At 69.8% G+C, this 114,939-nt stretch carries 103 protein-coding genes and 4 pseudogenes (2 of these 107 only partly in view); 52 read left to right on the forward strand and 55 right to left on the reverse strand.

Going from position 1 to position 114,939, the window contains the following annotated elements; translation table 11 throughout:
- On the reverse strand, positions 1–1,252 hold the 5' portion of the coding sequence (locus tag ACQP2O_RS29105) for a thiamine pyrophosphate-dependent enzyme (RefSeq protein WP_433170504.1). It extends 917 nt beyond the left edge of the window; the window shows 1,252 of its 2,169 coding nt (coding positions 1–1,252); its start codon is at positions 1,250–1,252; the stop codon falls past the left edge of the window.
- Positions 1,253–1,534: 282 nt separating this feature from the next.
- Here ACQP2O_RS29105 and ACQP2O_RS29110 point away from each other — a divergent pair, with 282 nt between their 5' ends.
- Positions 1,535–2,338, forward strand: coding sequence for a cyclase family protein (locus tag ACQP2O_RS29110; protein WP_433170506.1), 804 nt, complete (start codon positions 1,535–1,537; stop codon positions 2,336–2,338).
- Between the two features lie 11 nt (positions 2,339–2,349).
- Here ACQP2O_RS29110 and ACQP2O_RS29115 read toward each other — a convergent pair whose 3' ends face one another.
- The 4 genes from ACQP2O_RS29115 to ACQP2O_RS29130 form a co-directional block, all read right to left on the reverse strand.
- A complete protein-coding gene (locus ACQP2O_RS29115; protein ID WP_433170508.1) occupies positions 2,350–3,000 on the reverse strand; it encodes a hypothetical protein in 651 nt (216 codons plus the stop codon).
- The gene (locus ACQP2O_RS29120; RefSeq protein ID WP_433170510.1) at positions 2,997–3,908 is read right to left on the reverse strand and encodes an ATP-binding cassette domain-containing protein; all 912 of its coding nucleotides are present in this window, start codon (positions 3,906–3,908) and stop codon (positions 2,997–2,999) included. The genes ACQP2O_RS29115 and ACQP2O_RS29120 overlap by 4 nt, the downstream gene beginning before the upstream one ends.
- 143 nt (positions 3,909–4,051) lie before the next feature.
- The gene (locus tag ACQP2O_RS29125; protein WP_433170512.1) at positions 4,052–4,726 is read right to left on the reverse strand and encodes a response regulator transcription factor; all 675 of its coding nucleotides are present in this window, start codon (positions 4,724–4,726) and stop codon (positions 4,052–4,054) included.
- Positions 4,717–6,120, reverse strand: coding sequence for a sensor histidine kinase (locus ACQP2O_RS29130; protein WP_433170514.1), 1,404 nt, complete (start codon positions 6,118–6,120; stop codon positions 4,717–4,719). The genes ACQP2O_RS29125 and ACQP2O_RS29130 overlap by 10 nt, the downstream gene beginning before the upstream one ends.
- A 204-nt stretch (positions 6,121–6,324) precedes the next feature.
- On the opposite strand from ACQP2O_RS29130, the gene ACQP2O_RS29135 reads away from it, so the two are divergent.
- Positions 6,325–6,456, forward strand: a complete 132-nt coding sequence (locus ACQP2O_RS29135; protein ID WP_433170516.1) for a hypothetical protein — start codon at positions 6,325–6,327, stop codon at positions 6,454–6,456.
- A gap of 1 nt (position 6,457) precedes the next feature.
- On the opposite strand, the gene ACQP2O_RS29140 is transcribed toward ACQP2O_RS29135, so the two are convergent.
- Both ACQP2O_RS29140 and ACQP2O_RS29145 read right to left on the reverse strand, forming a co-directional pair.
- Positions 6,458–7,348: an MBL fold metallo-hydrolase gene (locus ACQP2O_RS29140; protein WP_433170518.1), complete on the reverse strand. Its 891-nt coding sequence runs from the start codon at positions 7,346–7,348 to the stop codon at positions 6,458–6,460.
- Between the two features lie 241 nt (positions 7,349–7,589).
- A complete protein-coding gene (locus tag ACQP2O_RS29145) occupies positions 7,590–8,468 on the reverse strand; it encodes an MBL fold metallo-hydrolase (protein ID WP_433170520.1) in 879 nt (292 codons plus the stop codon).
- An 82-nt stretch (positions 8,469–8,550) separates the two neighbouring features.
- Here ACQP2O_RS29145 and ACQP2O_RS29150 point away from each other — a divergent pair, with 82 nt between their 5' ends.
- Positions 8,551–8,976, forward strand: coding sequence for a MarR family winged helix-turn-helix transcriptional regulator (locus ACQP2O_RS29150; protein ID WP_433170522.1), 426 nt, complete (start codon positions 8,551–8,553; stop codon positions 8,974–8,976).
- A 194-nt stretch (positions 8,977–9,170) separates the two neighbouring features.
- On the opposite strand, the gene ACQP2O_RS29155 is transcribed toward ACQP2O_RS29150, so the two are convergent.
- Positions 9,171–9,656, reverse strand: a complete 486-nt coding sequence (locus ACQP2O_RS29155) for a hypothetical protein (RefSeq protein WP_433170524.1) — start codon at positions 9,654–9,656, stop codon at positions 9,171–9,173.
- A 79-nt stretch (positions 9,657–9,735) separates the two neighbouring features.
- Between ACQP2O_RS29155 and ACQP2O_RS29160 the strand changes: the two genes are divergently transcribed.
- Complete coding sequence (locus ACQP2O_RS29160; RefSeq protein ID WP_433170525.1) at positions 9,736–10,362, forward strand: TetR/AcrR family transcriptional regulator; 627 nt, start codon at positions 9,736–9,738, stop codon at positions 10,360–10,362.
- A gap of 52 nt (positions 10,363–10,414) precedes the next feature.
- Here the strand turns inward: ACQP2O_RS29160 and ACQP2O_RS29165 are convergent, their stop codons facing one another.
- The gene (locus tag ACQP2O_RS29165; protein WP_433170527.1) at positions 10,415–12,640 is read right to left on the reverse strand and encodes a DUF4132 domain-containing protein; all 2,226 of its coding nucleotides are present in this window, start codon (positions 12,638–12,640) and stop codon (positions 10,415–10,417) included.
- Between the two features lie 414 nt (positions 12,641–13,054).
- Here ACQP2O_RS29165 and ACQP2O_RS29170 point away from each other — a divergent pair, with 414 nt between their 5' ends.
- The gene (locus tag ACQP2O_RS29170; RefSeq protein WP_433170528.1) at positions 13,055–13,729 is read left to right on the forward strand and encodes a polysaccharide lyase family 7 protein; all 675 of its coding nucleotides are present in this window, start codon (positions 13,055–13,057) and stop codon (positions 13,727–13,729) included.
- A 393-nt stretch (positions 13,730–14,122) separates the two neighbouring features.
- Positions 14,123–14,944 (forward strand): alpha/beta fold hydrolase, encoded by an 822-nt coding sequence (locus ACQP2O_RS29175; RefSeq protein ID WP_433170530.1) that lies wholly within the window; start codon positions 14,123–14,125, stop codon positions 14,942–14,944.
- A gap of 28 nt (positions 14,945–14,972) precedes the next feature.
- Here ACQP2O_RS29175 and ACQP2O_RS29180 read toward each other — a convergent pair whose 3' ends face one another.
- Both ACQP2O_RS29180 and ACQP2O_RS29185 read right to left on the reverse strand, forming a co-directional pair.
- Entirely contained in the window at positions 14,973–17,660 is a 2,688-nt protein-coding gene (locus ACQP2O_RS29180) for an ATP-binding protein (protein WP_433170532.1), read from the reverse strand.
- 77 nt (positions 17,661–17,737) lie between these two features.
- A complete protein-coding gene (locus tag ACQP2O_RS29185) occupies positions 17,738–18,658 on the reverse strand; it encodes a serine protein kinase RIO (RefSeq protein ID WP_433170534.1) in 921 nt (306 codons plus the stop codon).
- 596 nt (positions 18,659–19,254) lie between these two features.
- On the opposite strand from ACQP2O_RS29185, the gene ACQP2O_RS29190 reads away from it, so the two are divergent.
- From ACQP2O_RS29190 to ACQP2O_RS29205, 4 genes are all read left to right on the forward strand, one after another.
- Complete coding sequence (locus ACQP2O_RS29190; protein ID WP_433170536.1) at positions 19,255–20,127, forward strand: BPL-N domain-containing protein; 873 nt, start codon at positions 19,255–19,257, stop codon at positions 20,125–20,127.
- Between the two features lie 359 nt (positions 20,128–20,486).
- Complete coding sequence (locus tag ACQP2O_RS29195) at positions 20,487–24,410, forward strand: Pls/PosA family non-ribosomal peptide synthetase (protein WP_433170538.1); 3,924 nt, start codon at positions 20,487–20,489, stop codon at positions 24,408–24,410.
- Between the two features lie 320 nt (positions 24,411–24,730).
- Positions 24,731–25,519 (forward strand): hypothetical protein, encoded by a 789-nt coding sequence (locus ACQP2O_RS29200; protein ID WP_433170540.1) that lies wholly within the window; start codon positions 24,731–24,733, stop codon positions 25,517–25,519.
- The gene (locus tag ACQP2O_RS29205) at positions 25,516–27,699 is read left to right on the forward strand and encodes a glycosyltransferase family 39 protein (protein WP_433170542.1); all 2,184 of its coding nucleotides are present in this window, start codon (positions 25,516–25,518) and stop codon (positions 27,697–27,699) included. Before ACQP2O_RS29200 ends, ACQP2O_RS29205 begins: the two co-directional genes overlap by 4 nt.
- Positions 27,700–27,755: 56 nt before the next feature.
- Here ACQP2O_RS29205 and ACQP2O_RS29210 read toward each other — a convergent pair whose 3' ends face one another.
- The 4 genes from ACQP2O_RS29210 to ACQP2O_RS29225 form a co-directional block, all read right to left on the reverse strand.
- Positions 27,756–28,073: an ABC transporter permease gene (locus tag ACQP2O_RS29210; RefSeq protein WP_433170544.1), complete on the reverse strand. Its 318-nt coding sequence runs from the start codon at positions 28,071–28,073 to the stop codon at positions 27,756–27,758.
- A gap of 382 nt (positions 28,074–28,455) precedes the next feature.
- Positions 28,456–28,665 (reverse strand): hypothetical protein, encoded by a 210-nt coding sequence (locus ACQP2O_RS29215; protein WP_433170546.1) that lies wholly within the window; start codon positions 28,663–28,665, stop codon positions 28,456–28,458.
- The gene (locus ACQP2O_RS29220) at positions 28,662–28,862 is read right to left on the reverse strand and encodes a hypothetical protein (RefSeq protein ID WP_433170548.1); all 201 of its coding nucleotides are present in this window, start codon (positions 28,860–28,862) and stop codon (positions 28,662–28,664) included. The genes ACQP2O_RS29215 and ACQP2O_RS29220 overlap by 4 nt, the downstream gene beginning before the upstream one ends.
- A gap of 41 nt (positions 28,863–28,903) precedes the next feature.
- Positions 28,904–29,272 carry a hypothetical protein gene (locus ACQP2O_RS29225; RefSeq protein WP_433170549.1) on the reverse strand — a complete coding sequence of 123 codons (369 nt, stop codon included), beginning with the start codon at positions 29,270–29,272 and terminating at the stop codon, positions 28,904–28,906.
- 905 nt (positions 29,273–30,177) lie between these two features.
- Here ACQP2O_RS29225 and ACQP2O_RS29230 point away from each other — a divergent pair.
- Both ACQP2O_RS29230 and ACQP2O_RS29235 read left to right on the forward strand, forming a co-directional pair.
- Positions 30,178–30,360, forward strand: a complete 183-nt coding sequence (locus ACQP2O_RS29230) for a hypothetical protein (protein ID WP_433170551.1) — start codon at positions 30,178–30,180, stop codon at positions 30,358–30,360.
- A 109-nt stretch (positions 30,361–30,469) separates the two neighbouring features.
- Positions 30,470–31,654: an MFS transporter gene (locus tag ACQP2O_RS29235; protein ID WP_433170552.1), complete on the forward strand. Its 1,185-nt coding sequence runs from the start codon at positions 30,470–30,472 to the stop codon at positions 31,652–31,654.
- 28 nt (positions 31,655–31,682) lie between these two features.
- Here ACQP2O_RS29235 and ACQP2O_RS29240 read toward each other — a convergent pair whose 3' ends face one another.
- From ACQP2O_RS29240 to ACQP2O_RS29250, 3 genes are all read right to left on the reverse strand, one after another.
- A complete protein-coding gene (locus tag ACQP2O_RS29240) occupies positions 31,683–31,841 on the reverse strand; it encodes a hypothetical protein (RefSeq protein ID WP_433170554.1) in 159 nt (52 codons plus the stop codon).
- 126 nt (positions 31,842–31,967) lie between these two features.
- Positions 31,968–32,417, reverse strand: coding sequence for a hypothetical protein (locus ACQP2O_RS29245; RefSeq protein ID WP_433170556.1), 450 nt, complete (start codon positions 32,415–32,417; stop codon positions 31,968–31,970).
- 521 nt (positions 32,418–32,938) lie between these two features.
- On the reverse strand, positions 32,939–33,436 hold the full coding sequence (locus ACQP2O_RS29250; RefSeq protein ID WP_433170558.1) for a zinc finger domain-containing protein: 498 nt from the start codon (positions 33,434–33,436) through the stop codon (positions 32,939–32,941).
- A 246-nt stretch (positions 33,437–33,682) separates the two neighbouring features.
- Here ACQP2O_RS29250 and ACQP2O_RS29255 point away from each other — a divergent pair, with 246 nt between their 5' ends.
- Positions 33,683–34,603 carry a phosphotransferase family protein gene (locus ACQP2O_RS29255; protein WP_433170560.1) on the forward strand — a complete coding sequence of 307 codons (921 nt, stop codon included), beginning with the start codon at positions 33,683–33,685 and terminating at the stop codon, positions 34,601–34,603.
- A gap of 79 nt (positions 34,604–34,682) precedes the next feature.
- Here the strand turns inward: ACQP2O_RS29255 and ACQP2O_RS29260 are convergent, their stop codons facing one another.
- From ACQP2O_RS29260 to ACQP2O_RS29270, 3 genes and pseudogenes are all read right to left on the reverse strand, one after another.
- The gene (locus ACQP2O_RS29260; protein ID WP_433170561.1) at positions 34,683–35,864 is read right to left on the reverse strand and encodes an integrase core domain-containing protein; all 1,182 of its coding nucleotides are present in this window, start codon (positions 35,862–35,864) and stop codon (positions 34,683–34,685) included.
- Positions 35,865–36,296: 432 nt separating this feature from the next.
- A pseudogene (locus tag ACQP2O_RS29265) lies at positions 36,297–36,479 on the reverse strand (IS5/IS1182 family transposase); the annotation flags it as partial.
- A gap of 16 nt (positions 36,480–36,495) precedes the next feature.
- Positions 36,496–37,326, reverse strand: coding sequence for a TetR/AcrR family transcriptional regulator (locus tag ACQP2O_RS29270; RefSeq protein ID WP_433170563.1), 831 nt, complete (start codon positions 37,324–37,326; stop codon positions 36,496–36,498).
- On the opposite strand from ACQP2O_RS29270, the gene ACQP2O_RS29275 reads away from it, so the two are divergent.
- The 7 genes and pseudogenes from ACQP2O_RS29275 to ACQP2O_RS29305 all read left to right on the forward strand — a co-directional run bounded on the left by ACQP2O_RS29275 (position 37,325) and on the right by ACQP2O_RS29305 (position 44,529).
- On the forward strand, positions 37,325–38,827 hold the full coding sequence (locus tag ACQP2O_RS29275; protein ID WP_433170565.1) for an MDR family MFS transporter: 1,503 nt from the start codon (positions 37,325–37,327) through the stop codon (positions 38,825–38,827). The genes ACQP2O_RS29270 and ACQP2O_RS29275 overlap by 2 nt on opposite strands.
- 11 nt (positions 38,828–38,838) lie before the next feature.
- Positions 38,839–39,468: a DsbA family oxidoreductase gene (locus tag ACQP2O_RS29280; RefSeq protein ID WP_433170567.1), complete on the forward strand. Its 630-nt coding sequence runs from the start codon at positions 38,839–38,841 to the stop codon at positions 39,466–39,468.
- On the forward strand, positions 39,458–40,045 hold the full coding sequence (locus tag ACQP2O_RS29285; RefSeq protein ID WP_433170569.1) for an NADPH-dependent FMN reductase: 588 nt from the start codon (positions 39,458–39,460) through the stop codon (positions 40,043–40,045). The genes ACQP2O_RS29280 and ACQP2O_RS29285 overlap by 11 nt, the downstream gene beginning before the upstream one ends.
- A 15-nt stretch (positions 40,046–40,060) precedes the next feature.
- Positions 40,061–40,810 (forward strand): SDR family NAD(P)-dependent oxidoreductase, encoded by a 750-nt coding sequence (locus ACQP2O_RS29290; protein ID WP_433170571.1) that lies wholly within the window; start codon positions 40,061–40,063, stop codon positions 40,808–40,810.
- Positions 40,811–41,240: 430 nt separating this feature from the next.
- Positions 41,241–43,140: pseudogene (locus tag ACQP2O_RS29295) on the forward strand (ISAzo13 family transposase).
- 457 nt (positions 43,141–43,597) lie between these two features.
- Positions 43,598–44,170 (forward strand): RNA polymerase sigma factor, encoded by a 573-nt coding sequence (locus tag ACQP2O_RS29300; RefSeq protein WP_433170573.1) that lies wholly within the window; start codon positions 43,598–43,600, stop codon positions 44,168–44,170.
- Entirely contained in the window at positions 44,167–44,529 is a 363-nt protein-coding gene (locus tag ACQP2O_RS29305; protein ID WP_433191187.1) for a helix-turn-helix domain-containing protein, read from the forward strand. Before ACQP2O_RS29300 ends, ACQP2O_RS29305 begins: the two co-directional genes overlap by 4 nt.
- On the opposite strand, the pseudogene ACQP2O_RS29310 reads toward ACQP2O_RS29305, so the two are convergent.
- From ACQP2O_RS29310 to ACQP2O_RS29320, 3 genes and pseudogenes are all read right to left on the reverse strand, one after another.
- A pseudogene (locus tag ACQP2O_RS29310) lies at positions 44,491–45,444 on the reverse strand (amidohydrolase family protein); the annotation flags it as partial. The gene ACQP2O_RS29305 and the pseudogene ACQP2O_RS29310 sit on opposite strands and share 39 nt — an antisense overlap.
- Before the next feature lie 201 nt (positions 45,445–45,645).
- Positions 45,646–45,882, reverse strand: a complete 237-nt coding sequence (locus ACQP2O_RS29315) for a hypothetical protein (protein ID WP_433191549.1) — start codon at positions 45,880–45,882, stop codon at positions 45,646–45,648.
- A gap of 64 nt (positions 45,883–45,946) precedes the next feature.
- Positions 45,947–46,069, reverse strand: a pseudogene (locus tag ACQP2O_RS29320) (MerR family DNA-binding transcriptional regulator); the annotation flags it as partial.
- 123 nt (positions 46,070–46,192) lie between these two features.
- Between ACQP2O_RS29320 and ACQP2O_RS29325 the strand changes: the two are divergent.
- The gene (locus ACQP2O_RS29325; protein ID WP_433170575.1) at positions 46,193–47,644 is read left to right on the forward strand and encodes a DHA2 family efflux MFS transporter permease subunit; all 1,452 of its coding nucleotides are present in this window, start codon (positions 46,193–46,195) and stop codon (positions 47,642–47,644) included.
- 119 nt (positions 47,645–47,763) lie between these two features.
- On the opposite strand, the gene ACQP2O_RS29330 is transcribed toward ACQP2O_RS29325, so the two are convergent.
- From ACQP2O_RS29330 to ACQP2O_RS29340, 3 genes are read right to left on the reverse strand one after another with little or no spacing between them, the layout of a single operon-like run.
- Positions 47,764–48,396 carry an MBL fold metallo-hydrolase gene (locus ACQP2O_RS29330; RefSeq protein ID WP_433191189.1) on the reverse strand — a complete coding sequence of 211 codons (633 nt, stop codon included), beginning with the start codon at positions 48,394–48,396 and terminating at the stop codon, positions 47,764–47,766.
- Positions 48,284–49,366 (reverse strand): metallophosphoesterase family protein, encoded by a 1,083-nt coding sequence (locus ACQP2O_RS29335; protein ID WP_433170576.1) that lies wholly within the window; start codon positions 49,364–49,366, stop codon positions 48,284–48,286. The genes ACQP2O_RS29330 and ACQP2O_RS29335 overlap by 113 nt, the downstream gene beginning before the upstream one ends.
- The gene (locus ACQP2O_RS29340) at positions 49,363–49,839 is read right to left on the reverse strand and encodes an HAD hydrolase-like protein (RefSeq protein WP_433170578.1); all 477 of its coding nucleotides are present in this window, start codon (positions 49,837–49,839) and stop codon (positions 49,363–49,365) included. Before ACQP2O_RS29340 ends, ACQP2O_RS29335 begins: the two co-directional genes overlap by 4 nt.
- Positions 49,840–49,884: 45 nt before the next feature.
- Here ACQP2O_RS29340 and ACQP2O_RS29345 point away from each other — a divergent pair, with 45 nt between their 5' ends.
- Complete coding sequence (locus ACQP2O_RS29345; protein WP_433170580.1) at positions 49,885–50,034, forward strand: hypothetical protein; 150 nt, start codon at positions 49,885–49,887, stop codon at positions 50,032–50,034.
- 108 nt (positions 50,035–50,142) lie between these two features.
- Here the strand turns inward: ACQP2O_RS29345 and ACQP2O_RS29350 are convergent, their stop codons facing one another.
- The gene (locus tag ACQP2O_RS29350) at positions 50,143–50,688 is read right to left on the reverse strand and encodes a CGNR zinc finger domain-containing protein (RefSeq protein ID WP_433170582.1); all 546 of its coding nucleotides are present in this window, start codon (positions 50,686–50,688) and stop codon (positions 50,143–50,145) included.
- Positions 50,689–51,050: 362 nt separating this feature from the next.
- Between ACQP2O_RS29350 and ACQP2O_RS29355 the strand changes: the two genes are divergently transcribed.
- The 3 genes from ACQP2O_RS29355 to ACQP2O_RS29365 are packed head-to-tail and all read left to right on the forward strand — an operon-like array spanning position 51,051 to position 54,966.
- Positions 51,051–52,739, forward strand: a complete 1,689-nt coding sequence (locus ACQP2O_RS29355) for an APC family permease (protein WP_433170584.1) — start codon at positions 51,051–51,053, stop codon at positions 52,737–52,739.
- Positions 52,740–52,780: 41 nt separating this feature from the next.
- A complete protein-coding gene (locus ACQP2O_RS29360) occupies positions 52,781–53,671 on the forward strand; it encodes an alpha/beta fold hydrolase (protein WP_433170586.1) in 891 nt (296 codons plus the stop codon).
- Positions 53,672–53,673: 2 nt separating this feature from the next.
- Entirely contained in the window at positions 53,674–54,966 is a 1,293-nt protein-coding gene (locus ACQP2O_RS29365) for a hypothetical protein (protein WP_433170588.1), read from the forward strand.
- A 710-nt stretch (positions 54,967–55,676) separates the two neighbouring features.
- Here ACQP2O_RS29365 and ACQP2O_RS29370 read toward each other — a convergent pair.
- Positions 55,677–57,125 carry an MFS transporter gene (locus tag ACQP2O_RS29370; RefSeq protein ID WP_433170590.1) on the reverse strand — a complete coding sequence of 483 codons (1,449 nt, stop codon included), beginning with the start codon at positions 57,123–57,125 and terminating at the stop codon, positions 55,677–55,679.
- Between the two features lie 77 nt (positions 57,126–57,202).
- On the opposite strand from ACQP2O_RS29370, the gene ACQP2O_RS29375 reads away from it, so the two are divergent.
- Positions 57,203–57,493, forward strand: coding sequence for an ArsR/SmtB family transcription factor (locus ACQP2O_RS29375; RefSeq protein WP_433191191.1), 291 nt, complete (start codon positions 57,203–57,205; stop codon positions 57,491–57,493).
- Positions 57,494–57,758: 265 nt separating this feature from the next.
- Here the strand turns inward: ACQP2O_RS29375 and ACQP2O_RS29380 are convergent, their stop codons facing one another.
- Complete coding sequence (locus ACQP2O_RS29380; protein ID WP_433191193.1) at positions 57,759–58,217, reverse strand: helix-turn-helix domain-containing protein; 459 nt, start codon at positions 58,215–58,217, stop codon at positions 57,759–57,761.
- A 256-nt stretch (positions 58,218–58,473) separates the two neighbouring features.
- Positions 58,474–59,412, reverse strand: a complete 939-nt coding sequence (locus tag ACQP2O_RS29385; protein ID WP_433170592.1) for an RNA polymerase sigma-70 factor — start codon at positions 59,410–59,412, stop codon at positions 58,474–58,476.
- A 199-nt stretch (positions 59,413–59,611) separates the two neighbouring features.
- Between ACQP2O_RS29385 and ACQP2O_RS29390 the strand changes: the two genes are divergently transcribed.
- The 4 genes from ACQP2O_RS29390 (at position 59,612) to ACQP2O_RS29405 (ending at position 64,492) form a co-directional block, all read left to right on the forward strand.
- Positions 59,612–61,102 (forward strand): MFS transporter, encoded by a 1,491-nt coding sequence (locus ACQP2O_RS29390; protein ID WP_433170594.1) that lies wholly within the window; start codon positions 59,612–59,614, stop codon positions 61,100–61,102.
- A 934-nt stretch (positions 61,103–62,036) separates the two neighbouring features.
- On the forward strand, positions 62,037–62,642 hold the full coding sequence (locus ACQP2O_RS29395) for a hypothetical protein (protein WP_433170596.1): 606 nt from the start codon (positions 62,037–62,039) through the stop codon (positions 62,640–62,642).
- The gene (locus ACQP2O_RS29400) at positions 62,549–63,529 is read left to right on the forward strand and encodes a reverse transcriptase domain-containing protein (protein ID WP_433191195.1); all 981 of its coding nucleotides are present in this window, start codon (positions 62,549–62,551) and stop codon (positions 63,527–63,529) included. The genes ACQP2O_RS29395 and ACQP2O_RS29400 overlap by 94 nt, the downstream gene beginning before the upstream one ends.
- 90 nt (positions 63,530–63,619) lie before the next feature.
- The gene (locus tag ACQP2O_RS29405) at positions 63,620–64,492 is read left to right on the forward strand and encodes an IS982 family transposase (RefSeq protein ID WP_433191197.1); all 873 of its coding nucleotides are present in this window, start codon (positions 63,620–63,622) and stop codon (positions 64,490–64,492) included.
- Between the two features lie 72 nt (positions 64,493–64,564).
- Here ACQP2O_RS29405 and ACQP2O_RS29410 read toward each other — a convergent pair whose 3' ends face one another.
- Positions 64,565–65,182, reverse strand: coding sequence for a TetR/AcrR family transcriptional regulator (locus ACQP2O_RS29410; RefSeq protein ID WP_433170598.1), 618 nt, complete (start codon positions 65,180–65,182; stop codon positions 64,565–64,567).
- A gap of 96 nt (positions 65,183–65,278) precedes the next feature.
- Here ACQP2O_RS29410 and ACQP2O_RS29415 point away from each other — a divergent pair, with 96 nt between their 5' ends.
- On the forward strand, positions 65,279–66,418 hold the full coding sequence (locus ACQP2O_RS29415) for an FAD-dependent oxidoreductase (RefSeq protein WP_433170600.1): 1,140 nt from the start codon (positions 65,279–65,281) through the stop codon (positions 66,416–66,418).
- Positions 66,419–67,074: 656 nt separating this feature from the next.
- Here the strand turns inward: ACQP2O_RS29415 and ACQP2O_RS29420 are convergent.
- The 3 genes from ACQP2O_RS29420 to ACQP2O_RS29430 are packed head-to-tail and all read right to left on the reverse strand — an operon-like array spanning position 67,075 to position 69,590.
- Entirely contained in the window at positions 67,075–67,944 is an 870-nt protein-coding gene (locus tag ACQP2O_RS29420) for an ABC transporter permease (protein ID WP_433170602.1), read from the reverse strand.
- Between the two features lie 3 nt (positions 67,945–67,947).
- Entirely contained in the window at positions 67,948–68,928 is a 981-nt protein-coding gene (locus tag ACQP2O_RS29425; protein ID WP_433170604.1) for an ATP-binding cassette domain-containing protein, read from the reverse strand.
- A complete protein-coding gene (locus tag ACQP2O_RS29430) occupies positions 68,925–69,590 on the reverse strand; it encodes a PadR family transcriptional regulator (protein ID WP_433170606.1) in 666 nt (221 codons plus the stop codon). The genes ACQP2O_RS29425 and ACQP2O_RS29430 overlap by 4 nt, the downstream gene beginning before the upstream one ends.
- A 218-nt stretch (positions 69,591–69,808) precedes the next feature.
- Here ACQP2O_RS29430 and ACQP2O_RS29435 point away from each other — a divergent pair, with 218 nt between their 5' ends.
- Positions 69,809–71,035, forward strand: a complete 1,227-nt coding sequence (locus ACQP2O_RS29435) for an isochorismate synthase (protein ID WP_433170608.1) — start codon at positions 69,809–69,811, stop codon at positions 71,033–71,035.
- A 10-nt stretch (positions 71,036–71,045) separates the two neighbouring features.
- Here ACQP2O_RS29435 and ACQP2O_RS29440 read toward each other — a convergent pair whose 3' ends face one another.
- Positions 71,046–71,843 (reverse strand): TetR/AcrR family transcriptional regulator, encoded by a 798-nt coding sequence (locus ACQP2O_RS29440; protein WP_433170610.1) that lies wholly within the window; start codon positions 71,841–71,843, stop codon positions 71,046–71,048.
- A gap of 76 nt (positions 71,844–71,919) precedes the next feature.
- On the opposite strand from ACQP2O_RS29440, the gene ACQP2O_RS29445 reads away from it, so the two are divergent.
- Both ACQP2O_RS29445 and ACQP2O_RS29450 read left to right on the forward strand, forming a co-directional pair.
- Complete coding sequence (locus tag ACQP2O_RS29445; protein WP_433170612.1) at positions 71,920–72,900, forward strand: ATP-binding cassette domain-containing protein; 981 nt, start codon at positions 71,920–71,922, stop codon at positions 72,898–72,900.
- A complete protein-coding gene (locus ACQP2O_RS29450; RefSeq protein ID WP_433170614.1) occupies positions 72,897–73,724 on the forward strand; it encodes an ABC transporter permease in 828 nt (275 codons plus the stop codon). Before ACQP2O_RS29445 ends, ACQP2O_RS29450 begins: the two co-directional genes overlap by 4 nt.
- A gap of 41 nt (positions 73,725–73,765) precedes the next feature.
- Here ACQP2O_RS29450 and ACQP2O_RS29455 read toward each other — a convergent pair whose 3' ends face one another.
- On the reverse strand, positions 73,766–74,851 hold the full coding sequence (locus ACQP2O_RS29455; protein ID WP_433170616.1) for an MFS transporter: 1,086 nt from the start codon (positions 74,849–74,851) through the stop codon (positions 73,766–73,768).
- 78 nt (positions 74,852–74,929) lie between these two features.
- Here ACQP2O_RS29455 and ACQP2O_RS29460 point away from each other — a divergent pair, with 78 nt between their 5' ends.
- The 7 genes from ACQP2O_RS29460 to ACQP2O_RS29490 all read left to right on the forward strand — a co-directional run bounded on the left by ACQP2O_RS29460 (position 74,930) and on the right by ACQP2O_RS29490 (position 82,810).
- Positions 74,930–75,538: a TetR/AcrR family transcriptional regulator gene (locus ACQP2O_RS29460; protein ID WP_433170618.1), complete on the forward strand. Its 609-nt coding sequence runs from the start codon at positions 74,930–74,932 to the stop codon at positions 75,536–75,538.
- A 217-nt stretch (positions 75,539–75,755) separates the two neighbouring features.
- Positions 75,756–76,598 (forward strand): alpha/beta fold hydrolase, encoded by an 843-nt coding sequence (locus ACQP2O_RS29465; protein ID WP_433170620.1) that lies wholly within the window; start codon positions 75,756–75,758, stop codon positions 76,596–76,598.
- A gap of 105 nt (positions 76,599–76,703) precedes the next feature.
- The gene (locus tag ACQP2O_RS29470) at positions 76,704–77,495 is read left to right on the forward strand and encodes a tyrosine-protein phosphatase (protein WP_433170622.1); all 792 of its coding nucleotides are present in this window, start codon (positions 76,704–76,706) and stop codon (positions 77,493–77,495) included.
- A 60-nt stretch (positions 77,496–77,555) separates the two neighbouring features.
- Positions 77,556–78,680: a winged helix DNA-binding domain-containing protein gene (locus ACQP2O_RS29475; protein ID WP_433170625.1), complete on the forward strand. Its 1,125-nt coding sequence runs from the start codon at positions 77,556–77,558 to the stop codon at positions 78,678–78,680.
- Positions 78,681–78,777: 97 nt separating this feature from the next.
- Entirely contained in the window at positions 78,778–79,200 is a 423-nt protein-coding gene (locus ACQP2O_RS29480; RefSeq protein ID WP_433170628.1) for a MarR family winged helix-turn-helix transcriptional regulator, read from the forward strand.
- Positions 79,197–81,029 carry an ABC transporter ATP-binding protein gene (locus tag ACQP2O_RS29485; protein ID WP_433170630.1) on the forward strand — a complete coding sequence of 611 codons (1,833 nt, stop codon included), beginning with the start codon at positions 79,197–79,199 and terminating at the stop codon, positions 81,027–81,029. The genes ACQP2O_RS29480 and ACQP2O_RS29485 overlap by 4 nt, the downstream gene beginning before the upstream one ends.
- Positions 81,026–82,810, forward strand: coding sequence for an ABC transporter ATP-binding protein (locus ACQP2O_RS29490; RefSeq protein ID WP_433170632.1), 1,785 nt, complete (start codon positions 81,026–81,028; stop codon positions 82,808–82,810). The genes ACQP2O_RS29485 and ACQP2O_RS29490 overlap by 4 nt, the downstream gene beginning before the upstream one ends.
- Positions 82,811–83,055: 245 nt before the next feature.
- On the opposite strand, the gene menD is transcribed toward ACQP2O_RS29490, so the two are convergent.
- The 3 genes from menD to ACQP2O_RS29505 all read right to left on the reverse strand — a co-directional run bounded on the left by menD (position 83,056) and on the right by ACQP2O_RS29505 (position 86,645).
- Positions 83,056–84,717, reverse strand: coding sequence for a 2-succinyl-5-enolpyruvyl-6-hydroxy-3-cyclohexene-1-carboxylic-acid synthase (gene menD / locus ACQP2O_RS29495; protein ID WP_433170634.1), 1,662 nt, complete (start codon positions 84,715–84,717; stop codon positions 83,056–83,058).
- Positions 84,714–85,667 carry an o-succinylbenzoate synthase gene (locus ACQP2O_RS29500; protein ID WP_433170636.1) on the reverse strand — a complete coding sequence of 318 codons (954 nt, stop codon included), beginning with the start codon at positions 85,665–85,667 and terminating at the stop codon, positions 84,714–84,716. Before ACQP2O_RS29500 ends, menD begins: the two co-directional genes overlap by 4 nt.
- A gap of 78 nt (positions 85,668–85,745) precedes the next feature.
- Positions 85,746–86,645 (reverse strand): 1,4-dihydroxy-2-naphthoyl-CoA synthase, encoded by a 900-nt coding sequence (locus tag ACQP2O_RS29505; protein ID WP_433170638.1) that lies wholly within the window; start codon positions 86,643–86,645, stop codon positions 85,746–85,748.
- 212 nt (positions 86,646–86,857) lie between these two features.
- Between ACQP2O_RS29505 and ACQP2O_RS29510 the strand changes: the two genes are divergently transcribed.
- Positions 86,858–88,039, forward strand: coding sequence for an AMP-binding protein (locus ACQP2O_RS29510; RefSeq protein WP_433170641.1), 1,182 nt, complete (start codon positions 86,858–86,860; stop codon positions 88,037–88,039).
- Here ACQP2O_RS29510 and ACQP2O_RS29515 read toward each other — a convergent pair.
- Entirely contained in the window at positions 88,036–88,443 is a 408-nt protein-coding gene (locus ACQP2O_RS29515) for a ribonuclease domain-containing protein (RefSeq protein ID WP_433170643.1), read from the reverse strand. The genes ACQP2O_RS29510 and ACQP2O_RS29515 overlap by 4 nt on opposite strands.
- A 94-nt stretch (positions 88,444–88,537) precedes the next feature.
- Here ACQP2O_RS29515 and ACQP2O_RS29520 point away from each other — a divergent pair, with 94 nt between their 5' ends.
- Positions 88,538–88,774, forward strand: a complete 237-nt coding sequence (locus ACQP2O_RS29520; protein WP_433170645.1) for a hypothetical protein — start codon at positions 88,538–88,540, stop codon at positions 88,772–88,774.
- Here ACQP2O_RS29520 and ACQP2O_RS29525 read toward each other — a convergent pair.
- Positions 88,771–89,193: a ribonuclease domain-containing protein gene (locus tag ACQP2O_RS29525; RefSeq protein WP_433170647.1), complete on the reverse strand. Its 423-nt coding sequence runs from the start codon at positions 89,191–89,193 to the stop codon at positions 88,771–88,773. The two genes, ACQP2O_RS29520 and ACQP2O_RS29525, sit on opposite strands and share 4 nt — an antisense overlap.
- A gap of 436 nt (positions 89,194–89,629) precedes the next feature.
- Between ACQP2O_RS29525 and ACQP2O_RS29530 the strand changes: the two genes are divergently transcribed.
- Complete coding sequence (locus ACQP2O_RS29530) at positions 89,630–89,845, forward strand: hypothetical protein (protein ID WP_433170649.1); 216 nt, start codon at positions 89,630–89,632, stop codon at positions 89,843–89,845.
- Positions 89,846–90,121: 276 nt separating this feature from the next.
- On the forward strand, positions 90,122–91,489 hold the full coding sequence (locus tag ACQP2O_RS29535; RefSeq protein WP_433170651.1) for an RNA polymerase sigma factor: 1,368 nt from the start codon (positions 90,122–90,124) through the stop codon (positions 91,487–91,489).
- Positions 91,490–91,786: 297 nt separating this feature from the next.
- Here the strand turns inward: ACQP2O_RS29535 and ACQP2O_RS29540 are convergent, their stop codons facing one another.
- Positions 91,787–92,722, reverse strand: coding sequence for an NADP-dependent oxidoreductase (locus ACQP2O_RS29540; RefSeq protein ID WP_433170653.1), 936 nt, complete (start codon positions 92,720–92,722; stop codon positions 91,787–91,789).
- Positions 92,723–92,834: 112 nt separating this feature from the next.
- Between ACQP2O_RS29540 and ACQP2O_RS29545 the strand changes: the two genes are divergently transcribed.
- The 3 genes from ACQP2O_RS29545 to ACQP2O_RS29555 all read left to right on the forward strand — a co-directional run bounded on the left by ACQP2O_RS29545 (position 92,835) and on the right by ACQP2O_RS29555 (position 95,322).
- Positions 92,835–93,248: a winged helix-turn-helix transcriptional regulator gene (locus ACQP2O_RS29545; RefSeq protein ID WP_433170655.1), complete on the forward strand. Its 414-nt coding sequence runs from the start codon at positions 92,835–92,837 to the stop codon at positions 93,246–93,248.
- The gene (locus ACQP2O_RS29550; protein WP_433170657.1) at positions 93,245–93,841 is read left to right on the forward strand and encodes an N-acetyltransferase family protein; all 597 of its coding nucleotides are present in this window, start codon (positions 93,245–93,247) and stop codon (positions 93,839–93,841) included. Before ACQP2O_RS29545 ends, ACQP2O_RS29550 begins: the two co-directional genes overlap by 4 nt.
- A 218-nt stretch (positions 93,842–94,059) precedes the next feature.
- Entirely contained in the window at positions 94,060–95,322 is a 1,263-nt protein-coding gene (locus tag ACQP2O_RS29555) for a cytochrome P450 (protein WP_433170659.1), read from the forward strand.
- On the opposite strand, the gene ACQP2O_RS29560 is transcribed toward ACQP2O_RS29555, so the two are convergent.
- The 7 genes from ACQP2O_RS29560 to ACQP2O_RS29590 all read right to left on the reverse strand — a co-directional run bounded on the left by ACQP2O_RS29560 (position 95,323) and on the right by ACQP2O_RS29590 (position 105,198).
- The gene (locus ACQP2O_RS29560) at positions 95,323–96,576 is read right to left on the reverse strand and encodes a cytochrome P450 (protein WP_433170661.1); all 1,254 of its coding nucleotides are present in this window, start codon (positions 96,574–96,576) and stop codon (positions 95,323–95,325) included.
- Positions 96,577–96,753: 177 nt separating this feature from the next.
- Positions 96,754–97,521: a sirohydrochlorin chelatase gene (locus ACQP2O_RS29565; protein WP_433170663.1), complete on the reverse strand. Its 768-nt coding sequence runs from the start codon at positions 97,519–97,521 to the stop codon at positions 96,754–96,756.
- Entirely contained in the window at positions 97,518–98,702 is a 1,185-nt protein-coding gene (locus tag ACQP2O_RS29570) for a uroporphyrinogen-III synthase (protein WP_433170666.1), read from the reverse strand. The genes ACQP2O_RS29565 and ACQP2O_RS29570 overlap by 4 nt, the downstream gene beginning before the upstream one ends.
- On the reverse strand, positions 98,699–99,070 hold the full coding sequence (nirD, locus tag ACQP2O_RS29575) for a nitrite reductase small subunit NirD (protein WP_433170668.1): 372 nt from the start codon (positions 99,068–99,070) through the stop codon (positions 98,699–98,701). Before nirD ends, ACQP2O_RS29570 begins: the two co-directional genes overlap by 4 nt.
- A 47-nt stretch (positions 99,071–99,117) precedes the next feature.
- Positions 99,118–101,598: a nitrite reductase large subunit NirB gene (gene nirB / locus ACQP2O_RS29580; RefSeq protein ID WP_433170669.1), complete on the reverse strand. Its 2,481-nt coding sequence runs from the start codon at positions 101,596–101,598 to the stop codon at positions 99,118–99,120.
- Between the two features lie 94 nt (positions 101,599–101,692).
- The gene (locus ACQP2O_RS29585) at positions 101,693–103,135 is read right to left on the reverse strand and encodes an FAD-dependent oxidoreductase (RefSeq protein ID WP_433170671.1); all 1,443 of its coding nucleotides are present in this window, start codon (positions 103,133–103,135) and stop codon (positions 101,693–101,695) included.
- A complete protein-coding gene (locus ACQP2O_RS29590; RefSeq protein ID WP_433170673.1) occupies positions 103,132–105,198 on the reverse strand; it encodes a molybdopterin oxidoreductase family protein in 2,067 nt (688 codons plus the stop codon). The genes ACQP2O_RS29585 and ACQP2O_RS29590 overlap by 4 nt, the downstream gene beginning before the upstream one ends.
- A gap of 223 nt (positions 105,199–105,421) precedes the next feature.
- On the opposite strand from ACQP2O_RS29590, the gene ACQP2O_RS29595 reads away from it, so the two are divergent.
- Positions 105,422–106,756 carry a nitrate/nitrite transporter gene (locus ACQP2O_RS29595; protein ID WP_433170675.1) on the forward strand — a complete coding sequence of 445 codons (1,335 nt, stop codon included), beginning with the start codon at positions 105,422–105,424 and terminating at the stop codon, positions 106,754–106,756.
- A gap of 43 nt (positions 106,757–106,799) precedes the next feature.
- Here ACQP2O_RS29595 and ACQP2O_RS29600 read toward each other — a convergent pair whose 3' ends face one another.
- From ACQP2O_RS29600 to ACQP2O_RS29610, 3 genes are read right to left on the reverse strand one after another with little or no spacing between them, the layout of a single operon-like run.
- Entirely contained in the window at positions 106,800–107,822 is a 1,023-nt protein-coding gene (locus ACQP2O_RS29600) for an RNA polymerase subunit sigma-70 (protein WP_433170676.1), read from the reverse strand.
- A complete protein-coding gene (locus ACQP2O_RS29605; protein WP_433170678.1) occupies positions 107,819–108,235 on the reverse strand; it encodes a VOC family protein in 417 nt (138 codons plus the stop codon). Before ACQP2O_RS29605 ends, ACQP2O_RS29600 begins: the two co-directional genes overlap by 4 nt.
- A 30-nt stretch (positions 108,236–108,265) precedes the next feature.
- On the reverse strand, positions 108,266–108,457 hold the full coding sequence (locus ACQP2O_RS29610; RefSeq protein ID WP_433170680.1) for a helix-turn-helix domain-containing protein: 192 nt from the start codon (positions 108,455–108,457) through the stop codon (positions 108,266–108,268).
- A 306-nt stretch (positions 108,458–108,763) separates the two neighbouring features.
- Between ACQP2O_RS29610 and ACQP2O_RS29615 the strand changes: the two genes are divergently transcribed.
- Positions 108,764–110,518: a RelA/SpoT family protein gene (locus tag ACQP2O_RS29615; protein WP_433170682.1), complete on the forward strand. Its 1,755-nt coding sequence runs from the start codon at positions 108,764–108,766 to the stop codon at positions 110,516–110,518.
- 74 nt (positions 110,519–110,592) lie between these two features.
- Here ACQP2O_RS29615 and ACQP2O_RS29620 read toward each other — a convergent pair whose 3' ends face one another.
- A complete protein-coding gene (locus ACQP2O_RS29620) occupies positions 110,593–112,182 on the reverse strand; it encodes an acyl-CoA carboxylase subunit beta (protein WP_433170684.1) in 1,590 nt (529 codons plus the stop codon).
- 100 nt (positions 112,183–112,282) lie between these two features.
- On the reverse strand, positions 112,283–113,383 hold the full coding sequence (locus tag ACQP2O_RS29625) for an ROK family protein (protein WP_433170686.1): 1,101 nt from the start codon (positions 113,381–113,383) through the stop codon (positions 112,283–112,285).
- Positions 113,384–113,461: 78 nt separating this feature from the next.
- On the opposite strand from ACQP2O_RS29625, the gene ACQP2O_RS29630 reads away from it, so the two are divergent.
- Both ACQP2O_RS29630 and ACQP2O_RS29635 read left to right on the forward strand, forming a co-directional pair.
- Entirely contained in the window at positions 113,462–114,721 is a 1,260-nt protein-coding gene (locus ACQP2O_RS29630) for an ABC transporter substrate-binding protein (RefSeq protein ID WP_433170688.1), read from the forward strand.
- Positions 114,718–114,939: the 5' end (the start) of a carbohydrate ABC transporter permease gene (locus ACQP2O_RS29635; RefSeq protein WP_433170690.1), read on the forward strand. Its footprint extends 645 nt past the window's final position; 222 of the gene's 867 nt are visible here — the first part of the coding sequence; it begins with the start codon at positions 114,718–114,720; its stop codon lies off the right edge, out of view. Before ACQP2O_RS29630 ends, ACQP2O_RS29635 begins: the two co-directional genes overlap by 4 nt.

Consider the following 114,939-nt stretch of genomic DNA (forward strand, 5'->3'; position numbering starts at 1 on the left):
CGGGACAGCCGGTGCACAGGCCCGGCGGGCGCTGCCTCATCTCGGGTGCGGCGACGCGCGGTGCGAACGGGCTCGCGGGGTCGGACTCCGGGAGCAGCAGCGACGGTTCGTGGACGATGGCCTGCGGGAGATAGGTGCGGAGGAACTCCGCCACGCCCTTGGTGACCGCCGTGGAGGTGTACTCGCCGACCGTTGGCAGCATGTCCTTGCCGTGCAGCGTGGTGTCGCTGCCGGCACGGCGCAGGATGGCGTGCAGGTTCTGCTCGATGTAGTCGGGCTGCCCCTCCTCCAGCAGCAGCACGGCCCTCTTGCCGGCGCAGAAGTCCAGGACCTCGTCGTCGACCACGGGATAGGTGACGTTCATGACGTAGAGGGGCACGCTGGTGCGGCCGTACGGGTCGGAGGCGCCGAGCAGTTCGAGAGAGCGATTGAGGGTGTTGTAGAGGCCGCCTTGGACGATGATGCCGACGTCGGCCGGTCCGTTGCCGAAGACCTCGTTGAGACCGCGTTCCCTGATGAAGCGGACAGCGGCCGGCCGGCGCTGCTCGTGCTTCTCCCTTTCGTGGAGGAACGTCGCCGGCGGGAGGACGATCCGGCTCAGGTCGCGGCGGGGGTTCTCGATCGCGTCCTTGACGGTCATCTCAGGCCGGCGGTTGTCCTTCGCGGTGAATGTGCCGTGCAGGTGGCACGAGCGCAGGCGCAGTTCCAGCATCACCGGCGTGTTGCTGGCCTCGGAGAGCTCGAATCCGGCCTCGACCGCTTCCACGATCGCCGCCACATTGGGGCGCGGGTCGAGCAGCCACATCTGGGACTTCATCGCGAAGGCGTGCGAGCGCTCCTGCATGATGCTGGAGCCCTCTCCGTAGTCCTCGCCGACGATGATCAGCGCGCCTCCGGTGACCCCGCCACTGGCGAGGTTGGCCAGTGCGTCCGAGGCGACGTTCGTGCCGACGGTGGATTTGAAGGTGATCGCGCCCCGCAGCGGCTGGTTGACGGACGCCGCGAGCATCGCGGCCGCCGTCGCCTCCGACGCGCTGTTCTCGAAGTACACGTCCAGTTCGGAGAGAACCTCGCGGGCGTCACCGAGCACGTCCATCAGATGGGAGATCGGCGCGCCCTGGTAGCCGCCGACGTACGCGACGCCCGACTGCAGAAGCGCCTTGGTCACCGCGAGGATGCCCTCCCCGCTGAAGGTGGTCCCCGCTCCTTGCCGCAGCTTTCCGATCTCGGCGGCGAAAGATCGCTCCGCCATCGTTCCCTCCTCGCTCTGTGGAGCCGGCCCCACACTGGCGGCTCAGAACCGCGGGCCCGCCGGACCTCTGATCGAGCCGGGCACGAAACCGCGCTCCCGCCGTGGCCGACCGTGTCGGGCGGATTTTCGTGCGATGTCCGGCGACTTTAAGACCGCTTTCACACGAGGGCTATCCGTCCAGCGCGGGTTCGATCCGCTGAGCGCAGAGGGGTCTTCGATCGGCGCGTCCGCGCGGTCATGCTCGTCGCCACCTGCACCATTCCTCCGGGAAGGACCGCGCGCATGAGCGACCTCATCACCTCCGCCGCCCACCTGGCCGCGGTGGCCGAACAGCTCGCCTCTGGGTCGATCGAGGTCGTCGACCTCACCGCGCCCCTGCACGCCGGGACGCCGATCCTGCGACTCCCCGAGCCGATGGGCCAGACCGCCCGCTTCGAACTCGAGGAGATCAGCCGCTACGACGACCGCGGCCCGGCCTGGTACTGGAACAACTTCCGCACCGGTGAGCACACCGGCACGCACTTCGACGCGCCCAACCACTGGGTGACCGGCAAGGACCTGGACGACGTCGCCCAGGTGCCCGCCCAGCGGCTCGTCGGCCCCGCGGTGGTCATCGACCGGACGGCAGCGGTCGAGGCCGACCCGACCTACCTGCTCGACCTCGCCGATCTGCACGCGTGGGAGGACGAGCATGGGCCCCTGCCGGAGCGGTCCTGGCTGCTGTACCGCACCGGCTGGTCCCGGCATGCCGACGACCCGGCAGCGTTCTCCAACCTGGGCGAGAACGGCCCGCGTACACCGGGCCTGACGCCGGCCGCGGCCCGATACCTCGCCGAAGAGACCGGGATCCTGGGCATGGGGGTCGAGACGGTCGGCACCGACGCCGGCGCCGCGATGGGGTTCGAGCCGCCCTTCCCCTGCCATTCCTTCCTGCTCGGCGCGGGGAAGTATGGCCTTACCCAGCTCCGCAACCTGGACCGTCTTCCCGTCACCGGGGCGATGTTGATCGCTGCGCCGCTGCCGATCGTCAACGGTTCCGGCTCCCCCTGCCGGGTTCTCGCGCTGGTGGCCCCGGGCACACGCTGACCTTCAGCGGGTCACGTCCGGCGCTCAGTGATGCGTAGGGTGACGGCTGCGCTCGCGGCGAGCAGCAGCACCGACACTCCGGCGAGCAGGCCGAGTGAGACCGGGTGCGGAGAATGGGAACCCGACAGGGCGTGGATGAGCGGATTGATCGGCGAGGCCCAGCGGACGAGCAGCATCACCAGCAGCGCGGCCAGCGCGACGACGAGGGCGACGCCGACTCGGGGAATGACCGGCCGCGAGGTGAGCAGCCCGAGTGCGTTGCCGACGAGTGCGGCGGCCAGTTGGGCGACCGTTCCAGCGGCCAGGGCACCGGCCGTGACGGTGTGATGGCCGATCGCGATCGGGATTGTCATTCCGAGCGTGATCAGGAGGAGGTCGCCGGTGAGTGCCGCAGCGATCGTCGCGGCGAGCACCCGCCGGGCACCGCCGGCGGCCACGGTGATGACCTGCCGCTGCACGGCGTCCTCGTGGTCGATCAGGGCGACGGTCATCCACGTGGCGCAGGTGACGATGGCGGCCACGCAGAACGAGTAGGTCTGCCACAGCGGGCCGGCGTCGGAGCCGGTGCCCACCGAAAGCGCGGCAAGGAAGACGAGTGTGGGCGGTAGGTATCGCTGGGAGAGGACCATGCTGCTCATCAGGTACCGGTAGAGCGCGATCAACGTGGCTCTCCCCTACCGTGAACCGTCGGCACGTCCGCGGCACCGACCTCGGCGATCGACCAGCCGAGCGCGACGGCGTCGACGACAAGCCGGTCGTGCGCGCCGGACGCGACCAGGAGGTGGACGGCTCCGTCGCGCCGGTCCGCGCCCACCACGCCGGGCAGCGCGGGCCAGTCGGGTTCGCTGGATGGACGCGGGCGGCCGGGAGCGGGTACGAGCACGACCCGGATCACGGCCGGGGACGGAACCGAGGGCATTCGAGGTGGCGGTTCGGCGATGCCCGTAAGCCTCCCCTGGTCGATCCGGCACATACGGGTGGCCTGCGCGCCGGTGACCGCCTCCCGGTGATCGGTGAAGATCACCGCGCCGCCGTCGCGGGCGGTCTCGGCCATCAGTGCGCCAAGCGTCGGGTGGACCGAGGCGTCCAGGCCCGACCACGGTTCGTCGAGGATGAGCAGATCCGGTCGTACGAGCAGCGCCTGCGCCACCGCGACCTTCTGCGCGTTGCCCTTGGACAGCCTCCGGATGGGGGTGTCGGCGCCACCGGCCAGCGCGAGGCGGTCCAGCAGGTCGGCGGCCCGCCGGGTGGCGGCCGGTGTCCGCAGTCCCCGGATCCGGCCGACGTGTCGCAGGTAGGCCAGGGCCGACATGCGCTCGTGGGCCGGGAAGCGCTCTGGGACGTAGCCGACGACACCGGCGGTGCGCGTGAGGCGTCCGGACGACGGCGATGACAGCCCGGCGATGATCCTCAGGAGTGTCGACTTGCCCGATCCGTTGCCGCCGGTGACGGTGAGGATATCGGCAGGCCATACTTCCAGGTCGACGTCGGTCAGCACGGTACGGCCGCGGCCGTACCGCTTGAAGACCGAATGCAGCGTGACCACCGCCGATCGTTCCAGGGCCGTCACCGATGCGTTTCTCCCGTCCGTTCTCATCGTCGCCTCGCCGATGCTCGGCGTGCCAGGACGCCATCATTCGACTTCGCCTGAGGAGGAGTCTGCCGGGCCGGAGGACGCCGGTGAAGCGTGTGAACCCGACTCTGTCGTGGGTGCTACCGCGTATCAGCCCGGTACAAGGGCCCGGCTCCGTCGCGCAGATGAGCGAGGACGGCCAGGACCCGCCGGTGGACATGCGGGCCGTCGGGGATGGTGAGCTTGCGGTAGACGGCCGCGCAGTGCTTCTCGACCGTCCGCTCGCTCAGCGTGAGCCGCTCGGCGATGGCCTGGTTGGACAGGCCCTCGGCCATCAACGCGACGATTTCGCGCTCGCGGGAGCTCAGCTCGCCGATCCCGTCGCCGTGGTGCCGTTCGACGAGGACGCGGACGACTTCGGGATCCAGCGCCGATCCGCCAGAGGCGACCCGGCGTACCGCGTCCGCGAACTCGGCGATGTCACCGATGCGCTCCTTGAGCAGGTAGCCAATGCCCTCGGCACCGTCGCGCAGGAGATCGAGCGCATAGGTCACCCGCACATACTGGGACAGTACGAGAACGCCGACCCCGGGGTGCCGGGCCCGGATCCGCCGAGCGGCCCGCAGTCCCTCGTCGGTGTGGCTCGGCGGCATCCGGATGTCGACGAGCGCCACGTCCGGCCCTACCCTCGCCACCAACTCCAGCAGGCCGTCCGCATCCTGGGCGGTGCCGACCACGTCGAAGCCCATCTCGGTCAGGATCCGGCAGAGTCCTTCCCGCAGCAGGGCCGCGTCCTCCGCGACGATCACTCGCACGGCAGCTCTCCCCGAAGCGTCGTGCCCGCGGCTGGGCCGTCGGTGACGACCAGCCGGCCGTCGAGGGCCGCGAACCGGTCGGCCAGCCCCTGCAGGCCGGTGCCGCGGCCGGAGTCCGCGCCGCCCACACCGTCGTCGGTGACGGTGACGACGATCCGCCCGTCCTCCGACGCCACACCCACCCATGCCGCATCGGCCCGCGCGTGCTTGGCCACATTGGTCAGCGCCTCGGCGACCAGGTAGTAGGCCGCGGCCTCCACCGCCTCCGCCAGTGGTTCGCGCAGCCTCCACTCCACGGTCACCGGGACCGTCGCCGACCACACCAGTTCTTCCACCGCGGCGCGCAGCCCACGCTCGGTGAGCACGGCCGGGTGGATGCCCTGGCCAAGTCGACGCAACTCCTCCTGCGCACCGGCCAAGGCATCACGGGCCTCGGCCAACGCCGCCAGCGCCGCCGCCGGATCACTGGCCAGGCGGGCCTCGGCGAGCCCCAGCGTCATGGCCGTCGAGATCAGTCGCTGCTGCGCACCGTCGTGCAGATTACGCTCGATACGCCGTCGTTCGGCCGTGGCCGCCTCGACGACACGCACCCGGGAGGCGCGCAACTCGGCCATTCGGCCGTCCAGTTCGGCCTGCAGCTCAGCCCGCCGCAGGCGAAGGAGAGTCGTGAGAAGTGCAGTGGGCACGGTGGCCAGCGCCGCGCAGTAGAACACGAAGGACGGCAGAAGCAGCCCAGGAGCGAACCACATCCCCAACAGGTCGGCCGCCAGGGCGATCATCACGAGTCCACCCGCGGCCGTCACCGGCCCCGTGAGCCGCCGCGCGGCGGCGTCGGCTCGCCGCAGCCGCGACAGCAGTACGACCAGGGCGGCGAGCGCGAGAACGACGCCGATCGCGTACTCGACATCGAACAGCCCGAGGGCCTCCCCAGCCGCGCCGACCCCACGGGCGCCCTGACCCGATCCGCCGGCGAGAGCGGTGGCCACGAAATGCAGTGGCCCCGCGTCGAGGTAAGCCGCCAGGACCAGGAGCCGGGTCGCGCGGGAGGCCGGCCGATCAGCCGAAAGGCGGAGCAGCGCATGGACCAACAGCACGACGTACAGGCTGGCGCAGGAGTTCCCGACGAAGGTCAGGACGGGAACGTGCGCCCAGGTCAGCAGGTGCGCGAACCAGACGAGACCCGCCACAGCCAGCAACGGACCGCCACGGACGCTGGACCGTCGACGCCATGCCAACAGGCCACTGATCACGAAGGACCATCCCACGAGCACGGCGAGGATCACGTACGTCGTGATCAGCACGCCGACCCGGCTGAGGACCAGCCCACTCGCGCAAATCCCGATGACAGACCCGAGCAGGCCACAGACGACCATCGCGAGGGTTCGCGTGCTCAACCTGTGGCCTGCGCCGCTCCGGCCCATGAAGGTTCGAACGCTCACCTGATCGACGAGGACTTTCTCCGCTACTGGCACTCGGACAGTGTCCCCCGCACCTGTACGGGAGCGAACCGCGCCACCGCTGATACCCACTCGTCGCCGATCGGTGGCGGCCGGAAAAATCGTCTCGGCCTTCAGGGTGCCCGATGTACGCAGCATGCGATGGATGCACGCGCCGAAATGTCCTTCGTGACGGTGGAAATCGCTCCCGTAGGCAACTGCGATCCTCATGCCATGCAAGGGCGCCTCGGCGTCGCCGCACCTTACCTGCCGAACACCTCGGCGCATCCGTGACTTAGGCCTGGTGACCTAGTCTCACGATCATGTTCGGGTGGCGCTCGCTGAGCGCCTTCAGGGCGAGCAGGCTCTTGATGCTGGGTTCGCGCTCCTGCATGTAGGTTCCGGGTTCGACGCCGTTGTCCCAACCCCAGCGCGTGTGGCTGACGTCACCGGTCATGAGGACCGCACCTTTCGCGGTGCGGGCGAGGTAGGAGACGTGTCCGGTGGTGTGCCCCGGGGTCAGGATCGCGAAGAGCGAGCCGTCGCCGAACACGTCGTTGACACCTTCGAGCCTTCCGCCCGGGTCCTTGGTGAACTGGAGTTCCTCGAGCGGCGGCCGTCCGGCCAGGAGATGGTTGTTCGTGCCCTGGGCGAACAGGTTCAGGAAGAGTGACGCCTCCGCCTCATTGGCACCCGTGTAGATGGGGACGTCCTTGGGAACGTCCGGGAGTCCAGAGACGTGATCGAGGTGGAGATGGGTCATGAAGACCCCGTTCAGGGGAACTCCCTCCGCTTCGATGATCTCCGCGGTGCTCTGCTGAGGGTGCATCTTCTCGATGCCCCCGTATTTCCTCAGCATCATTCCGACCCCAACGCCTACGGGGTCCTCCACCAGCCGCCGTGAAACGCCCGTGTCCACCAGGAAGAAACCCTGCGTGGGGTGCCGCACGACATGGGCATAGATCTTGATGGGCTCCTTGTGGTCGGTGATCCCCGCCGCAACGGCCTTCGGGTGCTTGATGTTGAGCAGCCCCGTGATAGGGGCCTCCCAGTCCGCGCCGATCGTCTTGACCTCGACCGGCCCTGGCTCGTCGATCACGGACTCCATGGCCGCCGCGCTGATCTGCGCGCCGATATGGGCAGGCTTCGCCTTGTGGGTCGTGGTCTTGAAGGTAAGCATTTTCATGGTTGAACTCCTATTCCTTGATAACTGATAACTGGTGCAGACCGTCCCGCAAGCCGTGAGGCCGCGGGCCCCGTTCCAGCCGACGTGCCGCTGCTGACCGACGCGCTGCTCGCGGGCATAGGCGTCGAGGCGGGCGAGTTCGGGTGGGGGGTTTCTGCGAGGTCGACGCCTCTGTTCGGCTGAGACAGTCGGCCGTCGTGTCTGGTCGCCGACGCCCGACTGTCGAGCCGACCCTGTGTTGTCAGGCGTGGATGGGATGCCACGCGGCCATGTCGGTGATCTCGACGCGACCGAAGGGCTCGGGGAAGTGGACTCCGTAGCCGATGGTGTCCGGCTCGGCGAGTTCGAACAGGAGGTCCTCGCGCAGGCGGGTGGACTTCGCGTGGTCATGGTCGAAGGTGTTCTCCCACCGCGGGTGGATGACCTGGAGCGGGGAGTGGAAGGCGTCACCGAAGGCGATGACCTTCTTGCCGTCGGCGTTGATGACGTAGGCGGCGTGTCCGGCGCTGTGGCCGGGGGTGTACCGGACGGTGACACCCGGGAAGATTTCCTCTCCCTCGGCCACGGTGCGCACCCACGGCGCCATGGCGTTGATCATGTCGCCCATGCCCTGGGCCTCCGGGAAGTGGCGTTGGGACCACTCGGACTCGGCGACCAGGTAGGGAATGTCGGCGAACACGGGCCGGTCGCTGTCGGGGGCGGGGTGCCAGGCCCAGCCGAAGTGGTCGGCGTGCAGGTGGGTGAACGCGACCGCCTCGATGTCGGCGGGGGTGTAGCCGAGAGTGGCGAGGTTCTCGAGCAGCGCGCCGCCGGTGATCACGCCATAGGTGTTCAGCGGCGGGCCCATCGTGATCGGACCGGCCCCGGCGTCGATGAGCAGGGCGCGCCCGTCGCGCTCGACCAGCAGGCCGCCGACGCTGGCCATCAGGTGGCCGCCCTCGTCGAGGTGGTCGGCGTGCTCGGCCCAGAACTGCTCGTCGGGCTCGGGCAGCAGCATCCGTGCGTTGAGCGTGGCCTGGCCGTCCGGGACGAAGGTGAGCTTGGTCTCGCCGAGGGTGAGTGTCCGGATGCCCGAGGGGCTCCGGTGCCGCTCGCCGAGGTTCGTCGTGGTGTCCGTCATGGGACCGTCCTCCATTTAGATATGACCCGAAAGGTTCAGGTCATAACTATCATGGCTTGAAGCAGTCCGCTAGTCTGGAGGCATGGCGATGACGAACGCGCAGACAGAGGCGCAGTGGGAGCTCGGCAAGCTAGTGCACGACCTGGACATGCAGTGCGCCGCCCGAATGCGCGACTGGGTGACCCCGCTAGGCCTGACCGTCGCGCAGGCCTCGGCCCTGCGCGAGATGACCGGCCCGATGACGATGCGGGAGCTGGCTGTGAAGATGAGCTGCGAACCGTCGAACGCCACCATCGTGATCGACAAGCTCGAAACCCTGCAGCTGATAGAACGCCGCCCCCACCCCACCGACCGCCGCGCCAAGCAACTCGTCCTGACCGACGAAGGAACCGAGCTGCGGGAAAGAGTCTTGAAAGCGCTCGCCGAAGAACCCATCTTCACCGGCCTGACCCAGCAGCAGCTGGACACGCTCGAGAACCTGCTTCAGCAGGCCATCACCCCCCGCTGAGCCCCCAAGCCGAGCAGGTCGGCAGCCTGTGCCCGAAGCACGAATGCCGGCAGGCCGGGCGCCGTCCACCGGCCCGACGCAGCAGGGTGTCGCCGATGTCGTGCGATGAAGGCCATAACCCACATTGAGTCGATCTTGGCCGAGGAACATCGGTGGTTGGCGTCGACGTGCCGCATGCTAGATGCCCGCGTCGATCAGGTGGCTGCTGGGTGGGTGTAGCGGGGTCCGGTGGGGAGCAGGTGCTTGCGGACGAGTTTCTGCCAGCGGCGTTGCCGGTAGCGGTAGATCCATGCGGCTGTGAGGGCGACGATGCCGGTGAGGGGGCCGGCGTCGATGTCGACGGTGTCGCTGTAGCGGCAGCGGTGGTGGCCGGCCGGTTCGACGTGGAGGGTGTGGTTCCAGGCCTGCAGGATGCCGCCGTTCTCGCGTGAGCGCAGGGTTTGGGTGGCGTGGTCGACCTCGACCAGATGGATGGTGTGGCGGGAGAACGGGATTAGGTGGAACAGCCAGATCCACCCGGTGCCCTGCTCGCCTTCGCGGCAGGGCGCGGTGCGACCTGCCAGCGCGGGGAAGCCGAACAGGCCGCGGGTGACGTAGAGGAACGAGGCGGCGTGCTGCATCGCCTGCCAGACCGCATCGGCTGTGGTGGGCAGTTCGGTCTGCACGTGGATGGTCTTCACAAGTCCTCCGTGAGTTAGGGTTGCCTAACTATTGTGAGCAATGGCTCGGTTTACTGGCTACTCGCTTTTGTTGGAGGGCGTGACGGTGCCGGACCAGCGGCTGCGGCCCAGGAAGCGGCCGGGCCAGCAGCGGGCGATCGAGACCCGGCAGCGGCTGCTGGATGCGGCTGCTCGTGTTTTCTCCCAGTACGGGTACGCCGCGGGCACCACCAACCGCATCGCCGAGGCGGCTGGGCATTCGATCGGGTCGCTGTATCAGTACTTCCCCAACAAGGACGCCATCTTGGTGGAGCTGGCCACCGCACACGCCCAGGCCGGGATCGCCGCTATCGGCCGACACCTGGACGGCGGCCCACTACCGAAATCCTTGGAGGGCAAGATTCGGCTGTTCGTTCGCGCGGCCATCGACAACCATCGTGACGACCCGGCGTTGCACCGGGTCCTGTTCGAACAGGCGCCCCGCCCGCCCGAACTGCTGGAGTTCCTCCACGCCGCCGAACAGCGGGCCGTCGCCGCGGCCGGTGAGCTGCTGGCTGCCGACTCCCAGGTGACCGTCACCGACATCCCCATGGCCGCACGCCTCGTGGTGACCGCCATCGAATCCCTGGTCCACCGCTTCTTCGCCCATGGCCGGCCCGACGACGCCGACCGGTTCGAGGACGAACTGGTCGCCATGCTGATGCGGTACCTGACCCCGCCGCCTTAGACGGGCAGCGCCGCGGGCACGGAGTCCCGGACACCGCGTGCGCCGCGACCGTTCACTTGGCGGGTGCGGCGCCCTCGGCCAGGCGGACGAACTCCGCGAGGATCTCCGAGGCGACCACCGGGTCAAGATCGCCGAACGGGAGCCGGGTGCCGGAGAAGCGGCCGGTGAACAGCCACACCCGGGTGATCTCCTGCTCGGCGTACTCCTCGGGCGCGATTACGCGGATGCCGGGCTCGATCTGCACCATCAGATGCCGCTCGTCCGGCGTCATGAAACTGATCTGGCGCCGGAAGCCGCCGGTCTCCTTCTCACCGAGCTCCCAGCCGCGTCCCGTCATGCCGAGGATGCGGCCGAAGTGCACGGTCAGGCCGTCGAACCGGGTGAGGTTCCCGAGCTCGCGCTCCTCCTCCGTCAGCGCGTGCACGGCCCGTTCGAGCTGCGGAAACGGCTGAAGGATCTCATAGTCGGCGAACACCTGTCGCCAGGCGCCGACCTCCTCGCCGCCCAGCCGCAGCGGATGCGGCAGCACCACCCGGGCCGACTCCGAAAGCGTGAACTTGTCGTCGCCGACGTCGGCGAACGTGCGGTCCTCGGCGATCCGGAACGTGGTGACGACCCCGTCCGCCTCGGCGCTCCACACCAGGCGGCGGACGATGTGCCACAGCAGCGCATGCTCAACGAACAGGGACCGGAACTCCCCTGCCGTCCAGCCGCGGCCCGACACCATCGCCTGCTCCAGCCGCTTGATCTGCTCGGTAGCGGTGGTCCTGACCTCCTTCTTGAGATCGCCGAAGCGCTTGTACGCGGCGGGTGCCAGTGTCTGGTCGTCTTTGACCCCGGGCTTCGGCAGCGTCTTGCGGCGCTTGCCGTCCTCGTCCGTCACGTACGGCTTGAGCTCCTCGTCGAACCCGACCACGAAACGCCGGTGGCCGTAGTCCAGGGTCATACTGCCGTCGGCGTCCAACCCGAGGTCGGGGACGAGCCGATCGGCGAGTTGCTCGGGCGTCAACCCGCGGTCTTTGGCGATGCGGTTGAGGGCTCCCTCCGCCCAGGGCCGTATCCGCTTGGCGTCCTGCGCCTTCTGTGAGAGCCGATGCAGGTGGCGCAGCGCTGAATCCGTGCCGAGCCTGCTGAACACCTGCAAAGCCGAAGTTCCGCCGCGGTCCCAGACATACGCCTTCGACCAGCGGGCGACGCTGGGGGCGAGAAGATCGGCGACCTCGTCATTGGCCAGGTTGATCAGTGCCCACTGGACGCCGGGAGACGCCCACTTGTTGGAATCGTCCACCTGATACAGCGCCCAGGCGAACTCGGCGAGCGAGTCCGGGTCGCATGCCTCGACGACCTGCGTGAGGCCCGCGTACGGCTCCGACGGTGTCGAAATGGACACCATCGTGATGATGTGCCGGGTCGCGGCCGCGGGCAGAGCGAACTCGCGTCCCCGCAGCAGGATCCGCGGCAGCCGCTCGGGAGCGAAACCCGAGGGAACGGGGGGAAGCGGGTCCGGGTACCGGTCCAGCGGGTCGGTCTTCAGCGCGGCGATCGCCGCCACGGCCTCCTCACCGTAGTGACGGGCGGCCTCCACAACCGCGTCGTGCCCATGCCGCTCGGCGACCAGTCGCAGGGCCTCCTCGGCCTTCGTCCGTTTTGGACCGGGCTTGCGGAGGGCGTCCGGCACGGTCAGCCGCACCGCGGCCGGCCCGTGCTTCTCGAACCAGGACGTCGCCTGGTCGCCATTCGGATAGACGCCCCAATGCTTGATCATCACCTGAGCGACGTCCGCGTCCAGGAACGGATCCAGCGCGTAGAAGGCCCGCTTGTTCTTCGCCTCGTACAGCGCCATCGGGTACGCCGCCATCTCATGACGCGCCACGGCCGCCATCAATCCCCTGGACATCGGGTATCCGCTGAGGACGTCCCAGTAGCGCTCGTCGGCCAGCAGCTTCGCACCGAGTTCCAAAGGCGCCTGCGCGAACAGGCCGATGGCCAGGGCGTGGAGCCGCCGCTCCGGCTCCGACCGCACCCTCTCGGTGGCGAAGTCGTCGGCCACCCGCTCCCAGTCGGTGTCGTCCGGCAGACGCTCCCAGCCGTACTTCCCGTACGGTGCGTTCAGCCACTCCTCCCGCTGGCCCGGCGCCCACGCGACGACGGTCGGTTCCTTTGGCGCCTTCAGCCCCGTAAGGACGACCGGCTCCCTGCCCTTGGGATCCCGCTCCCACGGCGGATCCACGAGCAGGTCGGGCAGGGCGCTGGCGGGGGCATCCTTCAGTTCCGGCATCGCTCCAGGTTTCTGACGAGATCGGGGGAGGACCTCGGCGCACGCGCCGCGCTCGCCGAAGATCCATTCATCATCCCTGACTCGCGCCCCCGCCGTTTTGTTCCGGTCGCCGGAGCTGTTCCTGGCCGACCGGCGCCCTCACCCAGCAGTGCCCCACCCCCCGTCACCGACAATGCCGCACCGCGGTGTCTTCCCGCCGTACGTCGAAGGGGCAGCAGTCTTCGGGCTGCTGCCCCTTCGACGCTTCATGGACTCCCCCGCGAACCCGGTCCGCCTTCCGCGACTATTCGTTCAGCCGCTCGTCAGTGACAACGCCTAATTGATAGTAAAGCTCCTTTACATTAGTTGAATCGTGGGTTACCTTCTGACAAGGCCAATCCCACTCTCGTACGGCGAAGGCCGTGGAGGTAACGCATGGGCATCGGTTGGTTCGGTCGCGCGCTCGAACATGTGGGTGTGACCTTTACTGGTGTGCTTCTGGTCGGCACGGCCATGGCACCGGCAGGCATCGCGAAGACCGCCTCCGACGCCACCATGGCGCCGATCGGCTCCGGCTGGACCGAGTTCTTCCCCAAGACCCAACTCGATCAGCCGCCAGGCAAGACCCGTCACACACTGAGCAATGGCGAGCACCATTTCTGGGTACTCAGCACCGACCCCAGCACCTACCCGGGTCGCGACTCCGGCCCGCGCAGCGAAATGCGCTTCTTCAACGACTACACATCCGGCCAGGCGCAATTCCAGGCGGACATCAAGGTTGCCGCCGGCTGCTCACGCGCCTCAATCATGCAGATCTTCGGCGCGCCCGACAGGGCCACCGCCTTCATGGCATGGGCCATGCCCAACCGGCTCTCCTACTACGGCGACTCAACCATCTACTCCCCTCTCTACGACAAATATCTGCGGCTCAACGTCATCCACGACACCGCATCGCGCGACATAAGCGTCTACGTCAACGGCGTCGCCCATGGCACCTTCCAGGACCATGGCAGCGCCAACCACTACTTCAAGGTGGGCGTTTACCACCAGAAGGACATGTCCAGCCGCTGCGATGTGTACGTGAAGAACATCCACATCTACAAGAAGTAGGCCGTCGCCGGGACGGTCCAGCGCTTACGGCCCTTCCCGGTCGGGTCCAGGCTCATCAGCGCCATGTAGACGCACTTCAAAGCCGCGGCCTCGCTGGACGTGACCCGCCCGTCGCGATGCCTGCGTGGTGTACAGCGGTTCCATCGTTGATTGCCTTCGTCGAGCCCGCCTGGCCGCCGGACCGGTGTTGCCGTGCCCAGCCGACCCAGGTCGACGGCGTGCGGCTACGACATCGACTCGATCTCCTGCGTTCAGATGAGGAATAGGTGCACTCCGGCCTCCGCGACGTCTGAATCGATGCTTGCGAATTACCACGTTCGTTCGGTGCGGCTGGACCGGCGCGTTGGTTTCCTTGTCCGCACCAGCATCAGATTCACCAAGGAGACATGCACGTTGTCGAAGAAGAACTGGACAATCGCCGCGACTGTGGGCGCCGTTGTCTTCTCTTTGTCCGCCGCTGCCGTGTCGGCCGCCCAGCACACCCACGCGGCCGAGCAAACCGCGGCCGTGGCCGGTCACGGTGCGAAGCCGACCGTGGTCCTGATCCACGGCGCGTTCGCCGACGCGTCCAGCTGGGACGGCGAGGTCGCCCAGCTGCAAGCCGGTGGCTATCAGGTGATCGCGCCCGCCGTGCCACTGCGTGGTCTGGCCTCTGACGCCGCATACGTCACCAGCGTGGTACGCAGCATCAAGGGCCTGGTCGTGCTCGTCGGGCATTCCTACGGCGGCGCGGTCGCCACCGAGGTCGCAGCGAACGACCCGAAGCAGATCAAGGGGATCGTCTACGCCGCGGGGTTCATCCCGGCGAAGGGCGAAAACGTGCTGCAGTTGAGCAACAAGTTCCCGGGCTCCCTGCTCGGCCCGGCGACCAGCTACACCGTGAACGTCCCCGGTGGCACCGACCTCTACATCAAGCCTGCGGACTTCCACGCCGCGTTCGCCGCGGACCGTACCCCGGCCCAGGCCGCCGTCGCTGCCGCGACGCAGCGCCCGATTTCCCAGGCCGCGGCGGGTGAACCGGCGGCCGCGAGTGTTCCGGCAGGTATCCCGCTGTACGAGATCGTGGCCGGCCAGGACAAGATGATCCCGCCGCGCGCTGAAAGATTCATGGCGCGACGCGCGGGTGCGACCATCTACACGGTGAAATCCGCGCACGACATGCCGGTCTCGCACCCACAGATCATTGTCTCGGTGATCGAGCGCGCGGCTCGCTGAGTACGTTCCGCGACTCGTCGGCCCACGATCAGCGGGCCGACGGGTCGTTCCCGCGCAGCACGAGGTTGGCCAGCTGCACTCGCGAATGCACGTCGAGTTTGCGGAACACGGCGCGCAGGTGGGTGCTGATCGTGCTGGGCGAGAGCACCAGCTCCTCGGCGGCCGACCGATTGGTGTGGCCGTCCGCGATGAGCAGGGCGACCCGCCGCTCCATCTGGGTCAGCGCGTCCCAGCCCTGCTCGGGCCGCTGCGGTATCGGTGCCCAGCGGCGTCGGCGGGCACCCGCTGCCTGGAGTAGTCGCCGCACCCGGACCGCCGAGGCGGTCGCGCCGAGTTCGGCGTACCGGTCGTGCGCGGCGTCGAGCACCGCCAGTCCGGCCTCACGGTCCTTCTTGTCCACGATGGATCGGCCGTGTTCTTCGTTCGCCCTGGCGGCCAGCAACAGTCGAGGTGTCTTTTGCAGGCGCGTGAGTGCGGGTTCGAAGTCGTTTGTGGACAGTGCGTCGATGAGCAGCTTGGCGCCGGTGACGCTGGCGACGTTCGGGTTGCGCCCGGCCAGTTCGCCGAGCATTTCAGCGGCCGCGCGCACGGTGTCGGCGTCACCGCGATGATGCGCCGAAGCGGCCGCACCCACCAGCAACTCCTCCGGCCATGGGAAGCCATGGTCGGCCCGCAACACGGCCACGAGGTCGGCCGCGCCGCGCGGATCGCCCTCGACATCGGCGAGCAATGCGCTGGTCAGGGGCAGATTCGCGGTCCGTGCCGGAGCGTTGTCCCCGCTCAGTAGCGCGAGCAGCGCCTCCATCAGGCGTATCTGTGGTTCGAACGTGTAGTCGCACATCTCGGCCATCAACGAGGCCGCGCTCGCCGTCGCCTCGGCCGCGGCCTCCACCCGACCCGCACCGTACAGGAGCTGCGCGCGTATCAGCGCCAGTTGCGGTGCCCGCCAGGAGTCGTCCCGGGCACCGTCGCCGAGCGCGGTCAACGCGCCGTCGATGTCGTCCAGTCGGGCCAACGCCAACAGTTCGCGCAGTGCCAACTGGTCCGATTCGGGCGCGCCGTACCCGGTCAGGCCCTGCGCGGCCGCGTGCGCCGACGCGAACAGCGCGTGCGTGCGGCTGTAGTCACGCTCCCGGTCTGCGGCTTCGGCGGTGGCCATGGTCGCCAGCACGAGCGCGATCGGATCGCCGTCGGTCGGCTCCACCGGTTCGGCCGCGGCGAGCGCGCGATAGCCTGCCAGGCGCGCCGCCAGGTCGCTGGGCGCGCCCTGATCCGCGGCGCGGTCGAGGAGTTCGGCGTACTGGTCGGTCAGCCACAGCCTGGGCAGCAGCAACAACCGCACCCGCGCCCGCAACTCGGCGCTGATCGGCGTGGCGAGCAGCGTGTCCGCGAACCGGGTCGCCTCGTCGAACTGCCGGTCGGCCATCAGGATCGACACCGCCTCGACCCCGATCTCGCCCCGTGCCAGATCGTTCGCGCCGACCAGTTCGAACGCCTGCCGGATGAACGTGACCGACGTGGTGGGCATGGTGTCCAGCACCTCGTGCGCGGCCTTGCGCAGCACATCCACCGCCGCCGAGTCACCTGGTTCGGCCGTGGCCAGTACGTGCGGGGCGGCTGCGGCGCAGCCACGTCCGCGGGCCAGCAGATGCTCGGCGATGGCATGATGCAGGGCGCGTCGACCCGAGGGCGGCAGGTCTTCGTACACGGCCTGGCGCAACAGTTCGTGCCGGAACCGCAGCACGCCGCCCTCATCCGTGAGCAGTCCCGCGTTGATCGCCTCGACCAGCGGGTCGGTCAACCGCGCCGCCTGGACCCCGATCAATTCGGCGACGTCGGTGAGCCGGCAGTCCGGCCCGATCACGGCCGCGGTGCGCACCAACTCCCGGCACGGCCGCGAGGTCGCCGTGACCCGCCTGCGAACGCCGTCCAGCAGTCCGGTCGGCACCGCGGGCCCGTCGGTGCCATCGGCCGCCGGTTCGAAAAGGCCCTCCAGCAGCTGTACGGCGAGGAACGGATTGCCGTGCGCGCCGGACAGTCTGCGCAGCACCGCCGGTTCGGGTCGCGCACCGAGCCGATCCGTGGCAATCGCGAGCACCGCGTCCTCGGCCAATGCCGTCAGGTCCAGCCACGTCACCGGTAGATCCGGTCGGGCCGCGTCCGCGATCAGTTCGGCCGGACCGCCGCCGGGCGCCTCCCTGGTCGCCAGCACCCACGCGATCGGCGAGGCGATCAGTCGTTTCGGCAGGACGCGCATGATGAACACGCTCAGCGGATCACACCACTGCCCGTCGTCGACGGCGAACAGGATCGGCCCTTCCTCCGCGCGTCGCTCCAACAGCGTGGCCAACCGTTCGGCCAGCCACAGCGGCTGTTCGTGCACGGAGGCCAAGTCCATGAAGTCGGCCGAGTCGATCAACGGCGCCGTGCCGAACCGCAACGCCGGCCCGATCGAGGCCAGTGGCGCAAGTCGGTCGTCCTCGTGCGCGGCAGTGTCCGCGGTGCGGAACCCGAGCCGGCCTGCCTGTTCCACGATGGCCCGGACCAGCGTGGTCTTGCCGATTCCCGGTTCACCACGCAACACCACCAGCGCGGGCCGGCCACGCTGCACCGTACGCAACGCCTCCAGCGCCGCCCCCAGCTCGACGGACCGACCCCGCAACAGGCGGCCACCCGGTGTGGCCGGTGCCATCACCGACGTCCGTTTCACCATCATTCCGCGCATTGTAGATCGTCTTGTCGACGCCTACCCCGACCAACTGGTCCCGCTCGTCACCCTGCTTCAGAAGGCGATCAGAACACCATCGTGAGCAGGTCGGCGAACAGCTCCTGTTCGTCGATCTCGAGCCCGCGGTTCGTGAACCACGTGGCCATGTTGTGGCAGTCGCGCATCAGGAAGTCCATGCCCTTCGGGTTGCCGACGATGTCGACGACCTGGGGCAGGTCGATCATCACGATCCGCTCGGCCTGCGCGAGGACGTTGTACGGCGAGAGGTCGCCGTGCGCGAGCCCCGCGCGGGCCAGTTCACGCATGCCGTCGCGGAGCTGCTCGAAGTACACGCCGAGGAGCTCCTTCGGCGGCCGGACCTGGGCGAGCCGGGGCGCGGCACCACCCTCGCCGTCGTCGATGAACTCCATCAGCAGCTCCGTTCCGTCCACCTGCACGGGATACGGCACCGGGACGCCGGCCCTCCACAACCGGTTGAGGGCGTCCCATTCGGCGTAGGCCCACTGACCGGCCGCGACACTGCGGCCGTGCGAGGTCTTCTTCGCCATCGCCCGGCCGTCGCGGCTGTTGCGGGTACGGCGGCCTTCGGCGTACGACGTACTGCGATGGAAGGACCGGTGTTCCTCGGTGCGGTACCGTTTCGCGGCCAGCAGCGAGGACTTCGCCGGGCTGTCGCCGATGGCTTCGACGGCCCGTTCGAGCAGGAAGACGTCGGCTTCCTTACCGGTTTTGAGGACACCGAGCTCGGTGTCGATCGCAGCCTGTTCCGTCACGACCCACGAGGGGCGTGGTTCCGGGCCGCGAGAACCGCGCTCGACGTCCAGCCACGTGGACCACCGCTGATCCGGGCCCAGCTTCTCGTCGACCGAATGGAACGTGAAGACGAAGGCGTCGGCCGGATCCGGTTGGGACTCGTCACCGGTGAAGTCGGACTGGCGGGAGTCGAGGTCGGAGTAGGTGTCAGAGAGTTCGTACTCGGAAGACAACGGGTGTGCTCCTGAACAGAGAGGTGGGACTGATGCGGACATGCCGCAGCGCAGTGATGGCCATCCGTCAGCCCTCCTTAGTCCAGGCAGCGTTCGCCGCCGCTCGGTCGGCCCAGCATGCCCGCCCGTTCCGGACCCCGCAACGTATTTACCGGGACTGGGACCGCGCGGTCGGGCTCAGCCGGAGCTCCCGCATCCCGTCGTACCGGTTCCGCCAACAGCTGCGCCGACTGAGGTGTCTGTTGTACAGTCTTACAACTGTGCAAGCCTTATCGGCATGGTGGAGTGCGCCGCCCGGCAACCCCGGAGGCTCTGCGGGCGCATCACTCCGACGTCGCAGCCGAGCATCGGATGACACCCGGGCCATACCTCCCGGACACATCGGCATCGCGAATGGTTAATTATCGTTTACCGAATTCGCCGCCGGCGATCTTTTTTCGTCATTTACCGGCGATGCCGACATCCCCCGGTACACTTCGATTTGTGCCCACTTTCAGTCATCCAATAAGTTAAAATGACTGGCTTGGGCGCCGGACGTGACCACCGCGTACTGGAATCTCGAACGCGGTGGCGTCGCGCGATCACACGGGGGCATGATGGACGATCAACGCCGCGCGTCGAGCGAATTCTCCCGACGCCGCGCGCTGCACGGCGGATTGGCCGTCACCGGCGGTGCGCTGGCCGCCGGTTACGGCCTGGCGGCATGTTCGCCGAATTCCCGGCGACAGGACGGTCCCCGCCGATTCACGACCGCCACGGGAGCGGAGCAACACGACTCGCCCACGTACGCGACGAGCCCGGGCGAGCACCCGGTAGCCCTGGTCTACCGCGGGCCTGCGGCGATACCGGGATGCCCGGAGGCGGTCGCGGCATTGATCCGCGACGCCGGATGGAATTTTCGCGTCCGATACGTCGGTCCGGGCGAGTCGGCGAAGCTGTCGGCCGCCACGCTGCGCGGGGCCGCGTTGTACGCCCAGCCGGGCGGCGGAGACCTGGACGACGGCTACCAGCACATGCGACCCCACTCCGCCGACATCCGGGCTTACGTCGCCGGCGGAGGCCGCTACCTCGGTTTCTGCCTCGGCGGTTACCTGGCCGGATCCACCCCGGGTTTCGGCCTGCTGCCCGGTGACGCCGACCGGTTCATCGAGAGTCCCGGCGCGAGCGTGCGCACGGATGAGGACACCGTCGTGGAGGTGCGGTGGCGGAATCAGCCGCGGCGGCTCTACTTCCAGGACGGCCCCTACTTCTGGATACGCAAGAGGGCGTCCGGCGTGACGGTGCTGGCTCGATACACCAACGGGCGGATCGCGGCGCTGGTGGCACCGTACGGACGCGGCCGGATCGGCGTGGTCGGGCCGCATCCCGAAGCCACGGTCGACTGGTATGAGGAAAACAGCCTGGTCAATCCGGACGGCATCGATCCCGCGTCCGGACGCGACCTCGTCGACACGCTGATGCGGACCTGACGTCCACGACTTCGACGGAAAACCCGGTACGCCGCACGTGATGGAGTCGCCTTTCAGATCGTCATGAGATGAAGCGGAAACCGCGCCCAGGAGATATAGCGGCTTCATTCAACGAGCCCGGATAGTTCCTGGAATCACCCTGATATCGCCTGTCATCCCGCCGGATCGAACGCTGAATCCGGGCGGGCTTCTTCGTGCTGCCTCGGCAGTGACGAAACCTTGTCATCCCCCCTGTGAGGTTCACTGTGATCGAACGAACCGGCTCCGACCGAACGCATTCCGGAAACCGGCTCGCCCCCTCGGAAGCACCCCTCGTACCCCGTCAGCACGGTTCCCGCGCGCCCGGCCACCCCGAAATCGTGACCGGGCCGCAGCGGCGGAATGCCAGACGCCTCCACGAGTTCTTCGAGGCGAGCCGCGACGCCGTGCCCGACGCGGTGGCGCTGGAGTGCGACGGCGAGCGGTTGACCTACCGGGAACTGGACGAACGCGCCGACCGGCTGGCCCGCCACCTGTCCGGCCGGGGCATCGCAGCCGGCGACCGGGTCGGCATCCTCCTCCGGCGCTCGACGATCCTCTACGTCGCACTGCTCGCCACGCTCAAGACCGACGCGACCTTCGTCCCGATCGACCCCGCATCGCCGCCTGACCGCGTCGCGTACATGGCGGATGACTCGGCGCTGGCGCTGGTCCTGTCGTCCTCCGACCTGGGGCCCTTGACCGGATGCCTTCCCTGTCCGGTGCTGGAGCTGGACACCGTGGGGGCGGCGGCCGGTCCGCCCGTTCCCCGGCCCTCCCCCGGGCCGGAGGACGACCCGGCGTGCTACGTGATCTACACCTCCGGTTCGACCGGCCGGCCAAAGGGCGTCGAAGTCGCCCAGTCGAGCATCTGCAACTTCATCGAGGTCGTCTGCGACGTCTACGACGTGCGACCGGCCGACCGGGTCTACCAGGGCATGACCATCGCCTTCGACTTCTCGATCGAGGAGATCTGGCCGACCTGGGCGGTCGGGGCCACGCTCGTGGCCGGGCCCACCGACGCACGGCGGATCGGATCCGGGCTCGCCGAGTTCCTGGCGGAGAACCGCGTCACCGTGCTCTACTGCGTCCCGACCGTCCTGGCGACGATCGACCAGGATCTGCCGCTCGTGCGGACGCTGCTCGTCGGCGGCGAGGCGTGCCCGGCCGAGCTGGTCGAGCGGTGGACGCGTCCCGACCGCAGAATGCTCAACACCTACGGGCCGACCGAGGCCACCGTCACCGCGACCTGGGCCGAGCTGCTCCCCGGTCGGCCGGTGACCATCGGTCGGCCGCTTCCCACGTACCGCGTCACACTCCTCGACGAGAGTCTGCGGCCGGTGCCGGACGGCACCGTCGGCGAGATCTGCATCGGCGGCGTCGGGGTGGCGCGTGGCTACCTGAACCGCCCGGAGCTGACCGCGGAGCGCTTCCTGGACGATCCGCGCATCACCGGAGAAGGGAGGCTGTACCGCACCGGTGATCTGGGGCGCAGGCTGCCCGACGGCGAGATCGAATACCTCGGCCGGGCCGACAGCGAGGTGAAGATCCGCGGCCATCGTGTCGAACTCCAGGAGATCGAGAGCGTCATCCTCGAGGAGCCGGCGGTCACCGGCGCCGTCGTCACACCGCATCCCGGCGGGACCGACGAACTGGTGGCCTACGTGACCCGAGGGGACGCGGGCGTGGACCCGGACCTCGCGCCGCGCGTCCACGGACGCCTGGCCAAGCGGCTTCCCGCCTACATGGTCCCGGCGTTCCTGGAGGTCGTCGGCTCCCTGCCGATGCTTCCCAGCGGGAAGGTCGACCGCAAGAGCCTCCCGGCGCCGAGCGGGAAGCGACTGATCGCCCCCGGCGGGCCGGCGGTGCCCCCCGAAACCCCGACCGAGCACCTGCTCACCCAGGCGTGGGCGGCGGTGTTCGGGCTGGAGGCGAAGGACATCTCGGTGGAGGCCGACTTCTTCCTCGACCTCGGCGGGCACTCGCTGCTCGCCGCCCAGGCGGCGTCCCTCCTCCGGAAGGAGAAGGGTTCGGCGCACATCTCGGTCGCCGACATCTACGCGAACCCGTCGATCCGTGGCCTGGCCGGCCGCATCGACGCGATCGGCCTCGCCGCACCCGGCGTCGCGGAGGACCGCCCAGCACCCCTGAGGCACCGTACGGCGCGCGTCGCCGGAGCCGGTTTCGCGCAGTCCGTCATGATCTACCTGCTGCTCCTCGTGCTCGGGCTCCCGGTCGCGGCCGTCTTCGGCGTCAACCGCGGCGCGCTGACCATGTCCACCCTGTGGGGGCTGGTGCTCACGATCCCGCTCACCCTCGTCGCCGGCCGGTTCGTACTCCCCGTCGTCGGCATCCGGCTGCTGTCACCCGGGCTGCGGCCCGGCACCTACCCGCTGTGGGGGACGACCTTCCTGCGCCTGTGGGCGGTGCAGGCCCTCGCCGCGCTGGCGCCGATCGGCACGCTGAGCGGATCGCCACTGCTCGCCCCGTACCTGCGGCTGCTGGGGGCACGCGTAGGACGGCGCTGCCACATCCTCACCGCCGCGCTGCCGGTGCCGTCCCTGCTGGAGATCGGCGACGACGCGTGCGTCGGGTACGGCGCGCAACTGCAATGCTCTCTCGTGGAACACGGCCGCGTCGTCATCGACCGGGTCTCGGTGGGCGACCGCGCCTTCGTGGGAGCGGGCGCGATGCTGCAACCCGGCACCCGGATCGGCGAGGACGCCGCGCTCGCCGAGATGTCCCTCGCCGCCCGCGGCCAGGCGATTCCGGCCGGCGAGTACTGGACCGGCTCTCCGTCGGCACGAGGCGCCGAGCCGGACCCGCTGCTGCGGGAGATGGGCACGCGGGTGGCCCCGGACTGGCCGGGCATCGCGTGGGCGGGCTTCGCGGCGGCGTGCGTCCTGCTCGACCTGCTGCCGCTCGTCGCCGTCGCGCCGGCGTTCGCGTTCACCGCGTGGACGCTGGGCAGCGGCGGCCGGACCTCCGGACTGCTCGGCTCGCTGCTCTCCGGTCCGATGTTCGTGGCCGCCACCTGCCTGGCCGTCGCGGTGGGCAAGCGGCTGGTGCTGCCCGCCACGCCGGCCGGAATACATCCGATCGCCTCGTCGCTCGGGTTCCGCAAGTGGATGAGCGACCGGCTGTTCCAGATCAGTCTCACCACCACCAACGCGCTGTACGCCACCCTGTACACGCCGCCGTGGCTACGCGCGCTCGGAGCACGCATCGGCCGCCGTTCGGAGGTCTCGACCGCCTCGCACCTCGACCCGGACCTGCTGACCCTGGAGGACGAGAGCTTCATCGCGGACATGGCCGGCGTGGGCGGCGCCACCTACCACAACGGGTACGTGGCGCTCGGGCGCACGGTCGTCGGCCGCCGCTCGTTCGTCGGCAACGCCGCGCTACTGCGCTCCGGCACGACCGTCGGCGACGGGTCGCTGGTCGGCGTGCAGACGATGGCGCCGCGCGGCGGAGTGCCAGACGGCACCTCCTGGCTCGGCTCCCCGGCGATCCGGCTGCCACGCCGACAGGACAGCGGGAACTTCGGCGAGGAACTGACCTTCCGGCCGTCCCGGCTGCGAGTGTCCGAGCGGCTGGCCATCGAGCTCTGCCGCATCGTCGTCCCCGGGACGCTGCTGGGCACGGCCGCCTACCTCGTCCTCCTCGGCGACGCCTCTCTCGCGCGGACGCTCGGCATGGCCGGGGTGCTGCTGCTCGCCCCCGCGATCGCGCTGCTCGGCGGTCTCGGCACCGTGCTCGCCGTGGCGGCGCTGAAATGGCTCATCATCGGGCGCTACCGGCCACGAGTCGAGCCGCTGTGGAACCGGTTCGTCCGCCGCACCGAGTTCGTCACGGCTCTGTACGAGACCGCCGCGGTGCCGGCGCTCCTGGGCACTCTGGTCGGCACGCCCATGCTCGGCTGGGCGCTGCGGCTGTTCGGCGTCCGCGTCGGCCGGCGGACCTGGATCGCGACCACCTACCTGACCGAGTTCGACCTGGTACGCATCGGCGACGATGTCGCCGTCGGTCACGCCACCTCGCTGCAGACCCACCTGTTCGAGGACCGGGTCATGAAGATGTCCCACGTCCTGCTGGAGGCCGGGGCGAGCGTCGGTGCCCGGTCGGTCGTGCTGTACGACGGCGTGGTCGGCGAGGACGTGATCGTGGACGCGCTGTCGCTGGTCATGAAGGGGGAACGGCTTCCCGGCGGCACCGCCTGGTCCGGCATACCCGGCCGGCCCGCGACACCGCCCGCCGCCGGCTGACCGTCCCCGTACCGTGCCGGCCGTGACCACGGCGAGAAAGCGCCTGGTCACGGCCGCGACCGGACGGGCGCGATGGGACGGTTCCCGCCCGCCGCGCGAACGGAGGGCGGGTGCCCGGAACCGAGACGAGGCGAGTGGATCCGCCATCGACTCCGGTCCTCGTGGAAGCAGGATCACTTGCCCGCTTGCACAAGTATCCGCTATCAAGGGCACTTGCCGCCGAGAAGTCCGGACAGATGCGGGGAGCGGAACGTCCCGAACTCCGGCCGGCACCGCGTTGGGCGCCCCGACGCGGATCCCCCACCTGAAGGGTCGTGCCGATGACCGACGAGCCGCCAGAGCACCGACACGGAGCGCACTATCTGACCGAGGTGCTACGTCGACAGACGGCCCATCTGGAGAAGGTCCTTCACGCCGACGCGCACCTGCCCGACTGTTTCCAGGATGTCCATCTACCGGCGTGGCTGCGCTGCACCGAGGGAGAACAGCGACTACCGGTCACGATCACCGTGGTCGTCGCGATCTTCTTGCAGGCCGTACTGCCACATCGGTTCGCGCTGCAACCGCACTACCTGCTCCCCGGCCTGGAAGCGGTGCTGGCGGGCGGCCTGGTGGCGGCGAACCCACGACGGATCAACCGGCAGTCCCGGGCGCTGCGGGGCATGAGCCTGGTGCTGATCGGCGTGATCACCGTGGCCAACACCTACTCGGCCATCAGGTTGGTCTGGGAACTGGTCGGAGGAAGGGCCGGAGAGAGCGCGGGACCGCTTCTGGCGACCGGCACGGCCATCTGGGGTACCAACGTCATCGTCTTCGGACTGTGGTACTGGGAACTGGACCGCGGCGGCCCGGTGGCGCGGGCCCTGGGGCACCGCGCACATCCGGACTTCCTGTTCACCCAGATGCAGGCCCCGGAGATGGCGCCACCGGACTGGGAACCCGCCTTCCTGGACTACCTCTACCTGTCGTTCACCAACGCGACCGCGTTCAGCCCGACCGATGTGATGCCGCTTGCCCGCTGGGCCAAGATGACCATGCTCGTCCAGTCCGCGGTCTCCATCGTCGCGGTCGCCCTGGTGGTCGCTCGCGCCGTGAACGTCCTCAAGTGATCCGCGCGACATCGACGCCTGCTCCTCAGGAAGCGGACCAACCCGGTTACGCGCGTCCGGCGCTCCTGTTGATCGCGGCCGCGGCGGCCGTGCTGTTCGCCTGGGGCATCGATCACACCGGCTATCACGTGTTCTACGCGAACGCCGCGCGGAGCATGTCCGAGAGCTGGCGGGGTTTCCTGTTCGGCTCATTCGATCCCGGCAACTCCATCACCCTCGACAAGCTCCCGGGCTTCTTGTGGCCGCAGGCGCTGTCCGCGCTGATCTTCGGTTTTCATGCGTGGGCACTGGAGCTTCCCCAGGTGGTCGAGGGCGTGCTGTGCGTCCTCGTCCTCTACCGCGTGGTGCGGGTCTGGGCGGGCGTGCCCGCCGCACTGCTGGCCGCCGCGGCGTTCACGCTGACGCCGGTCACGGCCGGGGTGTTCCGTACGCCCGCCGAGGACGCGGCGCTGACGCTGCTCCTTCTCCTGGCGGCGGAGGCATCCCAGCGCGCGGCACGCACCGGGCGGCTGCGCACGCTCGTCATGGCCGGCGTCTGGGTGGGGTTGGCCTTCCAGGCGAAGATGCTCGAGGCATGGGTCGTGCTACCGGCGCTCGCCGTCACCTTCCTGGTGGCCGCGCCCGCGCCCCTGCGACGCCGCCTCACGCGCCTGGGCATCGCGGGCGTGGTGATGACCGCCGTCTCGGCGTCGTGGATCATCGTGGCCACCCTGACGCCGGCGAACGACCGGCCCTACGTCGACGGCACCACCGACAACTCCGCCTTCGGCATGGTCGTCGGCTACAACTTCCTCAACCGGTTCGGATCCATGGGACTCGACGCGAACGGCACGGGAAGCGTGACCTCGACGCAGGGCCACGGTGGCGGCAACCGGCGCGGCTCCTTCGGGCGTACGGGCGCGAACCCCGGTGGCATGAACCCGAGGAATATGGGCGAGCGGTCCGGCCGTACGGGCGCGGGCTCCGGGGGATTCTCGCTGCGAGCCGGCTTCGCGAACGGCCGTGCTCAGCGACCCGCGCAGGGGATGGGCGGGCGCGGGTTCGGCGGGCAGGAGGGGTGGAACAAGATGGTGACCCCCGCCATCGCCTCGCAGACCGGGTGGCTTTATCCGCTCGCGCTGGTCGCCCTGGTGGTAGGCCTGGCATGGCGTCGCCGTGAGCCCAGGACGGACGGGCTGCGCGCCGGATACCTCCTGTGGGGTCTGTGGCTGGTCTCTTTCTTCGCCGTCTTCAGCGCGGGGAGCGTCGGTGGCCACATGTACTACATGGGCGTCGTCGATGTGGCGCTGGCCGCACTGTCCGGCGCGGGTCTCGTGGCGATGTGGGAGGCGTTCCGAACGTCCGGGCGGCGTGCGGTCGCCCTGCCGCTGGCGTTGATCGGCACCGTGGCGTGGGCCGTCTTTCTGACATGGAATTTCCCGACCGTCCGATCGTGGCTCGTACCTCCTGTGATCGGGGTTGGCGTGATCGCCCTCGTTCTGCTCGCCGCGTGGCGGTGGGGAGGACTCCGCCGTCGTCTCGTCCCGGCCACGCTGGTCACCGTTGTCGCCGCGACCCTCATCGCGCCGGGAGCGTGGGCGTCATCGGTGTTCACCTCCGCCCAGCACGGCGCGTCCGGAATGGGAGCGATCGGGCCCGCACAGCGCGGGGGCGGTATGACGCCGCCGTGGCTCACCAGCGCGATGGGCGCGGCGAGGCGCGGGGGCGCCCGCGCGATGGGCGCGGCGAGAGACCGGGGCGGTCGCGGCATGGGATTCGGGGACTCGTCCGGGAGGCTCACCGCCCGCCAGTCGGCTCTGCTCGGCTACGTGCGGGCACATCGAGGCGGCGCGAAGTACCTGTTCGCGACGGACAGCTGGTCCGCCGCCTCTCCCTACATCCTGGGCGCCGGGGCCTCCGTCCTGCCCATGGGCGGGTTCACCGGCCAGGTGCCGTTCCCGACCCTGGACCACTTCCGACAGCTCGTCGACCACGGAGACCTGCACTATGTGCTGCTCGGCGGCGGCGAGGGCCGGCGAGGCGGCGGTGCCGCGCAGGTCGCGGCGATCACCTCCTGGGTGAGCACCGCGTGCACGGCCGTACCCGCCACTGCGTACGCGAGCTCCACATCCGAGGACCCGTCCGCTCCGGCGTTCTTCGGTGACGCCGCGGCGGCGCAGCGGCTCTACCACTGCGGCTGAACCTCAGGCCGATCCGCCGGCGTCGGGAGACTCCATGCTCCCCGAGACCCTGCCGTTCAGTCGGTCCGCTTGAACTGCAGAACGGCGGCGCCCAGTAGGACCGCGCCCAGTGCCAGGACGATGAGGACCTCCAGCGCGGGCGGCACCTGCCAGCCGAACCAGGTGACCCCGGGGTTGAACCGGTGCAGCAGCGCGGGGCTGGCGGTGATGTGGGCGAACACGACATGCCGCAGCGGGTCGACGGCGTAGGTGAGGGGGTTGATCCGGGTCAGGACGCCCAGCCAGCTCGGCAGTCCCGACAGCGGGAACAGGGCGCCGGACAGGAACAGCATCGGCATCATCGCCATCTGCATGATGCCGAAAAAACTCTGCATCTTCAGTAATCAAATAACAGCCCTGGCCAGCGGCGTTTGCCCAGATAGATCCGTGTACGACCCCAACACGCTCGGACGTGAGCGGACAGATTCGGCTTCTGACGGACGCCTCGTGCTCCCAAGCTGCTCCCGCCCGCTCGCACTGCTCCCCTGCGCCGACGCACTGGCTGTCGGCTTCCCCGCCCACTCCCCGAACAGAGACCACCTGGAGGGAGCATGGCAACGGCCAGGTCGGTAAGGCCATGCCGAAGCGGTGGATCAAATGCCGTGCATGCGATGGCAGAGGAACGAAATGGCTGACCCGATCACCTGCCCCGAATGCGAAGGCGTCGGCGAGACCCTGTGCCGCTCGAATATTGAGTTACGCAGCCTGAGCCTGGGGTTATGCGGCGCGATGGTATTCGTTGATCACGCCGGTGACCACAGGTCTTCGCCGGATGGATCGTAGGTCGGTGAGCTCGGCCGCGCGCGGGGTCGGCCTGGTTTCGGTGTCCGGGGGCCGCTGTCGCCGAGACTGGTGCCGACGGTGCAGGTTGTAGTGGATCAGATACTCGCGAACCACTCGGGCCAGATACCGTTCGCCGAGAATCAAGATCCGGTCCAGGAGTTCGCGGCGGAGAGTTCCGATGACGCGTTCACACGGTCACCCAGATCCATCGTCAGGTTGCGGGCCTGCTGCACCACCCATGCGCCGGTCGGCTGCGCGGTCACCCCGGCCAGGTGCAGTCTCCGGGTGCCGTGCTCGATGAAGACCAGCACGTATAGCCGCTTGAGCAGCACCGTCTCCACAACCAGGAAGTCACAGGCGATGATCGCGTGCGCTTGGGCGGTCAGGAACTGCCGCCAGGTCGGGCCGGCCCGCCGCGGCGCCGGATCGATACCCAGCCGCCCGCAGGATCTCCCACACCGTCGATGCGACGATCGTGTGCCCCAGGCGGGCCCGCCAATGTGTCGGCGGTCCGGTCGGCCAGCACATCGACCGGTCGACCAGTGGAGATGTCGATCAGGATCGATCCGTAGACTCTGCCGCGCCGCAGCGCAAAGTCGTCCACCCCCAGCACCCGCGGGCCGACCTCTATCGCCGGTTCGGGCAACTGGCGAATCAGCCTGATCAGCGTCATCCGGCTCACCGATGCTGCCAGCCGTTCGGCGAGCCTGGCACCGGCACGGCCGCCCAGGGCCAGCGCGATCGACTGCAACGCCGTGGACGCCCCAGGGCTGCGTCGGCCAGTGCAACCGCCGTGAGCGCACTCCACATCCCGGGCACGCCGCCTCGGTCGTGCCCGTCCTGGCCCCGGAGCCGGATCGTCGCACCAGAACGGAACACCTGGTCAACGCACACGCGGGCCAGGTGAGGGAACAAGACAGCCGCCAACTCCTTGATCGACACGTTGCCGATGCTCGTGATCAAGAAGCGAGCTACTGGCCAGAACACCCCAACCGTGACCTACCCGACCAGCCCGATCACGGAAAGTGTGCCTGAGCCAGGATTCGCGCGTCGTTGACACGATCGTGCTTCGCTGAAGCAGCCGTCGCGCGGCGGCCGGTCGTTGGCCTTCCTCTGCCGAGCTCGGCCGACATCAATCGACAGCCGTTGACTTCGCCGTGAAGCAAGATCAGCTTCGCTGAAGCGGGATCCGCTCCACCCAGAAGCAGGACCCGCTTCGCCGAAGCACCCGCCAGGCGTAGACCCCCGACGTTCTCCGAACGAACGCCTGCCTCAGGCCCCGCGAGGAGCGCCCCCGGCCGGGTCTGTTTCGCCGTGAAGCGGCGTCCGCTTCGTTCGAGCAGTCTCCCGCTCCGCCGCGACATACCGAACCCGGAGGAGCGCTCCTCTCGCTCCTCGAGAGAACGCCCCGGGGCCCGTCGCTATCCCCCCGCGCCGCGGCCGGGCGGTGTGCCTGTGCGCGGCTCGACGACCCGGCGGGTGTGGAAGAACGGGACGCGGGCGGGGAAACGGAGACCCCTCGACCACGTCGACCAGGCGCCGCCCGTGGCGCGCGCTCGCGTTCGCCGGCGCGTACGCCAAGGAGAACAAGTCGGCCCCCACGCCACCCCTTGCCACACCTGGGCTGAACTGTCCGAACGTCGACTCACCCGACGGTTGCCCGATGACGCCCGGCGTGACGACCCGCCCCCGCTGCTGCCGTCCATGCGCTTCCGGCCCGACCGGAACGTCTTCCTCCACACGCTGGCGCGGCTGCCCGAGGCCCGCGAGCCGTGGCTGCGCGCGATCCACGACCGCGTACGGAACCGCGCCCCCGCTCGCACGGACCCGTTCTGGTGACGGACGCCACCGAGGCGTTCGCCGAGCCGATGGCCCGGCCAGGCCGGTGTTGGGCATACCGTTAATTCCGCCCGCACCAGGGCAATTTCCCCCATTTCGAGGACGCGCTTTGACCCTGTCTGCGACCGCCCCCTCACCTGTGCGGGTACGGACCGCTACCCGCGCCACATACGTCGCCTTCTTCGGAACCGGTCTCTCGTTCGCCAGCTGGGCCGCGCGCATTCCCCAGGTCCGGGACCGGCTGTACCTCCAGCCCTCCGATCTCGGGCTCGTGCTGCTCGCCATCGCGGCGGGTTCGGTGCTGTCCCTGCCGCTGTCCGGGCCGGTGCTCGCCCGCCTCGGGTCGCGCCGTATGGTCTCCGCGATGGCGTTGCTGCTGTCGGCCGGGCTGGTGATCGTCTCCTTCGGCTACCTGGTCGGCGTGCTGCCGGTCGTCGTCGGACTGTTCCTGATCGGCTTGGCCAACGGCGCGTGGGACGTCGCCATGAACGTCCAGGGCGCCCGCGTCGAACGTCTCCTGAACCGCTCGATCATGTCCCGGTTCCACGCCGGGTTCAGCCTGGGTACGGTCGCCGGCGCGGTCATCGGTGCCGGGATGGTCGCGCTGCGCGTCCCCGTCACCGCCCACCTGCTCGGTGTGGCGGTCATCGTGGTGGCGGTGGTGCCGCTCGCGGTCCGAGGGTTCGTGCCCGACCAGGATGACGACGCCGCGGAAGAGCCCGGCCGAATTCGGAACGCCTGGGCCGAGCCCCGCACCCTGCTGATCGGGCTGTTCATCCTCGCGTTCGCCTTCGCCGAGGGCACCGGGAACGACTGGATCAGCGTGGCGCTCATCGACGGCCACCACGCGGACGCCACCCTCGGCACACTCGGGTTCGCGGCGTTCCTCGCCGCCATGACCGTCGGCCGGTGGTTCGGGCCCAGCCTGCTCGACCGGTACGGGCGGGTCGCGGTGATCCGGGCGATCTCTCTGTTGGCCGTCGCCGGGCTGCTGCTCTTCGTGTTCGGGCCGTCCACGCCGGTCGCCTTCGCCGGCGCGGTCCTGTGGGGCGCGGGCACCTCGCTGGGCTTCCCGGTCGGGATGAGCGCCGGGGCCGACGATCCTGCCCGGGCGCCCGCTCGCGTCAGTGTGATCGCCTCGATCGGCTACACAGCGTTCCTCGGCGGGCCACCGCTGATCGGGTTCCTCGGCCAGCGGTTCACCGTGCTGCGCGCGCTCACCGCGGTCGCCGTACTGCTGGCGCTTGCCGCGCTGATCGCCGGGAACGTACGGCCGCTGCCGGACGGCGACTGATCGTCCAATCCCGCCGCGGCGCTCCGGCTCAGCGAACCTTGGCGAAGAAGCTTCCGATGTCGGCGGCGAGGTCGTCGGGGCGGTCCATGGCGATGAAGTGGTGGCCGCCGGGGTTGTCCTCCGGCCAGTGGACGATGGTGTTGCCGCGTTCGGCGAGCCGGCGGATCCCGGGTGGCTCGCTGTACACCCCCGTGGGTACCAGCCGCCTGCCCCGCTGATCACCTTCCTTTGGATGCGAAAGCCCCCTGCCGATGACCGGCAGGGGGGCGTGGATTCAGCGCCCGGGTATGAAACCTGCGACGGGTGAGCCGAGTCAGTTGTGCAGGGTGGGGCTGTCCACCACCAGCGGAAAGTCGTACGGCGCCTTCCGGTAGTGCACCGTGACCCAGAACCGGTAATAGCCATGGGCCTTGACCGGCTTCTTGATCGAGTACGGCACGTGGCCCTTCTTGCAACCGTAGCTGTGGTGCCAGACGCTCTTGGCGTCGAAGAAGTCCTTGTAGCGGGACTTTTTCAGAGAGACGTCGATCCGGCAGTAACCGCGGTCGTGCTTGCCCACCCTGTCGACGTAGAAGTCGGGTCGGACCACGTTCTTGTGGGCGCTGATGCAGGAACGGAGCTTCCATTTCCAGGTGCTGTTGGCGGTGTACGACCGGCAGCCGCCGCCGGATGACGCCGCGGCTGCGGGGGCCAGGGTCAGGATGAGCCCGGAGGCGACCGCCAGCCCGGCCACGGCCGAAATGGATCTTTTTCGCAGAGACATGCATGCCTTCTGTTCGTGATCAATTTGGTCGAGGCAGATCGTTCCACTATGCGGCGGTGTCGGATAGGGACTCAGGGCTCAACCTGGATGAATGACCATGGACCGGCCCGGCGAGTCATGAACCATGTCAAAGTTGTGTCACGGCCGTGATCCGCTCAGATCGTCCGTGAAGCCGGCGCCGAACCCGACGAACAGGATGAAGCCCTCACCCTCTCCGCCTGCCGCGCTGATCACCTTCCGAGGACTTCGGCGATCTCGTCGCGGAACTCCGCGCCGGCGAGGTTGTCGCCGTAGTCGCGCGAGTGGACGATCAGGCCGTCCTTGGCGTGGGACCGGAATACGCCAGAAACCTGCCGTGGTCTCGTGTAGATGCTGGTCAGGTGCGGGTCTGGAGGTCGGCGAAGTCGGCGTGGGCCTGCTCGATGGCCTCGGGTAGCGCTGGCGTTTGTCGTGCTCGGCCAGTGCCCGGTAGATGCTGACCAGGCTCGGGCTCTGTCTTTTGCGCTTGCCGGTGGGGATGATCAGGTCTGGCCGGATGTCTTCGACCGATTCGCCGTGGGCTCGGGGGCGTGCGCCTTGATCTGCCGGCACGCCTCCAGCGCCTTTTCGAATTCGGGGCGGACCCGCACGCGGGTGGAGACTTTCTCGGCGAAGATCTTCTCGCGCGGGATGCCGGCCGCGGCCAGGGCATCGAGCTGGGACTGAAGTTCCTGGGTCAGGTGGGAGCAGCGGGCGTAGCCGATGCGGATGTCCGCGCTCGGTCTGTCCGCCGGGATCGGCGCCGACGGCGGTGTACCCGGCCGCCACGGCTGGCCCGGTCCCCGATCGGACGGCGTCGGCACTCGCAATTCCTTGGCCAGCCGGGGCACCGTGGTGAACCGGGCGGTGTGGTAGGTGCCCGCGACCGCGCCGGAGCGGGTCCGGCACGGCGAGCCCGGCTGGACGACGCACCGCGGGCATGGGTGGCGCTCGATCTCATCGGCATCGGACAGGGCGGCGTTCTCCGGGTCGCTGCTCACCGGGGAATCCTCTCACAAACATTTCTCAAAAAGCCTATCCGGCGCCAACCGTGCGAGAACGAGTTCTGAGACGAAATCCGGCCCACGTGGCGCTCCGGCGGCCTGCTGCGCGGGCGGTTCTCAGAATGGGCCGTTTATGAGAGCCTGCTTGCGACTCTGTTCACCGCTGCGGCGGTGGCGTCAGGTCGGCCGTGTGGCGAAAAACCCCATGCATGTGTGTCCGCGTGCTTCCTAGGATTGGGTCTTGTGTTGTCCCGTCCTTCCTCCATCGGTGACGAGGCGATCGCGCATGCGGTCGCTACGCACTGGCAGCCCGAGATTGCCGATATCAGCTACCTGCCGTGGGGTTTCGGCGCGCATCATTGGCGTGCGATCGGCGGGGACGCCACTCTGTTCGTGACGTTGGACCAGTTGGAGCCCCGGCACACCGCGACGTCTCTGGAGGCTGCCTACGCTGGGGCTGCCGCACTGGCCGTCTCTGGTCTGGACGTGGCGTGTGCGCCGTTGCCCGCCCGGTCCGGGCGGTTCACCGTCGACGTCGGGGCCGGTGCGCTCAGCGTGACGCCGTGGCTGGAAGGCCGGAGCCCGACCGAGGCGGAGGCCCGCGAGCCCCGGCATGTCCGCGAGGTCGTTCTCGCGCTGGCCGCGCTGCATCGCGCTGCCCCACCTGATGGCCTGCGGTCTTGGACTCCGCAGGTCGGCCCTGAATTCGCGGATGAGTTGCGAGCTCGCACCGCCGAGCCCTGGACTAGCGGCCCGTTGGCGGAGCAGGCGCGGGTCGCTCTTGCCGCACACGACGATGCGATCAAGTGTTGGACGGGCCGCTACCTGGAACTGGCGGAAATAGCATTCTCCAGCCGGGACTCATGGGTGCCGACACACGGCGAGCCGCACAACGACAACCAGGTCATGACCGCCCATGGGTTGAGGCTGGTCGACTGGGAGTCGCTGGCTCTCGCACCGCCCGAACGAGACTACGCCGACCTGCTCGCTGCGGCAGACCTCTTGCTCCCCGACCCCCTGATGGTCGAGCTGTTCGCGTTGGACTGGCGGCTTTCCGAGATCGTCGAGTACGCGCGCTGGTTCGCCGCTCCGCACACCGGTACCGACGACGACCACATCGCTATGGAAGGGTTGTACGAGGAATTGGCAGGCGGCGCGGAATAAGCCCGCGATCCCTGCACCAACGAATGGCTGCGGCCCCGAGCTTCACCGGCTTCGGGGGTCGTCGCTGCCGAGCTGGAGGTCACGGCCGGCGGGCGTACGGCCGTCCGGATCTCCTGGTCAAGCGACGGGGCCACCGGGGAACAGGGCGCGGGGTTCCAGGTCGAGCCGGGTGGTCGGGACCGCGTCGGGCGGGTCGAGGTCGAGCACCAGGTCGCCGAGCCGGCGGATGGTGTGGGTGATGTACGGAGTGATGGTGGCAAGGTCGTCGTGGTCGGCCGGGTGGCCCTCGGCGGCCAGCGCGTTCGCGGCGTCGGTGATGTCCAGCGCGGTTTAGTAGATCGCGCAGTTGGCCGTCCCGTGCTCGGTGCGGCCGGTGGCCGTTGTAATGATGTTGGTACGCCCTCAGCACGCGGCGCAGATGCCGCTCGTTGTAGATCAGGATCCGGTCGGTGCGCTCTCGTCGGACAGTGCCGACCCAGCGCTCGGCGATCGCGTTCGCCCGCGGTGCGCGGACCGGCGTCCGGATCACCCGGGCACCGAGCGAGGTGAACACCTCATCGAACGCAGCGGTGAACTTCGCGTCGCGATCTCGGATGAGGAACTTCACCTGTTCGGCCTGCTCACCCAGGTCCATGACCAAGTTGCGGGCCTGCTGGGCGACCCACACCCCAGTCGGGTTCGCCGTGGCGCCGGCGATACGTACGACCCGGGTGGCGTGCTCGATGAAGAACAATACGTGGATCCGTTTGAGGAACACCGTGTCGACGTGGAAAAGGTCGCAGGCGACGATCCCTGCGGCCTGGGCCTTCAGAAACTGCCCCCAGGTCGGGCCGTCGCGCCGTGGAGCCGGTCCCAGACCGGCGCGTTTGAGGATGTCGCGCACGGTGCTGGGCGGAACTCGGACACCGACTCCGGCGAGCTCGCCGCTGATCCGCGGGTAACCCCAGGCCGGGTTGTCCTGAGCCAGCCGCAGCACCGCCTCTCGAACCTCCTTCTGAGTTGGGGGACGGCCGGGACGCCTGCGTGGGTAGGTCCACTTGCGGGTGATCAGACGGCGATGCCAGCGCAGCAGCGTCGATGGGGAGACGAAGACGCCGCTCCACGATGACCGGGGCAGGAACCACGACAGCGCGGCCAGCAGGATCCGATCGCCATCGTTCAGATCAGGACGGCTCACCTGACGGCGCAGCACGGCGACCTGATGCCGCAGCACAACGATCTCCAATTCCTTGGCGCCATCACCGCACCCGAACAACACCACGAGCTGAAGGATCCGACGCAACAGAAGGTAAAGAACAGACCAAGACACAAGCAGCCAGGATGCCCGCCACTCGACCATGCTCCGGACACCAAGCCGCAGGTCAAAGCCGCCCGAACCCGGTTCCCGCACCCGACAGGCCCGTTCGGCAGCATGGGCTCGGTCTCCCGGCCCGGGCACCCAGCCATCGTGACGGACCGGCCGCCGGGAAGCACTGCGCACGATCAGCGCCACGCCTTGATGTGAGCAGCCCACCTGCGAGCCGATCTCACGCAGCGACAAACCGCGCGCTTTCAGCCGCAGCGCCAGCTGCCGCTGCTCCATCGTCAGATGCGGCCGCATCCACAGCCTCCTCAGCTCATCGAGAATCCTCTCGACTCACCGAGCCCTTTTGCGCGGACTACTTGAATCCGCCGACATGACCTTCTGCCCCTGCTCGCACGACAGGTGGATCTTGGTGTTTAGCCCACCGCGTGAACGCCCGAGCCAATGATCGGCCGGTTCTCCGCCCGCTCGTTCCGGAGGTTCTTTCTGCTCACCGGGCCTGGCGCGAGCACCGGCGGCCTGGTGTGCCCGGGCGATCGTGGAATCCACGCTCACCTCCCACGTAATCCCCCCCCGCAAGGATTCCTGGTCAGCGGGAGTGGAGCGATGTGATGAGCGCGGCGATGGCATCGAGGATGCGGTCGAGGCCGTGCCGGAAGCGCTCGTCGGGGGCGAGGTGGGTGATGCGCGAGTCGAGAACCGATCGGCTGAATAGCGGGAAGGCGCCGGATTCGACGACTTGGCGCACGTACGGCCCGATGTAGTCGCGCTTCCAGCGCTCGGGGTCCAGGCCGGTACGGCGGGCCTCCTCCAGCCAGCCGATCTCGCGGCGGGTCGCGCTGTGGATGTAGTCGTTGAGCATGCCGACGAAGCCGGTCACGTCGTCGATGTCGAGTCCGATCCCATCGAGCGCGCCGAGCGCGAACTCGTGCACGCGAAGCAGGTTGGGACCAAGCGTCGGCCGACTGGTGAGCAGTGTGGTCAGCCAGGGATGGCGTAGGCCCGCGGCGCGGGTCTGCCAGGCCAGCAGCGTCAGGTCGGATCGCCAGTCACCGGAGGGGTTGCCGGGGAGCTCGATCTCACCCATTGCCGAGTCGATCATGAGGTCGAACAGGTCGTCGCGCCGGGGTACGTAGCGGTAGAGCGACATGGCGCCGGTGCCCAGCTCGCATGCGATCCGCCGCATCGTCGCGGCCTCCACGCCTTCCGCATCGGCGATCTGGAAGGCGGTTCGGGTGATCTGCTCGCGGCTGTAGCCGGGACGCCGCCCCGGCCCAGAGCGCTCCTGACGCTCCGGCTGCATCCAGATGCTGATCGGTCCCTCGTCGGCCACCTGCGCCTCCTCCCCATTTGCGTACAGGGTACCTGAATGGCTATGGTCCCGTTTCAAGTACGACGTACGCGAATTGGGGTGACGCATGGATCGATCTCTTCGCACCGGGGTGATCGGCGTAATGCTCGGCATGATCACGGCCCCGTTGGACGGCATGATGCTCGGGCCCGCGCTACCGACGATCGTGCGGGATCTCGGCGGCCTGGAGCACTTCTCCTGGGTGGCCACGGCCTACCTGATCTGCATGGCCGCCTCGACACCGATCTGGGGGAAGCTCGGTGATCTCTTCGGTCGCAAGCCGGTCTACATGGCCTCGATCGGGGTGTTCCTGGTGGGATCCGGGCTGTCGGGGGTCGCCCAGGACATGATCCAGCTCGTCGGTTTCCGCATGGTCCAGGGGCTGGGCGCGGGCGGCCTGATGACCGGGGCCTTGGCGCTCATCGGCGAGTTGGTGCCGCCCAGACACAGCGGCAGGCTCATGGGGCTGTTCGGGACGATGATGCCGATCGCCTTCATCGCCGGGCCGTTGCTCGGTGGACTGTTCACCGAGCATCTGGGCTGGCGGTGGGCGTTCTACGTCAACCTTCCCATCGGGGCGGTCGCCCTGCTGCTCATCGGCGCCGCCGTGCGGCTGGAGTCGCGCCGGATCACGGCGCGGATCGACTACCGGGGGGCGCTGCTCCTCACTGTGGCGCTCGTGGCGCTGAGCCTGGTCGCCGGCTGGGCCGGCACTCAGTACGCCTGGGGTTCGACTCCGATCCTCGCCCTGATCCTGATCGGACTGGCGGCGCTGGCCGGCCTGGTATTGGTGGAACGGCGTGCGGCCGAACCGATCGTCCCGCTGCGGCTGTTCGCCGACCGCAACTTCACCCTCGCCCAAGTCATCCGCTTCCTGGGGGGCGTCGGCATGGTGGTCGCGGCCACCTTCCTCCCTCAGTACATGCAGCTGGTGCAGAACGCCTCACCGATCGCCAGCGGGATGCTGATCCTGCCCTCGATGCTGGGCATGGTCGCCGTGCTGATCGGCACTGGCCGGCTCATCAGCCGGACCGGCCGCTACCGGATCTACCCGATCCTCGGCGGCGCCACCGTGGCCGTCGGCATGCTCGTGCTGCTGTTTCTGCGGCCCGGTACCAACCTGGCACTCGCCTCGGGCTTGACGCTGATCGGTGGCCTGGGCGTGGGCCTGCTGATGCAGTCAACCACGATCATCACCGTGAATAGCGCCGAGCCGCGGGACATGGGGGCGGCCAGCGGTTCTATCACCCTCTGGCACACCATGGGCGCCTCGCTCGGCGTGGCCGCGCTCGGCGCCCTGTACACCGCGCGGCTGCAGGACACCCTCGTGGCCCGCCTCGGCGCGGAGGACGGCACCCGCATCGCCTCCGGCCAGCTGGCCCCGGACGCACTGGTCCAGCTCCCGGCCTCCACCCAGGAGGCGGTCCACCTGGCCGTCTCCAACGGCATCCACGCCATGGCCCTCGGCGCGGCCGCGCTGGGAGGGCTCGCCTTCGTCCTGGGCTGGTTCATCCGCGAGATCCCGTTGCGCGACCGGGTCCCCGCCGAACCCGCGACCACGGCCGCGTGAAGGAGCAAGCAATGCCGCACAGCGTGACGGTCCAGATCGTGGTGGACGTGATCTGCGCGCACTCCTACCCGGGCTACACCCGCTTCGCCCGCGCCGCCGACCGGCTCAGGGGCGAGGGACTGGAGATCGCGGTGGAATTCCTGCCCTTCGAGTTGGCTCCGGGCGCCTCCGCCGAGGGACGGCCGCTGCTCGACGTCCTGGAGCAGACCTTCGGTCCCGGCGCGGTGACCGGCGCGCTGGCCTTCGCCGAACGCGCGGTCGGCGAAGGCCTCCGGTTCGAGTACGCCACGGCCATCGCCACCGGCACTTTCGAGGCTCACCGCCTCATCGCCGACGCCGCACGGCAGAACAAGGCCGAGCCCATGACGGAACGCCTCTTCCGCGCTCACTTCACCGACGGGCTGCACATCGGCGACCCCGCCGTCCTCGCCGAGTTGGCCGCCGAGGTCGGCGTCGCCACCGGCAGCGTGCCCCCTGCCGCCGTGCGCGCCCGGCTCGACCGAGTGCGCCGCCACGGCATCACCGGCGTGCCGGTCTTCCTCATCGAGGACCTGCCCCCGCTTACCGGATCCCAGACCGAGACCACCGTGCTGACGGCTCTGCGACAGGCCGCTTCACGAAAGGAACATCATGACCGATAGTCCGCTACGGCTGGCCGTCATCGTCGGCAGCGTCCGCGACGGCCGCCTCGGCCCCACCGTGGCCACCTGGTTCGCCGCCCAGGCCATAGTCCGCCCGGACCTCGTCGTCGACGTGATCGACCTGGCCGACGTGCCGATCGGGGCGGCGGCCCCGTCGATGTCCGTACCGGAGCCGGTGCTGAAAGCCCTGGGCGAGCTGACCCCGCGGCTGGCGGACGCCGACGCGTTCGTGGTGGTGACCCCCGAGTACAACCACAGCTACCCGGCTGCTCTGAAGAACGCGATCGACTGGCACAACCAGCAGTTCCATGCCAAGCCGGTGGCGTTCGTCTCCTACGGCGGCATCTCCGGAGGCCTGCGCGCGGTGGAGCACCTGCGTGCGGTCTTCGCCGAGCTGCACGCCGTCACCACCCGGGACACCGTCAGCTTCCACGGCGCCTGGGAGTGCTTCGACGACGCCGGGCAGCCCAAGGACCCTGTCGGCCCGGCCAACGCTGCCAAGACCCTCCTGGACCAGGTGACGTGGTGGGCACAGGTCCTGCGCGAGGCGAAGGCCACCAACCCTTACACCGCATGAACGAAAGGCGCGACCATGACGAGATTGACGGGAAAGACGGCGTTGGTGACCGGCGCGAGCCGGGGCATCGGCCGCGCGATCGCCACCCGGCTGGCTCGCGAAGGCGCCCGGGTCGCCGTCCACTACGGCAGCGACCACGCGGCTGCCAAGGACACCATCGTGGCCATCGAAGCGGCCGGCGGACAGGCGTTCGCCATCCAGGCCGAGCTGGGCGCGCCGGGCGACGCCGAAGCCATGTGGGCCGGCTTTGACGCCCACGCGGACGGGCTGGACGTCCTGGTCAACAACGCGGGCATCCTCGGCGACCAGGCCGAGATCGACGGCGTCACCCGAGAGGGTTTCGAGCACCTGTTCGCGGTCAACACCACCGCCCCGTTCTTCATCACCCAGCAAGCCCTGCCACGGCTGCGCGACAGCGGACGGATCATCACCGTGGGCACCATGCTGACCCGGGGAGCGGCCATGCCCAGAGCGATCGACTACGCCATGTCCAAGGCCGCACTCGACGTCCTCACCACCGCCCTGGCCAAGCAACTCGGGCCACGCAGCATCACGGTCAACATCGTGGCACCCGGCGTCATCGACACCGACATGCACCAAGGACGCCTGGTCGGCGAGGCCCTGGCCTGGCTGTCATCGCAGACCCCCCTCGGCCGGCTGGGCACGCCGCAGGACGTGGCCGACACCGTCGCCTTCCTGGCCTCCGACGACAGCCGCTACATCACCGGACACCGTCTCGACGTCTCCGGCGGGACGACGATGTAGCCCACACCACCGGGCAACCCGACGCTCGTCTGCTCGCCACAACGTACGCGAGCAGACGAGCGTCTTTACACGCTTCCGCTTCAACGAGCACTGACATCGATCGCCCTGGCACTGGCTGGGCGTACCAGAGTCCGGCTGGCGGCCGGGCTGAGTATCGGTGTCGGCCGTGACACGCTGTTACGCCTGATCAGAGCGATCCCAATCGCGGCGGCCGGGCCGGTGCGGATCCTGGGGTCGACGATTTCGCCGTCCGGCGGGGAGAGCGGTACGGCACTGTCATGGTCTACCTTGAGACACGACGGCCGGTCGACCTCATCGACGGCCGTGACGGCGATGCCTTGGCCTGTCGGTGCCGAAAAATTCGGCAACCGGACTTGTAAGAAAACAACACGGTGCTTCTCGGTTTCCTGTTCGATGAGCTGGTAAGGCCATCCCCGGCGAGGTCCGCGATCAGCTTGCGGCGCGATTCGCGGTGTTGTTGCCGCATCTGAACGAGCGTCAGCGGCGTCTGGCGTTGGCGACCGAGGCCCGGCTGTTGGGGCATGGGGTGTTCGGCTGGTCGCGCGGGTGGCCGGGGTCAGCGAGATCACCGTCCGCAAGGGCGTGTTCGAGCTCGAATCCGGGGCTGATCCGCTGCCCGATGGGCGAGTCCGGCGGACGGGCGGGAGCCGGTTGCGGGTCGAGGCCGTCGATCCGCTTCTGCTGCCGGCGCTGCTGGCGCTGGTCGAGCCGGACGAGCGCGGAGATCCTGAATCTCCGTTGCGGTGGACGACGAAGTCGCTGCGGCATCTGGCTGCCGAACTCACGTGCCAGGGGCATCGGGTGGCCGCGCCGACGGTGGGTCGGCTGTTGAAGGAGAGCGGGTTCAGCCTGCAGGGCACCGCCAAGGTTCTGGAAGGCGATCAGCATCCTGATCGAGACGCCCAGTTCAGCTATATAAACGAGCAGGTCAAAGACCATCAGGCGGCGGGCGAGCCGGTGATCAGCGTGGACGCGAAGAAGAAGGAGCAGCTTGGGCTGTTGCCCATGAACGGGCGGGAATGGCAGCCACGCGGCCGGCCGGTGCAGGTCGAGGACCACAGCTTCTGGGCCGACTCGAACGTCGAGACCGTGGTCCCCTACGGGATCTATGACATGGCCTCCAACACCGGCTGGGTGAACGTCGGGGTCGACCACGACACCGCGGCGTTCGCGGTCGCGTCGATCCGCCGCTGGTGGCAGGCACGCGGCCGCCTGGACTACCCCGGCGCCTCCCGCCTGCTGATCACCGCGGACGCGGGCGGGTCGAACAGCTACCGCTACCGGCTCTGGAAGGCCGAGCTGGCCGCGTTCGCCGCCGAGACCGGGTTGACGGTCACGGTCTACCATTTCCCGCCGGGCACCTCGAAATGGAACAAGATCGAGCACCGGCTGTTCTCCTACATCACAATGAACTGGCGCGGACGGCCGTTGACCAGCCATCAGGTCGTCCTCAACACGATCGCGGCGACCACCACCTCGACCGGCCTGAAGGTCGAAGCTGTCCTCGACCCGGGCTCCTACCCGACCGGGATCGCAGTCAGCCGCGACCAACTCCAGGCCCTGCCGATCACCGCGCATACCGAACACGGAGCCTGGAACTACAGCATCGCCCCGATCGGCGGCACCGCCACCCCACCGCGCACAGACCAGCGAGCCGCGGCCCGCGCCCAAACCCTCGCGATGCTCGCCGACCCCCGCCTGACCGGCATGAGCAGCGACGAACTCGACGCGCTGCGCTCACGGCTCGCCCCGGCCCAGGAGGCTCGGGCCGAGCAACACCGCTACGTACTGCGCGGCGACCGACGCGTCGCCACCACCGGCCGCAGCCGAGCCCTGCTCTCGAACTCCGACGAGGTCCTGATCACCGTCATCTACCTGCGGCAGCTCTGCCCACAGAAGGTTCTGTGTGACCTGCTCGGGATCAACCCGGTCACGATCGGCCAGGCGATCAAAGCCACCCGCCGGCTCCTGGACGAGGAGAAGATCAGCATCACCCCGATAGTCGTCCGCTACTTCACCCGAGCAGACGACCTACGCGCCTGGATGACCGGCACCGACCCTGTCGCGCACGTCCCGACCCGCCACGCCTTGACCGACCCACGTCTGACCGGCATGAGCCGCGACGCGCTGGACACACTGCTCGAGAAACTGATCGTGCCCTACGCCGACACGCCGCCGCGATCGAACAGCGCCGCCACCGCCAACGCGGCGGAAACCGACGCCCCGGCACCCGCGGCGGAGTCTTCCGCCAGAAGATCACCGCGGGGGCCCTGCCCGGCCACGCGTTGAACGGACTGTCTTCCAGGTAGTAGCCGCTGTCGAGTGCCTGCGTCCACGATCGGGCGAGGCACTCGTCCACGTCCACCTCGTCCGCCCAGCTCGACGGCACCGAAGCCAGGGCTCCGACGTGCCAGGGGGTGAGGTGGTCGCCTTCGTTCCCCAGCAGTAGAGGCCAGAGGCCGGTCTCGCGATGGCGAGGCAAAAGGTCAGCCCAGAGGCGTCCAGCAGGTCATCCGTGATCCACAGCGCCGGCTCGGTCACGGCCTCCTCCGTCCGGGCGTATTCAGGGTTCGGAATGATCAGGCGGCCCCGCAGGCTATCCGGCACAGGAACTGTGGTCAACGGCATAGTGCTCCTTTTACAACCAGGAACCGACAGAACGCTGTTGGCCATGAGCGATCCGCGCCGACCGCGCAGGGCCGGGTAACAGTCCTCGATGTCCGGACATCTGCTTGGTCGACGAGCCCCCATCGGAAGGACGGTGGCATGGGTCCACCCGACCCCGAGCAGCGTTTCGAGGCGGTGTACATGGCGCACTACGCGGCCATGCTCAGCTACGTCCGGCGGCGGACCGACTCTCCGGACGACGCGGCGGACGCGATCGCCGAGACGTTCGCGACCGCGTGGCGCCGGGTGGCCGACATCCCGGACGGCGACGAGGCCCGGCTGTGGCTGTACGGCGTCGCGCGGCGGGTGCTCGCCAACCACCGGCGCGGGGAGTCCCGGCGGACCGCCCTCGCCACGAGGCTGCGGGCGGAGCTGAGCACGTGGGCCGAGGACGTCCCGGAGACCAGCCAGCCCGAGCCCGTGCCTACGGCAGCCCCGCGCGGTCGGCTGCCCGCAGCGACGGCTGTCGAGATCGACCGGACCGTCGGCCGGGACGGCGACGTTCAGCTCGCCAGCCACCGTCTAAGACTGACGATCATCGTTGACACCTGGGTCTCCGGCTACTACGGAGATCATCCATGTCGACCCCCAATCCGCCGCTGGACCGTGAGGCCAAGCGGCGCCTGGCGGTCATCCGCCACGTCGAGGAGGTCATTGGCAGCGTCGCGATGACGTGCCGGTACTTCGGGATCAGCCGCCAGGCCTACTACATCTGGTACCGCCGCTACCAGGCCGAAGGCGTCGAGGGCCTGCGTACGCGGTCCAAACGGCCCAAGACCAGTCCCAACGCCACCCACGTCGAGGTGGTCGGAAAGATCATCTATCTGCGGCAGAACTACCACTTCGGGCCCGAGAAGATCGCCATGTACCTCAAGCGGTACCACGACATCACCATCGTTCCGCGTCGCCCAGGCCAATGCGTTCCGAGTGGAGCGTTGGAGACCGATGGGGATCCGGCCGTTGTTCCTGGTGACTTCGTCGTTGTCTCGGCACCGCTGCATCTGCAGACCCAGCCGTACCTGCGTGAGTAGGTCACCGGCGTTGAACGCGGCGGTGTCGCAGCTCATGGTCGGTGCGATGCCGACGGCCTGACACGCACCGATCGGTGGCTCGCCCATCAGTTGCAGTTCGGTCTCCGGCGAGAACGACACCTTGACGCCGGCGTCGGCGAACAACCGCCACTCCTCGTCGTCCAGGACGGTGCAGTGCACGTGGATCTGCTCTGGCCCGAGCAGCCCGGCGCGGTGCAACTGCCGCACCCCCGACGGCGTTCCCGCCACGCATCCGGTATGCGTGATCACGGTCGCGTTCAGCTCCCGGGCCGTCTCGATCTCGGCTCGGACCGCCTCCCACGCGGCCAGACCTGGTTCGGCGGTCGCCACACCCATGGTCAGCAGGCCGGTGCCGGAGGCGTAGGTGCTCGCCACGCGCGCCGCGTCGGTCAGCCGATCCTTGTGGGAGGCGAATCCGGTGTCGTGGCTGGACAGCATGCCGTAGCAGAACACCGCGCGGATGGCCGTGTCCCGCAACCCCGCGACCGCGGCGTCGGCATGCTCGGGCGTGTTGATGCAGTGGCAGTAGTCGACGAGCGTGGTCACACCGGCGTCCAGCGCCTCCCATGCGCCGAGCCGGTTGGCCAGGTACAGGTCATCGGCGGTGTACCGGGGCGCGATCCGGTCCCGGATGTCCGCCAGGAACGGCAGGAGTGCGCTGTCGTGGAATCGGCCGCGCACCAGCGTCTGCCACGTATGCCGATGGGTATCGACCAGCCCGGGCATCACCACGGTGTTACGGGCGTCGATCACGGCCGCGTCCGCGTCGATCCGCGGCGCGATGCCGACGATCGTGTCGTCCTCGACCAGGACATCACCCTGGGGCAGTTCGCCGATCTCCGGATCCATCGACAGGACGTAACCGCGACGGATGAGGGTTCGATGGGTAGCCATGCGCCAACTCTGCAGACTCAAGCGGACTTGAGAGCAAGACCATGGGCCCGTCGATGACCACCGGTACCCGATCGGGGACCTGGCGCGGGTAACGAAGCATCCGCCATCGGGCGTTCCGATGGTCGCGTTCGCCTTCTCACCCGATCCGCGGGCGGCTCGTTCACCGGCCGCTCCGCTCGTTCGTCGGCTCGCCGCTCCGGGTCAGTCGATGCGGGTGAAGACGGTGTCGATGCGGGCGTCGAGTTGCTCGCCGGTGACGGGGCACTCCAGCGGCTTGGCGCGAGGGCAGTGCAGGAGGTGGTCGAGGGCCTGGGTGGCCGCAGTGAGCCGGTCGATGGTCGCGGTCAGGTCGGCGAGCCGCTGGGTGACCAGTTCCCGCCAAAGCCCGCTGTGTCCGGGGCCGGCCATGATCTTGGCCGTGTCGTCGAGGCTCATCATGGCGTCGTTGTGCCAAAAGCTGAACGAACGCCAGTCGGTAGATGGCCTCCCGACTGTAGTAGCGCACCCGGGCCCGACGCTCGGTCGCGGGCACGAGGCCGATCTGCTCGTAGTAGCGCAGCGCCGAAACGGTCGTACCGAAGGCGCCGGCCAGTTCGCTGATCGAGTAGAGGCGTTCGTCGGTCATGGCGGAGATCCGGCTTTCTGCTGGCGACAGGTTGCGCTCAAGCCAACTTTAGTCAGGAGACTGACGGATGCGCATCAGGTCAGGGCGATCCTCGCCCCGGGCGAGCAGGAGGACGGCACCCATATGAGCACTCCCCCGTCATCATCGGTAGCACCGCGGCCGGCCACCCGGCAGACCACATGGCCGCCGGCTCCCTGGGCGGCGTTGGTGGCGCTGTGTCTGGGATTCTTCATGATCCTGCTCGACGGGACGATCGTCTCGGTCGCCACCCCGACTCTCGTGCGCTCCCTGCACACCGACGTGAACACCGTGGTGTGGGTGACCTCCTCATACCTGCTGGCATTCGCCGTCCCCCTGATGATCACAGGCCGCCTCGGAGACCGGTTCGGCCCGAAGCGGGTCTACCTGATCGGCATGGCGGTCTTCGTCCTCGCCTCGCTGGCGTGTGGGCTGGCCGCCTCGGTCCAGGTGCTGATCGCGGCCCGAGTCGCACAGGGGCTGGGTGGAGCGTTGATGAGCCCGCAGACCATGAGCGTGATCACCCGCATCTTCCCGGCCGAACGGCGCGGTACCGCGATGGGCGTCTGGGGCGCGGTCGCCGGGCTGGCCGGGGTCGGTGGCCCGGTGCTCGGCGGCCTGCTGATCAGCCCGTTGGGTTGGCAGGCGGTGTTCTTCGTCAACCTCCCCATCGGCGTCGCCGGGCTGGTGTTCGCGTGGCGGGTCGTGCCGGACCTGCCCACCCACGGACACCGCTTCGACCTGGTCGGCGTGGCACTGAGCGCGGTTGCGATGTTCTGTCTGACCTACGCCATCCAGGAAGGACCGGTCTATCACTGGGGCCGGATCACCGGTCTGGTGTCGATCCCGGCACTGCTGGCCGCCGGAGTGATCCTCCTCGCCGTGTTCGCCGTCCTCCAGGCCTGTCACAGCGCTGAGCCGCTGATCCCGCCGTCGCTGTTCCGGGCGCGGAACTTCACTCTCGCCAGCATCGCCGTGGCGATGCTGGCTTCGTGCAACAACTGGGGCCTGCCGTTCATGCTCTACGCCCAAAGCGACCGCGGCTCGACCGTTCTCACCGCCGCGCTGCTCCTGGTGCCCAGCGCTGTGATCAGCGGACTGGTCTCTCCGCTCGCCGGCCGCCACGTCACCCGGCTGCATCCGGTTCTGCTCGCCGGCACCGGGCTGGGTGCGATCGCCGCCTCGCTCGTCCTGCTCGCCGTGCAACTGTCACCCACGACGCCGCTATGGGCGCTGCTGCTCATCATCGGACTCAACGGGGTCGGCAACGGTGTGGCCTGGACGTCGGTCTCCGCCATCGCCAGCGCCGCCCTGCCACCCACGATGGCAGGCGCCGGGTCCGGCGTCTACAACACCATGCGCTCCCTCGGCGCGGCGATCGGCGCAGCCGGGATCGGCGCCGTTATGCAAACCCGACTGACCGCCGAACCGGCCGGTCCGGCAGGGCACGCCACCGCGATGGGGCAAAGCCTGCTGTTCTTCGTCGCCATGCTCCTCATCGCCCTCGCCGCGGCCGCCGCCCTGCGCCGCGCCCCGGACGAGGCGCCAACCGCATGATCTTCCGCCGCGGCTCCCGCGGAATCTCACCGTCGCCTCGATCCGCCACCGGTGGCAGGCTCGCGACCGGACAGAGCCAGCCCCTCCGCGCGCACCACTTGGTCCCACCGCCGCCGACATCAAGACCCACCCGACGGCCCTGCTGCTACAGCCGACGCCAGCACTCGGGGATCATGCGCATTGATCACCTGCACGGCCGGGTTCTTCACCAGGTTCGCGAGACGCTGGTGGTTGGCGGCCAGCGCGCTGGGTTCCATCGCAGCCTGCTCTTCGCCCATTCGCAGCCCGGGATTGTGTTCCAGCGCCTGGCCGGTGTGGTCTGCGAGACCCACGCTGCTGCCATCGAAGAATGCGTCCCCGGCGTGCACGAGTAGCCGGTCGTCACTGACCCGGATCACCACCGCCGCGTGCCCACGCGTGTGGCCAGGCATGGGCACCAGCGCGAACCGATCGTCTAGCCCGTCGACTCGCAGCGCGTCAGCAAAGCCCAGCCATGGTTCCCCTGGCTTGTCGTACAGAGACCACTGGGGGCCGTGCTCCCATTGCTGGGACCGGTACCGGAATTTGGCCGCCTCGTCGGGTTCGGCCACCGCCGCGTGATGCTCGAGTGCCGTCGTGTGCACGACCGCGTGCGGGAAGTCAGCGAGCCCGCCGATGTGGTCGAAGTCGAGATGGGTCAGTACGACGTGCGTGACATCCTCCGGCCCGTACCCCAGTTCCCGAATCCGGGCGACGGCCGTCTCCTCGGGCAGGCATGCGGGTTGGCACGGACCGGGTGGCCACGGGTAGCAGCGGCTGGCCGTCGACGTCGCGGATGCCGTCGAGGAGGATGTTGGCGACCGCGGGCCCGTTTTTGGTCACCGTCACCTGCGTGACGTGGTCGAGGTTCCCCTCCGGTCCGCCGAGCACCCATAGTCCGCCGGTGGGTCCGAGGCGTACGTGGGAGTTCGCGCCGGCCCGCTCGTGCCGGTAGTTGTGAACGTGGCCGGCGAAGGCGTGATAGGGCCGGTCGCGCAGTGCGGCGCGGATGCGGTTCCACGCCGGATGGCTGCCCTGCCACAGTGGCATGTGCATGCACAGGAAGGTCCAGCGGGCATCGGTGTTCTCCCGGAGCGCGTGCTCGACGTCCGCCAACTGTTCCTCACCCACCGACGCGGGCTGTGTGCCGTTCCAGTCGAACAGCTCCGCCACCTGTTCGCGGGCGGCGATCGGGTACTGGACGAGCCGCTCCTCCAGCGCGTGCAGATGCTCCGCGACGTTCGGCGTGAGTTCGGCCGGGTTCTCTTGGGTGTTGAGAATGATGAACAACGCGTCGCCGTAGCGGAAGTGGTAATGGCATCGTCCGTAGCGCTCCCGCCACCGCTGCTCCATTTTGGGTGTGGAGACATCGTGGTTGCCCGGGGTGAGGAACATCGGGGTGCGCATCCCGGCGAACATGCCTTCGATGTGGGACCACTGCCTGGCGAGTTCGGCATCGTCGTCGGTGTACCCCTCGATCAGGTCACCCAGCTGGATCGCGAAGCTGGGCGCGAGTAGATCCGTGACGGCGAGGCCGCGCTCGAACACACCGGGCCGTGCGTTGCCGGTGCGGTCGGAGACGAGTACGAAGCTGAAGTGGTCCGCCGCGGCGGGCAGGTCGAGGCTGGTCCACGGATTGGGTTCGTCGTACGCCTCCACGCGCAGTCCCGGCGGAAGGGCGGAAGGCTGGGCGGTGGTCGTCAAGACAGGGCTTCTTTCTCTGGGGTCGTGAGCAGGGTCGTCAGCAGCGTGGTGAGCTGAGAGAAGTCGGTGATGAGGTGGTCTACGCCCGCGGCGGTCAGCCGCGAGGCCGAGCAGTACCCGCTCGGGATGCCGACGGCGACACAACCCGCTGCTCGGGCGCTGTGGATGTCGTATTCGGTGTCACCCACATAAACGGTGTGCTCTTGTCCGGTCGCGCGCCGGCGGAGCATGGTGTCCTTGCGGGTGACACCGAAGGCCGTGAAGTCCCACAGGCTTGTGAGACCAAGCGCGGTCATGTCCGCGCGAACCGCCGCGGCCGAAGCCGCAGACACCACACTGTGCGGATCAGCGGTGAACTGGCCGGAGCCAGCGTACGGGTGCCGCCCGGCACCGTAGGTGACATCCTCAAACGCGCCGGCTTGGATCCCGCTCCACGTCGCAACGGCCCAGGTTGGGGCGGTTCCTGAAGGCACAGGCCGGGGGAATCATCGTCCTGCGACCTGTTCCCCGTCGACGCCGTGTTCCTTAAGCGGATCTACGTGCTGTTCTTCGTCGAGCACGCCACCCGGATCGTGCACATCGCCGGCGCTACAGCGAATCCGTCCGGAGTGTGGATGGCCCGGCGGGCCAGGAATCTGGTCATGGACTTGGGCGACAGGGCTCTCTGATACACCGCATCTGCGGACGCAACCACGGCGCCAGGGGAACGACCGGCCTGGTCGTCACACTCATCAAAGGCACACAGCGCCGCATGAACCGGACGTCCCACGGCCCGTTCACCGTGCGGCCTCCCGCCGCCGAGCGCGGTAGTTGGCCGCTTTGACTCGGTCGCCGCACTGGTTCATGCCACACCAGCGCCGTGACGCGTTACGCGAGGTGTCGAAATAGATGCGCGTGCAGTCGCTCCCGGAGCACTCGCGAACGCGGACGGCCGAATCGCCGCCGAACAACTCCAGCGCGTCCCGTGCGAGAGTCGAGTGGAGCTGTGCCACGCTCCCGAACCTCCGCAGCCGACTTCCGATGAGGCTCACGTTCAGCGGGGGTGTCATCGCGGCGGTGTTCAGCAGACCGACGTCCGCGGGGGCGAGTGACTCACGCCGCGTGACGGCATGGGCCATGCGGTAGATCGTCTCGCGGAGAGCGCGAGTGCGCGTCAAACCCAACTCGTCGACCTCCATCGGTTGATCGACGAGACCGGCCTGCCGTGCCCACTCACCGACGTCCTCAGCGTGAACTAGCAGCTCCGCGGGGTCCGCGTGGTGGCGGAACAGCACAGTCGCGGCGAGGTCCAGCGAAGGACGGTTCCCCAGGAACGTGAACATGTCACCAGCTTAATAGGTGACGGAGACCATCTCAAGATGTCCATCACTGGCTAAGGCGGTGATGATGTGACAGACCGGCCGGTCTGCGCCTCGGGATAACCGCATCGAGACCGGCCTGCCGGTGTCCACTCACCGACGTCCCCGGCGTGATCCCAGCAGCTCCGCAGGGTCCGCGTGGTGGCGGAACAGCACAGTCGCGGCGAGGTCCAGCGAAGGACGGTTCCCCACTAACGTGAAAACGTCACTGCCTTGACAGGTGACGGAGACTATCTCAAGATGCTCCCCACCGGCTAAGGCGGTGATGACTCGGCAGACCAGCCGGTCGGCGCCTTGAGAAAGCCGCGTCGAGAAGGAGGCCGACCATGGCCCAGAACTCGCCGATCCATCCGCGCCCCGACCCCAAGATGACAGTCACCCCCGAGATCCCGCGGTCGTCGGAGGCGGGCATCGGACTCAAACGGCACATCGGCCTGGGCGGTCTTCTGTTGGCCACGCTGGCCTCGATGATCGGTTCCGGATGGCTGTTCGGACCGCTGTACGCAGCGCGGCTGGCCGGCCCGTCGGCGATCATCGCCTGGCTGATCGGCGGCAGCATGTTCATGCTGCTCGGCCTGGTCTACTCCGAACTGGGGGCGCTATTCCCGGTTTCGGGCGGTGTCGTCCGCTTCCCGCACTATGCGTTCGGCCCGGCGGCCAGCTACATCGTGGGCTGGATCGTCTACCTGGGCGCCGTGACGTTTCCGGCGATCGAGGTCGAGGCGGCGCTGCAGTACGCGAGCAACTACCTGCCAGCGCTCACCCACGTCAGCGGCGGAGTCCAGGTTCTCACGGCGCAGGGCTACGCAGTGGCCGCGCTACTGATGGTCTCCTTCACGGTGATCAACCTGTGGGGCGTTCGCGCCTTCGCGCGAGCCAACAACGCGATCATGGCGTTCAAGCTGTTCGTGATGGTGTCCATGCTGATCGCGTTCCTGGCCATAGGGTTCGGTGCCGACAAGCTCACCGACTTCGGCGGATTCGCGCCACACGGGGTCGGCGGGATCCTCAGCGCCGTGGCCACCGGCGGCGTGGCGTTCTCCTTCACCGGCTTCCAGCAACCGGTAGCGCTGTCCGGCGAAGTGCGCAGCCCCGGCCGGAACATCGCTCGCGCGATTCTGCTGGGTCTCCTGATCACGACAGTGCTCTACTGCCTCATCGAGCTCGCGTTCCTCGGAGCCGTGCCGGCCGGCGCGCTGCGGAACGGCTGGGGACACCTGGCGTTCGCCAACGACTTCGGGCCGCTTGCGGGCGTGGCGACGATGCTCGGCCTGGGCTGGGTGGCGGCGCTGCTCTACGTCGACGCGGTCATCTCCCCTCTGGACTGCGGCCTGAACTGGTCGGTGATGACCTCGCGGATCTCCTACGGAATGGCGCGCAACGGTACGATCCCGGCGGTCCTGGGGCGCGTCAGCGGCCGAGGCGTGCCCTGGGTCAGCGTGCTGGTCGGCTCCGGCGTGGGGCTCGTGCTGTTCCTGCCGTTCCCGGGCTGGCAGACGTTCGTCGGATTCATCACCTCCGCGGCCGTCCTGTCGTACGGCACCGGTCCATTGGCGCACGCCGCCCTACGCCGCCAGCTACCCGACCGGGTACGGGGATTCCGCACCAGCTTCGGCGACCTGGTCCCGTTCGTCGCCTTCTACGCGGGCAATCTCATCGTGGTGTGGACCGGCTGGCAGACGATCGAGAAACTCCTGGTGGCGATCGCCGTCGGCATCGTGATATTCGCCGTACAGCGGCTAACGCAGCGCACGACAGGAAGCGACCTTCACTGGAAGGCCGCAGCGTGGATCATTCCATGGCTGGGCGGGCTCGCAGCCATCAGCGCGCTGAGCACCTTCGGCGGCCGGTCCGTCATCCCCTTCGGATTTTCGTTCCTCGCGATATTCGTCCTCAGCCTCGTGATCTACGTCCTGGCGGTCCGGCTGCGGCTGCCGACCGCGTCGATGCCGCCGGCCGACACCGGAACGGACGAACGAGCCGTCAAGCCGTCCGAACACGGACCAGCGCTGTAACCGAATGACCGAACCCCGAACCGGCAGATTGGAGCCGCGTAATGCCCACCGTACGAACCACGTACCTGCACATCGCCTACGAGGAATGGGGCGATCCGTCCGCCCCCGCCATCGTCCTGGTCCACGGGTGGCCCGACGATGTTCACTGCTGGGAACAGGTCGTACCCCATCTCACCAGAACCCATCGCGTCATCGCGCCCCATCTGCGTGGCCACGGCAGGACGCGGTTCCGGTCGGAGGACACCCCGCGCAGCGGCCAGATCGCCGCGTTGGGCCATGACCTCGCCGAATTCCTGGACGCGGTGGGCGTTCAGCGCCCGATCGTCGTCGGACACGACTGGGGTGCCCGTGCCGGCTACGTGGTGGGTGCGCTGTACGCGCACCTGCTGCGGGGGCTTGTCGCGATCTCCGCCGGATACGGCAGCAGCGGCCCACGCCAGCGGATCTCCTATGAACTGGCACACGCCTACTGGTACGAGTGGTTTGTCAAGACAGAGCGCGGGCGGCGGGCCTTCGAGGAGGACCGCGCCGATATCTGCCGTTACCTGTGGCAGTCGTGGTCACCAGGCTGGCATTTCGATGACGCCGAATTCGAAACCGCATCGAAAGCCTGGGACAACGACGACTGGCCGAACATCACCGTACATGCCTACCTGCAACGCTGGGGAGAGGCTCCAGGTGCTCCGGAATACGACGAACTCGAGAACCGGCTCTCCCTCGTCCCTTCGGTCAAGGTGCCCACACTCGTTCTGCACGGGAATGACGACGCCGACAACCTTCCGCACACCACGGAAGGCAAAGAGGCCCACTTCGTCAACGGATACCAGCGCCGCCTCCTCGACGGTGTTGGTCACTTCGTACCGCGAGAAGCCCCGACTCCCACCGCAGCGGCCATCCTCGAATTCGCCGCCGGCATCTCGACGGAAGAGTGACGATGTATACGAACGACTGGCGCATCCCGGCCGACACCAAGGGCAGTCCTCACTGGGCCGCCGACCTGACCGCCGCGGAGTTCGCCGCCCGGGGAGTCAACGTTCTCGACGGGGACCTACCGCTACCTCTGTGCGTCCTGCGGGAAGCAGCTCTGGCGAAGAACAGCGACGCGATGGCCAGGTTCGTGCGGGAGGCGGGCCACGACGTGCTTCTCGCACCACACGGCAAGACCACAATGATCCCGCAACTGTTTCACCGGCAGTTGGAGACAGGGTCCTGGGGGCTGAGCCTGGCCAATCACCATCAGGTCCGCGTCGCCCGTAGCGCCGGAGTCAGCAGAATCGTGCTGGCCAACCAACTCGTCGAACCTGCCGAGATCGACTACGTGCTCGACGAACTGGCACGCGACCCGGATTTCGACTTCTACTGCTTCGCCGACTCCGTGGACGGCGTCGCCATGCTCACCGAGAGGGCCACGCGGCACTCGACCACCCGCCCCATCCAGGTCTTCGTCGAGGCCGGGATCGACCGGGGCCGCTGCGGAGTCCGTACAATCGACGCCGCCGTCACAGTGGGACGCGCCGTCGTGGACGCGGCACCGCACCTGCGCCTGGTCGGAGTCGCCGGATACGAAGGCATCCTGCAGACATCCGAGCGACGCGAACAGCTGATCAACGACTACCTGTCGTTCCTCGGAGACGTGGCCATCGGTTGTGATGGCGCCGGCCTCTTCGCCGACGCTGAACGGGTCCTGCTCAGCGCCGGCGGCAGCGCCTTCTACGACCGCGTCATCGCCATGCTGGCCGACCTGCCGTTGAGCCGGCCGTCTCGCATCGTGCTCCGCAGCGGCTGCTATCTCGCCCACGACGACGGCTTTTACTCCCGATTCGCCACCGACCTGCTGCGACGCGACCAGCTCGCCAGACGTACGGACCTCTCGTTCGAACCCGCCCTCGAAATATGGAGCAGCGTGCTGTCAACCCCCGAGCCCGACCGGGTGGTCGTCTCCGCCGGCCGTCGCGACTTCGGCGAAGACGCAGTGCGGCCTGCGGTCATCAAGCACGCCCGGCGCGCAACGAGCGTGCCGGACCGCCTCGACACGGCGCACCACACGATCGTGGCCGTCTACGACCAACACGCGGTCATCGACGTTCCCGACGGTCACAATCTACGCGTCGGCGACCGGATCGCCCTCTCGCCAGGACACCCGTGCACCACGTTCGATAAATGGCGTGCGATCCACCTTGTCGATGACGCCTATATCGTCCGGGATGTGCTCGCCACCTACTTCTGAGGCTCTGTCACACTTCGGATGGTGATGATGGCGATGGGGTAGACCCACCGATCAAGGAATCGCGGGTCCATACATTGGAGCGGTCGTTCTATGGGATCGGCCGACCTGCGCAGCCGCTGATGTGAGCCCGGTACGCCGGGGCCGACATTTCCCAGCCGGTCCGGACCGGGCTCGGCGCGGGTCCGCAGCGCGTCCAGCGCGCAGGCGACCGCTGCCTTGCGCGTCCCGCGACCGGTCTCCCGCTCGGCCTACGCGGCCAGCCAACGGGCGTGCCGCCAGGTGAAGCCAGCGAACGGCGCGGGTGACCCAGCCTTCATGGGTAACGGCGCACGGTCGGCGAGCGATAGGTGCGTCTCTCTCCGACCGTGTTGAAGATGTCTGGGTACTCTTGGATTCGTCATGGTACCGGGTAGGGATCGTCGCCGCTGTAGGCGCGCTTCTTCGTGATCTTCCAGGCCCGTCGCGCGTGGTCGCGCGTACTGGGCCTACGTCACCGCCGCCGAAGCTGAACACCATCGCCGCCGGCGCCGCTTCGGTCTACCTCACCGCCCACCCGGACACGCCCTCGACTCTCGCCCAAGCCACGGTCCACGGCAACGCCGTCGCCTGCGCCTGGGCAGTCGGGATCCTGCTGGCGATGGCGGTCATCGTGGCCGCGCTCATCAACACCCGCCCAGGCCAACCCGCAGATCGCCGGCTGGAGCGGCGTATCACTCATGCTGGCCGCGAGGGTCGAGCGTCCTGGGTCCCGCGATGATGCCGGCGAGGGCGGCGAGCCCGGTGAGAACGAAGACGATGGCGATGGCGACGGTAGGCTCCCAGTCTGCGGCCTTGCCGAGGGCGACGAGGGCGCCGGACAGCCCGGTGACGACGGCGACAGAGAGCGTCTCGGACAGCTGCAGGCTGCCGCTGGTGGCGCCCTTGTGCTCGTCGGGGGTCTGGGACAGAGCCAGAGTGGTCACCGACGGGTAGACGAGACCCATTCCGAGTCCGCCGGCCGCCCAGCCGATGATCGCCATTGCGGCGCCGAGCGCCGTGGTCGTCGCCAGGGACACCGCGATCGCGGCAAGCCCCGCGGTGAGCAGTATGAAGCCGATGATGATGCGGTGGCGGCGGCCGCGGTCGCCGCCACGAACGTCGAACTTGGCCTGCCCCCACGCCCCGACGACCCAGGTGATCGCTCCCACCGCGAGCGCGAAGCCGGACCCGATGGTGGAGAACGCGAACACGGTGGTCATGGCGAGGGGGAAGAACGCTTCGGACCCGTAGTAGCCGGCCGACACCAGGCCACGTACCAGCACTGCTGTGGGGAGCCCCTTGCGGCCGGTGAGGAAGCCGGGTGGCATGAGCCGCCACAGGGAGGGAAGGGCGATGGCGATGCCGACGATGGCAAGGACGATCAGGGGGACGAGCCTGCCGGAGTCGAGGCCGACCAGCAGGGCACCTACTCCGATGGCGAGGCCGAGGGTCGCGAGCATCTGCCGCTGGTCGATCCGGCCGCCGGCACCAGGCCCGCGGAGCCCAGGAACGGCCGGGATCGCGGCGAGGATCACGAGTGGGACGAACAGCCAGAACACCGCCCGCCACCCCCAGAGGTCGGCGAGCGCTCCCAGCAGGACGGGACCGGCTAGGGCGGGGATGGTCCAGCAGGAGGCGACGAGCGCGAGCATCTTGGCGCGCAGGTGGTCGGGATAGTTCCGGCCGACGGTGAGGTAGACGATGGTGAGCACGCCACCCACGCCGAAGCCCTGTGCGGAGCGCCCGATCAGCAACGCGATCCATCCCGGTGCGGTGGCGGCGGCGACGCAGCCGGCCACGAAGACGGCCAGCGAGGCGAGGAATGGATACCGGGGGCCGGCGTGATCGGCCCACTGCCCGACCGTGGCGGCGGCGAGCATGTTGGCCAGCATGAAGCCGGTGAACGCCCATCCGTACAGGTCCAGCCCGTGCAACTCCTTCGCGATCACCGGCATGACAGTGGTGACTCCGAGCCAGAGGAACGCGACGACCGTCACCGAGGCGGCGAGCCCGATCGTGAGGACTCGGTGCTTCGCGTCGAGCACACCCCCTGCGGGAGCCTGTCCGTCTCCGTCCCGGCCACCGGTCTTGTCGGCTGTCTCGGTCTGGCCGTGCTGCGGGCCGGGATGATCACTCGTCATGGACGTCCTTATATATCGTCGGTTTTCTATAGAGTGTTTTGGCAATATAGGCAGATCCAAATATAGTGTCAATCGTGATGGAGAACGACGAGCGGCTCGCTACGATGTTCCGCGCCATGGGACACCCTGTGCGGTTGGGAATCCTTCGGCGCCTCGCTCAGGAGCCCGAGACCTGTGCCTGTGACTTCACCGACGTCTTCCATCTGGCGCAGCCCACCATCAGCCAGCACCTGAAGGTGCTGCGCGAGGCAGGGCTGGTCACGACGAAGCGACGCGGCACACAGATCTGCTACTCGGTGGTACCCGACGCGCTCGACGAGTCGCGTTCCGTGTTGGGGGAGATCGCCAGGGTCCTTGCGCTGACCTGAGACGGAACGTCGCTTGTGCTCAGCCATGGTTGAGGTTCAAGCGTCGACCGGGCATCGCATGAAAGGAGACGGAGACATGACCGTCCACACTGTGCGTGCCGAAAACCTCGTCCACGTCATGCGACCTGGGAGTATTCGTGGATGATGCCGCCAAGGCGATCGGCTGTCCGGCAGCGACCAGCGCATCCTCGAGCGCGGGGCGCTGGTCACCGCGCTGCTCCTGCTGTTCCGCCGCAGCGTGGGCCTCATGGCGCTGCCCGGCGGGCTATAGGAGGAGGAACTCGCGGAGTTTGCCGCAGGTGTGGGGGCGCGGGTTGCCTGGGCACTTACCGCGGTGGACGATGAGGGCGCAGTCGCGGCCCTCGTGGTGGGCGGTGAGGCGCCGGTAGAGCGTGGGGCGGGGCACGTGGAAGGTCTGGGCGATCTCTTCGACGGTGTGGGTGCCGTCGTCGTACATCTTCTGGGCCTGGTCGAGCTGCCGCTGGGTGAGTTTGGGGCGGCGGCGGGCACGGGCGGCGGCCAGGCCGTCGTTGGTGCTGGCGACGACGAGTTCGCGTTGCAGTTCGGCCAGCACGCTCAGCATGCCGAACATGGTGCGGCCCTGTTCCCGGCCGCCACGCCGGCGCGCTGCAGGGCGTCGATCTAGTGATCGGGATTCTCGTCGGCGGTGGAGACGCGATAGTAGCCGTACACCGTCATATGGCAGGTCTCCTAACCGCCTCAGCGAGGTTCGCGCAACGTTGTTCTCGAGACAGGGTGAACGCCCGGTCGGTAGATGAGTCTTGTGAACGGTCGTTTCCGAGACCCATCAGCGCCAGCGGTCCGGTGGGTGCCTCTCATCATGGATGCGCGGGTGTCTTCGTCGAAGTAGATGGGCCCGCTCCAACTCACCCGGGGCGACTCAGATTTCCTTGGCGTGGTGGCTGTGGCAGTGGCCGCGTGTGATTTCCGGGCACAGCGGGCTGTAGGTCGTTGCGGTCTCAGCGGCTCACGGCGGTCTCCCGCTCCACACGCGACAGCTTTTCGGGATTGCGCACGTGGTACAGGCCGGTGATACAGCCGTTCTCGACCCGTACCGCCACCACGCCGTCGATCTCCCCATTGACTCGGACGAGCAGCCCCGGGCCACCATTGATCTGTACCGGCTCGACGGACCTTTCGGCGTCGCGCTTCCACCAGCCGACGGCCAGCAGGCGAGCCACCTGGCCGACCCCCACGATGGGCCGAAGCAGGGCATGTTTGATTCCGCCGCCATCGCTGAGGGCGACGACGTCCGGCGCCAGGATATCGAGCAGGCCCTGCAGATCCCCGGTTTCGACCGCTCGCTGGAAGGCCCCGAGTGCGGCCCGGGTCTCGACCGGGGAGGCGGTGACGCGTGGCCGACGCGCGGCGACGCGGGCCCGGGCCCGATAAGCGAGCTGGCGGACCGCGGCCGGGCTCTTGCCGACGGCTTCAGCGATCTCGTCGTAGTCCAGACCGAACACCTCGCGCAGCACGAACACCGCCCGCTCGGCCGGCGCAAGCGTCTCCAGCACCAGCAACATCGCCATCGACACGCTCTCGGCCAACTCGACGTCCTCGGCCACATCAGGCGCGGTCAGCAACGGCTCGGGCAACCACGGCCCGACGTAGAACTCCTTACGCCGACCGAGCGCACGCAACCGGTCCAGCGCCTGCCGGGTGACGACCCGCACCAGGTAGGCACGCTCCTCCCGCACCACGGCCAGATCGACATCCACCCACCGCAGCCAGGTCTCCTGCAGGACGTCCTCGGCGTCGGCGGCCGAACCGAGCATCTCGTACGCAACGGTGAACAGCAGGCTGCGGTGGGCAACGAACACCTCAGTGGCCGAATCCACGCGATCGGCACGATCGAGCGGCCCGGCTGTATCCGTCGTCCGTTCGCTGCGCTGACTCATGCCTGGCTCCCGCCTGTTCAACCTTGGTCCTGCCACATGCACTAGACGCCGCTCCCCACCGCTTTGTAACACCCGCGAGCGATAACCCATGTCACACAACTGCGCTGTTACAGGGCCCGGGTCGCCGGCGTCTTGTGATCGTCAGGACGCCGCGCGAACGATCCGCGCGGCAGGCAACCCCACGGGTGAGGACGAAGTCATGGCAACCACGAAGGCGCAGGCCCCGGCGGCCACCTCGCGCCGCTGGGCCGCGCTGTTTTTCATAGGGTTGGCCCAGCTTATGATCGTTCTGGATGGGACGGTCGTGAACATCGCACTGCCGTCGCTCCAGCGGGATCTGGGGATCTCCGACGGCGACCGGCAGTGGATAATCACCGGGTACACGCTGGCGTTCGGCAGCCTGCTACTTCTCGGCGGCCGGATCGCCGACTACACCGGCCGCAAACGGACTTTCCTGATCGGACTGCTCGGCTTCGCCGGCGCGTCGGCGTTCGGCGGCGCGGCGGACAACTTCGAGATGCTGCTGATCGCCCGTGCCCTGCAGGGCGGATTCGCCGCGCTGCTCGGACCGTCCGCGCTGTCGCTGCTGACCGTGACGTTCACCCAGCCGAAGGACCGCGCCAAGGCGTTCGGGATCTGGGGCGCCATCACCGCCGTGGGCGGCGCGATCGGGCTGTTGGCCGGCGGGGCGCTGACCGACTACCTGGACTGGCGCTGGTGCCTGTACGTCAGCGTCCCGATCGCCCTGATCGCGGCGATCGGCGGGTACGCGATGCTGGCCGAGTCGCGGAGCGAGGGCAGGGCCCGGTTCGACATCCCCGGCGTGCTGCTGGTGACCGGCGGGCTGGTCGCGATCGTGTACGCCACCAGCCAGGCCGAGTCCGACGGCTGGGGCTCGGCGAAAGTCATCGGTCTGCTGGCCGCAGGCGCAGTGCTGCTCGCCGCGTTCGCCCTCGTCGAGAGCCGAGTGCCCCAGCCAATGCTGCCGCCGCGCCTGATCGCCAACCGAACCCGCGGCGGCGCCTATCTGAGCGTGGGGCTCGCCATGGTCGGAATATTCGGGGCGTTCCTCTTCATGACCTACTACTTGCAGGTCGTTAAGGGCTACTCGCCGATCAGGACGGGCGTGGCCTTCCTCCCGATGACCATGGCGGTCCTGATGTCGGCCGTCGGGCTCGCCACCCGACTGCTGCCCAAGCTCCCGCCGCGGATGCTGATCGTGCCGGGCATGCTGCTCATCGCCTCCGGCATGCTGTGGCTGCGCACCATGGAGACCGACACCGCCTACGTCGAGGGCGTGCTGGTCTCGGGACTCCTGCTCGGCTTCGGGGCGGGCATGATCATGCCGGTGGCCTTCAACTACGCCACCCACGGCGTCGACCGGCGCGACGCGGGCGTCGCCTCGGCCAGCGTCAACACCGCGCAGCAGATCAGCAGCTCGATCGGAACCGCGTTGCTCAACACCATCGCCACCAGCGCGACCGCGGACTACCTGGCCTCGCATGCCTCGCAGGGCAGGAGCCCGGCCTTCGCCAAGAAGGCGATGCTGGAAGGTTTCGTGACAGCCGGCACCTGGGCCGCGGGGATCCTCCTTGCCGGCGCGCTGATCGTCGCTGTCCTGATGAACACCCCGCGCCCCAAACACCAGGCCGTCACCGAGGACGCCGAGCCGGTGCTCGCTCACCCCTGACCCCTCCGGCGGAGATCCACTGCGGCAGCGCTCAGCCGTGGGGACGTCGGCGGCCGTGGCCCAAACGGGTCGGGACCGCCGCCGTCTGCGCCGCCGCACCGACGCCGGAGGGGACGGTTAGCGTCGCATCGCGCAGCCGCCGCAGGCCCTCGTTGCTGTGTTCCGTCGTGATCATCGCCGTGTCGTGCCGCTTGCCACCTGGCGGTACAAGAAGGCCGTCAGCCGCTAGACGAGTAGTTCCGAAGGCGTGCCGGTGTGTGGGCATGAAGAGAGGGCGTTCAAGATCATGTTGTGACGCAAGACCTGAACACCCTCCTGACAGCACTGTACGTGAAGATCGAGTGCGCCACGAGGTTCTGTTGCGCCGGATGGGGGTGAAAGACCGCTCATCCTCTCGCCGTCGTAGCGGCGGGTGAAGCTGGAGGAAGTCTGAACCGGGGGTCGCCGGGGAGGACGGGAGCATCCTCGACAAAGTCGTGTCGGTTCAGTACTGCCGGATGGGCCGGGCACGGTGAGCGAGACGGGAAGGTATACGCGAGAAACCGGCTGCGTTACGCCTCTTGATCACATGCCAGCTCTAACCCGGTGGATTCGGGCTGGATCGCGGTGCGCACCCTCCTGTCATTTCAGGTGGGGAACTTCCGGCAGGGTCTTCGATGCCTGGGCCGGGAGGTCACGGTGAATTGCCTACGGCAGTAGCCATGACGATGTCGCAGGGGCAAAGCCGGGTGCCTCACCCGTCGACCGGACAACAGGGAACGTGGGAACCATCCGCGTGCGTTCCACTCGCCGATCCTTGCCAGGGGTCGGGGCGTGGATAGGTGCGACGTCTGCCGAAGGCGCGGGTGGGGCGGAGCCGCCGTAGTACTCCGAGCCGGGGAAAGCCCGCGCACATGGGGAAGGGTGGCAGCGTGTCAGTCAAGGAGTGAAGGTAATGTCCGAAGACGCGCCGGTGAATATCGGCGCCGTGCTCTGGCCGGATCCCTATTCGGCCGGGGTGGCGGTACGGAGTATGCAGAACAAGTTGCACCGCTGGGCGACCGAAGATTCTGGTCGCCGCTTTGATGATCTGTTCAACCTTGTTTATGACCCGGCGTTCCTGGTGGCCGCGTGGCAACGCGTGTCCACCAACAGGGGCGCCAAGACTCCGGGAATCGACAAGGTCACAGTGGCCACGGTCGAAACCCGGATCGGGGTCGAAGCTTTCCTGGGCCAGATCCGGGACTCGCTGAAGTCGGGCGAGTACCGGCCGGTCGGAGTACGGCAGGTGATGATCCCTAAAGGGGTGAACACGGGGAAATTCCGGAAACTCGGTATCCCCACCATCGCTGACCGGGTGGTCCAGGCAAGCCTGAAGTCAGTGCTTGAACCCATCTTCGAGGCGAATTTCAAGCCGTGCTCGTATGGTTCCGCCCGAAGCGGCGCGCTCATGATGCGATCGCTGAGATCCACTATCTGGCCTCCGGGTCCCGGGATTATCACTGGGTACTGGAGTGTGACATCAAAGCCTGTTTCGACGAGATCGGTCATTCGGCCTTGATGAACCGTTTCCGGATGAGGATCAAGGACAAGCGTATCTGTGGGTTGGTGAAGGCGTTCCTAAAATCCGGGATCCTCAACCAGCTCGAAAAGTGGGAAGAGTCACTGACAGGGACCCCGCAAGGCGGTATCCTCTCTCCGCTGCTCGCCAACATCGCATTGTCCACGCTAGACGATCACTTCGTCCAGCAATGGCATCGCGACATGGGAACACCCTATCGGCGGTCCAAACGCAAGAAGAACGGCCAAGGTAACTGGCGGCTCATCCGTTTCGCAGATGATTTCGTCGTAGTGGTGTCGGGCGATCGTCGCCATGCCGAGGCCCTGTGTGAGGAAGTGTCGGCCGTGCTCGCCCCCCTGGGACTACGGCTGGCACCGGAGAAAACCCGCGTGGTCCACATCGATGAGGGCTTCGATTTCCTCGGCCACCACATCCGCCGCCAGCGGAAACGAGGGACCACGAAGCATTACGTCTACACCAAGCCGTCCAAGAAGGCCATCGCGTCGATCAAGGCCACGGTGAAGGAGAAGACGTACAGGTCAACCCGCCACATGGAGCTGGACGAGCTGCTGCGCAGTCTCAACCAGGCCCTGGCGGGCTGGGCGAATTTCTTTCGATACGGAGTATCCAAGGCGATCTTCACCGCGATCGACCACCACACCTGGGGCCGGTTGATGCGGTGGATACGCGCCAAGTACGCAGGGAAACACCGGCTCGGGATGAAGGAACTCCGCGACCGCTTCTGTGACAAGGGGTGGCGATTCGCCCACAACGGGGTCGCCTTCACCGGCGCAGCCAGCGTCACGGTGGAACGCTACCGCTATCGCGGTAACGACATTCCGACCCCCTGGACCCCCAAACCGGCAGCCGCTGCGGCAGGCGGCTGACCAGCGGGCAAGACACGTGGAGCGCCCGGTGCGGGGCAACTCGCACGCCGGGTGCGGGAGGGGGCCCGCGGGAGACGACCGGCGGAAACGCTGGCACCGCGCTCGCGGGCCTACCTCACCGACGAGTTGGAAGGAACCCGATGGCTGGGCAGGCCGCCGAAGCTGACCGGCTCCGAACTCATCTGCCTGGCCGTCGCCCAAGTACTGCTGGGCTTTCATTCCGAAGCCCGATGGCTGCGCTTCGCCCGCACCCATCTGGGCGGGATGTTCCCGTACCTGCCCAAGCGGCCCGGCTACAACAAACGTCTTCGGGCGGCGCTGCCGCTGGTCAAACAGGCGATCCAGGCTTTGGCGGCCGACACCGCGTTCTGGTTCGACGACGTCTGGATCACCGATTCCACACCCGTCGAGTGCGGCCGCTCGCGCCCGACCGTGATGCGCTCGAACCTGGCCGGGTGGGCCGGCTACGGGTACTGCCGCTCGCACTCACGGTTCTACTGGGGCCTGCGCCTGTTCCTGGTCTGCGCCCCGGCCGGGATGCCGATCACCTGGGCGCTGGCCAGCCCCAAGATCGACGAACGCGATGTGCTGGCCGCGATGCTGGACCACGACCCGCACCTGGCCACGGGCCGGCCGGGGCTGCTGCTGATCGCCGACAAAGGGTTCGCCTCCCGGCGATTCGAGACCGACCTGGCGGATCGCGGGATCACGTTGCTGCGGCCGTCGTTCAAACGCGAGAAGACCCGTGCGGGCGAACCGTTGCTCAAATCGGTCCGCCAGCTGATCGAGTCGGTCAACGACACCCTCAAAGGCCAGCTCGGCCTGGAACAACACGGCGGGCGGACCTTCGAGGGCGTCGCCGTCCGCATCGCCCAGCGCATCCCGGCGATGGCGACGGCGATCTGGCACAACCACCACACCGGCGCACCGGTCACCAGATCACTGATCGCCTTCGATCACTGACCACTTCGGAACTACTCGTCTAGCGCTAGCGTTCGGCAAGCCCCGGCGTGGCGCGGCCGCGCCGTCTTCCGGTCACGCCGGAGTGGGACCCGGACCGGCAAGGCCGTGTAGCAGGAGCCGGGTGAGGGTGTCGATCACCTCATCGTCGGAGCGGCCGGAGTCCGGGTCGTCGCCGAGCAGTGCGTAGGCGAGCATCGACAGCATCCCGCCCATCGCCGCCGCGACCAGTTCCGGGTCGCCGGGGAGGGAGTGCCCCGTCTCTCGCAGGTGCTCCAGGTGCTCGCGGAGCACCTGAGTGTCCTCGACCAGGCGCCGCCAGAGCCGGCCTGCGCCGGGACCCGCAGCCATCGCCTGTTCGAACAGGGCGATCATGATGGGCCGGTTGTCGTGCATCAGGTGCCAGGCCACCGCCAGGTGCTCGCGGAGCTGGTCTCGGTCCGTCAGGTCGTGTGGCGGGTGATCCTCCTGGGCGAGTCGGTCGTGCGCTTTGCCGTGCAGGTCGGCGAGCAGCGCTTGGAGCAGGTCGTCCTTGCTCGCGAAGTGGTCATAAAAGGAGCCCGTGGCCCGGCTGGCTGCGGCCGTGATGTCCGTGATCTTGGTGTTCAGGTAGCCGCGTTCTGCGAACTGCCGCAGTGCGGCGTCTTTCAGGGCCGCCTCGGTCTCCGCAGCCCTCGCCTTGCGTACTCCCACAGGACCTCCGTCTTGACGTCGTCGTCGCCGCATCAGCATACTGAACGCGATTTCACTGAATCAGAATTCGGTGAACTTGTATTCGGGAGGTTCTTCGTGCAGGTAGTGGTGGTGGGCGGCGGGGTCGCCGGGTCGGCGAGTGCGATCGCGCTGGCACGGATCGGGGCTCAGGTCACGGTCTATGAGGCGTATGAGGATCCCGCCGGGACGGTCGGGTCGTTCGTCAGCCTGTCGGTCAACGGGCTTCGCGCCCTGGACGCGCTTGGGTGCCTGGATGCGGTTCAGCAAGCGGGCTTCCCGGTGGACAGGCAGCGCATGTGGTCCGGGAGGGATCGGCCGCTGGGCGACGTACCCCGCGGGCGACGGTCTGGCGATCCTCTGCGGAGTGTGACACTCATGCGCGCCGACCTGGTCGGCGTACTCCGGGAGGAAGCGACGCGCGCCGGCGCCCGGATCCTCGTCGGCAGACGAATCTCCGGCGATTCACACGATCCGCTGACCGCCGGCACCGATCTCGTCGTGGGAGCGGACGGGATCCGGTCGGCGACCCGCCGGGTGCTGAACCCCGCAACCCCCGAACCTCGTTACGCGGGCCTGTACTCGATCTCCGGCACCACCGACGGGCCCGTCCGCCTGCCCGGTGAGCGGCCACAGGGCTTCAACATGATCTTCGCGCGACGCGGGGCCTTCATCTACCTACCCGCCCCCGACGGCACCGTATGGTGGTCCGCTCAGGTCGCCGCAGCCGATCCGCCGCCGGACCTGACCGCCGTCGGCCTGACGAAGCTGACCGAGCTGTTCCGGACCGAGAAGACGCCGCTCGCCGTGCTCCGCGCTTCCTCGGCGGTGACCGCTTCCACCTTGCTGCACGTGCTCCCTCCGGTGACACGTCGCCATGACGACCGTACGGTGCTGGTCGGCGATGCGGCTCATCCGGTCGGCGCCGGACAGGGAGCCGCGATGGCGATCGAAGACGCCGTCGCACTCGCCCGTCAACTCACGGCGACCGAGGCCGTCCCTGCGGCCCTAGCCGCCTTCGACAGGACGCGCCATGACCGTACGGGCAAGCTGGCCAAGACAGCGGCCGCCAACCGGGACGCCAAAACGGCAGGGCCCATAGCGGCGCGGCTCCGAGAGATCATGATGCCGTTCTTCTTCGAACGCTTCTACGAGAAGGCCACCGGCTGGCTATACGACCACGACCCCGGACAACTGCCCATGGCCCGAACGCCCTGACCCCGCGCGTTACCGGCTCGGCGGGACCGAAACACAGAACGCCGAGGACTCCCAGCGATGCGGTGATGACGGGAACAGGGGCACAAGACGGGGCTACCGGCAGAGCCGTCAGACCCGCCCGCCCTGGTGCAGTCGCCGGAGATGCTCAGCCGGCCGTTGCCTGCTGCTGTTGCCGGGCGCGGGTCTGAGCCAAGCGGTTGGAGTCGGTGCCGGTTGCGACTGGCAGGAGCGACCCTCAGCGTCGGCTTCGGCTTCGGTCGCCGTCACCAGGGAGCCGTTCCCGGGGCTGCCGACGCACGGGCACCGGCCCGCCGATGCCTGCTGGGCACCGATCGTGCCCGGCGCCACCCCGCACAGCCTCCGGCACTCACAACGCGTCTGGATGGACGACGCCGGTATCCCTGAAGTGCTCCAGCACGAGCGTCTAGGCCACCGCATGACCGGCATGCGGGGGGTTTACTCGCGCGTGTCCCCCGACGCCCGGCAGCGGCTCGTCGAGGCGCTAACCGCCCGCTGGGAGCAGTCACTCCGTCAGCGGGCGGCCATTCACCCCTACTCGCCGCTGCCGTTGCTCGATGACCTTCTTCGGCCGATCCGTGAGAGTCAGGAGACGCTGTGCTCCCAAAAGTGCTCCCAGGACCCCTCCGTGGTGCCGTTCAGTCGGTCCGTTTGAACTGCAGAACGGCGGCGCCCAGTAGGACCGCGCCCAGTGCCAGGACGATGAGGACCTCCAGCGCGGGCGGCACCTGCCAGCCGAACCAGGTGACCCCGGGGTTGAACCGGTGCAGCAGCGCGGGGCTGGCGGTGATGTGGGCGAACACGACGTGCCGCAGCGGGTCCACGGCGTAGGTGAGGGGGTTGATCCGGGTCAGGACGCCCAGCCAGCTCGGCAGTCCCGACAGCGGGAACAGGGCGCCGGACAGGAACAGCATCGGCATCATCGCCATCTGCATGATGCCGAAAAAAGACTGCATCTTCCTGATCCTCGCGGCCAGCACCACGCCGAACGCGGTGATCGTGAACGCGCCGATGAACATCACCACCACGAGCAGGAGGAGCATTCCCGGGTCGTACGGGACACCGGCCAGCCCGGCCAGGGCGAGGAGCACGATGCCCTGGAAGGTGGCGACGATCGCCCCGCCCAGCACCTTGCCGATGACGATGGCGCTGCGGCTGACCGGCGCGACGAGCATCTCCCGCAGGAAGCCGAACTCCCGGTCCCAGACGATGGAGGCGGCGGAGAACATCGCGGTGAACATCACCGACATGGCGACGACACCGGGGAAGATGAACGTTTTGAGGTTCACGCCGTTGCCGCTCGCCACGAGCGAGGACAGCCCGGTGCCCATGACCAGCAGCCACAGGATCGGCTGGACCAGCTGGGAGATCATGCGGGTGCGGTCGTAGAGGAAGCGGAGCAGTTCCCGGTGCAGCACGATCTTGATCGCCCGCAGGTCGTGCCGCACGCTGCGCCGCGCCACCCGTACCTGGGCGACCTCGGCGACCGGGTGGGTGTCAACTGACATCGGTCATCTCCTCATCATCCGCATCCAGTCGTTCGCACCGGCCTCAGCGTCGCGGATCGTGCTGCCGGTGTAGTTGAGGAACACGTCGTCGAGCGAGGGGCGCGCGACGTGCACCGAGCGGATCGGCACGCCGAGCTCGGCGAACAGGCGCGGCACGAACTCCTCACCGGAGGGCACCGCGAAGGTGACGGTGCGCTCGTGGATCCCGGCGTCGACCGCGAAGCGCTCCTTGAGGGCGGCGATCGCCGCCTCGTCGTCGGCCGTGGTGATCTGCACGCGATCCTTGCCGACGCCGGCCTTGAGGTTCTCCGGGGTGTCGAGGACGACGATCTCACCGTGATCGATGATCGCGATGCGGTCGCAGTACTCGGCCTCCTCCATGTAGTGCGTCGTGAGGAAGATCGTGATGTCCTCGGTGTCCTTCAGCTGCCGGATGTAACCCCAGATCGCGGCGCGGGTCTGCGGGTCCAGGCCGACGGTCGGCTCGTCGAGGAAGAGCACGCGCGGCGAGTGGAGCAGCCCCCGGGCGATCTCCAGCCGCCGCTTCATGCCGCCGGAGAACGTCTCGACCTTGCCGTCCTTGCGGTCCGCCAGGTCGACCATGGTGAGGACCTGGCCGATGCGCTCCTTCATCGCCTCCTTCGGCACGCCGTACAGCTCGCCGTGGAAGCGGAGGTTCTGCTCCGCCGTCAGGTAGGCGTCGACGGTGGGGTCCTGGAACACCAGGCCGATGTTGCGCCGGACCTCGTCGCGTTCGGCGACGATGTCGTGTCCGGCGACCCGCGCGGTGCCGCCGGTGGGCCGGACGAGCGTGCACAGCATGCTGATCGTCGTGGTCTTGCCGGCGCCGTTGGGACCGAGGAAGCCGAAGACCTCCCCCGGCGCGACCTCGAAGTCGATGCCCTTGACGGCTTCGAGGTCGCCGTATCTCTTCGCCAGGCCCTCCACCGCGACGGCGGGGCCTCTTCCGTCTGTCGAGGTCACGAATCCTCCTCGGGGTCTTCGGCGAGCAGGCGGTACAGGGCACGGCGGGTGTCGGCGAGGATCTTCCGGGCGGCGTCGCGCTGGCCCGGACTGCCGGCCATCATCACCTGGCGCATGGCCATGCCGACCTGGGCCAGCTGGCGGTGCAGGTCCACCATCTCCTCGCTGACCGAGTCGGCGACCTCCTCCCACGGGTCGGCGGCACCCTCGCGGCGCTCGCGCAAGTGCGCGAATCCGGCCTCGGTCAGGTGGTACGTGCGGCGCCCGCCGTCCTCCTCCGACCGGACCAGCCCTTCGTCCTCCAGTTGCTGCAGCGCCGGGTAGACCGAGCCGGGGCTCGGCCGCCAGATCCCCTGACTGCGCTCGGCGATCTCCTGAATGATCTGGTAGCCGTTGCGCGGCCCCTCGGCGAGGAGGGCCAGCGCGGCCGCGCGGACGTCTCCCTTCTTGACCTTCGGGGCGGGGCCGGGCGGCATCGGACCGCCGAACCCGAACCCCGGCGGACCGGGCGGAGGCGGCGGCAGGTGGGGCATCGGCGGCGCGGACGGCCTCGGCGGGAACGGCAGGCCCCCGTGGTCGTGCGGCATTCCCCTGGCCTCGTTCCACATCGGATGCCCGGCCGGATCATGCGGATGGCCCCCGTGGGGCGGCAGATGGCGCATGGTCCCTCCCGCTTCTTCTCGACGATCATCTAGATACGTTAACGATATATCGAGAAGTTTCGGCGAACAACCCGATATCCGGCGATGTTTAGCGGCGAGCACGGCGGCTACGCTCCAAGCCGGACATACATCCAGGTGGGATCGGTCTCCTGGGGCTCGCGGAACCCACCGGACCCCACTGTTTGAACGGGTTCAACTTTCCCGTACAGTGGGTTCTCGTGAACCTCGCTGTAGGAGTGCCGGAGCGCCTCGCCGTACGCACCGTCCCCGTGCGCGCGCCGGAGGACCTGCTGGCCCGGCTCCCCCACTCCGACGCGCTCGCCTGGATACGGCACGGCGAGGGTCTCGTCGGCTGGGGCGAGGCCGCGCGCGTCGCGGTCCCGGCGGGCGAGGATCGCTTCACGTGGGCCCGGCAGTGGCTCACGGCACTCTTCGACGCCGCCACCGTCGACGACCCCCTCCAGGTGCCCGGATCCGGGCCGGTCGCCTTCGGCAGCTTCTCCTTCGACCCGGACTCGGGGGACTCGGTCCTCATCGTCCCGCGCACGGTCCTCGGCCTCCGCGACGGCCAGGCCTGGTACACCACCATCGGCGACCACGCCGAGCCGCTGACACTGCTCCGCCGCCCGGGGCCGCCCTCCGGCGTTCGCTGGGCCGACGGTGACGTGACCGCGCCGAGGCACATGCGGGCCGTCGCCGCGGCCGTCGACCGCATCCGCGCCGGCCACCTGTCGAAGGTGGTCCTCGCCCGGGACCTGCTGGCCGTGGCCGAGGAGCCGATCGACAGCCGGGTCCTGCTCCGGCGCCTCGCCCACCGCTTCCCCTCCTGCTACACGTTCGCCTGCGGCGGGCTCGTCGGCGCGACGCCCGAGCTGCTCGTCCGGCGGATGGGCGGCGCGGTCGAGTCACTCGTGCTGGCCGGGACGATCGCCCGCGGTTCGGACGAGGACTCCAGCGCCGCCAGCCTGTTCGCCTCGGCGAAGGACCGCGAGGAGCACGCCTACGCCGCCGACATGGTCCGCGCCGCGCTGGCCCCCCTCTGCAGCGACCTGACGGTGCCCGCCGAGCCGCAGATCCTGCGGCTGTCCAACCTCATCCACCTCGCCACCCCCGTACGCGGGCGGCTGGAGGAGGAACGCTCGGTCCTGGACGTCGTCGGCGCGCTGCACCCGACCCCTGCGGTCGGCGGTACGCCCACCGACGCCGCCCTCGATCTCGTCCGCGAGCTGGAGGCCATGGACCGCGGCCGCTACGCCGGGCCCGTCGGCTGGATCGACGCCCGCGGCGACGGCGAGTGGGGCATCGCGCTGCGCTGCGCGCGGATCGAGGGCCCGCGCGCCCGCCTGTACGCCGGCGGTGGCATCGTCGCGGGGTCCGACCCGGAGGCCGAGCTGGCCGAGACGCAGACGAAGCTGCGGGCCATGCAGTACGCCATCGAAGGCTGAACCGCTCCGCTCAGGAGGAACGCGACTCCACGAGCACGCCGATCCCGTCGAGGACGCGGGCGAGCCCGAACTCGAAGGCGTACTCCGGGTCGTAGGCCGCCTGGTGGGTCTCACCCGCCGCCGCCCCGACCCGAGCCGCGACGGGATACCGGTCGGCGTCGAACACCTTCTCCAGCAGTGGGGCGTGCGCCGCCCACCACTCCTCGTCGGTCATGCCCGTACGGCTCTGCGCCTCGGCCGCCTCGGAGAGCAGGCGCGCCGAGCTCACGGCGTACTGCAGGACGAGGGTCAGCACCGAGTCCATCTCCACGTCGGTCAGGCCGATCCCCTCGACGGCGCGCAGCTCCTCGTCGTACTTGGCCAGGACGTTCGGTCCCAGCCCCGGGCGGACGGTGGCGACCTGCAGCATCCACGGGTGCCGCCGGTAGAGCGCCCAGTTGGCCCGCGCCACCCGCTCCAGCCGCTCGCGCCATCCGCCGTCGGCGTCGGCGTCGGCGGAAGCCGGCCGCTCGCCCCAGACGGCGTCGACCATGAGGTCGAGCAGCTCGGCCTTGCCGGGCACGTAGGTGTACAGGGACATCGCGCCCACGCCGAGACGCTCGGCCACCCGCCGCATCGAGAGCGCGCCCAGGCCCTCCGCGTCGGCGACCTCGATGGCGACCTGCGTGATCCGCTCGATCGTCAGCTTCGGCTTCGGCCCGCGCCGAGGACGTGCCTGGACCCCCCACAGCAGCTCCATGGTGCGCGTGGGATCGCCGCTGCCGCTGTACTCCGTCGTCACCCCGCCATTGTCCTCGGATCGTCGCACCGGTTTGAACTCCGTATGCCGTACGGTATTCTTGCCACAGCGTACTCCGTACGATGTACAGAGTTAAGGGGATGGGATGACAACGACCGACGCGGCGGTCGCCGCCGAGGGGCTGCGCAAGCGGTACGGCGGCACCGCCGCCCTGGACGGGCTCGACCTCGCGGTGCCCGCGGGCACCGTGCGCGGGCTCCTGGGGCCGAACGGTGCCGGCAAGACCACGACCGTACGGATCCTGACCACGCTGCTGCTGCCGGACGAAGGCCGCGCGACCGTCGCCGGATTCGACGTCACCGACCGGCCCGCCGAGGTCCGCCACCGGATCGGGCTACTCGGCCAGCGGACCGCCGTGGACGAGATCCTCAGCGGCCGGCAGAACCTCGAGATGTTCGGCCGGCTCCACCACCTGGGCACCCGGACCGCCCGGGCCCGCGCCACCGAACTCCTGGACCGTTTCGGTCTCGGTGACACGGGAAGCAAGCCCGTCGGGCGATACTCCGGCGGCATGCGCCGGCGTCTCGACCTCGCGGCCGCGCTGATCCTCGCGCCGGCGGTGCTCTTCCTGGACGAGCCGACGACCGGCCTGGATCCCCGCGCCCGCCTGGAGATGTGGGAGGCCGTCCGCGCGCTCGCCAGTGAGGGCACCACCGTGCTGCTCACCACGCACTACCTCGAGGAGGCCGACCACCTCGCCGACACCGTCTCCCTCATCGACCGCGGCCGGGTGATCGCCGAGGGCACCCCGGACGAGCTGAAGTCCCGGACCGGGCACGACCGCATCGACGTCGTCGTCCGCGACCCCGCCACGCTGCCGGCCACCGCCGAGATTCTCGGCCGTGTCAGCGGCGCCACCGCCGACACCGACCCGGACCTGCGGCGTACCGGCGCCCCGGTGCGCGACCGCACCACCGCCCTCACCGAGGTCGTCCAGGCCCTGGCCGACGCCGGGATCGAGGCCGAGGACATCGGGCTGCGCCGTCCCACCCTCGACGAAGTGTTCCTGCACCTGACCGGGCATCCCGCAGGCGACGCGGCGGCCCCCGAGGAGGTATCCGCATGACCATCGACGTCCCCGCCATCCCCCGGACGCCCACGGCCCGCCTGCGCTGGGCGCTCGCCGACGGATGGACGCTCACCCGCCGCGCCCTGACCCACTGGGCGCGGCGGCCCGCCCAGGTCGTCGTCGGCCTGCTGTTCCCGATCATGGTCGTCCTGATGTTCCGCTACCTGTTCGGCGGGCAGATGCGGGTCCCCGGAGGGGGCGGATACGCGGAGTTCCTGCTGCCGGGCATGTACGCCATGACGATGGCCTTCGGACTCGAGACCACATTCGCGGCGATCAGTGGGGACGCGGCCAAGGGCGTCACCGACCGGTTCCGGTCCCTGCCGATGGCCTCCTCGGCCGTGGTCACCGGCCGCGCCGCCGCCGACCTTCTCAACTCCGCGCTCGCACTCGCGCTGATGATCGCGTGCGGGCTCGCGGTCGGCTGGCGCTGGCACGACGGCGCGGGTCGGGCGCTGGCGGCGGTCGCGCTGCTGCTGCTCCTGCGGTTCGCGCTGCTGTGGACGGGGATCTACCTGGGGCTGATCGCGGGGAACCCGGAACTGCTGGCGGCCGTGCAGATCCTGGTGTGGCCGATCGGCTTCCTGTCCAACGTGTTCGCCGCACCGTCGACCATGCCCGGCTGGCTCGGCGCCGTCGCCGAGTGGAACCCGCTGTCGGCCACCGTGTCGGCGGCCCGGGAGCTGTTCGGGAATCCCGGCTGGGGCGGCGACTCCTGGGCGGCTCGCCACTCCCTACTCCTCGCACTCCTGTGGCCGGCGCTGATCACCGCGATCTTCTTCCCGCTGTCCGTACGGAGGTTCCGGCGGCTGAGCCGCTGAGATCCCTCTTCCGGCCGGGCCCCGTCGTCCGGCCCGGCGGGTCAGGCCGTGACTCCTTCGATGGCCTGTGGCTCCTCGTACGCCGCGGGTGTGTCTGCGCGGGTGGCGCGTATCGCGGTGAGGGCGAGCAGCGGCGGCAGGGCGAGCGCCACCATGATCATGCCGACCAGTGACGGACCGGTCAGCCCCAGCGAGGAGTCCAATGCGATGCCGGCGATGAAGGAACCACTCGCGATGCCGACGTTCATCGCCGAGGCGGACAGTGCGTAGGCGAGCGTGGGACCCTTGCTCGCGAAGCGTACGGCCAGGGCGGTGGTGACCGGAGGTACCGACTGATTGGCCGTACCCATGAGCACCAACAGCACGATGGTGGCCGCCGGGTCGGTGGACAAGGGAGACTGCAACAGGACGAGCACCAGGACTGCGATCAGGGCCGCGCCGATGTGGGTGGCCAGTGGCCTGCGGTCGCCGAGGCGTCCGCCGATGTTCGTGCCGGCCAGGGCACCGACGCCGTAGCCGACGAGGATCAGCGAGACGGCGCTGTTGGGCAGGCCGGCCCGGTCGGTCAGCAGCGGTGCGACGTAAGAGTAGGCGGCCGAAACTCCACCCAGCATGAGGAGCGCGGCGGACAGTACGAGCCAGAAGCGGCCCGAACGCAGCGCGGCGATCTCCGACCGGACGGAGGGCGTGACGTCGGGACGGGACTCGGCGGGGATGAGCCGGCCGATGATGAGGGCGACGACGCCGGCGAGGACGGCCAGGCCCCAGAAGGCGCCGCGCCAGCCGATGCGGTCGCCGACCAGCGAGCCGAGCGGAACGCCGATCACGGTGGCCAGGCCGATACCGCTGATGATCATGCCGGATGCGCGGGCACGCGCGGTGGGGGCGACGGAGGCGACGGCCACGGCACCGGCGACCGCCCAGAAGGCACCGGTGGCGAACGCGGTGATCACGCGGGCGACCAGCGCGAGAGCGAACGAAGAACCGAGTGCGGTGATGGCATGGCCGACAGCGAAGACGGCCAGGGCCAGCACCAGTGTGGACCTTTGAGGCAACCGTAGCGTGGCGATCGCCATCGCGGGCGCGCCGACGATCATGCCGATGGCGAAGAAAGCCCGAAGCCGCACCAACTTCGGTACCGATCGGCGCGGAAGTGATCGTAACACTTCTGCACCGGCCGGTACGGAAGAGATAGGATCGATCACATGGAGAGGCAGCGGAAGGCACCCATGGGTCGCCCCAGGGGATTCGATGCCGACGAGGCCCTCGAGCGGGCCCTGCGAGTCTTCTGGGAACAGGGCTACGAAGGCGCCAGCCTCGCCGACCTGACCGAAGCCATGGGCATCAACCGCACCAGCATGTACGCGGCCTTCGGCAACAAGGAGGACCTGTTCCGCAAGGCACTGGAGCGCTACACCGAGGGACCGGCCTCGTATGCGACCCGCGCCCTGCAGGAGCCGACCGCCCGGCAGGTGGCCACCGCCTTCCTCGACGGCGCCGTCCGCGCCACCACCCGCCCCGGCGACCCCACCGGATGCTTCGGCGTCCAGGGCGCCCTCGCCGCCGGCGAGGGCGGGCACGCCGCTCGCGACACTCTCATCGCCTGGCGCAACGACGCCGTCTCCGTCCTCGCCGACCGCTTTCGGCAGGCCGTCGCCCAAGGCGACCTGCCCCGGGACACCGATACCGGACAGCTCGCCCGCTATCTCATGACCGTCGCGAACGGCATCGCCGTCCAGGCCGCCGGCGGCGCCGGCCGCGATGACCTCCAGCAGGTGGCCGACATGGCGCTACGGAGCTGGCCGCCCGCCTGACGGCCCTGGCGGCGCCCACCTCTGCGAGCGCAGCGCTCGCCCGCTTCGCCATGCCGTACGCCACTCTTCTGTACCGATCGGTGCGTAAGTGTTATGGTCGCTTCGGTACCGAGCGGTACTAAAATTGGTCCAGGTCATGTGTGCATGGATCAGCGGAGGCGATGAACGGGCGCCGTCGCAAGAGCGCCTGAACACGAACCCGGAACTGAGGACAAGGATGCTTGAAGGTTTCACGAGCCGCTTCGCCGAGGTGAACGGCACTCGACTGCACTACGTCATCGGAGGCCAGGGCGACCCCTTGGTGCTGCTTCCGGGGTGGCCCCGTACCTGGTACCAGTTCCACAAGATCATGCCGCAGCTGGCGCAGCGCCACCAGGTCATCGCCGTCGACCTGCGGGGCATGGGCGACTCCGCCAAGCCCGTGGACGGATACGACAAGAAGACCATGGCCCGGGACATCTACGAGCTGGTCCGAAGCCTTGGCCACGGTCAGGTCAACGTCGCAGGTGAGGACATCGGGTCGATGGTCGCCTACAGCTTCGCCGTGAACCATCCCGAAGCAACCCGAAAGGTCGCCTTGTGGGAGGCCGGGCATCCCACCGAGACGTTCAACGAGCTGCGGCTGCTGACCCAGGACGGCCAGCCGAGGACGCCGTGGTGGTTCGCGTTCAACGAGCTGAAAGAGTTGCCCGAGCAGCTCCTCGAGGGCCGGTTCCGATCCGTCATCGACTGGCTGATCGACTTCCAGGCCACGGACCCCGAAGCGTTCAGCGAGGAGACCCGAGCCCTGTACGCCGCCGCTTACGACACGCCGGACGCGATCCGCGCGGGGAACGGCTGGTACCAGACCTTCCAGCAGGACATGGCCGACCTGAAGGACTACCCGGTGCTGACCATGCCCGTGCTCGCGCTCGGTGGCCTGTATCACCCGCTCATGGTCGCCCAGATGGAGGGGAAGGCCACCGACATACGCTTCGTCGAATTGAAGGGGGCGGGCCACTACCTCGCCGAGGAGCGCCCCGACGAGGTCGTTCGGGAACTCACCGAATTCTTCGCGTAATCCCGGACCCCGGCGGCGGCGCGCCCCGCGCGCGCCACCGCTCCGTCACCGCCCGGACGATCACCGCGCGCCGCGCCGTCGCCGGCGCCGGATAGGGTCCGGTTCATGAGCAAATGGATCGATCTGGAGGGCGCGGTCAACGTCCGGGACCTCGGCGGCCTGCCCACCACCGACGGCGGCGAGATCCGCCCGGGCGCGCTGCTGCGTTCGGACAACCTGCAGGACCTCACCCCCGACGACGTCCGCCGCCTCGTCGCGGATCTCGGCCTGCGCAACGTCATCGACCTGCGCAGCGAGGCCGAGGTGAACCTCCTCGGCCCGGGCCCGCTCACCCGCGAGCCCACCGTCACGATCCACCACCTGTCCCTGTTCACCGAGGGCGGCCAGTACACCGACGTGGAGGCCGACACCGTCGACACCGTCGACACCGACAAGGTCCTGCCCTGGCAGAGCCGTAAGGACACCGGCCCGGAGAGCGACCGCTCCGTCCTGCACTACCTCGCCTACCTCGCCGACCGCCCCGACTCCGTCGTGAACGCCCTGCGGGTCGTCACCGGCGGCACCTCGATCGTCCACTGCGCCGCCGGTAAGGACCGCACCGGCGTCGTCGTCGCCTTCGCCCTGCACGTGGCGGGCGTACCGCGCGAGGAGATCGTCGCCGACTACACCGCGACCGGAGAACGCCTCGAGGCCATCCTCGCCCGGCTGCGCTCCAGCCCCGTCTACGCCCAGGACCTCGACTCCCGGCCCGCCGACACGCACACGCCGCGCGCCTACACGATGGAGAAGTTCCTCGCCGCCGTCGACGAGCGCTTCGGCGACCCGCTCGGCTGGCTCGAACACCACGGCTGGACCGACGAGGACACCACCGCCCTCCGCGCCACGCTTCGAGGATGACGGACACCTTCCGCTCATTGCGGAAGGAAACTGACCGCTTTTGGCCGTACTGTGCCGGGCATGGAGATCCTTCGCACGTCCGAACCGGCGGCAAATGAGGTGCTCACCAGGCGGGCGTTGAATCGGGCGTTGCTGGCCCGGCAGATGCTGCTCGCTCGGGAGAGCGTTCCGGCCGTACGGGCGGTCGAGCACCTGGTCGGTATGCAGGCCCAGGCGCCGCTCGCACCGTACGTCGGGCTGTGGACCCGGGTGGAGGGCTTCCGGACCGAGGATCTCGCCGATCGGATCATCGGCCGCGACCTCGTCCGCATCGTGGTCATGCGCGGCACGATCCACCTGGTGAGCGCCGACGACTGCCGGTGGCTGCGGCCGGCGGTGCAGCCCATGCTCGACCGCGCCTTCAAGGCCGGGTACGGCCGGCAGCTGACCGGTGTGGACGTCGAGGAGGTCGCGTCGGCGGGCCGAGCGCTCGTGGAGGAGCGGCCCCGCACGTTCGCCGAGTTGGGCGCGCTCCTCGGCGAGCGCCTGCCGGACCGCGACGGCAGCGCGCTCACCGCGGTCGTACGGACGGGGGTCCCGCTCGTGCAGCTGCCGCCGCGGGGGATCTGGGGACAGGGCGGCCAGGCGGTGCACACGTCGGCCGAGGCCTGGCTGGGCCGGCCGCTGTCATCCGACCCCGCGCCGGAGGACCTCGTGCTCCGCTACCTCGCGGCGTACGGTCCGGCGACCGTCAAGGACCTGCAGACCTGGTCGGGCCTGACCCGGCAGCGCCAGGTGGTCGACCGGCTCCGCCCGCGCCTGGTGTCCCTCCGGTCCGAGGACGGCACCGAGCTGCTCGACCTGCCCGACGCGCCGCGGCCCGGCCCGGACACCCCGGCGCCACCGCGCTTCCTTCCCGAGTACGACAACCTGCTGCGGTCGCACGCCGACCGCACCCGCGTGCTTTCCGACGAGCACCGCGGCAGGCTCGCCACCCCGAACGACTCGCCTCGGCCGACCTTCCTCATCGATGGGTTCGTCCACGGCACCTGGCGGATCGTCCGTGAGCGCGACCGCGCCGTCCTGAACGTGGAGCCGTACGCACCGCTGTCCGACCGGGACCGTACGGCACTGGTCGAAGAGGGCGCCCGGCTCTTGGCCTTCGCCGCAGACGGCGCCGGCCACGACATCAAGATCATGGACTGAGCCGTGCTCTGATAGTTCGCATAAGCGCATCGACTTCGGCCGGAAAGGCCGAAAATTCGGTGGACCGGTACGTAAGTGCGAACTACATTGCGCTCTCATGGATGACACAGCGGAGGTGGTGTTCCGCGGCGCGACGAGCCTGGCGCAGCGGGCACGGGCCGAGCGGCCGCGTGACGGGTTGACGCTGTCGATGGTCAGCGTGCTGAGCCACCTCGACGGGTCCGGGCCGCTCACCCCGGGAGCGCTCGCCGAGCGGCAGAAGGTCGAGCCGCAGACGATGACGCGGACTCTCGCACGGCTGGAAGAGGACGGTCTGATCGACCGGGTCCCCGATCAGGCCGACCGCAGGCGGCTGCGGATCAGGCTCACCGACGCCGGGCGGGAGCGCCTGGCCGACCATCTGCGGCCGAGGGTCGCGTGGCTGGAGCAGGCCATGGAGCGGCTGACGCCGACCGAGCGGGAGCTGCTGCGGCTGGCGGGGGCGCTGATGGAGTCGCTGGCCTCGTGGGAGGAGTCGTGAGGGCGCTGGACGCGCTGCGGGCCTCGCCCCGCTATCGCGTGCTGAGGGCTCTGGCGGCCGACTCCCCCGGCCTGCTGACCGGCGCGCTCGTCTTCATGATCGCCGAAGGTCTCGTCCCGAACCTGGTCCTGATCGCCATGGGCCGTACGATCGGCGCGATCCCGGGCGCGGTCCGGTCCGGGCTCGGCTCCCACGACGGGCACGTGCTGCTGGCGCGGCTCGTCGTGGCCGGTGCGCTGTACACCCTGTCGCTGCTGCGCGGCCCCGCCGAGGACGTCCTGACGGCGATGGTGCGGGCGAAGATGAGCGCGGTGCAGCAGCGACGGCTGATCGAGGCGGTCTCCGCGCCGGCCGGGATCGCGCACCTGGAGGACCCCGCCGTGCTCGACCGGCTGGCGTCCGCGCAGGGCGAGCTGTCCGCGTACGAGCCGGCCGGGGCGGCGATGACGCTGATCGGGCAGCTCGGCGACCGGCTGTCGGGGGCGCTCGCCTGCCTCGTCCTGGCCGGGTTCCGGTGGTGGCTGGGGCTGGGCCTGTTCGTGATGTGGCTGCTGGTCCGGCAGCCGCTCCGGGCGCTGGTCCAGATGCGGATCGCGATGTTCCGGAAGGCCACCGAGCCGCTGCGGCGCAGCTGGTACTACCTGCACCTCGCCTTCCGGCCCGCCGCCGCCAAGGAGGTCCGGGTCTTCGGCCTCGGCCGCTGGCTCGTCGCCGGCTACGGCGATCGCAACACCGAGGCGATGCGGCCCGCCGCGGACGAGATCAGCAGGCTGAACCGGCGGATCGCCCTGTCCAGCGTGGCCGTCCTGGCCGGGTACGGCACGGCCGCGGTGACGCTGGGCACGGCCGCGTACCAGCACACGATCCCCCTCGGCACCCTCGTCACGATGCTGACCATGCTGCCCGCCACCCTGCAGGTCGGCGGGTTGACCGCGGCCGACATCGCCTTGGAGACCATGCTGTCGTCCGTCCCCGACCTCGACGCGCTGACCACCGACCTACGGCCCCCTCCCCCGCCCGCGGGCGGCGGACGGACCGTCGCCGGAACACCCCGTCGGGAGATCCGCTTCGAGGGCGTCTCGTTCCGCTACCCCGGCGCCGACCACGACGTGCTCCACGACCTGGACCTCGTCCTGGAGGCGGGCCGGTCCACCGCCATCGTCGGCGTCAACGGAGCGGGGAAGAGCACGCTCATCACCCTGCTCGCCGGGCTGCGCACCCCGACCGAGGGCCGCGTCCTCGTCGACGGCGTTCCCCTGGAGGAGTTCCCGGTGCGCGACTGGCAGCGGCACGTCTCCGCGGTGTTCCAGGACTTCACCCGGCTGCCGCTCACCGCGCGGGAGAACGTCACGATGGCCCTGGACGGCGAGCCGGCGGACACCGACGTCCTGGCGGCGGTGGCGCGCCGCGCCGGCGCGGCCGACCTGGTCGCGGACCTGCCGGACGGGTGGGACACCATCCTGTCCGCGCAGTACGACGGCGGCCGCGACCTGTCCGGCGGGCAGTGGCAGCGGATCGCGCTGGCCCGCGCCCTGTACGCCGTCGAACGCGGCGCGGGGGTGCTGGTCCTCGACGAGCCGACGGCCCAGCTCGACGTGCGCGCCGAGGCCCGCTTCTACGACCGGTTCCTGACCATCACCGAGGGCGCCACGAGCCTGATCATCTCGCACCGCTTCTCGACCGTCCGCAAGGCCGACCGGATCGCCGTTCTCGACGGAGGCCGCATCACCGAGCTCGGCAGCCACGACGAGCTGCTCCGGGCCGACGGCGCCTACGCCGAGATGTTCACGGTCCAGGCCGCACGTTTCGCCCGGGAGGCACGCAGGTGAGCGGCATCCGCACCATCGCGATACTGATCGGCACGGCCTGGCGGGCGGCCCCCGCGACGCTGGTGTGGGCGGTCGTCGCCGCGACCGTCTCGGCCGTCGCCTCGGCCACCTTCCCCATCGGTTTCCACTCCATGGTCGACGGGGCCCTCGACCATCGCTCCGGCGAGGTCGTCGCCGGCGTGGTCATCGTGGCCCTGCTGTTCACCGTGTCGACGACCGTCGGGACGCTGTCCGTCACCGGGAACTGGACGCTCACCGACCGCCTGAACCGCTTCGTCTCCGAACGCATCGCGCTCCTGGTGAGCACCGCGCCCCGGCTGGAGCACTTCGAACGCCAGGACCTGCTGTCGGAGATCGACCAGCTCCGCGACAACCGCCGCACGCTGGCCTCGGCTCCCCGGCAGCTCCTGCGCGCCTGGCAAGTGGTGATCAGAAGCGGCGCGATCATGGTGCTGCTGGCGACCGTGTACCCGCCCGTCATGCTGATGCCGCTGTTCGGGCTGATCCCCGCGCTCGCCGACCGGCGGGCCGCCCGCGTCCAGGCGCGCACCGGCGACGACCTCGCCCCGGTCCAGCGGCTGATCGGCGACCTGTTCACGCTCGCGACAACGGCCGGCACCGCCAAGGAACTGCGCACGTACGGCGTCACCGGCGCCCTGGCCGCCCGTCACTCCGCGCTCACCGAGGACGCCCGCCGACGCGACGTCCGGGGAGCGATCCGGAGCGCGGCGTGGGAGGCCCTGGGCTGGGCCGGGTACGCCGTCGCCTTCGTCGCCGTCATCATCGTGCTGGTGCTGCGCGCGGCGCACGGGCACGCCTCTCCCGGCCAGGTCGTCATGGCGATCAGCCTGATGCGGCGCGCCCAGCGCCAGGTCGCGGGCGCCTCCGACACCGCCGGGTCGCTGGCGACGGCGCTCCGCACGGCCCGGCGGCTGCGGTGGCTCGAGGACTACGTCGCGGAGGAGACCAGCACCCCCGCCACGGCGCGGGTCCCCGACCGGCTCGGCACGGGCATCCGCCTGGAGGGCGTGGGCTTCCACTACCCCGAAAAGAGCGATGACGTCCTGCACGACCTCACCGTCGACCTCCCCGCCGGGGCCACGATCGCGATCGTCGGCGAGAACGGCGCCGGCAAGACGACACTGGCCAAGCTCCTCACCGGGATGTACCGGCCGACCGCCGGGCGGATCCTGGTCGACGGCATCGACCTGGCCGCTCTGTCCCCCGGCGAGTGGCGCGCCCGCACGACCGCGGTGTTCCAGGACTTCGTCCGTCCCAGCCTCGTCGCCCGGGAGGCCGTCGGCATCGGTGACCTGCCGCGCGTCGAGGACGAGGAGGCGGTGCGCTCCGCGCTGGCGGCCGCGGGCGGCGACGGCCTGACGGCCAGGCTGCCCGACGGGCTCGCCACTCCCCTCGGTAACTGGTTCACCGGCGGCGAGCAGCTGTCCGGCGGCCAGTGGCAGCGGATCGCACTTGCCCGCGGGCTCATGCGCTCCGAACCGCTGCTGACCGTCCTCGACGAGCCGACCGCGAGTCTGGACCCCGCCGCCGAGGCCGAGCTGTTCGGCCGGTTCGCCGAGCTGTCCCGGACCGGGCAGCGGACCGGCGGCGTCACCCTGCTGGTCTCCCACCGGTTCTCCACCGTGCGGACGGCCGACCTGATCATCGTGCTGGACGGCGGCCGCATCACGGAGGTCGGCGACCACGAGACGCTGCTCGCCCAGGGAGGTGGCTACGCCCAGCTGTTCACCCTGCAGGCCAGGGCGTACGAGACCGGCTGAGCGGACCCGCGCCGCGCAGGCGAGACCGCGCCGGCGAGACCACACGAGGCGACGCCGCACGGACCGCCCCGCACGGGCGACACCGGACGGACCGCGCCGCGCGGACGAGATCGGACAGACCACGCCGCACGGACCGCCCCGCGCGGGCGAGACCGGACGGACCGCGCCGCGCGGACGACGTCGTATGGACCGCGCCGCACGACCCGCGACGCACAGGTGAACGCCGCGCGGGCCGTGCCGGACGGTCAGACGCCCAGGAGCGTCCGGACCGCGTCGTGGGCCGCCTCGCGCATCCGGGCGTGGAACTCGGCGTTGGCCACGCGGTCGGTCCGCGCCTCCACGATCCGCAGGCCCTCCTTCGCCACGACCTTCGGCAGGTCGCTCAGGGACTCCAACCGGGCGTACGGGATGCCGTGCGCCGCCGCGATCGAGGCGATGTCGACCTGGTGCGGCGTCGCGAACACCCGCTCGAACGGCTCGGGGAACGTGGCCTGCGGCAGCAGCGAGAAGATCCCGCCCCCGGCGTTGTTGATCACGATGATGGCCAGGTCGGGACGCTGGTCCTGCGGGCCGATGATCAGGCCGTTCTGGTCGTGGAGGAAGGCCAGGTCGCCCAGCAGGGCGTAGGACCGGTTGCCGTGCGCCAGCGCCGCCCCGATCGCCGTCGAGACCAGCCCGTCGATGCCGCTCGCCCCCCGGTTGGCGAGGATGCGGATGCCCCGGCGCGGATGCATCGTCTGGTCGAGGTCGCGGATCGGCATGCTCGCCGCCGCCAGCAGGAGCGAGCCCCCGGGGATCGCCGCCACGAGGTCGCGAGCCAGTCGCGGCTCGGTCAGGTCGTCGGTGGCCTCCAGGACCCCGTCCACGGCGTTGCGCGCGATGAGGTCGGCCGTCCGCCAGGACTTCAGCCACGAGTCGTCACCCGAGACGACCGGGATCTCCGCCTCCTGCGCCACCTGCGTCGCCGACCGCACGGGGTCGGGCCAGCGCGCCAGCGACGGCGAGACGACGACGTGCTGCTCGGCGCGGCGCAGGAACGACAGCAGCGGGCGGGACAGCCCCGGCTTGCCGAGCGTCACGACGACGTCCGGGTGGTGCCGGTCGACGAACTCCGGCACGCCCAGCAGGAAGTGATGTGCCGACAGGGCGTGGTCGCCGTAGCGGGCGTTGCCGTTGGGCTCGGCCAGCACGGGCCAGCCCGCCATCGACGCCGCCGCGACGTAACGCTTGACGTTCACCGCGCCGTCGCCGACGACGAGGACCCCGCGCCGGGTCGGGGGAACGTGCAGCACCGAGCCCGGCGTCGCCGCCCGTACCTTGGTCCAGGCGCCGGTGACGTCGCCGTCGAGCGGCTCGCACCAGTCCTCGTCCCCGTCGGGGATCAGCGGCTCGCGGAACGCGACGTTCAGGTGGACCGGGCCCGGGTCGGGCTCCTGCGCCACGTGCCAGGCGCGGCTGGCCAGCGACCGCCAGTACGCCACCATTCCGGGGCGCTCCTCGGGCGTGCCGACCTCGCAGCTCCAGCGGACCGCCGAGCCGTACAGCTTGATCTGGTCGATGGTCTGGTTCGCGCCGGTGTAGCGCAGCTCCGGCGGCCGGTCGGCGGTCAGCACGAGCAGCGGCACACCGGCCTCGTGCGCCTCCACCACGGCCGGGTGGAAGTTCGCGGCGGCGGTGCCGGACGTGCAGACCAGCGCGACCGGGCGGCCGCTGCGCTTGGCGATGCCGAGCGCCAGGAACGACGCCGACCGCTCGTCGATGCGGACGTGCAGGCGGATCTTCGACTGCTGGTACAGCGCCAGGGCCAGCGGCGCCGACCGCGAGCCGGGCGCCAGGACCGCGTCGCTCAGGCCGCAGCGCATCAGCTCGTCGACCAGCACGGCCGCCAGCGCGGTCGCCGGGTTCATCGCACCGCCTTTGAGTTCGTCGCCGGCGGGGCGCCGCCCAGCTCCTCCTGTGCCTCGGCCGCCCGGCGCCGCCAGGCCGCACCGTCGATCTCGTACCGGCGCAGGGCGTCCTCGTCCACCTCGGGCCGGCGCACGTCGATCGCGCCGTCGGTCACGGCCAGCGGGTCGGAGGCGACGTCGCCCTCCAGGAGCGCCAGGGTCCCCAGCCCGCAGGCGTAGGGCAGCTCGGGCAGGGCGGCGGCCAGCGCGGCCCCCGCGGCCAGCCCGACCGAGGTCTCCACCGCGCTGGAGACGACCACCGGGAGCCCGCACGCCTCGGCCACGCGCAGCGCGGCGCGCACCCCGCCCAGCGGCTGCACCTTGAGCACGACGACGTCGGCGGCCTCGACGGCACGGACCCGCAGCGGATCCTCGGCGCGGCGGATCGACTCGTCGGCCGCGATCGGCGTGTCCACCCGCCGGCGTACGAGCGCGAGCTCGTCCAGCGTCGCGCAGGGCTGCTCGGCGTACTCCAGCTCGCCCAGGAGCCCGAGCATGCGGACGGCGGTGTCGGGGTCCCAGGCGCCATTCGCGTCGACCCGGACCTTCCCTCCGGGCCCGAGCGCGTCCCGGACCGCCTCGACGCGTGCCAGGTCGTCCGCCTCGGACTGCCCGGGCTCGGCGACCTTCACCTTGGCCGTACGGCAGCCGGAGACGCGGGTGATCCGGTGGGCCGTCTCCGGGTCGACGGCCGGGACGGTGACGTTGACCGGGATCCGGGGCCGCAGCGGCGCGGGCCATCCGTCATGCGCCGCCTCACGGGCCGCGGCGAGCCAGCGGGCGCACTCCTTCGCCCCGTACTCCGGAAAAGGGGAGAACTCCCCCCATCCGGCCGGGCCGCGGACCAGCATCCCCTCTCGCCGTGTCACCCCGCGAAACCGCGTGCGCATCGGGATCGCGAACGCGCGCAATGGCCTGACCCCCTGTCCGAAGACGCTTCCTCCCGCCTTACCTTAGAGCCGCGTGCGCCCCACCCGTGCACGGGACGGTCAGTAGTACCAGGGGAAACGAGACCAGTCCGGGGCGCGCTTCTCCAGGAAGGAGTCGCGGCCCTCGGCGGCCTCGTCGGTCATGTACGCCAGGCGGGTGGCCTCACCGGCGAAGACCTGCTGCCCGACCAGACCGTCGTCGATGAGGTTGAAGGAATACTTCAGCATCCGCTGCGCCGTCGGGCTCTTGCCATTGATCTTCCGGGCCCACTCGAGCGCGGTCCGCTCGAGGTCGGCGTGCGGTACGACGGCGTTGACCATGCCCATCCGGTGCGCCGCCTCGGCGTCGTACGTCTCCCCCAGGAAGAAGATCTCCCGGGCGAACTTCTGCCCGACCTGCCGGGCGAGGTACGCCGAGCCGAACCCGCCGTCGAAGCTGGCGACGTCCGCGTCGGTCTGCTTGAACCGCGCGTGCTCACGGCTGGCGAGGGTCAGGTCCGCGACGACGTGCAGGCTGTGCCCGCCGCCGGCCGCCCAGCCGGGCACGACGCAGATGACGACCTTGGGCATGAACCTGATCAGCCGCTGCACCTCCAGGATGTGCAGCCGGCCGGCGCGCGCGGGGTCGATGGTGTCGGCCGTCTCGCCTTCGGCGTACCGGTAGCCGTCGCGGCCCCGGATCCGCTGGTCGCCACCCGAGCAGAACGCCCACCCGCCGTCCTTGGGCGACGGGCCGTTCCCGGTGAGCAGCACGCATCCCACGTCGCTGGACATCCGGGCGTGGTCCAGCGCCCGGTACAGCTCGTCGACGGTGTTCGGCCGGAACGCGTTGCGGACCTCCGGCCGATCGAACGCGATGCGCACCGTGCCCTGGTCGACCGCGCGATGGTACGTGATGTCGGTGAAGTCGAAGCCCTCGACCGTCTTCCACGCGTCCGGGTCGAACAGCTCGGAGACCATGCGGTGTTCCCTTCCAGCCCGTCGGCGGCCCGCCGCCTGCAGGCGCCCGCTCTATTCAAGCGCCTCCGGCTCGCCGCCTCGCAGCCGGTTCCCTCGGATCCGCACGGTGAGATTGCATCACGACGGTGAGATCGCGTCTCGCCGCCCGCCTTTACACAGTAATTTAACTCTCAACGATGAGGGGTCGGCACCGGGCTAAGCTGATCGTCGTCATGAGCCGAAGCCTGCACGCCGTCGTCCTGCCACCCGGGCCCGCCCTGTTCCGCCGTCTCGAGGCGGCGCTCGACGGAAGCGGTCCGGCGATCTGCCCCCTCTCCCCGGAGCTGCCCGCTCCCGCGCTCGGCAGGTTGCTCGACGCGCTGCGTCCGACCTGGGTGGAGACCGACGCCGGGAGGCAGCGGTACGACTGCGGCGCCGGCTGCGCGCCGGGCCCCGCCGTGGCGGGTGACACCGCCGTGCTGATCGCCACGTCGGGGTCGACCGGTGCCCCGAAGGTCGTGGAGCTGTCGGCGGCCGCGCTCCGGCACTCGGCGTCGGCGACGCTCTCGCGGGTGGCCGCGCGGCCGGGCGAACGCTGGTTGTGCTGCCTTCCGCCCAGCCACATCGCCGGGGTCCAGGTGCTCGTGCGATCCCTGGTGGCCGGCACCGACCCGGTGATCCACCCGCGCTTCGACGTCGAACGGGTGGCCGGGTCCGGCGCCGCCCACCTCTCGGTGGTGCCCACCCAGCTGCGCCGTCTGCTCGACGCGGACGTCGACCTGGGCGGCTTCCGCTCGATCCTGCTCGGCGGGGCGGCGGCGTCCCCCGGACTGGTCGAGACGGCGCGCGCACGCGGCGCCCGGGTCTTCACGACGTACGGGATGAGCGAGACGTGCGGGGGCTGCGTCTACGACGGAGTCCCGCTCGACGGCGTCTCCGTCGACATCGGCGCCGACGGGCGCATCCGGCTGGCCGGGCCGGTGCTGTTCACCGGCTACCGGCTACGGCCCGACCTGACCGCCGCCGTACGCGACGGCGCCTGGTTCGTCACACAGGACCTCGGGGCCCTCGAGGACGGGCGGCTGCGCGTGCGCGGCCGGGCCGACGACGTGATCATCACCGGCGGGGAGAAGGTCGTGGCGGGCGAGGTCGCGGCGGTGCTGGCCCGCCATCACGCCGTTCGGGACGTCGCCGTCGTCGGCCGCGACGACCCCGAGTGGGGTGAACGCGTGACCGCCGTGATCGTCCCGGGCGACGACCCGCCCGGCCTGGAGGAGCTCCGCGCGTGGGTCCGCGCGGAGCTCCCCACGTACGCCGCACCGCGTCAGCTCGAGCTCGTCGAGGAGCTTCCGCTACTGCCCTCCGGCAAACCGGACCTGGAGCGCCTGCGCCGCGGTGCGTTCCGGGCGGACTAGAGCTGGTAGAAGTCGGTGTAGTGGTTCGGCGAGAACCAGACCACACCGCTGCTGCGGTTCACGACGATCCGGTACGCGTCACGGTGGGCGCCCTTCGCCCGCGAGTACACGTCGTACTCGTTGTAGGTGCCGTTGCTGGGCAGCTCGCCCTCCCGGTTGTCGAACCGCCCGCCGGTGTAGTTGTACTTCCCGTCCGGCCAGGAGTACCAGCCACTGCTCGTGGGGTAGCCCTTCGAGGCCCAGATCGAGCTGGCCGAGCGCGCGTCGGCGCACCGCGAGATCGTGCAGGAGTTGTAGACCGACGCGTGGGCGGGGATGGTGGTGACCACTCCGGTCACCGACGCGGCGGCGAACGTCACGGCGAGGCGCGTCGTCCAGGAGGAGCGGGGATTGCGGGTGTGCACGGAGCCTCCTTGTGAGGGGGACGGACACCGCCATGATCATTCCTCGCGGCCCGCCGATAAAGACCCCACGTACCAAGAAGGAGTGAATCTTCCGTTGCCTCATCGTCACGGAGGGGACACCGCGCCTGCCGGTGCTCGCGGTATCCGGATCATCGCCGGCGCCGCAACGCGTCTGGTCCACGGCCTCAGAGGGCTCCGCGCGTGGGTCCGCGCGGAGCCCTCTGGGTACGCCGTACCGCGGCGACTCGAACTCATCGAGGAGCTGCCGCTGCTCCCCTCCGGCGAACCCGACCTCGAGCGCCTGCACCGGAAGGGATCCCGGCTGGACTAGAGCTGGTAGAAGTCGGTGTAGTGGTTCGGCGAGAACCAGGTCATCTTGGTCTTGCGGTTCACGACGATCCGGAACGCGTCGCGGTGAGCGCCCTTCGCCCTCGGGTACACGTCATACTCGGAGTAGGTCGCGCCGCGGGGCAGCTCGCCCTCCCGGTTGTCGAACCGCCCGCCGGCGAAGTTGTACTTCTTTCCGACCGGCCAGCGGTTCCAGCCTCTGCGGGTCGGATAGCCCTTCGAGGCCCAGATCGAGCGTGCCGAGCGCGCGGCGGCGCACTGCTTCTTTGAGATCGTGCAGGACTTGTAGACCGACGCGTCGGCCGGGATGGTGCCGACCACGCCGGCCACGGAAGCGGTCGCCGCGAGTGTGACGGCGATCCGGCCGGGCCAGGAGGAGCGGGGGCGTAGGCGGATGTGCACGGAGCCTCCTTGCGAGGGTGCGGGGAACACGCCCTTAATGATCTTCGTTCGCGGCGCGCGGATAAAGATCTTCGTCAGGAAACAAAGTGAATTCTTCTGCTGACGCTTCGTCACCGCGGCCGACGACGGGGCCCCCGGGGACGCATGTGGCTGTCACGCGGTATCCCGATCATCGCCACCACCGGGAGCGTCTGATCGGCGAGGAGACCCGCCCGGCGTTGCGGGGCCACGGCACCGCGGGCCCGCGGCTCTGAGAGAATCCGTGACCGTGGTGGTACGCCCTGCATTCGCCCTGTTGGTGTTGATCGCCGTCGCGGGTTGCTCGAGTGAGCATCGTCCGGCGGCGCGGCCGAGCCGGCCGCTCGTGATCCCGACGCCGTCGCCCTCCCCCACCGGTAAGCCGCGCCCGGCCCGGCCCGGCACGGAGTGCGGGCAGGTGACGACCGTGACCGGCGGACGGGCCAAGGTTCAGGTCGTACGGGGGCGGACGACCTGTGTCGAGGCGATGCGGGTCTTCGAGAAGTACAACGACCCCGACACTCCGGCCGAGGGAACGGCGGGGCTGGTGGTCATCGGCCACTGGACCTGCGGGACGCGGGGTGGGATCACCACGTGCACGTCGAAGGTCGCGACGATCCGGACGCATTCCTGAGGTCGATGCGGTCCCGGTGACGGTCGAGGCCGGCGTGGCGTCGGTCACAGGGGAATGCGACGCGCCGGTCGGGCGTCATCGCAGGTGAGGACGTGCGCTGATAGCCTGCGGGGTTGGCGGGCGAGCGGGGCTCTGCGCCGTCTGGCGCGGCCGCGCATGAAGTTTTTCGCCCTGCGGGAACAACCTGGGCACAATCGCGCGTTTCAGCATAGAGCACGACGCAAAACGGACATCGCGTCCCGTACCGCTAGGAGATGAAGGGAGGGAGGTGTCCTCATGCCGCGAAACGCTGCTGCGACCATGCCCGCAGGGCCTACGCCTCTCGAGGAGCTTCTCGACCGTGGCCGTTCCCAGGGGCACCTCTCGCTGGACGAGGTGCGGTCGGCCTTTCAGGAAGCCGGTATCACCCCCACGCAGGGCCGCTCCATCATTCGCGAGCTGACCGACGCCGGAGTCCGGCTGGCCAGTGAGGACAAGGCCGAGGCCACATCCACCAAGAAAAAGGGTACGGCCACTGTCAAGAAGGCCAAGCCCTCTCGCGCCAAGAGCTCTGCCACGACCACCGGCGGCAAGACGAAGGCCACGGCGGCCAAGACCAAGACCGCCGAGACCGAGCCGAAGGCACCGGCCACGGAGGCCCCGGCCGAGCCCGACATGGTGGACACCCCGGCCAGCGAGCTGGAATCCGACGACTTCGAGATGGACGCCCCCACCGACCTGGACGACCAGTCCTCGGTCATGGGCGACTCGGTGCACACCTACCTCAAGGCCATCGGCCGCAGGCAGCTGCTCACCGCGGCCCAGGAGGTCGAACTCGCCAAGCGCATCGAGGCGGGACTGTACGCCGAGCACAAGCTGGAGACCGCCGGCAAGCTGTCCGACAGCGACCGCGAGGGCCTCGAGCTCGTCGCCGAGGACGGACGCCGGGCCAAGGCCCACATGCTGGAGGCGAACCTGCGGCTCGTGGTCTCGGTGGCGAAGAAGTACGCCGACCGCGGCCTGTCGCTGCTCGACGTCGTACAGGAGGGCAACCTCGGCCTGATCCGCGCGGTGGAGAAGTTCGACTACACCAAGGGGTACAAGTTCTCCACGTACGCGATGTGGTGGATCCGGCAGGCCATCCAGCGCGGCTTCGCCGACTCCGCCCGCACGATCCGGCTGCCCGTCCACGTCCTGGAGATGCTGAGCAAGCTCAGCCGGGTCGAGCGGGACATGCATCAGCGTCTCGGCCGCGAGCCGACTCCGGAGGAGCTGGCCGTGGAGCTCGACAAGAGCCCCGCCCAGGTCCAGGAGCTGCTGCGGACGAGCCGTCAGCCGATCAGTCTCGACTCGACGATCGGCGAGGACGGTGAGACCCGCATCGGCGACCTCATCGAGGACACCGACAGCCCGGAGGCGTCCGAGCTGGTCGACCGGCAGCTGATGGCCGACCAACTGCGCCGGGCGCTGTCCGTGCTCTCTCCGCGCGAGGAGAAGATCATGGCGATGCGGTTCGGGCTGTACGACGGCACGCCCCGCACGCTCGACGAGATCGGCAAGCACCTCGGGCTGACCCGCGAGCGGATCCGCCAGCTTGAGAAGGAGTCGCTGTCCAAGTTGCGGCACCCGAGCAACGCCCAGCCGCTGCTCGACTTCGCCAGCTGAGCGGACCGACCCGACCGCACCAGGGCCCGCCGGGAGCACCGCTCCCGGCGGGCCCTCGCGTTCTCGCCGGCGACGGCATGATCAGTCCGCCGGGCGGGGTGGCACGGCCGCGTGTTCACACAGGCGCTCCTGCTCATGGGCGGCGCAGGCCTCGCGGCCGCGGCGTCGGTCCTGCCGGGCAACACCACCTCCGGCTACACCGCCACCCTCACCCTCCCGGCCTGGACCGCCGCCCACGGCGTGCGACCGGCCGGCGAGGACACGCTCCCGGCGAGCCGTCGCACCGCTGCCCGGTCCTCAGGGGATGAGGACCGGGCGGCCGCGCACGCCGCCCTTCTCCAGGAGCCGGTGAGCGGTGGCCACGTCCGCCAGCGGGAACGTGCCCGCGACCCGCGGCGTGACGCGCCCGTCGGCGGCGAGCAGGGCCAGCTCGGCCAGGCGCGGTCCGTCCGCGCTGATCCACACGTTGGCGACCCGGGTGCCGCGCAGCGGGACCGGGGCCGCCCCACCGACGACGGCGGCGAACGCCCCGCCGTTCCGTACCGCCTCCAGCGCGGCGGGCCCCACGACGGCCGCGTCCAGTGCGGCGTCGACGCCGCCGGGCACGGCCGAGCGGACGGCCGCCGACAGCTCGCGCGTGCGGGGCACGAAGATCTCGGCGCCCAGGCCGCGGACGAGTTCCTCATCCTGCGCGCCAGCGACCGCGACGACGCGGATCCCGCGCAGCGCCGCCAGCTCGGTGGCGAACCCGCCCACGGCGCCTGCCGCGCCGGTGACCAGCAAGGTCTGCCCGGCCCGCAGGTCGAGGAAGTCCAGGGACTGGTCGGCGGTGAGGACGTTCAGCGGGAGGGTGGCCGCCGCCTCCGGTGACAGCCCGGCCGGCGTTCGCGCCACCGCGGGCGCGTCCAGGACGACCTGCTCGGCGTGCGTACCCAGGGCGACGTCGAGCCGGTCGGACAGCCCGATGACCTCGTCCCCCGGCGAGAACCCGGCCACGGCCGGGCCGACCGCGTCGACGACACCGGCGACGTCCCAGCCGAGACCGGTCACGTCCCGGGGCGCCATGAGCCCGCCCTGGACGAGATGCCCGGCCCGGGTGGCCAGGTCCACGGGGTTGACGGCGGCGGCGCGGACGCGGATGCGGACCTGCCCTGGGCCCGGCTCGGGGACCGGGACCTCGGCGAGCTCCAGGACCTCCGGACCTCCGTAGGAACGAACGATGACCGCGCGCATGGTGTGGTCCTCTCTGCGTGCGTGGATCGGCATGACACGGCGAACCTACGGGCTGCTACTCTCCATCGGTAAGTACGTACCCAGAAGTGCGTAACGGACCAATGGGAGCGCCATGCCCACCCAGACCGCCGCCCAGCGACGGGCCGAGGCCCGCGCCGCCTATGACGCGTACATGGCCGCCTGCCCCGCTCGTGACCTGCTGGACCGGATCAGCGACAAGTGGGTCACCCTGATCCTCAACGCGCTCGCCGACGGCCCGCGGCGCTACAGCGACCTGGGCCGGACCATCGCGGGTGTGAGCCAGAAGATGCTCACCCAGACGCTGCGCGCGCTCGAACGGGACGGGATGGTGACCCGCACCGTCACCCCGTCCGTGCCGGTCCGCGTCGACTACGAGCTGACCCCGCTCGGCGTGAGCCTGCTGCCGCTGGTCCAGGCGGCCAAGGCGTGGGCCGAGACGCACATCGAGGAGGTGCACACCGCCCGCGCGGCCTACGACGCCACCGGGGACAATGGGCGACCGTGAGTCCCCGCATCGAAATCCACTGGCCGACCGAAGCCGACGAGCGCCTGCGCGCCGGCGTACACCGCATGATCCACTCCGTCGTCGAGCTCGGTGGGGCCGTCGGCTGGCTGACCCCGCCCGACCGGGCGGAGACCGACCGATGGCTGGACGAGGTCCTCGACCGCGCCCGGGCCGGCGACGCCGCCCTGGCTCTCGCCATCCTCGACGGCGAGGTGGCCGCCGGCGGCCTGTGGCGGCGCGGCGCCACCGACGTCTTCCGCCATCAGGCGGAGGTGCAGAAGGTCATGGCCCACCCGATGGCGCGTGGGCTCGGGCTCGGCCGGCTCGTCCTGGAGGCGCTCATCGACGACGCCCGCACGAACGGCATCGAGGTTCTGATCCTGGGTGCGCGGGGCAACAACCACGGCGCGATCGAGCTGTACGAGCGGCTCGGCTTCCGCGAGTGGGGCCGGTTGCCGAACGCCATCGAGGTGGGCGACGAGCGCTACGACGACGTGAAGATGTTCCTCGAGCTGGGACGACCGCCGCACGTCATCCTGCGCGGCTCGCCGCCCGACGGTCCCGGCTCGTCTCCCCGGCGAAGGCGGCCGTGACCGCCAGGCGCTCTGTCCTGTCAGGTCGGTGACGCGACCGACCCACACGACACTCTCCTCGGGGAGGACCGACGGTTCCAGGTCTTCGACGTGGTTTCCGTGGGATTCCTCCCGGCTCTGGCCCTCGGCGGCTCGTGATCGTAGTCTGCCGTACGCGAACCGTGACATCGCGCCGGCGCTCGCCGCCAGCGGATCTGAACGCATCATCGGAGAAGGCCATGACCGACCCTCGACCTGCCACCGCCCCCGCCGACGCTTCCTCGGGCGGCTGCCCCGCCCACTCCGGCGCCGTGCCCCTGTACGGGCCGAGATTTCTGCGGAATCCGTCGGAGTTGTACCGCGAGATGCGGCAGGAGCACGGATCGGTCGTTCCCGTGGTGATCGAGGGCGACATCCCCGCCTGGTTCGTGATCGACTACCGGGAGGTCCGTCACGTGCTGAGCAACCCGGACATCTTCGCCCGCGACTCCCGCCGCTGGAACGAATGGGACAACATCCCGCCCGACTGGCCGCTGATGCCGTTCGTCGGCTACCAGCCCTCCACATTGTTCGCGGAAGGCGACGATCATCGGCGCCGGGCGGGTGCGATCAGCGACGGCCTGTTCGACGTCGACCAGTTCGACCTGCGGAACCAGTCCGAGAGGATCGCGGACGACCTGATCGACACGTTCGCCGCTTCGGGTGGGGCCGACCTGATGGCCCAGTACGCGCACCCGCTGCCGCTACTCGCCGTCGCCAAGATCTTCGGTCTGCCGGAGGCGGAGACACCGGGCCTGCTGCGGGACATGATGACCACGGTCAACGGAGACGAGGGCGCGCTCGAGGCGTACCAGGGCATCGTCGCGACGATGCAACGGTTGGTGGCGCACAAGCGCGAGCATCCGGGCTCGGACTTCGTCACGCGCGTGCTGAACCATCCCGCCGGCCTGACGGAAGACGAGTTCATCTCCGACTTGGTCCTGGTGATGACCGCCGCCCAGCAGCCGATGGCGTACTGGATCGGCAACACCGTCCGGCTGATGCTGACCGACGACCGGTTCTCCATGAACATCTCGGGTGGCCGCCGCAGTGTCGGCCAGGCGCTCAACGAGGTGTTGTGGGAGGACACCCCCACGCAGAACTACCTGGGCCGCTGGGCCGCCCGGCCGGTGCAACTCGGCGGACGGCAGATCAACACCGGTGACCTGCTCGTCCTGGGCCTGGCGGCGGCCAACAGCGACCCGCAGGTCCGCCCCGCGTCCGAGGTCGCGACCGGTAACCAGGCCATGATGTCGTTCAGCTACGGCGAGCACCGGTGTCCGATTCCGGCACCGGAGCTCGCCGAGGTGATCTGCCAGGCCGCGGTCGAGGTGCTCCTCGACCGGCTTCCGGACCTCCGGCTGGCGGTGCACGCCGAGGACCTGGAGTGGTCGCCGTCCGTCTGGATGCGCGGCCTGGTCTCCCTGCCGGTGAGATTCACCCCGACGTACGTCTCCGTCTGATCAACCAGTGGCGCTCGGCTCCGTCACCGCGGCGCCGGCCGCCACCGGCCGGAACGCCAGGGGAAGCGTCACGAGGCCGCGGGTGAACACCCCCTGCTCGGTCGGCGCGGCCCCGTCCCGGAACGCGATGTCGTCCATGGCGTCCAGCAACTGGTTCGCCGCCACCTCCACCTCGGTCTTGGCCAGCATGGCGCCGACGCAGAAGTGACGCCCGAGGGCGAAGGCCACGTGGTCCGCCGCCGCGGAGAACGCGGTCGAGGCCGCCAGGTCGTCGCGGAAGACGTCGAACACGTCCGGACGGGAATAGCGCCGGGGGTCGCGGTTGGCGGCGCCGACCGCGCACACGACGGTGCCGCCGGCGGGCACGGTGCCGCCGCTGAGCGTGACGTCCTCGGCCACCTGGCGGATGACCATGTGCACCGGCGGGGTGTACCGCAGCGTCTCGGCGAACGCCTTCGGAATGAGCGTGCGGTCGCGGCGTACGGCGGCGAGCTGGTCGGGGTGCTCGAGGAGGTTACGGAAGAGGCTGGAAATGGCACGGTCGGTGGTCTCGCCGCCCGCGGCGAGCAGCAGGCTGCAGAAGGCACGGATGTCGTCGTCGGTCATCTTGGTGCCGTCGATCTCGGCGGCGCAGAGCGTCGACAGCAGATCGTCCCCTGGGTTCGCCCGGCGCTCCTGAATGATCGGAATGAGGTACTCGCCCAGCTCCCGGCGGGTCCGCTCACCGGCCGCCGCCACTTCCGGGTCGCCCGCCAGGTTGCCGAAGACCGCGATGATGGCGGTGTACCACCGGTGGAACCGGTCGTGATCCGCCGTGTCCAGGCCGAGCATGTCGGCGATGACGTTGATCGGGAACCGGGTGGTGAATTCCGCGACCAGATCGACGGTTCCACGGTCGGCGAAACGCTCGATCAGGTCGCGGGAGTTGCGCTCGATGACCGGCAGGAATTTCTCCTGGAGTTCGTTTCCGCGGAACGCCGGTGCCACCAGCGCGCGGTGCACGGCGTGCTCCCGGCCGCTCATCTGCAGAATGGTCCGCCCATGCACGGGCTCGAGCTGCCACTCGTAGTTGTCGGTGGTGAAGACCGGGTCCCGGAAGGCGCGTTGCACGTCCTCATAGCGTGAGATGACGTAACCGCCGCTCGACTCCTGCCTGATCAATGGAGATTCTTCCAGCATCATGCGGTAGACCGAATACGGGTCTGCGGCGAATTCCGGGGACAGGATGTCGGGCACCACTGATGGCGTGGCCATGAACGCGCTCCTCGATCGGCGGCCAATACCGGTCAAGGCTACGTAGAGGTTTCTGTCAGGTCCATACCCGCGCCAGCGGGCGCAAAGGGCGCCGACTCACCTCACCCGCGCCAGCGGGCGCGGAGGGCGCCGACTCACCTCACCCGGGTCGGCGGGCACGAAGGTCCCCGACTCACCTCACCCGGCGCGGCTGACCGCCCGGCGGTCCCGGCTTCGCGCCTCGGCCGCCATCGCCTCGTCGTAACGGCGGAGGACGACCCGCGCCAGCGCGTCGTGCACGCCCAGGGGCGGTGCGACCACGTCGGCACCGGCGGCCGCCAGGCGGTCGTGGAAGTGGCCGGGGGCCAGCAGGTAGGACGCGACCGCGATCCGGCGGGCGCCCTGGGCGCGCAGTCCGCGGACCACCTCGGTCAGATCGGGTCCGGCGCCGGCCGCGAGGCCGTACGCCACGGGGCGGCGCAGGCGGCGGCCCAGCAGGTGCGCGGCGGACGCGGCGTCGGCCAGTCCCTCCGGGCTGGAGGTGCCGGCCGCGCCCAGCACGACCGCGTCGGCGTACCGGCCCGTCCCCAGCCGGTCTACGAGGGCTCCGGCGAGCAGCGGATGCGGTCCCAAAGGCCCCGCGACGGTGACGTCGGGGCCGACGCGGCCCGGAATGTCGATCAGGGCGTGGTAGCCGCGACCGAGCATGAGCGGCACGGCGACCACCGGACCCGCGACCACCGGACCCGCGACCACTGAACTCGCGACCACCGGACTCGCGACCACCGGGCCCGAGACGGCCGGGAACACCGTCAGCGCGTCCTCCAGGGACGGCGCGGTGATCTCGGCGTAGGACTCGATGACGGTCAGGCCGGGGCGCAGGGCGCGCACCCGGTCGAGCAGGGCCCGGATCACGGCGACTCCGGCGGGGTCCCGGGTGCCGTGCCCGACGGCGAGCAGCGTCATACCGGCTCCGGGGCGCCGGCGAACGGGGCCCGCTCGGTGCGGAGCGGGTCGCAGGCCAGCCGGTAGCCGCGTTTCACCACGGTCTCGACGAGCCCGTTGCGGCCCAGACCCCGGCGCAGCCGGGCCACCGCCATCTCGACGGCGTGCTCGTCCGGATGCGGGCGTCCCTGGCTCGTTCCACCCGGCAGGGACCGGCTGGGCAGCACCGTGCACAGCTCGGCGCGCGAGACGACGTGCCCGGGCCGGCGGGCGAGGGCGCGCAGGATCGCCATCGGGGCGGGCGCGATCGGTCTGAGCTGCCCGTCGATCACCACGGCGTGTCCGCGCAGTTCGAGGGCGTGGCCGTTCACGGCGATCCGCCTCGACCGCCGGACGGGCAGCTCGGCGGCGAGCGCCCGGACCAGGGCGCCGAGGCGGGCGCGCTCGGGGCGTACCGTCGCCACGCCCCGCGCCTCCAGCGACGCGGCGGTGACCGGCCCGACGCAGGCGGCGACGACCTGGGTGCGCAGGGCCTCGAGCAGGAGGTCTTCGAGGGTGTCCTCGGCCGCGACGGCCAGGGTCGCCGACACCGCGGGCGCGCTCGTGAACGTGATCGCGTCGACGGTGCCGGCGACCGCCTGCCCGACCAGTCGGCGCAGCGGCGTCGGATCGTCCGTACGGGACCAGCGGTACACCGGGATCTCCACGACCTCGGCGCCCGCGCGGCGGAGCGCGCTCGTCAGGTGGGGCGTCGGTTCGCCGTACAGCTGGACCGCGATGCGGCGCCCCCTGAGGTCCTCCTCCAGGAGGTGGCGGAGGACCTCGTCGCAGTTCTCCGACTCCGGCGACCACTCCTCGGCCATCCCGGCGGCGCGCACGGCTCCGCGGGCCTTCGGCCCCCGGGCCAGGATGCGCACGTCGCCGAGCCGTTTGATCAGGTCGTCGCGCAGCCCCCAGCCGTCCGCCGTCTCCAGCCACGCGCGGAAGCCGATGCCGGTGGTGACGACCACGTCGTCGACCGGGTCCGCGAGGATGTCGCGGGTCGCGTCGAGCAGCTCGGCGTCATCGGCGAGCGGCACCAACCGGATCGCGGGGGCGTACACGACGCGGGCGCCCTTGCGCTCCAGCAGCGCGGACAGCTCCTCGTGACGGCGCGCCGCCGTGACGCCCACCGTGAATCCGGCCAGTGGCTCGTCCTTCACGACTCGGCCACCTCCACGCGGCCGCCGCTACGCCGTATTCGGTAGGTCCGCACCGAGACCTCCGGCTCGTCCAGGCAGCGGCCGGTGGTCAGGTCGAACACCTGCTTGTACATCGGGGACGCCACGGTGGGCTGCCCGCCGCGGCATCCGACGATCCCCCACGCCAGGACGTTCGCCCCGCTGAACGGGTCGTGACTCGACAGCGCGTACAGCTCGCCGTCGTGCGTGCGGAAGATCGCGACCTGGGTGCCGCCGACGAGCGCGCAGACGCCGCGCTCGGGCTGCAGGTCGTCGTAGTCGCACACCGTGGTCCAGCGTGTCGCGGTCAGCGTGCCGGTGCCCGCCGGCGCCTCACAGATCTCGGTCATCGAATGCTCCCTTCACTCCGTGATCTCCGGACGTGCCCCTGCCTCGGTCACGGGGTCACCTCCGCCATGGCCGGCTTGATCTGGTCGCGCTCGGGTTCGAAGACGATGCTCGGATCGGGCGTACCCGGCGCGTTGACGAACGAGACGAAGCGGCGCAGCTTGTCGGGGTCCTCGAGAATCGCCCGCCACTCGTCGGAGTAGTCCTCCACGTGCCGCTCCATCGCGGCGTCCAGCTCCGCGCAGATGCCGAGGCTGTCCTCGGTGATCACTTCGCGCAGGTAGTCGAGGCCGCCGTCGAGGCTCTCCATCCAGGACGCGGTGCGCTGCAGCCGGTCGGCGGTGCGGATGTAGAACATCAGGAACCGGTCGATGTAGCGGATCAGCGTGTCCTCGTCCAGGTCACTGGCGAACAGGTCCGCGTGACGCGGCCGCATCCCGCCGTTGCCGCCGACGTAGAGGTTCCAGCCCTTCTCGGTGGCGATGACCCCGAAGTCCTTGCTCTGGGCCTCGGCGCACTCGCGGGCGCACCCGGACACCGCCGACTTGATCTTGTGCGGGGCGCGCAGGCCGCGATAGCGCAGCTCGAGGCGGATCGCCAGGCCGACCGAGTCCTGGACGCCGTACCGGCACCACGTCGAGCCGACGCAGGACTTCACCGTGCGCAGCGCCTTGCCGTACGCGTGGCCGGATTCGAAGCCGGCATCGATCAGCTTCTTCCAGATGTGCGGAAGCTGCTCGACACGGGCCCCGAACAGGTCGATCCGCTGCCCGCCGGTGATCTTGGTGTAGAGGCCGAACTCCCGGGCGACCTCGCCGATGACGATCAACCGCTCCGGCGTGATCTCACCGCCGGGGATGCGGGGCACGACCGAGTAGGTGCCGTTCTTCTGCATGTTGGCGAGGAACCGGTCGTTGGTGTCCTGCAGGCCGGCCTGCTCGCCGTCGAGGATGTGGCCGTTGCCGAGGCTGGCCAGGATCGAGGCGACCGCCGGCTTGCAGATGTCGCAGCCGCGCCCGCGCCCGTGCTCGGTGATCAGCTGGGAGAAGGTCGTGATGCCGCACACCCGGATGATGTCGAACAGCTCCGCGCGGCTGTGGTCGAAGTGCTCGCACAGCGCCTTGCTGACCTCGATGCCCGCAGCGGTCAGCTCCGCGTCGAGGATCTTCTTCACCAGCGGCACGCAGCTGCCGCAGCCGGTGCCGGCCCTCGTGCACGACTTCACGGCCCCGACGTCGGTGAGCTGCTCGTCGGCGATCGCGCAGCGGATGGCCCCGGCCGTCACGTTGTTGCAGCTGCAGATGACCGTCGACTCCGGCAGCGCGCCGCCCGCCGCCTCGGTGCCGCCGAACAGCGCCTGCTCGGGTGTCCCGGGCAGCTTCGCGCCGATGAACGCGCGGAGCGTCGGGTACGACGACGCGTCGCCGACGAGCACGCCGCCAAGGAGGGTCTGCGCGTCGTCGCTGACGACGAGGCGCTTGTAGATCCCGGCGACCGGGTCGGTGTAGATCACGTCGAGGGCGTCGGCGGACGGGTCGCCGAAGCTGGCGACGTCGACGCCCATGAGCTTGAGCTGGGTCGACAGGTCGGCGCCGGTGAACCGCGCCTCCCCGTCCAGGAGCCGGTCCGCGACGACCTCGGCCATGGTGAAGCACGGCCCGACCAGGCCGTAGACCATGCCGCCGATGAGCGCGCACTCGCCGATCGCGAAGATGCGGGGATCCTCGGTTCGGCAGGTGTCGTCGACGACGATGCCGCCGCGCTCCCCCACCGCCAGACCCGCCGCGCGGGCGAGGTCGTCGCGCGGCCGGATTCCCGCCGAGAAGACGACCACGCCGGCGTCCAGGACGACGTCCCCGGCGAGGTGCATGGCGCCGGGCTCGATGCGCTCGATTCCGGCGCCGATGTGCACGGTCATGCCGAGGGCCTCGATGTGGCGGCGCAGCATCGCGCCGCCGCCCTCGTCGAGCTGACGCGGCATCAGCCAGGGCGCCACCTCGACGACGTGGGTGTCCAGGCCGAGCCCTTGCAGCGCGCGGGCGGCCTCCAGGCCGAGCAGTCCGCCGCCGACGACCACACCGGCCCGCGGCCTTGACATAGTAAGGTCGACGCTTTCAGCCGAGGAACTTCCGGCCGCGGCGCGCAGCGCGTCCAGGTCCTCGATCGTCCGGTAGACGAAGGCGTGCTCGGCGCCGGGCACCGGCGGCACGAACGGCACCGACCCCGTGGCCAGCACCAGCGCGTCGTACGGCAGGGTCTCCCCCGCGTCCGTGGTGACGATGCGCGCGGTCCGGTCGATCGCGGCGACCCGCTCCCCGGTCCGTACGGTCACGCTCTCGTCGTGGGCCGGGTAGCCGAGATCGGCGTCCTCGGTGAGGTAGGAGGTCAGCGCCACCCGGTCGTACGCCGTACGGGGCTCCTCGCCCACCACGGTGATCTGCCACCGGTCGGCGGAGTCGCGCTCCCGCAGCGCCTCGACGAGGCGATGTGCCGCCGGACCGTGCCCTACGACGACAAGACGGCCAGTCATCCGATTCAATCCTCCCCGACGCGCTTGACCTCGATCTTGACGATCAGGCGTTTCGCGTCTGCGTCCCGCTTGTTACCGCTGTGCTACAAGCCGCTCACGTACGGCCTGACCTGGTGGGAGACGTCACCTCCTGGGTGCCGAGCCACTCGAGGATGCCTTCGACGGTGTCGCGGCACCCGCCGCAGCCGGTGGTGGCGCGGGTCTCGGCGGCGACGTCGGCGACGTCGCGCCCGCCCGCCTCCCAGCAGGCGCGGATCCGGCCCTTGCTGACGTTGTTGCACGCGCAGATCGTCGCCGCGTCCGGCATGCGCACGGGCGTCTCGGCGGGCGTGACCGGGTTCAGCCCGTGGAAGAGCAGCCCCAGGCGGTCGGACGGCACGGGCGCCGCGCGGTCGTACAGCTGGGTCAGCAGCCCCGCCGTGGTCGTCTCGCCGATCAGGATCGCGCCGATGAGGCGGTCATCCCTGATGACGACCTTCTTGTACGTGCCGCGCGTCGGGTCGGCGAAGCGGACGACCTCCGCCTCATCGTCGCCGAGCGCGGTCTCGCCCATGGCGGCCAGCTCGATCCCGGCCGCCTTGAGCCGGGTGACCTGCCGCGAGCCCTCGTACCGGGCGTCGCCGCCGGTGAGCAGGTCGGCGAGGATCCTGGCCTGCTCCCACGCGGGCGCGACCAGCCCGTACACCGTGCCCTGGTGCTGCGCGCACTCCCCGATCGCGTGGACGTCGGGGTCGTCGACCGAGCGGAGCCGGTCGTCGACGACCACGCCACGGTCCACGGTGAGGCCCGCCGCCCGCGCGAGCCCGGTCTCGGGGCGGATGCCGCAGGCCAGCACCACCAGGTCGGCGGGCAGCACCGTGCCGTCGTCCAGCTCGACCCCGGTGACGCGCCCGTCCTCGGCCCGCGCCCCGGTCAGCCGCGCCCCGACGAGCGTACGGACCCCGAGGTCCCCGATCGTGCGCTGCAACACGCCGCCGGCCTCGGCGTCCAGCTGCCGCTCCATCAGGTGCCCGGCGAGGTGGACGACGGTGACCCGCAGTCCGCGTCCGGCCAGCCCGCGGGCCGCCTCGAGGCCGAGCAGCCCGCCGCCGACGACGACCGCGGACTCGGCGTCGTCCGCGAGGCCCATGATGTCCCGGCAGTCGTCGAGCGTGCGGAAGGCGACGACGCCGCCGGCGTCCAGCCCGGGCAGCGGCGGCACGACCGGGGCGCTGCCGGTGGCGAGCACGAGCGTGTCGTACGGCGTGACGGTCCCGTCGGCCGAGGTCACCGTTTTGGACTGCCGGTCGATCGCGACGACCTCCTCCCCGAGCCGGGCGTCGACGTCGTTCGCGGCGTACCACCCCGGATCGGTCAGGCCGATGTCGCCGGGCGCGGCGATGCCGGCCAGGACGTTCGACAGCAGTACGCGGTTGTACGGCTGGGCGGCCTCGGCCCCGAACACGGTGATCCGCGGTTCCCGGTCGCGGGCCCGCAGCTCGGAGACGAGCCGGGAGCCCGCCATCCCGTTGCCGACGACCACGATTCTCTTCTTCACGGTTTCTCCAGTCGGACGGCGCAGACTTTGAACTCCGGCATCCGGGACGTCGGATCGAGTGCCGGGTTGGTGAGCAGGTTGGCGCGTGCGGGACCGGCCCAGTGGAAGGGCATGAACACCGTGTCGCGCCGGATCGCCCTGCTGAACCGCGCCTTGGCGGCGGCGGCTCCGCGCCGGCTGGTGACGCGGATCTCGGCCCCCTCCTCGATGCCGAGACGCTCGGCCAGGTCGGGATGGATCTCCACGTACGCTTCGGGGACCGCGTCCACCAGCGCGCGTATCCGCCGGGTCTGCGCGCCGCTCTGGTAGTGCGCGAGCACCCGGCCGGTCGTGAGGTAGACGGGATAGTCGACGCTGATGTCCTCGGCGGGGCCGCGGTGTTCGACGGGGATGCACCGGGCGCGCCCGTCCGGTGTGGCGAACCGGTCGAGGAAGACGCGCGGCGTCCCCGGGTGGCCCTCGCCCGGGCAGGGCCAGAAGACCCCGGTCTCGGCGACGATGCGCTCGTAGGTGATGCCGGAGTAGTCGGCGAGCCCGCCGGCGCTGGCCGCGCGCAGTTCGTCGAACACCTCGGCCGGTTCGACGCTGAACCGGCCGGGCGCTTTGAGGCGCTCGGCGAGCGCGGCCAGGATGTCCAGGTCGCCGCGGACCTGCGGTGGCCTCGGCACGGCCGCGCGGCGCAGGAGCACGCGGCCCTCCAGGTTGGTGATCGTGCCGGTCTCCTCGGCCCACTGCGCCGTCGGCAGCACGACGTCGGCCCGCGCGGCGGTCTCGGACGGCACGAAGTCGGCCACGACGAGGAGGTCGAGTGCCGCGAGGCGTTCCTCGATCCGGCTCGCGTCCGGGGCCGACACGACAGGGTTGGAGCCGAACAGCAGCAGGGCGCGCGGACCGCCGGGCGTGCCCAGGGCGCTCAGGAGTTCGGTGGCCGACAGGCCGGGCCCCGGCAGGTCGTCCGGGTCGATCCCCCAGACCCGGGCGACGTGCTCACGTGCCGCCGGGTCGTCGATCTTCCGGTAGCCCGGCAGCTGATCCGCCTTCTGCCCGTGTTCCCGGCCGCCCTGGCCGTTGCCCTGCCCGGTCAGGCAGCCGAACCCGGACCCGGGACGCCCCGGCAGGCCGAGCGCCAGCGCCAGGTTGATGAAGGCGGTGACCGTGTCGGTGCCGGTGGCATGCTGTTCGGCGCCGCGCGCGGTGAGGATGAGCGCGTTCGCGGCGTCGCCGAGCAGGCGCACGGCCTCGCGCATCTTCGGCACCGGCACGCCGGTGATGCGCTCGACGCGGTCCGGCCAGTACCCGTTGATCACGGTGCGGACCGTCTCGAACCCCGTGGTGCGCTCGTCGAGGTACGCCTTGTCGAGCAGTCCCTCGGTGATCGCCAGGTGCAGCAGCCCGTTGGCCAGGGCCAGGTCGGTGCCCGGCGTGACCTGCAGGTGCAGGTCGGCGCGGCGAGCCGTCGAAGTCTCCCTCGGATCGATGACGATCAGCTTCCCGCCGCGCTCGCGCTGGGCGGTCAGGTGCCGGACGAACGGCGGCATCGTCTCGGCGACGTTGCCGCCGGCCAGCAGGATCGTGTCCGCGGCGGCGATGTCGGTGATCGGCACAGGCAATCCGCGGTCCATGCCGAACGCGCGGTTCTGCGCGGCGGCGGCCGAGGACATGCAGAAGCGGCCGTTGTAGTCGATGTTCGGCGTGCGCAGCGCCACCCGGGCGAACTTGCCGAGCTGGTAGGCCTTCTCGTTGGTCAGCCCGCCGCCGCCGAAGACCGCCACGGCCTCGTCCCCGTACGCGCACTGGATCCGGTGGATCTCGGCCGCGATCCGGTCCAGCGCGGCGTCCCAGGACACCGGCTCCAGAGGCGCGTCCCGGTGGGCCCGCATGAGCGGGACGGTCAGCCGGTCCGGGGTGGTGAGCAGCTCCCCCGCCGTCCACCCCTTCTGACAGAGCGAACCCCCGCCGCCACCGTTCGCCGGGATGTCGTCGCGCGGCGCGATCGTGCCGGGGCCGACGAGCATCCCGCACTGCAGCGCGCAGTACGGACAGTGGGTAGGTGTGGGCGACATGCCTCGATCGTGCGGTTGAGGCGTTTCGCGATGACGTCCCTCGTGTTACCGGCCCGCAACAAGCACTTCACCAGGGCCGCTGACCTGCGGTGCGATGAACGGAACCTCACAGCGCGGCCGGAATGGGGTGCAGGGAAGTTATCACTGCCGCATTACGCGACACACACCGAGGAAACGGCCGGCTCCTAGCTTCGGCGCAGCACCCCAGCCAGGAGGAAGCCGAATGACCACCATCGAAGAACGCCTTCCCGGCGCCGGCCCCGCCGGGCGCCGGTGGATCGCGGACTGGCAGCCGGAGGACCACGACTTCTGGAAGGAGGCCGGCGCCAAGGTCGCGCGGCGCAACCTCATCTTCTCGATCTTCTCCGAGCACATCGGGTTCTCCGTGTGGAGCCTATGGTCGGTGCTCGTACTGTTCCTCGGCCCCGCGTACCACATCGACCCCTCCGGGAAGTTCCTGCTGACGACGGTCCCCACGGCGCTGGGCGCCGCCCTGCGCCTGCCGTACACCTTCGCGGTCGCGAAGTTCGGCGGCCGTAACTGGACGATGTTCAGCGCCTCACTCCTCCTCGTCCCGGCGGTGGCGGCCGCGATCCTGGTCAAGCCGGGCGTGTCCTTCAGCACCCTGCTCATCCTCGCGGCGGTCGCCGGCGTCGGCGGCGGCAACTTCGCCTCGTCGATGGCCAACATCAACGCCTTCTACCCGCAGCGGCTCAAGGGCTGGGCACTCGGCATCAACGCCGGCGGCGGCAACATCGGCGTGGCCGTCGTCCAGCTGGTCGGGCTCGCCGTGCTCGCGACGGCGGGCAAGGACCACCCGCGCCTGGTGGCCGGGATCTACATCCCCTTCATCGTGCTGGCCGCGCTGGGCTCCGCGCTGTGGATGGACAACCTCGCCGGCATGCGCAACGACAAGCGCGCCATGCGGGACGTCGTCAAGGACCCGTACAGCTGGGTCATGTCGCTGCTGTACGTCGGGACGTTCGGATCGTTCATCGGGTTCGGCTTCGCCTTCGGCCAGGTGCTGCAGGTGCAGTTCAAGGCCGACTTCGACACGCCCATCAAGGCCGCGTACCTGACGTTCCTCGGGCCGCTGCTCGGCTCGCTGATCCGGCCCGTCGGCGGCTGGGCCGCGGACCGGCTCGGCGGCGCCAAGGTCACCTTCTGGAACTTCGTGGCGATGGCGATCGGCGCCTCGATCGTCCTGACCGCCTCAGTTCAGAAGTCGCTGCCGCTGTTCCTCACCGGGTTCGTGCTGCTGTTCATCTTCAGCGGCTTCGGCAACGGCTCGACGTACAAGATGATCCCCGCGATCTTCCGTGCCAAGGCCTCGACCGAGGACGAGGCCCGCCGCCTCTCCGGCGCCCTGATCGGGGTGGCCGGCGCGATCGGCGCCTTCGGCGGCGTCCTCGTGAATCTGGCCTTCCGCCAGTCGTTCCTGACCTACAAGACGGGCAACGGCGCCTACATCGCGTTCATCGCCTACTACGCCCTCTGCTTCGCCGTGACCTGGGCCGTCTTCCTCCGCCGGTCCCCTCGGCGGCTGACCGGCGTCTGAGCGCCTGGTGCGGCCCCCGGCGGGGGCCGCACCGTGTTCGCCCTCAGATGGTCGGCGGGAGGCCGAAGGCCGGGAACAGCGCCGGGCCGAACGTCGTGATCTCCCTGATCCGGCCGTCCTCGACCCGCAGGACGTCGAACTTGAACGCCCGGAACTCCGAGTCACCCGGCCGGCGCAGGTAGCTCGCGGCGGTCGGCATCCGGTTGGCCGATGTCGCGACGAGACGCCAGTCGCCCTCGCGGTCCTCCCCGAATGCCCGCTCGAGCAGCGGCGCGATCGCCGCCAGGCCCTCGTAGCAGAACGGGTGCGGCGGCATCGTGATACGCAGGTCCTCGGACGCGATCGCGATCGCGGCGGCGGCGTCGCACCGCTCGTGCGCGTCGATGAACCGCTCGAGCAAGGTGCGTTCCGTCCCGCTGAGCTCCCCCGCGGACCACTCGCTGCGTCGCGCCGGCAGCTGCCGCTGCATCGTGGCACGAGCCCGCTGCAGCGCGCTGTTGGCCGCGGCGACGCTCGTGTCCATCAGCTCCGCCGTCTCAGCCGCCGACCTGCCGAGCACGTCACGGGCGATGAACGTCGCGCGCTGTCGCGGTGGCAATGCCTGCAGCGCCGCGACGAACGCCAGCTCGATCGTCTCCCGCTCGACGACGACCGCGTCGGGCCCCTCAACGGCGGGCGCGGCCTCGTCGAGCAGACCGTCCGGATACGGCTGCAGCCACGGCACCTCGGCGAAGGAGGACACCGCCGTACGGCGTGATCCGCGCCGGAGCTGGTCGAGGCAGACGTTGGTCGCGATCCGGTAGAGCCAGGCGCGGAACAGCGTGCTGCCGTCGAAACCCTCCCGGCCCCGCCACGCCCGCAGGAACGTCTCCTGCACGGCGTCCTCCGCCTCGTCGAAGGACGCCAGCATCCGGTAACAGTGGACGTGCAGCTCCCGCCGGTGCCGCTCGGTCAGGGCGGCGAACGCCGGCTCTTCGCCCGCGACGGCCGCCGCGATCTCATCACTCGCACTCATCATCTCGGAGACCCCATCGCTCGTGCTCGTCATCATCTCGGAGGCGGTCATGCCGCGCCGCCGCGGCTCCGCACCTCCTGCAGCAACCAGCCGTTGCCGTCGGGGTCGCGGAAGGAGGCGAAGGAGCCGTAGTCGCGGCGCTCGGGGTCGTGGCCCGGGACCCGGCCCCCGGCGCCGAAGTGGAAGACCTCCTCGACCTCCAGGCCGCGCTCGGCGAACTCGGCACGCGCGGCGTCGATGTCGGCGACCACCAGGTGCAAACCCTGCAGAGACCCCGCCGCCTCCTCGTTCTTCATGAGCGCGATCGAGCACGCCGAGCCGGGCGGCGTGAGCTGCACGACCCGGAAGTCCTCCCCGGCGCTGAAGTCGACGTCCACCGTGAACCCCGCCTTCTCGGCGTAGAACGCCTTGGCTCGGTCGACGTCGGCGACGGGTACGACGATGAGCTCGAGTTTCATGTCCATGGCTGCGGCCCCTCGGATCGGGTCGGTCGGTCACCGACGTTCTGGACCATGTAACGACGGCCACCGCGAAAACTCATCGGTGCTGCGATGAGAAATCCGATCGCCTCCGGCGAGCCACGGCACGCCCCAGGGAATCACGGCCGCGTCGGCGGGTATCGATTGACTGCACACCGCCGCCTGTTCAGGGTCCGGGTAGGCCCGGCACTTGTACGCCGTCCGCATGACCGAGAACTTCCAGATGACATGCGCACACGTAAAGCGCTTTGTCGAATTGTGGTGAATTCCGTTTTTGGACCGTCTCAGCCACGCCGGGACGGTCCTGGTGGAGTCCTAATTCCTCCCCGGTCTGAAGGCCGGGGCGTCCTTCGGAGATTCAGGTGAAGGGGAGACGCGCTGCAGCGGAGGCGTGTTGGATGAGGCGGATGACCGATCACCGGCGGGGGCGGACGGATGGCTGAGGAGTCGATCAGTGAGCCGGCGACGGCCGGCGGTCGGCGTCGTGCCCACGGCCTCAGTCGATTGGGCCGATTGACCGGTCCGGTGGTGTTCCTCCGCCGGACCGGTGAGGATCGGGCGGCCGATCCGCTGATCGCCGCGCACAAGGCGCATTTCCCCAAGGCCGACGTACGGCGGTTGCGGTACGCCTACACGATGGCCGAGCGGTACCACCGCGGGCAGACCCGCAAGTCCGGTGCGCCGTACGTGACGCATCCGCTCGCGGTCGCGCTCATCCTGGCGGATCTGGGCATGGACACCACCACCCTGGCCGCCGCGTTGCTGCACGACACGGTCGAGGACACCGATCTGACGCTGGGCCAGGTTCACGCCGAGTTCGGCGAGGAGGTCGCGGTCCTGGTCGACGGCGTGACCAAGCTGGACGGCTCCAAGTGGGGCGACCGGGCGGAGGCGGAGACGTTCCGGAAGATCATCCTGGCGGCCGCCGACGACCTCCGTGTCCTGGTGATCAAACTCGCCGATCGGGTGCACAACCTGCGGACCCTGCGGTTCCATCCGAAGCCGGAGAAGCGCCGGCGGATCGCACGGGCGTCCCTGGAGTTGCTCGTGCCGTTCGCCGAACGGCTGGGCATCTATGTGTTCAAGCGCGAGATGGAGGACGTCGCCTTCTCGTGCCTGCACCCGGAGGGGTACAAGCGCACGCGTGACGCGGTCGCCGACAGTGCCACCGACCGCGCCGCCCGGCTCGACCCGCTGCTCGAACAACTGCGCGAGGCCCTCACCGCCGCGCGCCTGAAAGCGCGCGTGGTCTCCCGGGACCGGCACCTGTACTCCCTGCACCAGGACCGCCGCATGCCGCCGATCAGCCCGGCCGATCCGCCTCGGATGGGCGAGGCGGCCCGGGTCACCGTGCTCGTCGACGGCGACGCCGCCGACTGTTATGTCGCGCTCGGGGCGATCCATGGGCTGTGGCGTCCGATGCCGGGCCGGATGAAGGACTTCATCGCGCTGCCGAAGTACAACATGTACCAGTCGCTGCACACCTCGGTGGTCACCGCCGGCGGCGAGGTCCTGGAGTTGGCGGTCCGCACTCCGCGGATGCACCGGATCGCCGAGTACGGCATCATCAGCCAGATCCAGGACGCCGCCCAGGCGTCCGGCACCCACGCCCGCGAGGCCGCGCACCGGGCCGACCTGCAGTGGCTGCGGAACCTGCTCGCCTGGCAGGCGCACGCCCCCTCGGCGGAGTTCCTCGACAGTCTGCGGGTGGACCTGCGCAGCGCCGGGATCGTGACCTTCACCCAGGCCGGGGACGTCGTCACGCTCCCGGCCGGCGCGACCGCCATCGACTTCGCCTACGCGCTCGACACCGACACCGGTCACCGCGCCGTCGGCGCACTCACCAACGGGCGCCTGTCCCCGATGACGGCACCGCTCGAAGACGGTCAGGTGGTGGAGATCCTCACCGCGGGCGAGGCCGGGTCCGGCCCGCCCGAGGTATGGCTGGAATCCGCCCGCACCGGACATGCCCGCGTCCACATCGCCCAATGGCTCGCCGACCGGCACACCGAGACCACCGGGCTCGCCGGACGGCGGCTGGTCGCCGACGCTCTCGCCACACGCGGGGCGAACATCCTGGACCTGGAGGGCGACGGCACGATGCTGCAACTGGGCACTGAGCTGGGCTACCCGAACCTGGAGGCTCTGTATGCGGCCGTGGCCGTCGGCGTCGTCACCGTCGACAAGCTCACCGGCCGCCTGACGGTCCTGCAGGACCGCGAGGCCGAAGAAGCCGCCGCCCTGCGGGAGGACGACGCGGGCGAATGACCGCGCCCGTCACCGGCCCCGACCGGCTCGGCAGACCGCGCGTCGGCGGCTCGGCGATGTAGGTGCGCTCGCCCCTAGGGACGGGTCCCGAAGGAAGGGGGGCCGGTGAGTTCGGGCAGGATCCGGTACGCGTCGCGCACCCAGGCGCACAGCAGCGGCCTGCTGTCGCGCGGGTCGATCAGGTCCTGGACCCCGAACCGCTCGGCGGTGCGGAACGGCGAGGCGATCGCGGCGAGCGTCCGCCGGATCCGTTCGATCTCCGCCTCGGGGTCCTCGGCCTGTTCGAGTTGCGCGCGGAACGCCGCCTCGATCCCGCCCTGGAGTGGCAGCGAGCCCCAGTCGCCCGACGGCCAGGCCCAGCTCCGGCCCGCCCGGTGCCGGTTGACGATCCCCGCGCCGCCGACGCCGTACACCCGGCGCAGGATCAGCTCCGCCTGCGGCACTCGTGCCTGGTAGACGGCCGTGATGGCGCGGGCGCCGGCCCGGATCGTGCCGCGTTCCTCGGCGACCCGTCCGATCGTCATGCCGCCCTGGTCGGTGAGGCTGACGATCGGGAGGTGGAACGTCTCGCACAGGTCGACGAGGCGCGTGATCGCCTGAGCGCCCTCGACCGACATGGTGGCGCCCCGGTACGGGTCGGTGGCGAGGACTCCGACGGGATGGCCGTCGAGCCGGGCGAGCGCGGTGACGGTCGCGCCGCCGTACTCCGCGTAGCGGAACACCGATCCCTGGTCGAAGATCGCTTCCATGATCGGTCCGATCCGGTACGGCCGCCGGGCGTCACGCGGCACCGCGCTCAGCAGCGACTCCTCGCGGCGATCGGCCGGATCGCCGGAGGGGACCACCGGCGGCGGCTCGTGCACGCTGCCCGGCAGGTACCCCAGGAAGCCACGGATGACGGCGAAGGCGTCGTCCTCCGTGGCGACGAAACGCTCGATCGTGCCGTTGCGGCGGTGGACGGCCGCCCCGCCGAGCTCCTCCTTCGTGAGGTCCTCGCCGGTCCCGCCACGGACGACGGGCGGCCCCGCGGTGAACAGCTGTCCGATGCCCTCGACCATGACGGCCAGGTGGGACATGACCAGGCGTGCGGCGCCGAGCCCGACCGTCGGGCCCAGGCACGCCGCCACGACCGGAACGAGCGACAGGTTGCCGACCACGTCGTCCCACGCCGGATTGACCGGGAGGTAGCTGTAGCCCGCCTCCTGGGCCATCTTGACGCTGCCGCCGCCGCTCGCGCCGTCCAGCAGCCGGACGACCGGCAGGCGCATCCGCCCGGCGTACTCCTCGGCGTAGATCTGCTTGGCGTGGATCGCCGCGTCGCCGGAGCCGCCGCGCACGGTGAAGTCGTCCGCGCCGAGCATCACGGGACGCCCGTCGACGCGCGCGGTACCGGCGACGAAGTTCGCCGGCAGGACGGAGGTGAGCCGACCGTCGTCGGCGTGGTCGGCGAAGCCGGTCAGCGCCCCGATCTCCGCGAAGCTGCCCGGATCGACGAGCCGGTCGATGCGTTCCCGTACGGTGAGCCGGCCCGTTTCGTGCTGGCGCCGCACCTTCGCCGGCCCGCCCATGCGCCGCGCCAGCGACCGGCGATGGCGGATCTCTTCGACCTCGGGCGTCCAGTCCTCCGGCCCGGTAGGCGTCCCCTGATCGTCCGCTTCGCTCATCTGGGCCTCCCTCGGTCGGGCGATCGAGTGGCCGGGCATACCGACCAGACGGTATGTATACGCCACACCGGGCGGCACCGGCCACCGGCAGCCCGCACGATCACACGCCGAACAGGGCGTGCTCCACATGGTCGAGGGCCAGCCGTACCGCGCCGAGAGCCGGGGACTCGGCGCCCAGCGTGGACGTTTCCACGCGTACGGGGAAGAGACAGAGCTCGGCGAGTTCCTCGCGCAGCGGCCCGGCGAGGAGCTCTCCCGCGCCCGACAGGCCACCGCCGAGGACGACCAGCTCGGGGTCCATGGTGAGCACGGCGGCGCCGACGCCTTTGGCCAGGTCCTGCGCGAAGGCGCGGACGATGGCCGCGGCCTCGGCGTCGCCGTCGCGTACCGCCTCGAAGACGCGGTCGCTGCCGCCGTAGGCGAGGAAACGGTCGAGGGCGGTGTACCAGCCGAAGGCGCGCATGACGCCGATCTCGCCGGCCGCGCCGTTGCGTCCCTGGTGCACCTTGCCGCCGATGAGCAGCCCGGCGGCGAGGCTGCGCCCGGCGAGCAGGCACAGCACGTCGTCGACTCCGACCGCGGCGCCCATCCAGCGCTCGGCGAGCGCGGCCAGGTTGGTGTCGTTGCCGACGAGGACGGGACCGTCGGCGAGGCCCTCGAGCGCTGCGGCGAGGTCGACGCCCGCCCAGCCGGGGAGCCGGTCACTGATCAATATCCGGCCGTCCGACGGATCGACCACGCCGGTCGTGGCCACGCCCAGCGCGCGCACCTGCGCGGTTTCGACGCCGGACGCGCGGAGCGTCCTGCGTACGACGGCCCTGGCGGCGGTGATCCGGTCCGCGTTGCTCGTCTCCGGGCTGACGGTGGTGCGCCTGCGGTCGACGATGCGGCCCTTGAGGTCGGCGGTGACCGCGAGCACCTTGTGCGCGCCGAGATCGACGCCGATGACGTGGCCGGCCTCGGCGCGGAAGCGGTAGCGCTTGGCCGGACGGCCGACGGGGCGTGGGTCCTCCGCGCGGAGACCGACCTCTTCCACCAGGCCATCGAGTCCGGCGATCACGTCTTCGACGGTCGCCCGTGAGATCGAGGTGGTCTTCACCAGCTGCGTCAGCGTCAGCTCGTCGGCCCCGTGCAACGCGCGCAGCACGGCGGCCGCGTTGAGCCTGCGGAGCAGCGCGGGGTCTTGTCCGGTCAACGTCACGATCTGATGCTAGGGCATTGCTAATTATTTGAGGTACTACTAAAAATATTGCTCAGACCCCCGGCAGGAAGGACCGACGTGAAGAAGGTCATCGCCCTGGCCGCCGCAGCCCTGGCGCTCGCCGCCTGCGCCCCGGCGGGCAGCGACACGAAGCAGGCGACCGGCGGGAAGAAGGAGATCTCGTTCCTGGTGTTCGAGACCCCCAACCTCACCCCGCAGTACTGGGACGCGGCCATCAAGCGCGTCACGGCCAAGCACCCGGACATCGTGGTGAAGAAGCTCGTCGCGCCGAGCGCCGGGGACCGCGACGCCTACGCCAAGCAGCTGCTGGCGTCCGGGCAGTTCCCCGACGTGCTCCAGGCCGTCTCCCCCAGCGGCTTCGCCGAGCACGGCAACCTGTACGCGTGGAGCGATGAGGAGCTGAAGAACTACGACTACCCGCGCTCCAACCCACTGGGCGGCAAGATCTACCAGCTGCCCTACAACTCGCAGCCGACGCCGCTGGTCTACTACAACAAGAAACTGTTCGCCGACGCGGGGATCGGCGCGCCGCCCAGGACCTACGCCGAGCTTCTCGCCGACTGCGCCAGGCTCAAGGCCAAGGGGATCAACCCGTTCGTGGTCGGCGGCGGCGGCAAGGACGCGTTCGCCGCCGGCTACATCTGGATCGCGCTGGTCGGCGCCGATGTCTACAGCAAGGAACCGGATTTCCTCGTCAAGCGCCGTGCGGGCACCGCGAAGTTCTCCGATCCCCTCTTCGTCAAGGCGACGCAGAAGTTCGCCGACCTGGCCAAAGCGGGCTACATCGACAGGGCCGGGCTCAGCCGTGACTACCCCTCGACGGAGAAGGCGTTCCTGAACGGCAAGGGCGCGATGTATCCGATGGGCTCGTGGTTCGCCGCGACCAAGCCCTCTTTCGATGTCGGGGTGTTCGCCTGGCCGACCGACGACGGCACGGTCGTGGTGCCCTCGTACACGGGCGGCGGCCCGATCGTGAACGCGCACTCCAAGAACCTGGCGGCCGCCAGGACGTTCGCGCTGGAGTTCAATCAGAACCGGGACAACAATGACGTCCTCGTCAAGAGCGACGCCGCGATCATCGCGATCAAGGGTTACCGGCCGCCGCCGATGGGGCCGCTCTACAACGCCACCCTCGGCGTCTTCAAGTCCGCCAAGATCGTCAATGCCTTCACCGTGGAGACGGGCGACGACTCCCTGCTGCCCGGCGTCGGCGACAAGGTCTTCGCCATCGCCCAGGAGATCATCGCGGGCCGGACCGGCGGCGCGGCCGCGGCCAAGGCGCTGGACCAGGAGTGGGTCAAGGCCGGTGGCCGATGAGACCGCCACGCGCCCGTCTCGGCTACCTGCTGAGTTTCGTCGCGCCCGGTGTGCTGGTCTACGCCTGCCTCGTCCTGGCGCCGATCCTGCTCAGCTTCGGCTACAGCCTCACCAACGCGGGACTCTTCACCACGCGGCCGCACTTCGTGGGCCTCGCCAACTACGCGAGCCTGCTCACCGACACGGCGTTCCTCACCTCGCTCAAGGTGACCACGATC

This window comes from Actinoallomurus sp. CA-150999, from assembly GCF_050942425.1.
In the GTDB taxonomy this organism is placed as follows: Bacteria; Actinomycetota; Actinomycetes; order Streptosporangiales; family Streptosporangiaceae; genus Actinoallomurus.

Coding starts and splice junctions, on each gene's coding strand:
- ACQP2O_RS29110 (WP_433170506.1), top strand. CDS start 1,535: ATGAGCGACCTCATCACCTCCGCCGCCCACCTGGCCGCGGTGGCCGAA.
- ACQP2O_RS29135 (WP_433170516.1), top strand. CDS start 6,325: ATGGATGCACGCGCCGAAATGTCCTTCGTGACGGTGGAAATCGCTCCC.
- ACQP2O_RS29140 (WP_433170518.1), bottom strand. CDS start 7,348: ATGAAAATGCTTACCTTCAAGACCACGACCCACAAGGCGAAGCCTGCC.
- ACQP2O_RS29145 (WP_433170520.1), bottom strand. CDS start 8,468: ATGACGGACACCACGACGAACCTCGGCGAGCGGCACCGGAGCCCCTCG.
- ACQP2O_RS29150 (WP_433170522.1), top strand. CDS start 8,551: ATGGCGATGACGAACGCGCAGACAGAGGCGCAGTGGGAGCTCGGCAAG.
- ACQP2O_RS29165 (WP_433170527.1), bottom strand. CDS start 12,640: ATGCCGGAACTGAAGGATGCCCCCGCCAGCGCCCTGCCCGACCTGCTC.
- ACQP2O_RS29170 (WP_433170528.1), top strand. CDS start 13,055: ATGGGCATCGGTTGGTTCGGTCGCGCGCTCGAACATGTGGGTGTGACC.
- ACQP2O_RS29180 (WP_433170532.1), bottom strand. CDS start 17,660: ATGATGGTGAAACGGACGTCGGTGATGGCACCGGCCACACCGGGTGGC.
- ACQP2O_RS29190 (WP_433170536.1), top strand. CDS start 19,255: ATGGACGATCAACGCCGCGCGTCGAGCGAATTCTCCCGACGCCGCGCG.
- ACQP2O_RS29200 (WP_433170540.1), top strand. CDS start 24,731: ATGACCGACGAGCCGCCAGAGCACCGACACGGAGCGCACTATCTGACC.
- ACQP2O_RS29210 (WP_433170544.1), bottom strand. CDS start 28,073: ATGCAGAGTTTTTTCGGCATCATGCAGATGGCGATGATGCCGATGCTG.
- ACQP2O_RS29245 (WP_433170556.1), bottom strand. CDS start 32,417: ATGTCTCTGCGAAAAAGATCCATTTCGGCCGTGGCCGGGCTGGCGGTC.
- ACQP2O_RS29275 (WP_433170565.1), top strand. CDS start 37,325: ATGGATCGATCTCTTCGCACCGGGGTGATCGGCGTAATGCTCGGCATG.
- ACQP2O_RS29270 (WP_433170563.1), bottom strand. CDS start 37,326: ATGCGTCACCCCAATTCGCGTACGTCGTACTTGAAACGGGACCATAGC.
- ACQP2O_RS29280 (WP_433170567.1), top strand. CDS start 38,839: ATGCCGCACAGCGTGACGGTCCAGATCGTGGTGGACGTGATCTGCGCG.
- ACQP2O_RS29285 (WP_433170569.1), top strand. CDS start 39,458: ATGACCGATAGTCCGCTACGGCTGGCCGTCATCGTCGGCAGCGTCCGC.
- ACQP2O_RS29290 (WP_433170571.1), top strand. CDS start 40,061: ATGACGAGATTGACGGGAAAGACGGCGTTGGTGACCGGCGCGAGCCGG.
- ACQP2O_RS29300 (WP_433170573.1), top strand. CDS start 43,598: ATGGGTCCACCCGACCCCGAGCAGCGTTTCGAGGCGGTGTACATGGCG.
- ACQP2O_RS29305 (WP_433191187.1), top strand. CDS start 44,167: ATGACGTGCCGGTACTTCGGGATCAGCCGCCAGGCCTACTACATCTGG.
- ACQP2O_RS29315 (WP_433191549.1), bottom strand. CDS start 45,882: ATGATGAGCCTCGACGACACGGCCAAGATCATGGCCGGCCCCGGACAC.
- ACQP2O_RS29325 (WP_433170575.1), top strand. CDS start 46,193: ATGAGCACTCCCCCGTCATCATCGGTAGCACCGCGGCCGGCCACCCGG.
- ACQP2O_RS29350 (WP_433170582.1), bottom strand. CDS start 50,688: ATGTTCACGTTCCTGGGGAACCGTCCTTCGCTGGACCTCGCCGCGACT.
- ACQP2O_RS29355 (WP_433170584.1), top strand. CDS start 51,051: ATGGCCCAGAACTCGCCGATCCATCCGCGCCCCGACCCCAAGATGACA.
- ACQP2O_RS29360 (WP_433170586.1), top strand. CDS start 52,781: ATGCCCACCGTACGAACCACGTACCTGCACATCGCCTACGAGGAATGG.
- ACQP2O_RS29365 (WP_433170588.1), top strand. CDS start 53,674: ATGTATACGAACGACTGGCGCATCCCGGCCGACACCAAGGGCAGTCCT.
- ACQP2O_RS29370 (WP_433170590.1), bottom strand. CDS start 57,125: ATGACGAGTGATCATCCCGGCCCGCAGCACGGCCAGACCGAGACAGCC.
- ACQP2O_RS29375 (WP_433191191.1), top strand. CDS start 57,203: ATGGAGAACGACGAGCGGCTCGCTACGATGTTCCGCGCCATGGGACAC.
- ACQP2O_RS29385 (WP_433170592.1), bottom strand. CDS start 59,412: ATGAGTCAGCGCAGCGAACGGACGACGGATACAGCCGGGCCGCTCGAT.
- ACQP2O_RS29390 (WP_433170594.1), top strand. CDS start 59,612: ATGGCAACCACGAAGGCGCAGGCCCCGGCGGCCACCTCGCGCCGCTGG.
- ACQP2O_RS29395 (WP_433170596.1), top strand. CDS start 62,037: ATGTCCGAAGACGCGCCGGTGAATATCGGCGCCGTGCTCTGGCCGGAT.
- ACQP2O_RS29420 (WP_433170602.1), bottom strand. CDS start 67,944: ATGTCAGTTGACACCCACCCGGTCGCCGAGGTCGCCCAGGTACGGGTG.
- ACQP2O_RS29430 (WP_433170606.1), bottom strand. CDS start 69,590: ATGCGCCATCTGCCGCCCCACGGGGGCCATCCGCATGATCCGGCCGGG.
- ACQP2O_RS29445 (WP_433170612.1), top strand. CDS start 71,920: ATGACAACGACCGACGCGGCGGTCGCCGCCGAGGGGCTGCGCAAGCGG.
- ACQP2O_RS29450 (WP_433170614.1), top strand. CDS start 72,897: ATGACCATCGACGTCCCCGCCATCCCCCGGACGCCCACGGCCCGCCTG.
- ACQP2O_RS29460 (WP_433170618.1), top strand. CDS start 74,930: ATGGAGAGGCAGCGGAAGGCACCCATGGGTCGCCCCAGGGGATTCGAT.
- ACQP2O_RS29465 (WP_433170620.1), top strand. CDS start 75,756: ATGCTTGAAGGTTTCACGAGCCGCTTCGCCGAGGTGAACGGCACTCGA.
- ACQP2O_RS29470 (WP_433170622.1), top strand. CDS start 76,704: ATGAGCAAATGGATCGATCTGGAGGGCGCGGTCAACGTCCGGGACCTC.
- ACQP2O_RS29475 (WP_433170625.1), top strand. CDS start 77,556: ATGGAGATCCTTCGCACGTCCGAACCGGCGGCAAATGAGGTGCTCACC.
- ACQP2O_RS29480 (WP_433170628.1), top strand. CDS start 78,778: ATGGATGACACAGCGGAGGTGGTGTTCCGCGGCGCGACGAGCCTGGCG.
- menD (WP_433170634.1), bottom strand. CDS start 84,717: ATGAACCCGGCGACCGCGCTGGCGGCCGTGCTGGTCGACGAGCTGATG.
- ACQP2O_RS29505 (WP_433170638.1), bottom strand. CDS start 86,645: ATGGTCTCCGAGCTGTTCGACCCGGACGCGTGGAAGACGGTCGAGGGC.
- ACQP2O_RS29510 (WP_433170641.1), top strand. CDS start 86,858: ATGAGCCGAAGCCTGCACGCCGTCGTCCTGCCACCCGGGCCCGCCCTG.
- ACQP2O_RS29535 (WP_433170651.1), top strand. CDS start 90,122: ATGCCGCGAAACGCTGCTGCGACCATGCCCGCAGGGCCTACGCCTCTC.
- ACQP2O_RS29540 (WP_433170653.1), bottom strand. CDS start 92,722: ATGCGCGCGGTCATCGTTCGTTCCTACGGAGGTCCGGAGGTCCTGGAG.
- ACQP2O_RS29545 (WP_433170655.1), top strand. CDS start 92,835: ATGCCCACCCAGACCGCCGCCCAGCGACGGGCCGAGGCCCGCGCCGCC.
- ACQP2O_RS29555 (WP_433170659.1), top strand. CDS start 94,060: ATGACCGACCCTCGACCTGCCACCGCCCCCGCCGACGCTTCCTCGGGC.
- ACQP2O_RS29560 (WP_433170661.1), bottom strand. CDS start 96,576: ATGGCCACGCCATCAGTGGTGCCCGACATCCTGTCCCCGGAATTCGCC.
- ACQP2O_RS29565 (WP_433170663.1), bottom strand. CDS start 97,521: ATGACGCTGCTCGCCGTCGGGCACGGCACCCGGGACCCCGCCGGAGTC.
- nirD (WP_433170668.1), bottom strand. CDS start 99,070: ATGACCGAGATCTGTGAGGCGCCGGCGGGCACCGGCACGCTGACCGCG.
- nirB (WP_433170669.1), bottom strand. CDS start 101,598: ATGACTGGCCGTCTTGTCGTCGTAGGGCACGGTCCGGCGGCACATCGC.
- ACQP2O_RS29590 (WP_433170673.1), bottom strand. CDS start 105,198: ATGTCGCCCACACCTACCCACTGTCCGTACTGCGCGCTGCAGTGCGGG.
- ACQP2O_RS29595 (WP_433170675.1), top strand. CDS start 105,422: ATGACCACCATCGAAGAACGCCTTCCCGGCGCCGGCCCCGCCGGGCGC.
- ACQP2O_RS29600 (WP_433170676.1), bottom strand. CDS start 107,822: ATGACCGCCTCCGAGATGATGACGAGCACGAGCGATGGGGTCTCCGAG.
- ACQP2O_RS29605 (WP_433170678.1), bottom strand. CDS start 108,235: ATGGACATGAAACTCGAGCTCATCGTCGTACCCGTCGCCGACGTCGAC.
- ACQP2O_RS29610 (WP_433170680.1), bottom strand. CDS start 108,457: ATGCGGACGGCGTACAAGTGCCGGGCCTACCCGGACCCTGAACAGGCG.
- ACQP2O_RS29620 (WP_433170684.1), bottom strand. CDS start 112,182: ATGAGCGAAGCGGACGATCAGGGGACGCCTACCGGGCCGGAGGACTGG.